Source organism: Mycobacterium sp. NGS67 (genome assembly GCF_059812185.1).
The window spans coordinates 1-115,343 of the sequence record NZ_JCALCF010000014.1; the positions used below are offsets into that span (position 1 = coordinate 1).

Annotated in this window: 88 protein-coding genes and 5 pseudogenes (1 of these 93 running past the window's edge); 40 read left to right on the forward strand and 53 right to left on the reverse strand. The window is 66.7% G+C overall.

All coding sequences use genetic code 11. From position 1 onward, the window contains the following. Positions 1 to 116: 116 nt before the first annotated feature. Complete coding sequence (locus AC5Y4D_RS15015; protein WP_499945259.1) at positions 117 to 446, reverse strand: hypothetical protein; 330 nt, start codon at positions 444 to 446, stop codon at positions 117 to 119. A 34-nt stretch (positions 447 to 480) separates the two neighbouring features. Between AC5Y4D_RS15015 and AC5Y4D_RS15020 the strand changes: the two genes are divergently transcribed. Together AC5Y4D_RS15020 and AC5Y4D_RS15025 are read left to right on the forward strand one after the other, a co-directional pair. After that, complete coding sequence (locus tag AC5Y4D_RS15020) at positions 481 to 954, forward strand: hypothetical protein (RefSeq protein ID WP_500037544.1); 474 nt, start codon at positions 481 to 483, stop codon at positions 952 to 954. 169 nt (positions 955 to 1,123) lie between these two features. After that, on the forward strand, positions 1,124 to 1,816 hold the full coding sequence (locus tag AC5Y4D_RS15025) for a GAP family protein (protein ID WP_500037545.1): 693 nt from the start codon (positions 1,124 to 1,126) through the stop codon (positions 1,814 to 1,816). A gap of 97 nt (positions 1,817 to 1,913) precedes the next feature. Here AC5Y4D_RS15025 and AC5Y4D_RS15030 read toward each other — a convergent pair whose 3' ends face one another. The 3 genes from AC5Y4D_RS15030 to AC5Y4D_RS15040 all read right to left on the reverse strand — a co-directional run bounded on the left by AC5Y4D_RS15030 (position 1,914) and on the right by AC5Y4D_RS15040 (position 6,661). After that, entirely contained in the window at positions 1,914 to 3,104 is a 1,191-nt protein-coding gene (locus AC5Y4D_RS15030; protein ID WP_500037546.1) for a PPE family protein, read from the reverse strand. 282 nt (positions 3,105 to 3,386) lie between these two features. Beyond that, positions 3,387 to 4,565 carry a PPE family protein gene (locus tag AC5Y4D_RS15035; RefSeq protein WP_500037547.1) on the reverse strand — a complete coding sequence of 393 codons (1,179 nt, stop codon included), beginning with the start codon at positions 4,563 to 4,565 and terminating at the stop codon, positions 3,387 to 3,389. 716 nt (positions 4,566 to 5,281) lie between these two features. Continuing rightward, positions 5,282 to 6,661, reverse strand: coding sequence for a glycine--tRNA ligase (locus AC5Y4D_RS15040; RefSeq protein ID WP_499945254.1), 1,380 nt, complete (start codon positions 6,659 to 6,661; stop codon positions 5,282 to 5,284). A gap of 220 nt (positions 6,662 to 6,881) precedes the next feature. On the opposite strand from AC5Y4D_RS15040, the gene AC5Y4D_RS15045 reads away from it, so the two are divergent. Together AC5Y4D_RS15045 and AC5Y4D_RS15050 are read left to right on the forward strand one after the other, a co-directional pair. Further along, the gene (locus tag AC5Y4D_RS15045; RefSeq protein ID WP_499945253.1) at positions 6,882 to 7,280 is read left to right on the forward strand and encodes an ArsR/SmtB family transcription factor; all 399 of its coding nucleotides are present in this window, start codon (positions 6,882 to 6,884) and stop codon (positions 7,278 to 7,280) included. Then, positions 7,277 to 7,672, forward strand: coding sequence for a Fur family transcriptional regulator (locus tag AC5Y4D_RS15050; protein ID WP_499945252.1), 396 nt, complete (start codon positions 7,277 to 7,279; stop codon positions 7,670 to 7,672). Before AC5Y4D_RS15045 ends, AC5Y4D_RS15050 begins: the two co-directional genes overlap by 4 nt. 43 nt (positions 7,673 to 7,715) lie before the next feature. On the opposite strand, the gene AC5Y4D_RS15055 is transcribed toward AC5Y4D_RS15050, so the two are convergent. From AC5Y4D_RS15055 to recO, 3 genes are read right to left on the reverse strand one after another with little or no spacing between them, the layout of a single operon-like run. Next, a complete protein-coding gene (locus tag AC5Y4D_RS15055) occupies positions 7,716 to 8,114 on the reverse strand; it encodes a hypothetical protein (RefSeq protein ID WP_499992075.1) in 399 nt (132 codons plus the stop codon). Further along, positions 8,114 to 9,007 carry a decaprenyl diphosphate synthase gene (locus AC5Y4D_RS15060; RefSeq protein WP_499992076.1) on the reverse strand — a complete coding sequence of 298 codons (894 nt, stop codon included), beginning with the start codon at positions 9,005 to 9,007 and terminating at the stop codon, positions 8,114 to 8,116. The genes AC5Y4D_RS15055 and AC5Y4D_RS15060 overlap by 1 nt, the downstream gene beginning before the upstream one ends. Then, positions 9,000 to 9,794 carry a DNA repair protein RecO gene (gene recO, locus AC5Y4D_RS15065; protein ID WP_499992077.1) on the reverse strand — a complete coding sequence of 265 codons (795 nt, stop codon included), beginning with the start codon at positions 9,792 to 9,794 and terminating at the stop codon, positions 9,000 to 9,002. Before recO ends, AC5Y4D_RS15060 begins: the two co-directional genes overlap by 8 nt. 194 nt (positions 9,795 to 9,988) lie before the next feature. Here recO and AC5Y4D_RS15070 point away from each other — a divergent pair, with 194 nt between their 5' ends. Beyond that, positions 9,989 to 11,488: an amidase gene (locus tag AC5Y4D_RS15070; protein ID WP_500037548.1), complete on the forward strand. Its 1,500-nt coding sequence runs from the start codon at positions 9,989 to 9,991 to the stop codon at positions 11,486 to 11,488. Positions 11,489 to 11,515: 27 nt separating this feature from the next. On the opposite strand, the gene AC5Y4D_RS15075 is transcribed toward AC5Y4D_RS15070, so the two are convergent. Next, on the reverse strand, positions 11,516 to 12,472 hold the full coding sequence (locus tag AC5Y4D_RS15075; protein ID WP_500037549.1) for a GlxA family transcriptional regulator: 957 nt from the start codon (positions 12,470 to 12,472) through the stop codon (positions 11,516 to 11,518). A gap of 76 nt (positions 12,473 to 12,548) precedes the next feature. Here AC5Y4D_RS15075 and AC5Y4D_RS15080 point away from each other — a divergent pair, with 76 nt between their 5' ends. Next, positions 12,549 to 13,205: a DJ-1/PfpI family protein gene (locus AC5Y4D_RS15080; RefSeq protein WP_500037550.1), complete on the forward strand. Its 657-nt coding sequence runs from the start codon at positions 12,549 to 12,551 to the stop codon at positions 13,203 to 13,205. A gap of 1 nt (position 13,206) precedes the next feature. Then, positions 13,207 to 13,527, forward strand: coding sequence for a hypothetical protein (locus tag AC5Y4D_RS15085; protein ID WP_500037551.1), 321 nt, complete (start codon positions 13,207 to 13,209; stop codon positions 13,525 to 13,527). On the opposite strand, the gene era is transcribed toward AC5Y4D_RS15085, so the two are convergent. The 9 genes and pseudogenes from era to hrcA all read right to left on the reverse strand — a co-directional run bounded on the left by era (position 13,524) and on the right by hrcA (position 21,497). Then, a complete protein-coding gene (era, locus tag AC5Y4D_RS15090; protein WP_500037552.1) occupies positions 13,524 to 14,423 on the reverse strand; it encodes a GTPase Era in 900 nt (299 codons plus the stop codon). The two genes, AC5Y4D_RS15085 and era, sit on opposite strands and share 4 nt — an antisense overlap. 30 nt (positions 14,424 to 14,453) lie before the next feature. Then, positions 14,454 to 15,743 (reverse strand): hemolysin family protein, encoded by a 1,290-nt coding sequence (locus AC5Y4D_RS15095; RefSeq protein ID WP_499945242.1) that lies wholly within the window; start codon positions 15,741 to 15,743, stop codon positions 14,454 to 14,456. Then, complete coding sequence (gene ybeY, locus AC5Y4D_RS15100; protein ID WP_499945241.1) at positions 15,740 to 16,273, reverse strand: rRNA maturation RNase YbeY; 534 nt, start codon at positions 16,271 to 16,273, stop codon at positions 15,740 to 15,742. The genes AC5Y4D_RS15095 and ybeY overlap by 4 nt, the downstream gene beginning before the upstream one ends. An 18-nt stretch (positions 16,274 to 16,291) precedes the next feature. Then, positions 16,292 to 16,633, reverse strand: a pseudogene (locus AC5Y4D_RS15105) (PhoH family protein); the annotation flags it as partial. 240 nt (positions 16,634 to 16,873) lie between these two features. Beyond that, positions 16,874 to 17,587, reverse strand: a pseudogene (locus AC5Y4D_RS15110) (LAGLIDADG family homing endonuclease); the annotation flags it as partial. Continuing rightward, positions 17,576 to 18,277 (reverse strand): annotated as a pseudogene (locus AC5Y4D_RS15115) (PhoH family protein); the annotation flags it as partial. The pseudogenes AC5Y4D_RS15115 and AC5Y4D_RS15110, both read right to left, overlap by 12 nt. Before the next feature lie 166 nt (positions 18,278 to 18,443). Beyond that, positions 18,444 to 19,229, reverse strand: coding sequence for a 16S rRNA (uracil(1498)-N(3))-methyltransferase (locus AC5Y4D_RS15120; protein WP_500037553.1), 786 nt, complete (start codon positions 19,227 to 19,229; stop codon positions 18,444 to 18,446). Positions 19,230 to 19,244: 15 nt separating this feature from the next. Beyond that, positions 19,245 to 20,393, reverse strand: a complete 1,149-nt coding sequence (gene dnaJ / locus AC5Y4D_RS15125) for a molecular chaperone DnaJ (RefSeq protein WP_499945239.1) — start codon at positions 20,391 to 20,393, stop codon at positions 19,245 to 19,247. Positions 20,394 to 20,465: 72 nt separating this feature from the next. Continuing rightward, positions 20,466 to 21,497: a heat-inducible transcriptional repressor HrcA gene (gene hrcA, locus AC5Y4D_RS15130; RefSeq protein ID WP_500037554.1), complete on the reverse strand. Its 1,032-nt coding sequence runs from the start codon at positions 21,495 to 21,497 to the stop codon at positions 20,466 to 20,468. A 137-nt stretch (positions 21,498 to 21,634) separates the two neighbouring features. On the opposite strand from hrcA, the gene AC5Y4D_RS15135 reads away from it, so the two are divergent. Continuing rightward, positions 21,635 to 21,934, forward strand: coding sequence for a type II toxin-antitoxin system VapB family antitoxin (locus tag AC5Y4D_RS15135; protein WP_499945237.1), 300 nt, complete (start codon positions 21,635 to 21,637; stop codon positions 21,932 to 21,934). Positions 21,935 to 21,951: 17 nt separating this feature from the next. Here AC5Y4D_RS15135 and AC5Y4D_RS15140 read toward each other — a convergent pair whose 3' ends face one another. The 5 genes from AC5Y4D_RS15140 to AC5Y4D_RS15160 form a co-directional block, all read right to left on the reverse strand. Then, a complete protein-coding gene (locus AC5Y4D_RS15140) occupies positions 21,952 to 22,449 on the reverse strand; it encodes an MTB12 family secreted protein (RefSeq protein ID WP_500037555.1) in 498 nt (165 codons plus the stop codon). Positions 22,450 to 22,637: 188 nt separating this feature from the next. Continuing rightward, the gene (locus tag AC5Y4D_RS15145) at positions 22,638 to 26,072 is read right to left on the reverse strand and encodes a non-ribosomal peptide synthetase (protein ID WP_500037556.1); all 3,435 of its coding nucleotides are present in this window, start codon (positions 26,070 to 26,072) and stop codon (positions 22,638 to 22,640) included. Further along, positions 26,065 to 30,600, reverse strand: a complete 4,536-nt coding sequence (locus AC5Y4D_RS15150) for an amino acid adenylation domain-containing protein (RefSeq protein ID WP_500037557.1) — start codon at positions 30,598 to 30,600, stop codon at positions 26,065 to 26,067. Before AC5Y4D_RS15150 ends, AC5Y4D_RS15145 begins: the two co-directional genes overlap by 8 nt. Positions 30,601 to 30,607: 7 nt before the next feature. Beyond that, positions 30,608 to 35,623: an amino acid adenylation domain-containing protein gene (locus AC5Y4D_RS15155; RefSeq protein ID WP_499945233.1), complete on the reverse strand. Its 5,016-nt coding sequence runs from the start codon at positions 35,621 to 35,623 to the stop codon at positions 30,608 to 30,610. A gap of 14 nt (positions 35,624 to 35,637) precedes the next feature. Further along, positions 35,638 to 36,588, reverse strand: a complete 951-nt coding sequence (locus AC5Y4D_RS15160; RefSeq protein WP_499945232.1) for a methionyl-tRNA formyltransferase — start codon at positions 36,586 to 36,588, stop codon at positions 35,638 to 35,640. A 219-nt stretch (positions 36,589 to 36,807) separates the two neighbouring features. Here AC5Y4D_RS15160 and AC5Y4D_RS15165 point away from each other — a divergent pair, with 219 nt between their 5' ends. From AC5Y4D_RS15165 to nbtC, 3 genes are read left to right on the forward strand one after another with little or no spacing between them, the layout of a single operon-like run. Next, positions 36,808 to 37,590, forward strand: a complete 783-nt coding sequence (locus tag AC5Y4D_RS15165) for a thioesterase II family protein (protein WP_499945229.1) — start codon at positions 36,808 to 36,810, stop codon at positions 37,588 to 37,590. After that, on the forward strand, positions 37,587 to 38,888 hold the full coding sequence (locus AC5Y4D_RS15170) for a beta-ketoacyl [acyl carrier protein] synthase domain-containing protein (protein ID WP_499945226.1): 1,302 nt from the start codon (positions 37,587 to 37,589) through the stop codon (positions 38,886 to 38,888). Before AC5Y4D_RS15165 ends, AC5Y4D_RS15170 begins: the two co-directional genes overlap by 4 nt. Then, positions 38,885 to 41,938: a nocobactin polyketide synthase NbtC gene (gene nbtC / locus AC5Y4D_RS15175; protein WP_499945223.1), complete on the forward strand. Its 3,054-nt coding sequence runs from the start codon at positions 38,885 to 38,887 to the stop codon at positions 41,936 to 41,938. Before AC5Y4D_RS15170 ends, nbtC begins: the two co-directional genes overlap by 4 nt. Positions 41,939 to 41,962: 24 nt before the next feature. Here nbtC and AC5Y4D_RS15180 read toward each other — a convergent pair whose 3' ends face one another. Then, positions 41,963 to 42,178: an MbtH family protein gene (locus AC5Y4D_RS15180; RefSeq protein WP_499945284.1), complete on the reverse strand. Its 216-nt coding sequence runs from the start codon at positions 42,176 to 42,178 to the stop codon at positions 41,963 to 41,965. Then, positions 42,159 to 43,457, reverse strand: coding sequence for an NADPH-dependent L-lysine N(6)-monooxygenase MbtG (mbtG, locus tag AC5Y4D_RS15185; protein ID WP_499945222.1), 1,299 nt, complete (start codon positions 43,455 to 43,457; stop codon positions 42,159 to 42,161). The genes AC5Y4D_RS15180 and mbtG overlap by 20 nt, the downstream gene beginning before the upstream one ends. A gap of 171 nt (positions 43,458 to 43,628) precedes the next feature. On the opposite strand from mbtG, the gene AC5Y4D_RS15190 reads away from it, so the two are divergent. Genes AC5Y4D_RS15190 through AC5Y4D_RS15215 form a run of 6 tightly spaced genes read left to right on the forward strand, consistent with a single transcriptional unit; the run spans position 43,629 to position 50,537 of the window. Further along, positions 43,629 to 45,272, forward strand: coding sequence for a (2,3-dihydroxybenzoyl)adenylate synthase (locus tag AC5Y4D_RS15190; protein WP_499945220.1), 1,644 nt, complete (start codon positions 43,629 to 43,631; stop codon positions 45,270 to 45,272). Between the two features lie 57 nt (positions 45,273 to 45,329). Continuing rightward, positions 45,330 to 46,307 carry an alpha/beta hydrolase gene (locus AC5Y4D_RS15195; protein ID WP_499945219.1) on the forward strand — a complete coding sequence of 326 codons (978 nt, stop codon included), beginning with the start codon at positions 45,330 to 45,332 and terminating at the stop codon, positions 46,305 to 46,307. Continuing rightward, a complete protein-coding gene (locus AC5Y4D_RS15200) occupies positions 46,307 to 47,164 on the forward strand; it encodes an SDR family NAD(P)-dependent oxidoreductase (protein ID WP_499945217.1) in 858 nt (285 codons plus the stop codon). Before AC5Y4D_RS15195 ends, AC5Y4D_RS15200 begins: the two co-directional genes overlap by 1 nt. Before the next feature lie 30 nt (positions 47,165 to 47,194). Then, positions 47,195 to 48,115: a ferritin-like domain-containing protein gene (locus AC5Y4D_RS15205; RefSeq protein WP_499945216.1), complete on the forward strand. Its 921-nt coding sequence runs from the start codon at positions 47,195 to 47,197 to the stop codon at positions 48,113 to 48,115. Beyond that, a complete protein-coding gene (locus tag AC5Y4D_RS15210; protein ID WP_499945283.1) occupies positions 48,112 to 49,611 on the forward strand; it encodes a flavin-containing monooxygenase in 1,500 nt (499 codons plus the stop codon). The genes AC5Y4D_RS15205 and AC5Y4D_RS15210 overlap by 4 nt, the downstream gene beginning before the upstream one ends. Before the next feature lie 11 nt (positions 49,612 to 49,622). Then, positions 49,623 to 50,537, forward strand: a complete 915-nt coding sequence (locus tag AC5Y4D_RS15215) for a MerR family transcriptional regulator (protein ID WP_499945214.1) — start codon at positions 49,623 to 49,625, stop codon at positions 50,535 to 50,537. Positions 50,538 to 50,543: 6 nt separating this feature from the next. On the opposite strand, the gene AC5Y4D_RS15220 is transcribed toward AC5Y4D_RS15215, so the two are convergent. From AC5Y4D_RS15220 to hemW, 4 genes are all read right to left on the reverse strand, one after another. Continuing rightward, the gene (locus AC5Y4D_RS15220; protein WP_499945213.1) at positions 50,544 to 51,560 is read right to left on the reverse strand and encodes an acyl-ACP desaturase; all 1,017 of its coding nucleotides are present in this window, start codon (positions 51,558 to 51,560) and stop codon (positions 50,544 to 50,546) included. A 52-nt stretch (positions 51,561 to 51,612) separates the two neighbouring features. Next, complete coding sequence (locus tag AC5Y4D_RS15225) at positions 51,613 to 51,816, reverse strand: hypothetical protein (protein ID WP_499945212.1); 204 nt, start codon at positions 51,814 to 51,816, stop codon at positions 51,613 to 51,615. Positions 51,817 to 51,990: 174 nt separating this feature from the next. Next, positions 51,991 to 53,343 carry a salicylate synthase gene (locus tag AC5Y4D_RS15230; RefSeq protein WP_499945210.1) on the reverse strand — a complete coding sequence of 451 codons (1,353 nt, stop codon included), beginning with the start codon at positions 53,341 to 53,343 and terminating at the stop codon, positions 51,991 to 51,993. A 141-nt stretch (positions 53,344 to 53,484) separates the two neighbouring features. Continuing rightward, positions 53,485 to 54,657, reverse strand: a complete 1,173-nt coding sequence (gene hemW / locus AC5Y4D_RS15235) for a radical SAM family heme chaperone HemW (RefSeq protein ID WP_499945208.1) — start codon at positions 54,655 to 54,657, stop codon at positions 53,485 to 53,487. A gap of 149 nt (positions 54,658 to 54,806) precedes the next feature. Here hemW and AC5Y4D_RS15240 point away from each other — a divergent pair, with 149 nt between their 5' ends. From AC5Y4D_RS15240 to AC5Y4D_RS15260, 5 genes are all read left to right on the forward strand, one after another. Beyond that, a complete protein-coding gene (locus AC5Y4D_RS15240) occupies positions 54,807 to 54,908 on the forward strand; it encodes an Ms4527A family Cys-rich leader peptide (RefSeq protein WP_499945282.1) in 102 nt (33 codons plus the stop codon). Between the two features lie 114 nt (positions 54,909 to 55,022). Beyond that, positions 55,023 to 56,693 (forward strand): nitrite/sulfite reductase, encoded by a 1,671-nt coding sequence (locus tag AC5Y4D_RS15245; protein ID WP_499945207.1) that lies wholly within the window; start codon positions 55,023 to 55,025, stop codon positions 56,691 to 56,693. Next, positions 56,690 to 57,430 (forward strand): phosphoadenylyl-sulfate reductase, encoded by a 741-nt coding sequence (locus tag AC5Y4D_RS15250; RefSeq protein WP_499945204.1) that lies wholly within the window; start codon positions 56,690 to 56,692, stop codon positions 57,428 to 57,430. The genes AC5Y4D_RS15245 and AC5Y4D_RS15250 overlap by 4 nt, the downstream gene beginning before the upstream one ends. Beyond that, on the forward strand, positions 57,409 to 58,140 hold the full coding sequence (locus tag AC5Y4D_RS15255) for a sirohydrochlorin chelatase (protein ID WP_499945201.1): 732 nt from the start codon (positions 57,409 to 57,411) through the stop codon (positions 58,138 to 58,140). Before AC5Y4D_RS15250 ends, AC5Y4D_RS15255 begins: the two co-directional genes overlap by 22 nt. A 35-nt stretch (positions 58,141 to 58,175) precedes the next feature. Continuing rightward, positions 58,176 to 58,412: a DUF6480 family protein gene (locus tag AC5Y4D_RS15260; protein WP_499945199.1), complete on the forward strand. Its 237-nt coding sequence runs from the start codon at positions 58,176 to 58,178 to the stop codon at positions 58,410 to 58,412. A gap of 63 nt (positions 58,413 to 58,475) precedes the next feature. Here the strand turns inward: AC5Y4D_RS15260 and AC5Y4D_RS15265 are convergent, their stop codons facing one another. The 5 genes from AC5Y4D_RS15265 to AC5Y4D_RS15285 form a co-directional block, all read right to left on the reverse strand. Beyond that, entirely contained in the window at positions 58,476 to 59,540 is a 1,065-nt protein-coding gene (locus AC5Y4D_RS15265; RefSeq protein WP_499945196.1) for a sulfate/molybdate ABC transporter ATP-binding protein, read from the reverse strand. A gap of 21 nt (positions 59,541 to 59,561) precedes the next feature. Continuing rightward, positions 59,562 to 60,374: a sulfate ABC transporter permease subunit CysW gene (gene cysW, locus AC5Y4D_RS15270; RefSeq protein WP_499945194.1), complete on the reverse strand. Its 813-nt coding sequence runs from the start codon at positions 60,372 to 60,374 to the stop codon at positions 59,562 to 59,564. Continuing rightward, positions 60,371 to 61,258, reverse strand: a complete 888-nt coding sequence (gene cysT, locus AC5Y4D_RS15275) for a sulfate ABC transporter permease subunit CysT (RefSeq protein ID WP_499945193.1) — start codon at positions 61,256 to 61,258, stop codon at positions 60,371 to 60,373. The genes cysW and cysT overlap by 4 nt, the downstream gene beginning before the upstream one ends. Further along, complete coding sequence (locus AC5Y4D_RS15280; RefSeq protein ID WP_499945192.1) at positions 61,255 to 62,292, reverse strand: sulfate ABC transporter substrate-binding protein; 1,038 nt, start codon at positions 62,290 to 62,292, stop codon at positions 61,255 to 61,257. The genes cysT and AC5Y4D_RS15280 overlap by 4 nt, the downstream gene beginning before the upstream one ends. A 353-nt stretch (positions 62,293 to 62,645) precedes the next feature. Further along, entirely contained in the window at positions 62,646 to 62,849 is a 204-nt protein-coding gene (locus tag AC5Y4D_RS15285; RefSeq protein ID WP_499945281.1) for a hypothetical protein, read from the reverse strand. A gap of 236 nt (positions 62,850 to 63,085) precedes the next feature. On the opposite strand from AC5Y4D_RS15285, the pseudogene AC5Y4D_RS15290 reads away from it, so the two are divergent. Then, a pseudogene (locus AC5Y4D_RS15290) lies at positions 63,086 to 64,990 on the forward strand (glycoside hydrolase family 15 protein); the annotation flags it as partial. A gap of 10 nt (positions 64,991 to 65,000) precedes the next feature. Here AC5Y4D_RS15290 and AC5Y4D_RS15295 read toward each other — a convergent pair. Further along, positions 65,001 to 65,750 carry a sensor domain-containing protein gene (locus tag AC5Y4D_RS15295; RefSeq protein WP_499945191.1) on the reverse strand — a complete coding sequence of 250 codons (750 nt, stop codon included), beginning with the start codon at positions 65,748 to 65,750 and terminating at the stop codon, positions 65,001 to 65,003. A 36-nt stretch (positions 65,751 to 65,786) separates the two neighbouring features. Then, positions 65,787 to 67,735: pseudogene (gene lepA / locus AC5Y4D_RS15300) on the reverse strand (translation elongation factor 4). Here lepA and AC5Y4D_RS15305 point away from each other — a divergent pair. Continuing rightward, the gene (locus tag AC5Y4D_RS15305) at positions 67,729 to 68,340 is read left to right on the forward strand and encodes a type II toxin-antitoxin system PemK/MazF family toxin (RefSeq protein ID WP_499992099.1); all 612 of its coding nucleotides are present in this window, start codon (positions 67,729 to 67,731) and stop codon (positions 68,338 to 68,340) included. The pseudogene lepA and the gene AC5Y4D_RS15305 overlap by 7 nt on opposite strands. 84 nt (positions 68,341 to 68,424) lie before the next feature. On the opposite strand, the gene AC5Y4D_RS15310 is transcribed toward AC5Y4D_RS15305, so the two are convergent. Beyond that, on the reverse strand, positions 68,425 to 68,853 hold the full coding sequence (locus AC5Y4D_RS15310) for a CBS domain-containing protein (RefSeq protein ID WP_499945189.1): 429 nt from the start codon (positions 68,851 to 68,853) through the stop codon (positions 68,425 to 68,427). 162 nt (positions 68,854 to 69,015) lie between these two features. Here AC5Y4D_RS15310 and AC5Y4D_RS15315 point away from each other — a divergent pair, with 162 nt between their 5' ends. Next, the gene (locus tag AC5Y4D_RS15315) at positions 69,016 to 69,855 is read left to right on the forward strand and encodes a ribonuclease Z (RefSeq protein WP_499992101.1); all 840 of its coding nucleotides are present in this window, start codon (positions 69,016 to 69,018) and stop codon (positions 69,853 to 69,855) included. Between the two features lie 115 nt (positions 69,856 to 69,970). Next, the gene (locus AC5Y4D_RS15320) at positions 69,971 to 70,318 is read left to right on the forward strand and encodes a PE family protein (protein ID WP_499992102.1); all 348 of its coding nucleotides are present in this window, start codon (positions 69,971 to 69,973) and stop codon (positions 70,316 to 70,318) included. A gap of 63 nt (positions 70,319 to 70,381) precedes the next feature. Here the strand turns inward: AC5Y4D_RS15320 and AC5Y4D_RS15325 are convergent, their stop codons facing one another. The 3 genes from AC5Y4D_RS15325 to AC5Y4D_RS15335 are packed head-to-tail and all read right to left on the reverse strand — an operon-like array spanning position 70,382 to position 73,850. Next, positions 70,382 to 71,221 (reverse strand): transglutaminase family protein, encoded by an 840-nt coding sequence (locus AC5Y4D_RS15325; RefSeq protein WP_499945186.1) that lies wholly within the window; start codon positions 71,219 to 71,221, stop codon positions 70,382 to 70,384. Then, positions 71,221 to 72,198 (reverse strand): alpha-E domain-containing protein, encoded by a 978-nt coding sequence (locus tag AC5Y4D_RS15330; protein ID WP_499945185.1) that lies wholly within the window; start codon positions 72,196 to 72,198, stop codon positions 71,221 to 71,223. The genes AC5Y4D_RS15325 and AC5Y4D_RS15330 overlap by 1 nt, the downstream gene beginning before the upstream one ends. After that, a complete protein-coding gene (locus tag AC5Y4D_RS15335) occupies positions 72,198 to 73,850 on the reverse strand; it encodes a circularly permuted type 2 ATP-grasp protein (protein ID WP_499945184.1) in 1,653 nt (550 codons plus the stop codon). Before AC5Y4D_RS15335 ends, AC5Y4D_RS15330 begins: the two co-directional genes overlap by 1 nt. A gap of 143 nt (positions 73,851 to 73,993) precedes the next feature. Here AC5Y4D_RS15335 and rpsT point away from each other — a divergent pair, with 143 nt between their 5' ends. Then, entirely contained in the window at positions 73,994 to 74,257 is a 264-nt protein-coding gene (gene rpsT / locus AC5Y4D_RS15340; protein ID WP_499945183.1) for a 30S ribosomal protein S20, read from the forward strand. A gap of 4 nt (positions 74,258 to 74,261) precedes the next feature. Here rpsT and holA read toward each other — a convergent pair whose 3' ends face one another. Continuing rightward, complete coding sequence (holA, locus tag AC5Y4D_RS15345; RefSeq protein ID WP_499945182.1) at positions 74,262 to 75,245, reverse strand: DNA polymerase III subunit delta; 984 nt, start codon at positions 75,243 to 75,245, stop codon at positions 74,262 to 74,264. Between the two features lie 112 nt (positions 75,246 to 75,357). On the opposite strand from holA, the gene AC5Y4D_RS15350 reads away from it, so the two are divergent. Continuing rightward, positions 75,358 to 77,073, forward strand: a complete 1,716-nt coding sequence (locus tag AC5Y4D_RS15350; RefSeq protein ID WP_499945181.1) for a serine/threonine protein kinase PknE — start codon at positions 75,358 to 75,360, stop codon at positions 77,071 to 77,073. Between the two features lie 3 nt (positions 77,074 to 77,076). Here the strand turns inward: AC5Y4D_RS15350 and AC5Y4D_RS15355 are convergent, their stop codons facing one another. Next, complete coding sequence (locus AC5Y4D_RS15355; RefSeq protein WP_499945180.1) at positions 77,077 to 78,639, reverse strand: ComEC/Rec2 family competence protein; 1,563 nt, start codon at positions 78,637 to 78,639, stop codon at positions 77,077 to 77,079. 17 nt (positions 78,640 to 78,656) lie between these two features. Beyond that, a complete protein-coding gene (locus AC5Y4D_RS15360; protein ID WP_499945179.1) occupies positions 78,657 to 79,496 on the reverse strand; it encodes a ComEA family DNA-binding protein in 840 nt (279 codons plus the stop codon). Positions 79,497 to 79,715: 219 nt separating this feature from the next. Here AC5Y4D_RS15360 and AC5Y4D_RS15365 point away from each other — a divergent pair, with 219 nt between their 5' ends. The 4 genes from AC5Y4D_RS15365 to AC5Y4D_RS15380 all read left to right on the forward strand — a co-directional run bounded on the left by AC5Y4D_RS15365 (position 79,716) and on the right by AC5Y4D_RS15380 (position 82,752). Continuing rightward, complete coding sequence (locus AC5Y4D_RS15365; protein ID WP_499945178.1) at positions 79,716 to 80,123, forward strand: phage holin family protein; 408 nt, start codon at positions 79,716 to 79,718, stop codon at positions 80,121 to 80,123. Next, complete coding sequence (locus tag AC5Y4D_RS15370) at positions 80,110 to 80,355, forward strand: DUF3618 domain-containing protein (RefSeq protein WP_499945177.1); 246 nt, start codon at positions 80,110 to 80,112, stop codon at positions 80,353 to 80,355. The genes AC5Y4D_RS15365 and AC5Y4D_RS15370 overlap by 14 nt, the downstream gene beginning before the upstream one ends. A gap of 122 nt (positions 80,356 to 80,477) precedes the next feature. Continuing rightward, positions 80,478 to 81,635, forward strand: coding sequence for an acyl-CoA dehydrogenase family protein (locus tag AC5Y4D_RS15375; RefSeq protein ID WP_500037558.1), 1,158 nt, complete (start codon positions 80,478 to 80,480; stop codon positions 81,633 to 81,635). A 7-nt stretch (positions 81,636 to 81,642) separates the two neighbouring features. Further along, positions 81,643 to 82,752 (forward strand): acyl-CoA dehydrogenase family protein, encoded by a 1,110-nt coding sequence (locus tag AC5Y4D_RS15380; RefSeq protein ID WP_499945175.1) that lies wholly within the window; start codon positions 81,643 to 81,645, stop codon positions 82,750 to 82,752. Between the two features lie 9 nt (positions 82,753 to 82,761). Here AC5Y4D_RS15380 and AC5Y4D_RS15385 read toward each other — a convergent pair whose 3' ends face one another. Continuing rightward, positions 82,762 to 93,789, reverse strand: coding sequence for a type I polyketide synthase (locus tag AC5Y4D_RS15385; RefSeq protein WP_500037559.1), 11,028 nt, complete (start codon positions 93,787 to 93,789; stop codon positions 82,762 to 82,764). A 377-nt stretch (positions 93,790 to 94,166) separates the two neighbouring features. On the opposite strand from AC5Y4D_RS15385, the gene AC5Y4D_RS15390 reads away from it, so the two are divergent. From AC5Y4D_RS15390 to AC5Y4D_RS15420, 7 genes are all read left to right on the forward strand, one after another. Continuing rightward, complete coding sequence (locus tag AC5Y4D_RS15390; RefSeq protein WP_499992106.1) at positions 94,167 to 95,588, forward strand: condensation domain-containing protein; 1,422 nt, start codon at positions 94,167 to 94,169, stop codon at positions 95,586 to 95,588. 9 nt (positions 95,589 to 95,597) lie between these two features. After that, positions 95,598 to 98,591 carry an MMPL/RND family transporter gene (locus AC5Y4D_RS15395; protein ID WP_499992107.1) on the forward strand — a complete coding sequence of 998 codons (2,994 nt, stop codon included), beginning with the start codon at positions 95,598 to 95,600 and terminating at the stop codon, positions 98,589 to 98,591. Between the two features lie 44 nt (positions 98,592 to 98,635). Then, positions 98,636 to 99,748 (forward strand): acyltransferase PE, encoded by a 1,113-nt coding sequence (gene pe, locus AC5Y4D_RS15400; protein WP_499945171.1) that lies wholly within the window; start codon positions 98,636 to 98,638, stop codon positions 99,746 to 99,748. A gap of 43 nt (positions 99,749 to 99,791) precedes the next feature. Then, positions 99,792 to 100,841 carry an NAD(P)H-dependent amine dehydrogenase family protein gene (locus tag AC5Y4D_RS15405; protein WP_499992108.1) on the forward strand — a complete coding sequence of 350 codons (1,050 nt, stop codon included), beginning with the start codon at positions 99,792 to 99,794 and terminating at the stop codon, positions 100,839 to 100,841. Positions 100,842 to 101,008: 167 nt separating this feature from the next. Further along, complete coding sequence (locus AC5Y4D_RS15410) at positions 101,009 to 101,464, forward strand: MmpS family transport accessory protein (protein ID WP_499992109.1); 456 nt, start codon at positions 101,009 to 101,011, stop codon at positions 101,462 to 101,464. Further along, positions 101,461 to 104,364, forward strand: coding sequence for an MMPL/RND family transporter (locus tag AC5Y4D_RS15415; RefSeq protein ID WP_499992110.1), 2,904 nt, complete (start codon positions 101,461 to 101,463; stop codon positions 104,362 to 104,364). Before AC5Y4D_RS15410 ends, AC5Y4D_RS15415 begins: the two co-directional genes overlap by 4 nt. 75 nt (positions 104,365 to 104,439) lie before the next feature. Beyond that, the gene (locus AC5Y4D_RS15420; RefSeq protein WP_500037560.1) at positions 104,440 to 105,966 is read left to right on the forward strand and encodes a PecA family PE domain-processing aspartic protease; all 1,527 of its coding nucleotides are present in this window, start codon (positions 104,440 to 104,442) and stop codon (positions 105,964 to 105,966) included. 173 nt (positions 105,967 to 106,139) lie between these two features. On the opposite strand, the gene AC5Y4D_RS15425 is transcribed toward AC5Y4D_RS15420, so the two are convergent. From AC5Y4D_RS15425 to nadD, 5 genes are read right to left on the reverse strand one after another with little or no spacing between them, the layout of a single operon-like run. After that, a complete protein-coding gene (locus AC5Y4D_RS15425; RefSeq protein WP_500037561.1) occupies positions 106,140 to 106,970 on the reverse strand; it encodes a DegV family protein in 831 nt (276 codons plus the stop codon). 1 nt (position 106,971) lies between these two features. After that, entirely contained in the window at positions 106,972 to 107,706 is a 735-nt protein-coding gene (gene octT, locus AC5Y4D_RS15430; RefSeq protein ID WP_499945165.1) for a diglucosylglycerate octanoyltransferase, read from the reverse strand. Continuing rightward, on the reverse strand, positions 107,696 to 108,379 hold the full coding sequence (gene gpgP, locus AC5Y4D_RS15435) for a glucosyl-3-phosphoglycerate phosphatase (RefSeq protein WP_500037562.1): 684 nt from the start codon (positions 108,377 to 108,379) through the stop codon (positions 107,696 to 107,698). Before gpgP ends, octT begins: the two co-directional genes overlap by 11 nt. Next, a complete protein-coding gene (rsfS, locus tag AC5Y4D_RS15440; RefSeq protein WP_500037563.1) occupies positions 108,376 to 108,762 on the reverse strand; it encodes a ribosome silencing factor in 387 nt (128 codons plus the stop codon). Before rsfS ends, gpgP begins: the two co-directional genes overlap by 4 nt. Beyond that, positions 108,759 to 109,403, reverse strand: a complete 645-nt coding sequence (gene nadD / locus AC5Y4D_RS15445; RefSeq protein ID WP_499945161.1) for a nicotinate-nucleotide adenylyltransferase — start codon at positions 109,401 to 109,403, stop codon at positions 108,759 to 108,761. The genes rsfS and nadD overlap by 4 nt, the downstream gene beginning before the upstream one ends. Positions 109,404 to 109,574: 171 nt before the next feature. Here nadD and AC5Y4D_RS15450 point away from each other — a divergent pair, with 171 nt between their 5' ends. Then, positions 109,575 to 110,567 (forward strand): class I SAM-dependent methyltransferase, encoded by a 993-nt coding sequence (locus AC5Y4D_RS15450; protein WP_499945280.1) that lies wholly within the window; start codon positions 109,575 to 109,577, stop codon positions 110,565 to 110,567. A 170-nt stretch (positions 110,568 to 110,737) separates the two neighbouring features. Here AC5Y4D_RS15450 and AC5Y4D_RS15455 read toward each other — a convergent pair whose 3' ends face one another. From AC5Y4D_RS15455 to AC5Y4D_RS15475, 5 genes are all read right to left on the reverse strand, one after another. Next, positions 110,738 to 112,180 carry a vWA domain-containing protein gene (locus tag AC5Y4D_RS15455; RefSeq protein ID WP_499945160.1) on the reverse strand — a complete coding sequence of 481 codons (1,443 nt, stop codon included), beginning with the start codon at positions 112,178 to 112,180 and terminating at the stop codon, positions 110,738 to 110,740. Then, positions 112,180 to 113,055: an AAA family ATPase gene (locus AC5Y4D_RS15460; protein WP_499945159.1), complete on the reverse strand. Its 876-nt coding sequence runs from the start codon at positions 113,053 to 113,055 to the stop codon at positions 112,180 to 112,182. The genes AC5Y4D_RS15455 and AC5Y4D_RS15460 overlap by 1 nt, the downstream gene beginning before the upstream one ends. A 27-nt stretch (positions 113,056 to 113,082) precedes the next feature. Next, positions 113,083 to 114,330, reverse strand: coding sequence for a glutamate-5-semialdehyde dehydrogenase (locus AC5Y4D_RS15465; RefSeq protein WP_499945158.1), 1,248 nt, complete (start codon positions 114,328 to 114,330; stop codon positions 113,083 to 113,085). Positions 114,331 to 114,377: 47 nt separating this feature from the next. Continuing rightward, positions 114,378 to 114,767 (reverse strand): hypothetical protein, encoded by a 390-nt coding sequence (locus AC5Y4D_RS15470; protein ID WP_500037564.1) that lies wholly within the window; start codon positions 114,765 to 114,767, stop codon positions 114,378 to 114,380. Positions 114,768 to 115,073: 306 nt separating this feature from the next. Further along, a protein-coding gene (locus AC5Y4D_RS15475) for a mechanosensitive ion channel domain-containing protein (protein ID WP_500037565.1) crosses the window boundary here: on the reverse strand, positions 115,074 to 115,343 show its final stretch. Its footprint extends 1,134 nt past the window's final position; only the last 270 of its 1,404 coding nucleotides appear in the window; its start codon lies beyond the right edge, outside the window; it ends in the stop codon at positions 115,074 to 115,076.

The window sequence follows — 115,343 nt, forward strand, 5'->3', positions numbered from 1 at the left end:
AGCTTGTGGATGTGTTACTTGGAATTTCAACCAGTTTTGATTGATGTGATCACTGCCTCCGGGAAGTCCCGAAGCCGTCAATCACCCGTAGACAACGACAGTCTTGACCCTTTCTCTCACCCGGCTGCCGGCGAATGCGGGACCACGCTGCTACCGCGCGGCATCTCGAAACGGGGTTCGGCGTTCTCCGCCTCCCACTGTTTCCACTCTGCCCACTCATCCCACTCGTCGTTGCCAGGTTCGATCGGTTCCGGATCGACCGCACCAGGCACTACGACGACTTCTTCGACACCTGCTTCGGACTCCTTCGACCAGTGGTCGTAGTCGTCCGGCGGAACAGCCGTACCCCAGCTGAGCGGAACTGACAATCCGCCGAGCATGCCCGACTCGCCCCGTTTCGCTGCCACCGAATCGGGCGGCAAGGGCGGACCAAGAGGCAGAAGCACGCTGTCCCCTTCCCAGTGTCGATGTCAACACACCTTGCTCAATGGCAAGCACAAACCACCGAGCATTCAAAGCTTAAGGCAATCCGCGCCGCGATATCTCCTCTTTCCCGGATTTATTTCCCCGCGCAACCCGCCGTCCAGCACCTGTGCGTATCCGATCAGGCCCGACGATCCCGATGGGCTGCCGCTGCGGCCGGCGACCGGTTCGCATCTGTGCGATCCGAACCCGCACAGTCCCGGCAAAACCGTTGGCCGCCAGTATGCTTCGCATTACGTCCCCGGCGCTGGGACGGCAACATCGCCGCTGCGAAGCGCGGCTTCTCGGAGTCAAAATCGCTTTGCGCGGATGATCGACGGCGGGATCGGATGGATTCATCTTCGGTACCGGGATGTGCAACCGTCCGCCGCCTGCACGGTTGCCGGCGATTTCGCAGAAAATTTATTCGATCCCACATTTTTGATCGATCCCTCAGAAAGCCCGTTCGATTTGTCCTCGACGTGTCGCTGACGACGGATCATGCGAGGTCAGGGCCAAATTACTCGGCACCGATCAGACCTGTGCCGTCTTATCGACGCGCCAGAATCGACCGGGGTCGCGGCTATCGCCGTGTGGGGGCAAAAACGGTGCCTCTCAATGGGTTCCGCAACCCGCAGCAACCGTTGTAGCGTGCGTTGCCATGTGGTGCACGGTGCTGGTGTTAGCTCTTGTGGCGACCGCCGACCCGGTACGGCTCGGCGTCAGCGCCGTCCTGTCGTCGCGTTCTCGGGCGCTTGGCCCGCTGCTCGCATTCTGGCTCGGCGGCATGGCGACAAGTGTCGCACTCGCCGCGGGAGTGCTCTACGGCATGCGCGACAACACCATCGCCGTGGTCGGCCGGATGCAACACGCCACTGCCACCGCCACCGCCGGCCGGATTCAGCTAGCGATGGGAATGCTGGCCCTGCTGATCGCAGCGGTCGCGGTCGGCATGTCGCGGCGAGGACGACAAGGTGGGACCGTGATCGGCTCGTCGCGACTGTCGGCGTTGTCGAGCCGCGCGCATTGCGCACTGCGGGCCCGCCCGCTCAGCGTGGCGTTCGCTCTCGGCGCGGGCATGTTGATCGACTTTCGGTTCATGGCGGCGCTCGCCGCGATCGTGGCCTCGGGAGCGGCGGCAAGCACCCAGACAATTGCCGCCGGGGCATACACCCTGATCGCCTTGGCGTTCGTGGAGGTCCCGCTTATCAGTCGACTGGCGGCCCCGGCCCGCACCGACCACGTGATAGCAGCGGTGCAGCAGTGGGCGCAAGCTCGACGGCAACAGATGTTCGCCGTCGTCGTCACCCTACTCGGCACATTCCTGGTGAGCCGCGGACTCGGGCAACTTTAGCGGCCGCTCAATCCTGTTGCACCGCAACAAGTCACGACATGACAAAGGCGCGGGCGACGGGGACCCCCCAAGCGCCGCCCGCGCCTTTGACGGCCAATTATCCGACGCCGGTGCGCGGGATCACGCTCGGCCGGTTCTGCACCACATGCGGACTCGCGCCACCGCGGCCCATCATGCCGCCAGGCATACCCTGGGCGCCGCCACCCATGCCCATCGGCATCGGCATCATCGGCATGCCGCCACCCGCACCAGCGGCTCCGGCGGCTTGGGCCATCTCCGCGGCGTTGACGCCCAGACCCGACATCGCCGAGCTGGCCATCGCCTTGGGCACCGAGCCCTGCCAGGTCGGCGGCACCGACATCGCACCCACCAGTCGTGCGTTGCCGAGGCCGGCCGCCATCCCGGCACCCAGTCCGGCTCCGCCGCCACCGATGCCCTTCATGGGATTGATGTCACCGGCCAACGCCGGCATGCCGGCCAAGTCCGCCGCGGTGGTGGCACCCGCCAGTCCGGCAGTTCCGGCTCCGGCGGTCTGCCCCAGCTGCATCATCGGACCGATCAACATGCTGGCCGGCATCGCACCCGCCGAGAACATCGACATCGCCATGTCCACTGGCACCGCGGCAGCCGCCGACTGCACCCCGGCAACCAGCGCGGGCGCCGCCGCGGTGACACCGGAAGCAACCGGGGCAAGGGCAGCCGTGGCCTGCGTCGCCAGTCCGGCAGCCCCCGCGTTGACGGTTGCGGCCAGTCCGGCCAGGTCGAGCGGCGGCGTAGTGAACGGAATCAAGCTCGCAGCCACCGCCGTCGCACCGGACTGATAACCCAACATCGCGGCCACATCCTGGGCCCACATCTCCACATAATCGAACTCGTTGGCAAAAATCGCCGGAGTGTTCAACCCCAAGAAATTCGTCGCGATCAACGTCATCAACGACACCCGATTGGCCTCCACCACCGCCGGATGCACCGTGGCCGTCAACGCCCCCTCAAACGACGACGCCGCCGCGCGCGCCTGACCCGCCGCCGACTCAGCCTGCGCCGCCGCAGCCCCCAGCCACCCCACATACGGAGTCGCCGCAGCCGCCATCGACGCCGACGCCGGACCCGCCCAGGGCCCGCTGGCCAAACCGACAATCACCGCGTTGAACGACTCCGCCGACGCCGCCAAATCAGCGGCCAAACTCTCCCAAGCCGCCGCCGCCACATGCAACGGACCCGACCCAGCCCCGGCGAAAATCCGCGCCGAATTGATCTCCGGCGGCAACCACGCAAAATCCCAAATCATCGCAACCCCAACTCAGCCAGCCGCGTCAACGGCGCCGACAACCACTCATCCGTACTATCCGATACGCACCGGCTCACTGCCGGATCGTAAATCAAACTGCACCGAAAGTTCGGAGCTTTCCGCCAAAAGGACGGATATTGGACTATTCGAGCGCCGAATCGGTTTAGTTACTTGCCCAGTATATTCGGCCGCCGCACATGCCCGACACGCGAATTCGGCAGTCGACCCCGCAGCGTCGGTCGCGGCCCTGACGGGCCGGTTAGGTCAGGCAGACCCGTCGTCCTATCCGACGCCGGTCCGCGGAATCACGCTCGGGCGGTTCTGCACCACTTGCGCGCCTGCGCCACCGCGGCCCATCATGCCGCCGGGCATGCCTCCGCCAGCGCCACCCATGCCCATCGGCATTGGCATCATGCCCATTCCGGAGCCGCCCGCGGCCGGCGCCATCGCCGCCGCGTTGGGCATCGTGCCCAGTCCCGACATCGCCGAGCTGGCCATCGCCTTGGGCACCGACCCCTGCCAGGTCGGCGGCACCGACATCGCACCCACCAGGTGCGCCTTGCCGAGGTCGCCGGCCATCCCCGCACCGAGGGCGGCGCCCCCACCGAGTCCGTTCAGCCCGGGAACGGCTCCGCCGACGAGCTTGGGTATGTCGGTCAATCCCTCGGTGGCGCCGGCCAATCCGGCGGTTCCGACTCCCGCGGTCTGCCCCAGCTGCATCATCGGACCGATCAACATGCTGGCCGGCATCGCCGCAGCCTGCACCCCCGACAACACGGTTCCCACGGGTATCCCCGCGGCGACCGACTGCACGCCCAGCACCATCGCCGCGGCTCCGTCGGTGGCGACTTCGGCGACCGGGCTCAACGCCGCGGTAACCGAGCCGGCGTAGCCGGCCAGACTCGCGTTCACCGTTGACGCCAGTCCGGCCAGGTCGAGCGGCGGGACACTGAACGGAGTCAAGCTCGCAGCCACCGCCGTCGCACCGGACTGATAACCCAACATCGCGGCCACATCCTGGGCCCACATCTCCACATAATCGAACTCGTTGGCAAAAATCGCCGGAGTATTCAACCCCAAGAAATTCGTCGCGATCAACGTCATCAACGACACCCGATTGGCCTCCACCACCGCCGGATGCACCGTGGCCGTCAACGCCCCCTCAAACGACGACGCCGCCGCACGCGCCTGACCCGCCGCCGACTGAGCCTGCGCCGCCGCAGCCCCCAACCACCCCACATACGGAGTCGCCGCAGCAGCCATCGACGCCGACGCCGGACCCGCCCACGGCCCGCTGGCCAAACCCACAATCACCGCGTTGAACGACTCCGCCGACGCCGCCAAATCAGCGGCCAAACTCTCCCAAGCCGCCGCCGCCACATGCAACGGACCCGACCCAGCCCCAGCGAAAATCCGCGCCGAATTGATCTCCGGCGGCAACCACGCAAAATCCAAGAACATCGCAACCCCAACCCAGCCAGCCGCGCCAACGGCTCCAACTCTTGGTGGCGTCCGTCACACAGGACAGTCCATGCCGCATCGTAAAACAAATCCGGCCGAAAGTCTGCGCCTTCACCGACATTCGAGGGAATTGGGCCATCGGTCCGCCCCATCCTGTGCGGGGCCGGACAGCTGTCCAGCGAGATGTCGACGAATTAGACTTTCGAATTACCGGGCGTCGAATCGGAGTAATTCGGCCGCTTTTCTGATTCGTTTGGCGGACGGTTTGCGACACCAGAATATGAGGGCGCGAGACGACACCGTCGCAACCATCGTTCCGCAGTTCACCCGTGCGGGACTTCTGCTGCCGCAATGCGCATCCCGAGGATTCTCCCACCACCGCGTCGCGACCGCGGCATCACCGAATCCATGGCGGCACCGACGTTTCCGCCCATAGACGACGCCGCGACGACCCGTCTCGTCGCCGGCCGCACCCGAGGTCGCCGCGGCAGATAAATTTTCGGCAAATCTGAACTCATCAGCCAACGCCGGTCACGCGCCGTCGGCTCCATGGGCACAGAAAAGGTCTGCCACGAAACGGCTCCGCACGACATTTGAAAAGTCAGTTCGAATGAACTTCGTCTGACGAGATATCCCCGGGCGTGCGGATAAACCGCCGAATTACGCTGAGAAAGGCGAAACAAGTTCGGCTTTATCCACTGCGCACGCCCGCGAGATCAGCTGCCCCTCAAGCGCACGGCTAAGTAGTCGGCTACCTTGTCGATCGCGACGCGCTCCTGCGTCATGGCGTCGCGCTCGCGCACCGTGACCGCGTCGTCTTCGAGTGAGTCGAAGTCGATCGTCACGCAATACGGCGTGCCGATCTCGTCCTGGCGACGGTAGCGCCGGCCGATCGCTCCGGCGTCGTCGAACTCGATGTTCCAGGACTTGCGCAGCTCGGCGGCAAGGTCGCGGGCCTTCGGGCTCAGATCGGCGTGCCGCGACAGCGGCAACACCGCCGCTTTGACCGGAGCCAATCGCTGATCCAGTCGCAGCACCGTGCGCTTGTCCACCCCGCCCTTGGCGTTGGGCGCCTCGTCCTCGTGGTACGCGTCGACCAGGAAGGCCATGAACGACCGCGTCAGCCCGGCGGCAGGTTCGATCACGTAGGGCACGTAGCGGGTGTCGGTGGCCTGGTCGTAGTAGGACAGTTCGGTTCCGGAATGCTTCGAGTGCGTCGACAAGTCGAAGTCGGTGCGGTTGGCAATGCCTTCCAGCTCACCCCATGGATTACCGGCGAACCCGAACTTGTACTCGATGTCGGTGGTGCCGTCGGAGTAGTGCGACAGCTTTTCCCTCGGGTGTTCGAACAGCCGCAGGTTCTCGGGGTCGATGCCGAGGTCGATGTACCACTGGCGCCGGGTGTCGATCCAATACTGGTGCCACTCCTTGGCCGTCGAAGGCTCGACGAAGAACTCCATCTCCATCTGTTCGAACTCGCGGGTCCGGAAGATGAAGTTGCCCGGGGTGATCTCGTTGCGGAAACTCTTGCCGATCTGCCCGATGCCGAACGGGGGCTTGCGGCGAGCGGTGGTCACCACGTTGGCGAAGTTGACGAAGATCCCTTGCGCGGTCTCCGGACGCAGATAGTGCAGGCCTTCTTCGGTCTCGATGGGCCCGAGGTAGGTCTTGAGCATCATGTTGAACTCGCGCGGCTCGGTCCACCGGCCCGGCTCGCCGGTTTCCGGGTCCCGAATGTCGGCCAGCCCGTTGGGCGGCGGGTGCCCGTGTTTGGCCTCGTAGGCCTCGATGAGATGGTCAGCGCGATAACGCTTGTGGGTGATCAGCGATTCGACCAGCGGGTCGTGGAACACCTCGACGTGACCGGAGGCGACCCATACTTCGCGCGGCAGGATGATCGACGAATCCAGGCCGACGACGTCGTCGCGACCGGTGACCACCGCACGCCACCACTGCCGTTTGATGTTCTCCTTGAGTTCGACCCCCAGCGGGCCGTAGTCCCACGCCGACTTCGTGCCGCCGTAGATTTCGCCGGACGGGAAGACGAAGCCCCGTCGTTTGGCCAGGTTGACCACGGTGTCGATGACAGACGCCACGGGGCGTGCGCTCCCTTCGGAGGATCTGGCAGACGCGGGCAACGGCAAGCGCCGCCCGCAAAACATCAGTCATGGTAGCGACCACCGTCCCGGTCTTTGACATGCATCATCATGCATGTGACAGTGGAGGGCAGTCGCGGGCTGCAGCCGACGGTGGTTCTCCGGCGAGTCTCAAGCTGTTTCGAATGCTCGGTACTTCAAGAGGTGGTGACTCCATACGGTGACGTCGCCCCGGACACATTCCGCTCCTGCCGCCGACGACGACGTGGTCGGTCCGCACGAGCACGGTGCTGACCGGTTCGAGGAACATCCCTCCTATCCGACGCCACCGTCGCGGGACATCCTCGATGCCGCCGGCGAATTGCTGCGCGCCCTGGCCGCCCCGGTGCGGATCGCCATCGTGTTGCAGTTGCGCGAATCTCAGCGCTGCGTCCACGAATTGGTCGACGCGCTGGGTGTTCCGCAACCATTGGTGAGTCAGCATCTGAAGATCCTCAAAGCCGCTGGGGTGGTGTCCGGGGAACGGTCCGGCCGCGAAGTGCTGTACCGGCTGGCCGACCATCACCTGGCGCACATCGTCATCGACGCGGTTGCCCATGCCAGCGAGGACGTGACATGAGCGAAACCGCAGGAAGCGTCCGCTCCACCCGGCAACGGGCGGCCATCTCGACGCTGTTGGAGACGCTGGACGAGTTCCGCTCGGCTCAAGAACTGCACGACGAGCTGCGCCGGCGCGGCGAGAACATCGGCCTGACCACCGTTTATCGGACGCTGCAGTCGATGGCGGCCGCAGGCCTGGTCGACTCGCTGCGCACCGACACCGGAGAAGCGGTCTACCGCAGATGCTCGGATCACCATCACCACCACCTGGTGTGCCGCAGCTGCGGCTCGGCCATCGAGGTCGGCGACCACGAGGTCGAGGCCTGGGCGGCCGAAGTGGCCACCAAACACGGCTACTCCGACGTCAGCCACACCATCGAGATCTTCGGCACCTGCTCGGATTGCCGCTGAGCCCTGGCCGCCGAATGTGCTGCCGGCCGCACACTGGTCGCGCTCAGGCGGTCAATTCGGCGCGGATGCGGGCACCGCTGTCCAGCACCAACAGGATCAACGTGCGCAGTGCGTCGTCGGTGAGCCCGCCGCCGGGAAAGTTGTACCGCAGTAAGACGTCCGCCGTCTTGGCGCTCTTGGACCCCTTTTCGAGCAGAGTCACCGACCCGAAGTTCGAGTCCCGGCCGTGCCTGGCCACCTGGTCGCTGATCTTCTTCGACAGCGGCAGGTCCCAGGCCAATACCTGGGTCAACGACACCAGGTCGAGGTCCTCGGCGATGGTCACCACCCGCAACGACGCGAACGTGCCGTTGTGCCGTATTGTCAGCGCCCCGTCGGATTCCGCGTCGACGGCCAGCACCTCTCCGAGTATCGCCATGAGTCGCTCTTGCAGTGCCGGCACTAGGCGCTCCCGAACCGGCGGTTACGCGAGGCGTATTCCTCGCAGGCCGCCCACAGATCGCGACGGTCGTAGTCGGGCCAGAGCTTGTCCTGGAAGATGAATTCGGCGTAAGCCGCCTGCCACAGCATGAAGTTGCTGGACCGTTGCTCCCCCGAGGTGCGCAGGAACAGGTCGACGTCGGGGATGTCAGGACGCTGCATGTACCGCGCGAGGGTGGATTCGGTGATGCGATCGGGGTTGAGTCTGCCGGCCGCGGCCTGCTCGGCGATCCGTCTGGTGGCTTCGGCGATCTCGGCGCGGCCACCGTAGTTGACGCAGTAGTTGATGGTGATGACGTCGTTGTTCTTCGTCACTTCCTCGGCGATCGCGAGTTCGTTGATCACGCTGCGCCACAGGCGCGGCCGGGAACCCACCCAGCGAATCCGCACGCCCATCTCGTTGAGAATCTCCCGGCGACGTCGCACCACGTCGCGGTTGAAGCCCATGAGAAAGCGGACCTCTTCGGGCGAACGCTTCCAGTTCTCCGTGGAGAACGCGTAGAGACTGAGCCATTTGATACCGAGTTCGACTGCGCCGCAAGCGATGTCGATCACCACCGCTTCGCCCATCTTGTGGCCCTCGGTACGACTCAAGCCACGCTGGGTAGCCCAGCGGCCGTTGCCGTCCATCACGATGGCGACGTGGTTGGGCAGCTGGTCGGCCGGGATCCGGGGTGCAACCGCCTTCGACGTGTGTTGCGGCGGACGACGCGGTCCCCCGTCGGGCGACGGCGGCAACTGCGGGAAGACGACCGGCCACGTCGAGGTGTCGGGAAAGGTCGGGTAATCCTCGGGCGCCGGGGGCAGTTGCGGAAAGTCGGCGAACTTCAGCTTTCGCTCGGCCCTGTTAGCCACACTCGACATCCTGCCCAATCGGTTCGGGGCGACGGTCGGCGATGGTGCGATTGGCGGAGACCCGCTCCACCAGCGGCAGCGTCTTGAGCTGGCGCTCCAAGTGCCATTGCAGGTGCGCGGCTACCAGTCCGCTGACGTAGCTGCGGTGTGCTTGCGGCGCGGCCTCGGCACTCTCCCAATCACCGTCGTGCAGGGCGGACATGAGGTCCACCACGCCCAGCGGCGGAGTGGTCGCGCCGGCCGGACGGCAGTGCGTGCAGACGCTGCCTCCGGCTGCGATGTGAAACGCCCGATGCGGACCCGGGGTGGCGCAGCGGGCGCATTCGGTCAACGCCGGCGCCCATCCGGCTGTGGCCATGGCGCGTAACAGGTAGGCGTCCAACAGCAGATCGCGGGACCGGCGCCCATCCGCCACCGCCCGGAGCGCGCTGACGGTGAGCCGGTGCAGCGCCGGGGCGGGCGCCCGTTCTTCCCCGGCGAGACGTTCGGCGGTTTCCAGCATCGCGCAAGCGCAGGTGTAGCGGCCGTAATCGCTGACGATGTCGGTGGCGAACGCGTCGATCGAAACGACCTGGGTGACAATGTCGAGGTTGCGGCCCGGGTGCAGTTGCGCGTCGATGTGCGCGAACGGTTCCAACCGGGCACCGAATTTGCTGCGGGTGCGGCGCACGCCCTTGGCCACCGCCCGAACCAACCCGTGATCGCGGGTCAGCAAGGTGACGATCCGGTCGGCTTCGCCGAGCTTGTGCTGACGCAGCACAACAGCCCGGTCTCGATACAGCCGCATCCCGCTGATCTTAGTGGCGACCCGCTGCGCCCGGCTCCGCCGCGCTGGCGATCGCCACGAACCTTTTAGTGGCGACCCGTCCCCCGCAAGCGGGAGGTGCCCCCAGCGCCCGGCTCCGCCGCGCTGGCGATCGCCACGTAGTTTTGCACCCCGCCGCGACATTGCGGGTATCCGCGCCGATAGTCTCGTACCCCGTGGTTGGCGCTTCCGAGTCCGGTTCCGGGGCCGTGTCCGGCTCCGGCTACCAGCGCTTGCCCACGTTAACCGACCTGTTGTACCAGCTGGCCACCCGCAAGGTCACCGCCGCCGAACTGGCCCGCCGATCGCTGCATGCCATCGATGTGAGCCAGTCCACATTGAACGCGTTCCGGGTCGTGCTGACCGAGTCGGCGCTGGCCGACGCCGCTGCCGCCGACCGGCGCCGCGCTGCCGGTGACACGGCGCCGCTGCTGGGCATCCCGATCGCGATCAAAGATGACGTCGACGTTGCTGGCGTGCCGACCCGCTACGGCACCGACGGGTATGTCCGGCCGGCGACCCAGGACAGCGAGGTGGTCCGCCGGCTCAAGGCGGCCGGTGCGGTGATCGTCGGCAAGACCAACACCTGCGAACTGGGCCAGTGGCCGTTCACCAGCGGGCCCGGGTTCGGGCACACCCGAAATCCATGGGCTCGCCGGCACACCCCGGGCGGGTCGTCGGGCGGCAGCGCCGCCGCGGTGGCCGCGGGCCTGGTGACCGCCGCGATCGGTTCCGACGGCGCGGGCAGTGTCCGCATCCCGGCGGCCTGGACGCATCTGGTGGGCATCAAGCCCCAACGTGGCCGCATCTCCACCTGGCCGGAGCCGGAATCATTCAACGGCATCACCGTCAACGGCGTGCTGGCGCGGACGGTGGCCGACGCCGCGCTGGTGCTGGACGCGGCGTCCGGCAACGTCGAGGGCGATCTGCACAAGCCCGAACCGTTGACCGCCTCCGACTACGTCGGCATCGCCCCCGGCGAACTCAAGGTCGCCTTGTCGACCGGATTTCCCTACACGTTCTTCCGGGCCAAGCTGCATCCGGAGATCCTGGCCGCCACTTTGAAGGTCGGCGAGCAGCTCGAACTACTCGGTCACAAGGTGGTCAAGGGAAACCCCGACTACGGGCTGCGGTTGTCGTGGGACTTTCTGGCCCGGTCCACCTCCGCGCTGTGGGAGTGGCAGGAGCGCCTCGGCGACGGTATCGAGTGGGATCCCCGCACGTTGTCCAACATGCGCACCGGCCACATGCTCTCGCAGGCGACCCTGCGCAGCGCGCGCCGTCACGAGATCGCCGACCAGCGCCGGGTCGGATCGATCTTCAACATCGTCGACGTGGTGCTGGCGCCGACCACTGCCCAGCCGCCACCGCAGGCGCGCGCCTTCGACCGGTTGAGCGGCCTGGCCACCGACCGCGCCATCATCGCCGCGTGCCCGTACACGTGGCCGTGGAACGTACTCGGGTGGCCGTCCATCAACGTGCCGGCCGGTTTCACCTCCGACGGGTTGCCGATCGGGGTGCAGCTGATGGGGCCGGCCAACAGTGAAGGCATGCTGGTCTCGTTGGCCGCCGAATTGGAGGCCGTCAGCGGCTGGGCGTCCAAACAGCCCGAAGTGTGGTGGAACACCGGCAACAACACGCCGCCCATGCACGGTGTGCCCCCGCCTCGACGTTGAAAACTGGTACGACGCACCGGGTTTGACTCACATCTGAGTGTTGTCTGCAGTTTGGCGAAAGGTGTTGCGATAGCTCTGCGGTGTCACTCCCGTGAGTCGGCGGAACTGCTCACGGAAGTTGGTCGTCGACGCGAAACCGACTCGGCGCGAGATGGTTTCGATTCCCTCGTCGGTGGCCTCGAGTAGTTCCTGGGCGTGCCGGATCCGCACCCCGTTGACCCATTGCAACGGGGTCTGTCCGGTCTCTCGCTTGAATCCGCGGTTCAACGTCCGCACGCTGGTCGATGCCTGGCGTGCGATGTCGGCAAGGGTCAGCGGCAGGTGCGCGCTGGTTTCGATCCAGGCCAGTACCGCGTCGAGTTCGGTGTTGACCGCACGACGGTTGCGGACGATGAATTGGGCCTGGCCCCCGCTGCGGTGCAGTGGGGCCACAGCCACGCGTGCTGCGTCGGCGGCCACCGCCGAACCGTAGTCACGGGCGACCATGTGCAGGCACAAGTCCAATCCGGCCGACGCTCCGGCGGAGGTCAGAATCTGGCCCTCGTCGACGTAGAGCGCATCGGGATCGAGCCGCACGGCCGGATACCTGGCGGCAAAGATTTCCGCCGCGACCCAATGGGTGGTCGCACGCTTGCCGTCGAGCACCCCGGTGGCGGCCAGGGTGAACGCGCCGGTGCATATCGACGCTATCCGAATTCCTTTGTCGTGGGCCGCCTTTAGTGCCACCACCACATCGTCCCGCACGGGTGTGGTCACGTCGTTGCGTCCCGGCACGATGATGGTGTCGGCATCGCAAAGCTCGTCCAGCCCGAAATCGGTGGTGATGCCGACGGGTCCGGCGCAGACCACGGGCGCACATCCGCACACCCGGACGCGGTAGCCGGGCGTGTCGTCGGCCAGTCGGACGCGGCCGAACGTCTCGATCGCGATGGCCATATCGAACGCGATGACATCTGGCTCAGCCAAGACCGCGACTTTGTGCATGGCTTGGCAATATACCGATGCAGGATGGCAATCAGGCCACTGGTGAGAAATGATGGTGCCGCCCACGATGAGTGGCATGCATGCGCAACTAGTGCTCTACGACGGGTTCGACCCGCTCGATGTGATCGCGCCGTTCGAAGTCCTCGCTGCCGGAAGCGAATTCGTGGGAGGCGAGTTGGAGGTGTCACTGGTGTCGGCGGAGGGCGCCCGCAGTGTGACCAGTGGGACCCGCGGCCTGACGCTGGCGGCGACGGCCGCGCTCGATCCGACCCGCAGCGGCTGCGTGCTGCTGCCCGGGGCGAGCGGACCTATCGGCGGGGACCCCGACGACGGCGTCGAAACCATACCGGTGTTGCTGGCCCGGGCGGCACAGACGAAGCTGACTCCGTTGCTGGAGCAGGCATTCGGCAATCCGGACATCACCGTGACGGCGGTGTGCGGTGGTTCGGTGATCCTGGCGATGGCGGGTCTGATCGAGGGGCGCCACGCAGTCACCCATCACCTGGGGCTGGGCCTGCTGGACGCCGCTGGGGTAAACGCGGTGCCCGCCCGGGTGGTCGACGATGGCGACCTGGTCACCGCAGGCGGGGTGACGTCCGGGTTGGACCTGGCGCTGCACCTGCTGGACCGGTGGTACGGCCCTCGCATCGCGCACGCGGTCGAGCAGCTCTTCGAATACGAACGCCGGGGCGTGGTGTGGCGCAACGCCGGCCGGGAAACGGTGGAGGTGTGAGTTGAGATCTGGATCGAGCTTTGCAGGCGACTGGGACGTGCGGATCAAGACCCCGATCGGCACTCTCGCGGTGAAATATCTCTTCACCCAAGGACCGCATGGCTGGTCCGGCACCGCCACCTACAAGGACGAAACGGTTGACCTACAAGACGTTTCGATTAGCCCGACATCGGACGTGACACGGGTGACCTGGCGGCAGTCGGTGCGCAAGCCGATGCGGCTCAACCTCGATTTCGACGTCGTGTTCGACGGTGACGTGATGAGTGGACATTCCCGCGCCGGCCGGTTGCCGCGCTCGGCCGTGAACGGCACACGCCGTTAGAAGCCAAGCCGGCCAAGTTGTTTGGGGTCACGCTGCCAGTTCTTGGCGACCTTCACCCGCAGGTCCAGGTATACCTTTGTGCCGAGCAGCTTTTCGATCTGGCTGCGGGCCGCAGTACCCACCTCCCGCAGCCTGGCACCACCCTTGCCGATGACGATGCCCTTCTGGCTGTCCCGCTCGACGTAGAGCACGGCGTGCACGTCGATCAGATCGTCGCGATCATCCCGCGGTTCGACCTCCTCGATCACCACGGCCAGCGAGTGCGGCAGCTCGTCGCGGACACCCTCCAGGGCCGCCTCCCGGATGAGCTCGGCCATCAGCACCTCTTCGGGCTCGTCGGTGAGCTCGCCGTCCGGGTAATAGGCCGGACCGGGGGGCAGCGCGGCGGCCAGCACCTCGATCAACACGTCGACCTGCGCCCCGGAAACGGCTGACACCGGGACGATTTCAGCGGCGTTCGGGACGAGTTCACTAACCGCGACCAGCTGTGCGGCCACCCGGTCCCTGGGCACTTTGTCGGTCTTGGTGACGATGGCCATCAACGTCGTCTTCGGCGCGACCGAGCGGATCTGTTCGACGATCCAGCGGTCGCCGGGACCGATCGTCTCGTCGGCCGGGATGCACAACCCGATGACGTCGACCTCGGAGTAGGTGTCGCGGACCAGGTCGTTGAGGCGCTTGCCCAGCAAGGTCCGCGGCCGGTGCAGGCCCGGGGTGTCGACCAGGATGATCTGGAAGTTCTCGCGGTGCACGATCCCGCGGATGGTGTGCCGGGTGGTCTGCGGGCGCATCGAGGTGATCGCCACCTTCGCGCCGACCAGCGCATTGGTCAGCGTCGATTTTCCCGTGTTGGGCCGGCCCACCAGACACACGAAGCCGGAACGGAACTCGCTCACGGCGTCGTGGCGACGTCGGCACCGAGCCGGTCACTCATCGTCGTCCCCCTCCTCCTCGACTGGGCTCAACAGCACGGTGCCGATCCGGACCCGTCCCCGATGATCGCGGCCGCCTTCGGCGTGCATCCGCAGGCCGTGCGAGACCACTTCGGCGCCCGGCAGCGGAACACGGCCCAGCTCCAGGGCCAGCAGACCGCCGACGGTGTCGACGTCGAGATCGTCGTCGAACTCGACCCCGTACAACTCCCCGACGTCCTCGATGGGCAGCCGGGCCGACACCCGGAAACGGTTGTCCCCCAACTCCTCCACCGGGGCCGTCTCAGCTTCGTCGTACTCGTCGGCGATCTCACCGACGATCTCCTCCAGCACGTCCTCGATGCTGACCAGCCCGGCAATGGCACCGTACTCGTCGACCAGCAACGCCATGTGGTTGCGGTCGCGCTGCATCTCGCGCAGCAGCGCATCCAGCGGCTTGGAGTCGGGCACGAAGACCGCCGGGCGCATCACCTGCGCCGCGGTGGTCTCGTGTCCGCGATCGGAGGCAAAGAACCGCTGTCGCACAAGGTCTTTCAGGTACACCACGCCGAGTACGTCGTCGACGTTCTCGCCGATCACCGGGATGCGGGAATGCCCGCTGCGCACCGCGAGAGCGATCGCCTGCCCTGCTGACTTCTCACCCTCGATCCACACCATCTCGGTGCGCGGCACCATCACCTCACGCGCGGGGGTGTCACCCAGCTCGAAAACCGACTCGATCATGCGGCGTTCGTCGGCCGCGACCACACCACGCTGCTGGGCCAGGTCGACGACTTCGCGCAGCTCGATCTCGGAGGCGAACGGGCCGTTGCGGAAGCCCCGGCCGGGGGTGAGCGCATTGCCCAGCAACACCAGCACCCGGCTCACCGGCATCAGCAGCCACGACATCACCTGCAGCGGAAGGGCAGTCGCCAACGCGATCGAATAGGCGTGTTGGCGGCCGAGCGTACGTGGACCGACACCGATGACGACGAAGCTGGTGACCACCATCACGGCCGCGGCGTAGAGCAATCCCCACTTCTGGCTCACGCTGTCCCGGAAATAGACCACCAGTAACGCGGTCGCGAAGATCTCGCAGACGATGCGCAGCAACACCACCAGGTTGATGTAACGCGGCCGGTCGGTGATGACCTTGAGCAACGATCTCGCGCCCGGCCGCTCGTCGCGCACCAGTTCCTGGCTGCGGGCCAGCGACACCGTGCTGACCGCGGCGTCGAGCATCGCGAACAGCCCGCCCAGACCGATCAACACGACCGCACCGAGCAGTTGCGAGATGCTGCTCAATTCTCGAAATACCTTGACTTGTCTAGCAACCGGCGGTCTCGCTCCTGTTGCCGGTCCTGCTGGTAGGCCTGCACCTGCTCGGCCACCCACTCCTCCAGCAGCCGGTCCTGCAGGGCGAACATCTCGCGCTCCTCGTCCGGCTCGCCGTGGTCGTAGCCGAGCAGATGCAGCACGCCGTGGATGGTCAGCAGCGCCAGTTCATGACCGAGGGTGTGACCCGCCGCGGCGGCCTGCACGGCGGCAAACTCCGGGCACAGCACGATGTCGCCGAGCATGGCCGGCCCTGGATCGGGGGCGTCGGGGCGGCCGCCGGGTTCGAGCTCGTCCATCGGAAAGCTCATCACGTCGGTCGGTCCGGGCAGGTCCATCCAGCGCATGTGCAGGTCGGCCATCGCCGCGGTGTCCAGCAACACCATCGACAGTTCGGCGGCCGGGTTCACGTCCATCTGGGTGATGACGAACCGCGCGACGCTGACCAATTCGACTTCGGAGACGTCGATCCCCGACTCGTTGGAGACTTCGATGCTCATGAGACTTTCACGCCCTCATCATCGACGATGACGGCTGCCGGATGCCCGCCGAGCCGCCCGGTTCATCCCGGATTCGGGGTCCTCGTAGCGCGCGTAGGCGTCGACGATCTCTCCGACCAGCCGGTGCCGGACCACGTCCTGGCTGGTCAGCTCGGCGATATGGATGTCATCGATGTCCTCCAGAATGTCGACCGCCGCCCGCAGACCCGAGCGTGCGCCGCCGGGCAGGTCGACCTGAGTGGCGTCGCCGGTGACGACGACCTTGGACCCGAAACCCAGCCGGGTGAGGAACATCTTCATCTGCTCGGCGGTGGTGTTCTGCGCCTCGTCGAGGACGATGAACGCGTCGTTGAGGGTGTTGTGGGTGAGCAGAAAGTCCTCGGTCACGTACAGCGAATCTGCGGCCGCGACCCGGATGCACACCGCTTCTTCGGTGCCGGCTGGGTCGATGCTGTCGACGAGCCGCATCGGGCGGGCGCCCCCGGTCGCGTTGTATTTCTCGGCGTTGCGTGAGAGCCGGGAAGGCACGACGCCCTCGGGCAGGCGGATGTCGAGGATGTGCGCGTCGGCGCGGTGCTGCAGCCCCTTCGGCCCGGCGCTTTCGGCCGGCTTGGTGCGTTGGTAGATGACGCCGCCCAGCGACTGGACAACGAAAGTTACGTCGTCGCGCAGTCGATCGGATGCGGTGGTGAACCGAATGCGGCAAGTACGCCCCCGCTGGGTGACCGACCCGCCGTCGGAATCAAGCAGACCCTGCAGGACGGCCAACCGCGCGCCGGCCGAATTGAACAGGTAGTCCTGCGGGATGAACTTGGTGTCCGAGCGCGTCCCTGCGAGACCGAGCCGACCCCACGCGTTGGCCAACTCCGGATCCGCTGCCGAAAACGAGGGCGTCGTCGCACCGGTGAGACATCCGTCGCCGAGCAACAATCCGAGCACGTACGGATCCAGCGGCACCGCACGAGCGTCGAAATCCACCGGCGCGCTCAATAGCGGCAACTCGTAGCGGTGGGAGTGCCCGGCGCGCAGATTGCCGATCATCTCCTTGGTCTGCAGCACCCGCGCGGGCTTGCCGCGCCGACGGTCGCTGCGGGTGTAGACCGACCAGAGGTGATCCCCGGAGGCCAGTGTGGAGGAGCCGTCCTGCGCCGATACCCGATAAATCTCTTTGAAGCCTTGCGGATAGACGCCGAGAACCTCCGTCGGCCGCCCGTCCGACCCGATGACGAAGTCCCCCACCTCCAACTCGCCGATGGGACGAAACCCGTTCGGCGTCAACACTTCTGTGAAGACCGGCTGGGCGCGCCCGCGCATATACGCCAGCGGCGCCACCTCGATCACCCCGGCCGACATCAGCTTCGGGATCAGCTCGGGATCCATCATGTCGTAGAGCGCGTCGTACAGCGGGCGCAGATACGGGTCGATCTTCTCGCTGAGTGTGCCCGGCAGAAACCCAAGGCGCTCACCGGCTTCCACGGCGGGCCGGGTCAGGATGATGCGGGTGACCTGTTTGGTCTGCAGCGCGTGCACGGCTTTGGCCATGGCCAGGTAGGTCTTTCCGGTGCCGGCCGGGCCGATGCCGAAGACGATGGTGTTGTTGTCGATCGCGTCGACGTAATGCTTCTGGTTGAGCGTCTTGGGCCGGATCGTCTTGCCGCGCCGGGACAGGATGTCCAAGGTCAGGACCTCGGCCGGCGATTCGTTGCCGGTGCCGACCAGCATGGCCACACTGTGCCGCACCACCTCCGGCGTCAGCGCCTGCCCGCGGCCCACGATGGCGACCAGTTCGGACACCGCACGTTCGGCCAGCGCGACGTCGGCCGGCTCACCGGAGAAGCTGACGGTGTTGCCGCGGACATGCAGCTTGGCGCTCAGCGCGCGCTCCAGGGCGCGCAAATTCTCGTCGGCCGAGCCGAGCAGGCCCATGACGAGGTCGGGCGGAACGTCAATGCTGCTGCGCACTTGCACGTCGCTGGCAGCAGCGCGGGTCTCGCGGGGCGTCACGTGGTTTCCGTTGCCTGCTTTCTGGCGTGTCGAATCAAACGGCATCAGTCTACCGCCGGTCGCTGACCACAACTCAGCGATTTGATGCGGGCCAGCAGGATTGCCCGCCCGCGCTCGAAATAGGCGTCCCGCTGCCGGCATCGGCGAGTGGGATTCTCACGACGCCTCACCGGCGTGTCGTGTCGTCCGGTTCACAGTCGGCGGAGGCGTCCCAGCGGGTGGTGAGCACCCCCAGCGCGCCCAGCGCCACCGCCGCGGCCGTCGACGTGCGTAGCACGGTCGGGCCGAGCCGGACCGCCACGGCGCCGGCGTCGACCAGCGCGGTGATCTCCTCCGGGGCGATACCGCCTTCGGGACCCACCACGAGCAGCACCGAATTCGACTGCCGCAGTGCGATATCCGGCAGCCGCCGGGTCGCCGACTCGTGCAACGCCAGCACCGTGGCACCGTCGGCCAGCTCGTCGCGGACCCGCGCGGTCAAGGCCTTGGTGGACAGCACGCCGTCCACCGGCGGGATGTAGGCACGCCGGGACTGCCGTGCGGCCGCGCGGGCCACCGCCCGCCACCGGCGCAGGCCCTTGTCGACGCGCGCGCCTTGCCAGTTGGCCACGCACCGCGCCGCCTGCCACGCAAGGAACGCGTCGGCGCCGGCCTCGGTGGCCAGCTCGACGGCGAGTTCGGAGCGCTCGGATTTCGGCAACGCCTGGACGACCGTCACTGCGGGTGACGGGGCTGCGACCGTCCAGCGTTCCTGAACGCGTGCCCCGAGGCCGTCACGTCCGGCGTGCTCGACCCGGCAGCGGGCCAGCCCGCCGGCGCCGTCGCCGAGTACCAGTTCCTCGCCGGGCCGGATGCGCCGGACGGTGGCGGCGTGGAATCCTTCGTCACCGGTGACGAAGGCCATCGCCTCCGGTTCGGGCAACGCGTCGACGTAGAACAGCGTGGCCACCATGGGGAGCGTGAAAGACTAACGCCCGGTGAAGGTTTCGCGCAGGCGACTGAACAGGCCGCCGCCGCCGGAGTGCGTCGAGCGGACTTCCGCCACGTCGCGGCCACGGCGGTTCTTCAGCTCTCGCAACAGATCGGTGTCGTGGTTGTCCAGTCGGGTGGGGACCACGACCTCGATGTGGACGTGCAGGTCGCCGCGCGCGCTGGAGCGCAGGTGTGGCATCCCTCTCCCGCGCAGCGTGATCGTCGCGCCCGGCTGGGTGCCCGGCGGGACGACGATTTCGCTGGCGCCGTCCAGAATGGCATCCAAGGTGACCGTGACGCCCAGCGCCGCGTCGACCATGGGAACCGACACCGTGCAGTGCAGATCCTCACCCTGCCGGACGAAGATGTCGTGGGCCTGTTCGTGGACCTCCACATACAGATCACCCGCGGGCCCGCCACCGGGACCGACCTCACCTTGCGCGGCGAGCCGGACCCGCATGCCTTCGGCGACCCCGGCCGGGATCTTGACGGTGATGTCCCGGCGGGCGCGTACCCGTCCGTCGCCCATGCACTGGTAGCAGGGGTCGGGGATGGTGACGCCCACGCCGCGGCAGGTCGGACAGGGACGCGAGGTCAGCATCTGCCCCAGCAGCGAACGCTGCACGCTCTGCACCTCGCCGCGGCCGGCGCACGTGTCACACGGCACGGGCGCCGAATCGCCGTTGGTGCCCTTGCCCTGGCAGCGGTCGCACAGCACGGCGGTGTCGACGGTGACCTGTTTGGTGACGCCGGTGGCGCACTCCTCGAGGTCCAGGCGCATCCGCAGCAGCGAGTCCGATCCCGGACGGACCCGGCCGATCGGACCGCGGGAACCTCCGCCTCCGCCGAAGCCACTGCCCCCGAAGAACGCTTCGAACACGTCGCCCAGGCCGCCGAAGCCGGCGAAGCCGTTGCCGGCGCCCGCGCTTTCCAGTGGGTCTCCGCCCAGGTCGACGATCCGGCGCTTCTCCGGGTCGCTCAGCACCTCGTAGGCGGCGCTGATCTCCTGGAACTTCGCCTGCGCCGCCTGGTCGGGGTTGACGTCGGGATGCAGCTCGCGCGCCAGCTTGCGGTAGGCGCGCTTGATGTCCGCATCGCTGGCGCCCTTGCTGACTCCGAGCAACCCGTAGTAATCGCGTGCCACGTTTGACCTCTCCTATGCGGGACTAGACCGCCGCGGCGGCGGCTGTCCTCGAAACCTGTTGGGGGTGCGCGATCATCGAGCACCCAGCACTTCGCCGATATACATGGCAACCGCAGCCACACTGGCCATAGTTCCCGGATAGTCCATCCGGGTGGGCCCCAGCACCCCCATGCCGCCGTAGACGGTGTCGTGACTGCCGTAGAGAGTGGACACCATCGAGGTGCCGGCCATCTCCTGGGCTTCCGTCTCGTGACCGATGCGCACCGTCACCTTGCCGGCTTCCTGCTGCGCCGCCAACAGCCGCAACACCACGACCTGTTCCTCGAGAGCTTCCAGGATGGACCGCAGCGATCCGCCGAAGTCGGCGGAGTTGCGGGTCAGGTTGGCGGTACCGCCCAACAGCAGCCGCTCCTCGGTGTGTTCGACCAGCGATTCAAGCAACACCGTCGCCGAGCGTCCGACCGCGTCGCCCAGGCCGTCGCCGCCGTGCAGCCGGCCGGCCAGGTCGGCCACCGCGATCGAGGCGGCGGCGAGCCGCTTACCGATCAGCGCCTGCCCGAGCATCTCCCGCAGTTGGGAGAGCTGATGGTCGTCGATGACGTCACCGAGTTCGACGATGCGCTGGTCCACCCGCCCGGAATCGGTGATGACCACCATCAGCAACCGGGCCGGGGTCAGCGCGATCACTTCCAGGTGCCGGACGGTCGACGTCGATAGTGTCGGGTACTGCACCACGGCCACCTGCCGGGTGAGCTGGGCCAACAGGCGCACCGCGCGGCGCAGCACGTCGTCGAGGTCGACACCGGATTCCAGAAAGCTCTGGATGGCGCGGCGCTCGGCCGAGGACAGCGGCTTGACGTCGTCGAGGCGGTCGACGAACTCGCGGTATCCCTTCTCCGTGGGCACCCGCCCGGAGCTGGTGTGCGGCTGGGTGATGTAACCCTCGGCCTCCAGCACCGCCATGTCGTTGCGGACGGTCGCGCTGGAGACACCGAGGTTGTGCCGTTCCACCAGCGTTTTCGAGCCGATCGGTTCGTGGGTGGCGACGAAGTCGGCGACGATGGCGTGCAACACCTGAAAGCGACGCTCGTCCGCGCTTCCCATCGACCGTTCACCTCCTAGAACGCGACCTGGGGACTCCCCGACCGCGTTTATTTTACGGTCTCAGCAGCGCTCATCCCGCCAACGGGCGTTCGGTGGCCGACACCTCGTCAGCGCCGCGCGGCGGTTAGCCTTTGCAGGTGATCTTCAAAGGCGTGCGCGAGGGCAAGCCGTACCCCGAACACGGGCTGTCGTACCGGGACTGGTCCCAGATACCGCCGCAGCAGATCCGCCTCGACGAGTTGGTCACCACGACCAGGGTGCTCGAACTCGACCGCCTACTGTCCGAGGATTCGACGTTCTACGGCGACCTGTTCCCGCACGCCGTCAAGTGGCGAGGCATCGTCTATCTGGAGGACGGCCTGCACCGGGCGGTGCGGGCCGCGCTGCGTAACCGCACCGTTTTGCATGCGCGGGTCTACGACATGGATATGGCGTAGCGCGTCGGTACTCCGGGTCAGTGGGAGGCGGCCCGCAACAACTCCATCGCCGAACCACGCGACAGCACCCAGCCGCCCTGACCGCCCTGGTTGACGAACGTCACGTTCTGGGTGACCGGTGGCGAGAGCTTGGGACCGGAAACCGAGACATCGGCGGTGGCCGAACCGGCGCCCGCCGGCTGGATATTGGCGATGCTGAACGACAACGGCAGCTGACCGTTCTTCTCCGCCTTCTTCAACTGGTGGTCGGCGAGGTGCGCCTCGGTGCCGCCGATGCCGCCCTCGACCAGGTTGCCTTTGTTCGTGAACGACACACTCGGGTCGGCGAGGTTGGTCAGGATGCCGGTGAGCTGCCCAGCCGTCGGGACCGCGGTGGCCGGCGCCGGGTCCTGCGGAAGCGGCGCGCCGAAGACGACGGGTTGCACCTGGTACGGCGCCGGGCCGGTGACGGTGACACCGGCTGCGCCGACGGCGGCGACGGCCGCTGCTGCCAAGACGATGGATTTGATCCGCATGAGTGTTCTCTCCCCCTGGGTTCACGTGCGCGGTGCACGGTGTGACTGATGTGTCGGTTGTTTCACGAGTTGCGTTACAGGCTAGTGCGCGACAACGCCGAGCGGCTGTGCGCCAGCTGTGTAGCGGACATGAATAGCTGTGCCCGGTGCCACGCGTGGTCTAACCACAACGTGTGCAAGCCCACCCGTCATCCCTGAGCCAGGATCTCCTCGTCGCTCAATGCCGCCACCTCCAGATAGTGCCCCGCGATCACGGCGAGCCGCTGCGGTGTCCCGCGCTGTGCCTCGCGGTGTTCCAGTCGGTCGGCGAGACCGGCGACGGTGCGGGTGGCGAACAGGTCGCTCACCACCGCATGATCGACGTCCAGCCACTCGCGTACCCGGGCGATCACTGTGGTGGCCAGCACTGAGTCGCCGCCCTGCGCGAAGAAGTCGTCGTGCACTCCGACCCGTTCCACACCGAGTACTTCGGCGACGATCTCGGCCAAAGCGGTGTCCAGGTCGTGGCGCGGAGCGCTGTCGAGGGCACCCGGCGCGGCCGCCGGCTCCAGCAGCGCCACCACCGCGCGCCGGTCCAGTTTTCCGTTGGAGGTCAACGGGATCCGCTCCAGGAACACGACTCGGGTCGGCACCATGTAACCGGGCAGCAGCTCGGCGACGGCCGACGTGACAACCTCGGTGTCGACGGGGTCGCCGGCGACGGCGGCCACCAGCTTCGGGGCACTGGCGCCGACGACGGCGGCAACCGCGTGGCGTACGCCGGGCACGGTGCGCAGCGCGCTTTCGACCTCCCCGAGTTCGACCCGGTACCCCCGGATCTGCACCTGGTGGTCGGCACGTCCCAGGAACTCGATGGTGCCGTCGGGCCAGTACCTGGCCAGATCCCCCGTCTTGTACCAGCGCAGCCCGTCGTGGTCGACGAAGCGTTGCGCGGTACGTTCCGGGTCGTTGCGGTAGCCGGCCGCTACGTTGGCCCCGCCGACCCAGAATTCGCCCGGCACCCAGTCCAGGCAGTCGCGGCCGGACGGGGAAACCACCCGGCAGCGCACGTTGCGCAATGGGACACCGAACGGCACGGTCGTCCAGTGCGCGGGGGGTTCGCCGACCACCTCGCAGATGGTGTTGTGAATGGCGGTTTCAGTCGCCCCACCCAGGCCGGAGAATCGGCAGCCCGGCACCTGACGGGCCAGCCGGCGAGCCAGGTCGGCCCCCACCCAGTCGCCGCCGAGGGTGACCGCGCGCAAGGAGTCGCCCAGCCGGTCGCCGCCGAGCTCAAGGATCATTTCGAGCATGCTCGGCACACAGTTGAGGATCGAAACACGGTGCCGGCAAAGCAATTCCACCCAGCTGGTCGCCGCTGCCTTCTGCTGTGCATCGACGGCGACCACCGATCCGCCCACCGAGAACATGCCGAAGATGTCGTAGACGGAGGCGTCGAATTCGAGCGCGGACAGCGCGAGCACCCGGTCGGCGCTGCCGACGTCGAACCAGTCGTTCACCGCGTCGATGGTGTTCATCGCCGCGCCGTGCGCGACGTCGACCCCCTTGGGCAGGCCTGTGGAGCCGGAGGTGAAGATCACGTACGCGATCCCGTCGGTGCCGCCGAACACCGGCGCCGGCAACGGTTCTGGATGACTGCGTGCGGCGTCGATGGACAACGCGCCGTCCGTTGTGATCATGGCGGCGACGTCGGCGGTCTGCAGGATCTTGGCGCGGCGCGCGGCCGGCTGGTCAAATCCGATCGGCACATACGTCGCGCCGGCCGCCAGGACCCCGAGCACCGCCAGGATTTGATCCCGGCCTTTGGGTAGCTGCACGCCCACCGCGTCGCCGGTTCGCACGCCGTGCGCTGCCAGCGCCCCGGCCACCGCGAGCGCGTACCGGGCAAGTTCGCCGTAGGTCCAACTGCCTTCGCCGCCGTCCAGACCCCAGACCACGGCCTGGACATCGGGTTTGGCCGCGGCATGCTCGAAGAAACCTTGGTGCAGGCACCGTCCGCTGACCGGACCGTCGGTCGCGTTGACCGCGGCACGTACCGTCGCCTGCGCACACGGCAGGCGGACCGCCGCCTCGGCCTCCCAGCCCGCGCCTCCCTCGGCGAGGCGCTCCACGGCCCCGGTGAACCTGCGGAACATCGCGTCCACCAAACCCGGTGGGAACGCCGACTCCCGCACATCCCAATTGATCAGCAAACCGCCCCGCAACTCGGTGATCTGGGCGTCAAGCAGCACCTGCGGGCCCTGGGAAATGATCCACACCGGCTCACCGAAAGTCTGAATCACGGTGTCGGCGAACAGTTCACCGAGATCGAGCGCGCTGGTGAAGACGACGGGCGCGAGTACCGGCTCACCGCGGTACCTTCCCAGATCCCGGAGCACCTCCAGACCGGAATAGCCGGAGTGCGACCCGCTTTCGTACATCCGGCGCTGAATGTCGCGGGCCCGTTCGGCCACCGACACATTGTCGCTGACGTCCACCTCCAGCATGATCGAGGAGGTGAAGTCGCCGACCACCCGGTCGATGTCCGGATGCACCGGTTCACGTTGGAACAACGGCACATTGAGCAGGAACCGGTCCTGGGCCGACCAGCCGCCGATGGTGTCGGCGAACACCGCCGCGAGCGCGTTGGCCGGGGTGACGCCGCGCGCGTGGGCGCCGGCCACCAGCCGGTCCTTGGCTTCCGGCGCCAGCCAGTGGTCGTAGCGCACGGTGCGATCGTCACCCTTTGCGGCGGTGGGCAGTTCGGGCGCGCCGGGCAACTCGGCGAGCCGCCGCTGCCACCACTGCCGATCCTGTTCGCGGGCCGCGGTGTCGGTGTGACGTTCGGTGCGGTAGCGCCGGTAGCTGTAGCCGGGCGGGGGCAACGTTGTGCCCCGGTACAACTCGGCCAGATCCGCCACCAGAATCCGGTAGCTCATCGCGTCGCCGGCCAGCATGTCGATATCGAGGTGCAGCCGGCTCCGGTCACCGTCGCGCAGCGTCAGGGTCACGTCGAGGACTTGGCCGTCTTCGATGGCCAGGCGCTGATGGGTTTTGGTGTCGCGCAGTCGGGTCAGCTCAGCTTCCGCGCTTCCGGTGTCTTGTCCGCGCAGATCCACCAGCGTGAAGACCGGTCGGCCCGGCGCGGGCATCACCTGCTGGGTCCCGTCCGGCAGAAATCGGGTTCGCAGCATCGGGTGGGTCCCCACCAGATCGGTCACGGCCCGCTCAAGACGGACGGGATCTATTGCACCTCCGTCGAATTCGACGTAGAGGTGGGCCGCGACGCCGCCCAACTCCTGTTCGTCGGAGCGGCCTATCCAGTACGCATGCTGCATGGTGGCCAGTGGGAACGGTTCCTCTTCCGCGGCAGCGACCGACGGGGGCCCGGCCGGCTGTGTCGGGAGATGGATCTCGTCGTCGGCGAGCAGGCCGTACCACGAGTCGACGGTCGGGCTGGCGGCCAGTTGCGCGAAGGTGATGTCGGCACCGCGTTTGCGCCAACCGCCCGCCAGCGCCATCATCCGGATGGAGTTCAGCCCGAGCTGGATCAAATCGTCGTGGTCTGCGACGTCGGCTGCGGAACAGCCCAGTTGGGAGGCGATCGTCGCCCTGATCTCGTCGCGGCTGAACAATTCAGGCATCGCTGCTATCCAATCCGGCTGTCAGAGCCGCGATTGCGCGCAACCAGAAGCCGGTCAGGCGCTCGATGTCGGACGGCGTGAACAGCACGTCGCTCCAGCGCCAGTTGCTGATGAGTTGGGTGCCGTCGGGTGTCTTCGCGACGAACGCACTGATGTTCAGCGCGAAACGCAGCGGCAGGTCGGGTTCGGGAGCGTCGGGGAGCGCCTGGATGTACGGTCCGGTGAGCAGTGACCACGGTTCGTCGCTGGTGCCGCCGAGATCGAGCCGACCCAGATAGCTGAACTGGATCTGCGGTTCGGCGGCTTGCTGTAATTCCGGAAGACGGTCGACGTAGTGCAGCAGGCCGTAATCCATACCGTCGTTGGGGACCTCACCGAGGTGGGCGACCACCGACTCGACCAGGGCAAGCGCCGCCGCCGGATCCCGCTCGGCCCGTTCGACATCGACCGCTGCCCCGCCCGCCCCGAACCGCGCCGGGAATGCGGTGGTGAACCACCCGACGGTGTTGGTGGTGTCGGTGTCGAGCACGGCATCGGCGCGTCCGTGCCCCTCCAGCGCGACGAGCGTGCCCGCTTCCGGGTCCTGGTCACGAGACCGACGCCAGCTGGCGATCGTCATCGTCGTTGCGGCCAGCAAGAATTCGCGTACGCCTTCGTCTCTGGTGAGGGTGGCCAGCACCCGCGCCGTGACGTCGACCGGGCTGACCACCTGGGCGACCCGCAGGGTGGACCAGGTATCCCGGCTCGGGTCGGGATGCCGCATCCCCAGCGGCTCATCGGGGCGGCAAACCTGCGCCATCCAATAATCCCGCTGACCCTGCACCTCCGGTTCGGCGGTACGCTGCCACATCAATTCGCACCACCGCCGGTAAGAAGTGAACTCCGGCAACATCTTCGGCGCCACACCCGCGCTGACGCACCGCCACGCCTCGGCGAGGTCACCGAGGATGATGTGCCAAGAGACGACGTCGACGGTGAGGTGGTGCGCGGCCAGCAGCAGTGCGTCTCCCTGCTGGGCGCCGCTGAACCACGCGGCACGCACCATCGCCCCAGTCGGCGGATTCATCTCGTCCATCACCCGCGGCGCGGAATCCGCTATGGCGGCGACCAACTCGTCGTCGGCGGCACCGGCGAGTTCGACCCGGGTGAGTATGTCGGTGGCCTGGACCGCGCCGGGTTCCCGCGTGACCAGACGCGGACCGTCCGGGGTGGCGGTCAGGATCGACCGCAATGTGTCGTGCCCGTCCAGCATCAACTGCAGCATCGACTCCAGCGAGGTGCGGTCGATCCCTTCGGGGAGTCGCAGCAGCACGGTGTGGGTGAAGCGCCGGAAATTCCCGTGCTCGTACACCCACGACACCATCGGCAGTGGCAGCACTTCGCCGTAATCCGCGGTCCCGGCGGACAGATCGGAATCGACCGCCGCGTCGATCGCGGCGGCGAGCTCCCGAATCGTCGGAGCCGCGAACACCATTCGCGGGCTCAGCGACAGGCCACGCCGTCGGGCCTTGTGCGCCAACGAGATCGCCACAATACTGTCCAGACCGAAGGTGAAGAAGTCGTCGTCGATGTGCGGCACCGAGCCGTTGAACTGCTCACCGAAGAGTTCACACAGGGTGCGTTCGGTGTCGGTCGAAGCCGAAGCGGGCCCACTCGGGCGCGCCAGCGCGGCTTCCGCCAGCCCGTCCAGCGCGTGGCCGTCCAACTTGCCGTTGGCGTTGACCGGAAGCTGCGGCAACGCGACGATCTTGGCTGGAACCATGTACGACGGCAACTGATCGGTCAGCGTCGCCCGCAGCCGGGCTGGGTCGCCGTCCTGATTCTGTTGCCAGACAACGAATCCCACCAGAGTGGTCCCGCTGTCGCGGCGCAGCACGGACACCGCGGCGTCGTGCACTTCGGCGTGGTTGCGGAGCGCGGCCTCGATCTCGCCGATCTCCACCCGGTAGCCGCGGATCTTGACCTGGGTGTCGCCGCGTCCCAGATATGCGTATCCGCCGTGTGGCAGTCGGCGCACCAGGTCACCGGTGCGGTACATGCGGGCGCCCGGACGGAACGGGTCCGCCACGAAGCGGGACGCGGTCATCGCGGCGCGGTCGATGTAGCCTCGGGCCAACTGCGCCCCGGACAAATAGAGTTCGCCCACCACACCATCGGGCACCATCCGCAACGCCGAATCCAGAACGTAGCCGAACGTGCCCGTGTTCGGCGTGCCGATGGTCGGCGACGGGTAGTCGTTGACGGCGGCTACTACGGCTTCGACGGTCATTTCCGTTGGCCCGTAACAGTTGTAGACCGGGATCGGCAGTTCGCGCAGGCGGCTCCACTGCGCGCTGTCGATGGCCTCACCGCCCAGCGCCAAGACCGCGAGGCCGTTGTCGAGCAGACCCGCCGCGCTGAGTTGGGTGAACATCGACGGGGTGGTGTCGATCATGTCCACCTGATACCCGGCCATGCCCTTGACAAGCCGGTCGGCGTCGCGCATTTCGTCGGCGTCGAACAGGTGCAGCGCGTGACCGTCGAGCAGGCCGACCATCGGCTGCCAGGACGCGTCGAAGCTGAACGACCAGGCGTGCGCGATCCGCAGCGGGCGTCCCAGTCGGCTGACCGCCGGTGCGTACACGCGTTCGCGGTGGTCGGCGAAATAGCCGAGGATCGCCGCGTTGGTGCCGATCACGCCTTTGGGTTCGCCGGTGGATCCGGAGGTGAAGATGACGTAGGCGCACTGTTGCGGATGACGCCGCACCGCCGGGGTGACTGGCGGGTGTGCCGAAATCCGTTCGCCGACAGCCGCATCGTCCATCACCAGCGTCGGCACGGTGGAGCTGACCGGTCCGGCGTGACCCGATTCGGTGATTGCGAGAACGGGATCGGCCTGGCGCAGGATCGACTCGATGCGCGCCTCGGGCAACGTGACATCGACGGGCAGATAGGCGGCGCCGGCGCCCAGCACACCGAGGATGGCGACAACAAACCGCGACGAGCGGGGCAGCACCAGCGCCACCACCGTTTCCGGGCCGACCCCGCGGAGAGCCAGTTCCGAAGCCAACCTCGTTGCCTGCGTGTGTAATTCGGCATACGTGTAGCGCTCACCGGCGCTGGTGGTCAGGGCGACGGCTTCGGGTGTGGTGCGTGCCTGTCGCTCGAAGACCTCCCAGACCGTGTCGCCGGAAACGGCGGGGCTGGCGCTGGCGATGTCGGCGAACGCCGCGCGCTCGTCCGCGGTGAGCACATCCAGCGCTTCCGGTGTCTCGTCGACGATCTCGGGCAGTTGCAGCAGGACGTGGACCAGTCGCTCACAGATCTCGGTGGCGGGCAGATGCGGCAGCGCCGCCCGGATCGCCTCGACGACCACCACCAGTTCGTCGCCGGCCATGTGCGAGACGACGCTAAGCGGGTAGTGCGTCAGGCTGTCCATCTCGACGGGACTGAAGCTGGCGCCGTCGGGTGTGGTGACCGTGCGGATCGAGTCCTCGATCGGCGCGTTCTCGAACACGAAGAGGCTGTCGAACATGGCCCCTTGGCCGTGCGCGCGTTGCAGTTCCGACAGGCTGAGGTAGCCGATCTCGCGCATCGCCGAGGATTCACGTTGCAGCCGTGCGCATTGCTCGACGATCGGAGTTGCGCCACTGATCTGGTGCACGACCGGCATGGTGTTGATGAACAACCCCACCATGCTTTCCACTCCGGTCAGGTTTTCCGGCCGCCCGGACACGACGGTGCCGAACACCAGGTCGCGCCGGTCGGTGAGCCGGCTGAGCACCACGGCCCAGGCGAACAGCACGGCGGTGTTCAGGGTCAGGCCGTTGCGCCCGGCCCAGGCCCGCAGTCGCGCGGTGTCGGCGGCCGACAGCAGCGATTTCGTCTGCTCCGGCACCGAACCCCGGATGTCGACGGCGCCGTCGGCCACCATCAGCGGCCCCGACACCGCCCCCAGGTACTCGGTCCACCTGGTCAGCGCCTCCGCGGTGTCCTGCTTTGTCAGCCAGGCGATGTAGTCGCGATACGGACGTGGTGTCGGCAGCCCGTCGGCCGATCCCCCGGCCCGGTAGATCGCGAGCATCTCGGTGAAGAACACCGCCAGCGCCCACCCGTCCATCAGGATGTGGTGCGCGGTGAAGATCATCCGGCGCCTGGTCTCGCCCGGTACCGAGATCAGAACGACCCGCAGCGCGGGGCCGCGGCTCAAGTCGAACGGCCGGTGCCGCTCGGAGCGGGCGATCGCGTCGAATTCGGTTGGCGTTGCGGTGCGTTCGGTCCACGGCAGCTCGGCGTGCGAGGGCACGATCTGCACCGGCTTGGGCACATCCTGGTCCCAGAACGCGGCCCGCAGATTCGGGTGCCGCTGCAACATCACCGCGCCGCTGCGGCGCAGCAGGTCGAGATCGACCGGCCCGTCGATGTCGACCCGCAACTGCATGGTGTAGAGGTCGACGCTGTCCTCGGCCATCCGGTACAGCGCGAAGAGCCCTTCCTGCAGTGGACTGAGCGCGAGGACGTCCTCGATGCGGGGCGGCGCCGTGGTCACTGTGGCCTCACGAGCGGCTCTCCCACGACGCGGTCAGCGCCGCCAATGCATCGGCGTCCAGTCCCGAGGCGCTCATCGGCGCGGCGGCCGGCTCCGAATCCGGCTGGGCCGCAGGCTGTTCGCCGGCGGCATCGACGGCCGCGGCCAGTTCGGTGATGGTCAGGTATTCGAACACCATGGCCGGGGTCAACGCCAGCCCTTGTGCATTGGCGCGGGCGGCCAGCTGAACGGAGATGATGCTGTCCCCGCCGATCGCGAAGAAATTGTCCTCCCGATCGACGTCGGTGATGTCCAGCAGTTCCTCGAGGAGGGCGATGATGGCGTGCTCGGTCTCCGGTGAGCCGTCTGCCACGGGGTGGGTCTTCTGCTCGCGCGGCGCGGTCGGCGGTTCGAGCAACTTCGCCAAATCCGCTGCGGGCAGCAATTCCACCGTCGAAACGGGCGCATCCGGCGTCGTCGCGAACGCCTCGAGTGCGGCGCTGAAAGCCTCGGCGATGAGCGCAACGGTCGCAGGCCGATAGAGGTCGGCGTTGGCGACCACGCGGACGTCGAGTTCCGCATCCGGTGTGACGTTCACCGCGACGTTCAGGTCCAGCAGCGAGATTTCGAAGTCCATGGGCACCGGAACTACCGTCGTATCGCCGGATCCGGTCAGGTCGCGCGGCATCAGCGCCCAGTCCTCGCCCCGGAAGTGGATCGAGTTCTGGAACAAGGGGTGGTTGCGCGATGGCGAGCGCGGCGGATTGAGCGCCTCGACGAGCCGCTCGATCGGGAGTTCCTGGTGCACCAACGCTTCCAGCACCGCGCTGCGGCTGCGCCCCACCACGGCGGACAGTGTGGGGTCGTCGGACAGGTCGATCCGCAACACCACCACGTTGGCGCACGGGCCGCTGAGCTCCGTGAGAGTGACGTCGCCACGGGCAGCGATTGGGCTGCCGATCACAATGTCCGTGCCACCACCGAGCTTGTGCAGTAACACCGCCAAAACGGCTTGATAGAGCATGAATTCGGTGGCCCCGCAACGTTCAGCGACCCGGGCCAGAGCAGCCCGGCGGTCCGCGGACACCCTGAAGTTCACCACTTCCCCGCGCCTCCCGAGCACCAGTGGACGGGTGTGGTCGGGCACGACCGAGATGTCCAGCGGCAGATCCGCGAGCGCGGTTTGCCAGTAGTCCAGCTGCGCCTGCGCCCAGCCGGCCGGCGCATCGAAGGTGTTTCGTTGCCACACCGCGTAATCCGCGAACTGCAGGGGCTCGGTGGCCCAGACCGGCGCCCTGCCTTCCACCCGCGCACGGTAGGCGTGAAGCAAATCCTCGAAGGCGATGCCGAGCGAGACATGGTCAGTGGCGAGGTGATGGACCAGCAACACCAGCAGTTGCGACTCGGCACCCAGCGTCAGCAATGTGGGCCTGATCAACGGTTCGGTTTCCAGATTGAACACGTAGCGGCGCAGTTCTGCGATCGTGTCGTCGACCCGGTCGGTGGTGGTGTCGATGACCGGCAGGTCCAGTCTCAGTTCCGGACGCACGCGCTGATACGGAACGCCTTCGTGGTCAACGACATTGGTGCGCAACGATTCATGGCGAGCCACCACGTCGTTGAGCGCGTCACGAAGGACGGCACGGTCCAGCGGACCGTTGAACCGAAGTGTCAGCGCCATGTTGAAGACGTCGTTCGCGCCGCGCATGCGGTACTGAAACCACATGGCCAGCTGGGAATACGACAGGGGAGGATACTCCGGTCGAGCCGTGCCGCCTATCGGCGTGCGACCAGAGTGGTGCTCGCCGCCCGGCGCGCCCAGAGTCGTCTCCTGGCCCAGCACGGCGCGCAACTGCCCTGCCACACGCGCCGCCAAACCGGCCGGCGTCGGGGAGTCGAACACCGCTCGTACGGTGAGCTCCACGCCGAACTCAGCACGGATCTGTGCCACCAGCCGTGCCGCGAGCAGCGAGTGGCCACCTAGTCCGAAGAACGAGTCGTCCGCGCCGACCCGCTCCCACCCGAACAGTCCGGCGAAGATCGAGCAGATCCGGCGCTCGGCCGCTGTTGCCGGCTCTCGGTAGCCGCGCACCGCCACCGGGGTGGGTGCGGGTAGCGCGCGCTTGTCCAGCTTGCCGCTGACGGTCAGCGGAATCTCCGGGATCACCGCGAATGCGGCGGGCACCATGTATTCCGGCAACTGTGCCGCGGCGTGGCCGCGGATCTCGTCCACATCGATTCCGGCACCGATGTTTCCGTCGTCACCGAACGCGGGCACCAGGTAAGCCGCGAGCATCGGCCCGGCATCGGTGTCCGTCGCGATCACCAAGCAGTGCCGGACCGACGGATGCGTCGAAATCACCGACTCGACCTCGCCGAGTTCGATGCGGAAGCCGCGCACCTTGACCTGTTCATCGGCGCGTCCGATGAACTCCAGTGCACCGGAAATGTTGCGGCGAACCAGATCTCCCGTCCGATACAAACGCATACCGGGGTTGAACGGATCGGCGACAAAACGCTGCGCGGTCAAGCCGGGGCGCCTCAGATACCCGCGCGCCAACTGCACACCGCCGAGATAGAGTTCGCCGATCACCTCCGCGGGCACCGGCTGCAATTGTTCGTCGAGAACGTAGGCGTAGACGTTGCGGTTCGGCACGCCGATCGGCACCACCCGCGCGCCATATGCCTCTTCGACCTCGAAATGCGTCGCAGAGACGACAGCCTCGGTCGGACCGTAGTGATTACGCAACGTGGCGCTGAAATAGTCGGCGAACTTGTCGACGATTTCACCGCGCAGCGCCTCGCCGCCTACCGGTACGTGCCGCAACTGGCGCCACTCTTTAACCTGCGGCAGCAGCAGCAGGGTGCTGAGCATGGACGGCACCATGTGCAGCACGGTGACGCGATGGCGGCTGATCAGATCCGCCACGTACGGAATGTCACCGAACGCATCCGGCTTCGGCACGATCAGCTGTGCACCGAGCGACAAGGTGACGAAGATATCCAGTAGCGACGCATCGAAACTCACCGACGACGACTGCAGCAGCCGGTCTTCGGCGGTCATGCCCCACTCGGCGCCGAAACTCTGCACGTGCTCGGCGATCGCGCGGTGCGAAACAGCCACACCCTTGGGCTTGCCGGTGGAGCCCGACGTGTAGATCACGTACGCGAGGTGCTCCGGATGCAACGCATCCAACCGGTCCGCGTCAGTTATCGCCCCGTCTGACAACTGTGCCGCTTCGTGTTCGGCGATTTGCACTTCATGGTGTGCGATGACCCGCTGCGGGAGCGCGTCGCTGACGAGGTATTCGATGCGTTCGTCGGGATAGGCCGGATCGATCGGCAGATACGCCGCGCCCGACTTGAGCACGGCAAGCATGGCGACAAGGAATTCGATCGACGTGTTCATCCGCAGGCCGACGAGATCGTCGACACCGATCCCCTGACCAATGAGCCAGCGCGCCAACCGATTCGCACGACTGTGCAGTTCGGCGTAGGTCAGTTGCGCTTCGTCGGAAACAAGCGCGACCGCGTCGGGGGTGTTCGCCGCCGCAGCTTCGAGCACCGCAACCATCGTGGTGGCTGGAGCCGCGACGAGTTCGCCGTGGGATTGTGCCAGTACGACTTCCCGCTCTCCGGGGCGAAGCATGTCCAGGGCTGCGAGCGGCGTGCCGGGCGCAGCCAGCGCGTTGTCCAGCAGCTGCAGGTAATGCGCCAGCATTTGTTCGACTAGCGCGCCGCTCAATACGTCGGTCTGAAACTCGAACTCGGCCATCGGGCGGCCGGGGTCGAGTACTACCGCCAGCGCAAGTGGCAGATGCGCCGTGACCGCGCCGAGCTCGAGTTGTCGCACCGTGACACCGTCCAGGCCAAACCCGCTCGCGGGCTTGCGAACGCTGAAGCCCAGGCGGACGAGCTGGTCCATCCCGTCGTGCCCCATCCGCTCCGGGTTGACTTCCCGGACAACGCGGTCGATCCCGACGGACTGATGAGCAAAGCCGTCAAGGCAGGTTTCACGCACCGCGTCGAGGAAGGAGGCGAAGGTGTCGTTTGGTCGGGCCGTGATTCTCAGCAACAAGGTGTTACCGAAGTACCCGAGAGCCGCTTGGGCTGCGGCGCTGCGGTTGGTGATCGGCACCGAGACCAGGAAGTCGTCGGCGCCGGTGTAGCGGCGCACCAGCGAACCGTAGGCCGCGAGCAGCACCATGAACGGCGACGCGGAGCGTGCGCGGGCGAATTCCTCGACGCGGCCGAACAATTCAGAAGACAGTGGCCGCGTCCGACGCTGCGCCAGCCGGGACGGATTGGCGGTGGCAAACCCGGGCAACTCCAGCGGCTCCGGCGACGGACGCAACACCTCCGCCCAGTAACTGACGTCGCCGATCGACGGTTCCGGCGCGGCTTCAAGCACTTCGACCGCGACGAACTGAGGCGGATCGGTCGGGATGTCACCGCCGTTGTAGGCCGCACTGATGTCGGTGAAGAAAACTTCCCACGAGTCGTCATCCCAGCAGATGTGGTGCACGACCAACAGCAGTACGAATTCCGCTGCGCGGGTGCGAATCAGGTGTATCCGCAGCGGTATATCCGTAGTGAGGTCGAAGGTCCTGCCGAACAGATCACCGGCAGCGGCGGCCACGCATTGCGACCTCCGCTGCTCATCGAGGTCGGTGAAATCACTGCTTTGCCAGGTGATTTCGACGTGGTCCTGAATGATCTGATAAGGGTCGCCTTCGGAGTCCACACCGTAGTTGGTACGCAAGATGGAATGCTTTGCGACGACGGCGTTGAACGCTGCGCGCAGACGTTCCTCATCCACCTTGCCCGTCAATTGATAGGAAACGCAGATGTTCAGCGTGGAGTCGTCGGCGTCCATGGTCTGCAGGAACCACATCCGGCGCTGGCCCGGTGACAGCGGATAGCGCCGTCCGGTGTGTACGCGCCGCCTTTCGGTGAATTGATCTGCCGCCAAGCCACTTTCGGCGATGCGCCTACGCAACAGTTCCCGACGGCGTTCCTGCAAAGTCTTGGCATCGTCTGCCATGGCTTATTTCACTCCTAGGATCGCTTTTCGCCGGTCACTGCCAGGTAGCCGCCGGGCAGGAAGAACTTGTCCCCAGCGTGTTCGGTCCCGTCTGTGGCACGGACCCGTGTGATCACCAGCGCACGGTTGCGGCCGCGGTAGGCATCCGGCCCGCATACCACGGCGCCGCCCCCTTCCTGCACGATGACCCGCCCCGGCGTGCCACCGTAACGAGCCTCCGACACCGTCGCCTCGATCACTTCGACGCGTTCGCCGCGGTAGAACGCGAAGGCCCGCGGATACGGATCCGACAGCGCGCGCACGAACCGCTCGAGGTCTTCGGCCGGCCAGTTCCAGTCGATCAGGCTGTCGCGCTCGGAGCGCTTGTGAAAGTACGTCCTCTCAGCCTTGTTCTGCGGCCGGAATTGCGCAGTCCCGGTTTCCAGGGCGTGCAGCGCATCCCGCAGTGCACCCGGGATCAGCTCCATGCCCCGCAGGACCAACTCGGTGCCGGTGTCAGTCGGTCCGATGGGCAGCGAACGCTGGATGAGGATGTCTCCGGTGTCGAGGTTCTCGTCCATGCGGTGCGCGGTCAAACCGAACTCGGATTCACCACTGATCAACGCCCACAGCACCGGCGAGAACCCGGTGAACTTCGGCAGCAGCGAGTCGTGCAGGTTCAGCGTGCCGTGCGGCGGCAGGGTGTACAGCTCGGGCGGCATCCAGCTGTACCAACTGTTGACGACGATCACGTCGGGTTCGGCGTGTTTGACCAGTTCGATGGTGTGGGCGTCCACCTTCTCGGCGATGTGCACAGCGATACCGTGATCCCGGGCGAGATCCTCGACCGACGCCGACCAGATGGCCTTGTAGGACTGCTCGCTGGTCGGATGCGTGACGGCCAGCACGACCTCGTGATCCAGGTCGATCAGCGCCTGCAAGGTGCGTTGGCCCCACGTCTGAAAGCCGAAAAACACCACGCGCATGTGGGCGAACCTTTCCTGGTTTCCGTCGGCGGGTCGGCGTTTCCCGGCTGTGCCCGAGACAAGGGCGACCCAAGACAATTATGTTAGCCTTCGCTAAGTTGCAAGACTCATGCGGCCGGTTGATGGCTCTCGCGGCTACCGCGGCTGGCGCTGCGGAACCGGGCCAACCTGCCGATCGCCTCGCGCAACCACACACCGAGTCACGAAAGGTAGTAGTGCATGCCGCGCAACTTGGGGTGGACCAGGCAATTTCATCGCGCGGATTCACCCGACAATCCACTACTGCTGGTCTTTCCCCACGCCGGAGCCGGCGCGTCGGCGTATCGCGCATTCTCCAAGGCGCTCAGCCCGAACTTCACGGTCGTCGTCTTCCAGTACCCCGGCCGTCAGGATCGGGCCGCCGAAGCCCTGCTGCGTTCCATCCCCGAGATCGCGGCCGGGGCATTCGACGGGTTCCTCGGCTCGGAACACAATTGCGGGGCGCCGGTCATCACCTTCGGCCACAGTCTCGGTGCGATGGTGTCGTTCGAATTCGTCCGCCTCGCCGAAGCGCACGGCATCGACGTACGCCAAGTCACCATCTCCGCCGCGGTGGCCCCCTGCTACGCCGAGTCCAAGCCGGAACACCCGAAGACCGACGAGGAAATCCTGCGACACGTCGCGATGCTCGAAGGCACCGATTCCGCGGTCTACGCCAACAGCGACCTGATGAGGCTGGCGCTGCCGGTCATCAAGGCCGACTACGAAGCATTCGACGCATACCGCTGCTCCGAGGATGTGAAGATATCGGCGCCCGTGCACGCGCTCGGCGGCGACCAAGACCCGATCGTCCAACTCGGCGACCTATACGGCTGGGGCAAGCACACGCAAACCGTTCAGGTGACACTGTTCGACGGCGGGCACTTCTACCTCAACGACCACATCGACGAAATCGCCGAGTTGCTGACGTCGGCCGCGCAACTCGATGTCGGAGCGCACCGGATGCGCCAGGGCACGTCGTGACCACCGACCCCGTCGTCATCTCGGGAATGGCGGTCGAACTGCCCGGGGGGATCGACACTCCGGCCCTGTTGTGGACGGCACTGGCCGAGTCGCGCGAACTACTCGGTCCATTCCCCCGCGACCGCGGCTGGAGCATCGACGAACTGTTGTCGTTATCCGATATGGACGGTTGGGGCAGGGTTTGCGATTCGGGCGGATTCCTGTCCGGTGCAACGCAATTCGATGCTCCCTTCTTCGGCATCACCCATCGCGAGGCGGCGGTGATGCATCCCCAGCAGCGGGTGGCGATGCGAGTGGCCTGGCGGGCGCTGGAGAACTCCGGCGTCAATCCCGGTTCGCTGGCAGGCGAATTCGGTGGCTGCTATGTCGGAATGTCGATGACGGAATACGGCCCGCGTACCACGACCATCGACGCCTACACCGGACTACGAACGGTCGCCATGGGGCAATTGGGCGGTGCCGCGCGTATCTCGCACTCACTCGGGCTGACCGGGCCGTCGATCAGTGTCGACACGGCGTGTGCGTCGTCGTTGACCGCGGTGCAGATGGCCAGCAATGCAATAGCGATGGACGAGTGCGAATGGGCGTTGGCGGGAGCCGCGTGTGTGCTGGGAGAACCGACCGGGTTTTATGAATTCGCGAAGCTCAATGCTCTCTCCGACGACGGACACTGCCGCTCCTATGCCGACGACGCCACCGGCACGGTCTGGGGTGAAGGCGCGGGAATGGTTCTCCTGGAACGGGAATCGCGGGCCCGCCAGCTGGGACACCGCATCTATGGGCGGGTCCTGGCCGTGCGTACCAACCACAACGGCAAGGGCAAGCCGATCCTGGTGCCCCGGGTGCGTGCGCAAGCACAGGTCGTCCAGAAGACGATCGACGCCGCCGGCATCGATCCGGCCGACGTCGAAATGATCGAGGGTCACGGCACCGGGACGCGTGCGGGCGATCCGGCGGAATTGCTTGCGTTGTTCCAGACTTACGGTGCGGCCGGAAGCGAAGCGTTACTGGGTTCCATCAAGTCCAACGCCGGGCACGCGCAGGCCGCGGCGGGAATACTGGGCTTGATCAAATTGCTACTCGCTGGGCAGCATCGGCACATTCCGCCAACCCTGTTCGCGGACAACCCGACTACGAAACTGCCGTGGGACATGTCCGGTATCCGGCTGGCTACCAAATTGCACCCGTGGGACCCGAAGGACGGTGTCCGCTACGGCGCCGTCTCGTCGTTCGGCGCCGGCGGCGCGAACGCGCACGCAATCATCGCCATGCCGGAGATTCTCGAGGGACAGCAGTGACCATCTCCCGTTACCGGCTCCCCGACGGCACCATCCCCGTCCTGCTGAGCGCCGAGGCAGCTGCACTACTGCGGGCCGAGGCCGCCGCCGTACTCCGTTACACGGCAACACATCCGGAGACCGATGCGCAGGCGATCGCCGGTATGCTCTTTCGCACGCGGAGCGCACGCAAACACCGCGCCCTGCTGATGGTGACCGATCGCGACGAGTTACTCGACGCGCTGCGGGCCGTCGGTGACGGCGTGACGCACCCCGCCGTGGTTCGGTCTGATTCGGCTGCCACATCACGCCGTGTCGGTCACGTCTTCCCGGGCCAGGGTAGCCAGCGGCCCGGGATGGGACGGCTCTTCTACGAAGCGTTCGCAGCCTACCGGGCCGAGGTGGACCGCTGTTCGGACGCATTCGGGATCCTGACCGGCGAATCTCCCCTGGACTACCTTCTCCACGAGGACTTTCCGGCCCAGGACAACGCCCGAACCGTCCAGCCTGCGTTGTTCACCCAGATGGTCGGGTTGGCCGCGGTGTGGAAGTCCTTGGGCCTCGGGCCCGTGGTCACCATCGGGCACAGTCAGGGCGAGCTGGCCGCGGCCTATGTGGCGGGCTCGATCACGCTGTCAGATGCGGTCCGCACGATTGCCCTACGTGCCGGCGCCGCAGACGAATTCGTCTCCGCCGACTACGCGATGGCCGTGATCGCCGCGGACCGTGACTCCTGCGAAGGCGCACTGGCTCGCTGTACGGGCTGGGCGGAGTTGTCGGTAGTGAATTCGCCCAACATGGTCGGAATCTCCGGCGACCGACAGACCGTCCAGAGCGTCGTAGACACGTTCACCAGCCGGGACGTCTTCGCAAAGGTGATCCGCGTCCAATTCCCCGCACACACCAGCATGATCAACCAGTTGCGCGACACGATGCTGGGGATTGCGCAAGACCTGGACAACACTCATTTCGCCGACTCGGAGATCGACTGCGTCGGAGGGACTCTGGGCGCCGCCATCACCTCAGACGTGCCGGTGGACCGGTACTGGTTCTGGAATCTGCGCAACACCGTCCGCTTCGACAAGGCCATCGCGACCGCGCTGCAGCTTGGCGTCGACACCTTCGTCGAGCTGGCCGAGCATCCGACGCTGCAACTGGCGATCCAAGAGAACTTGGACGATTCGACCGGCGATGCCGACGCTCATCCGGCGATGGTGATCGGCACCTCCGACCGCACCGCAACCGACCTCTACCAATTCACCCGCAACCTCGCCCAGCTTGCGGTGCATGATCTGGACTACTCCTGGGACAGCCTGCGCACCGAATGCGACGGCCCCACCCCGCTGCCGCTCCTCGATTTTCCGAACACCGTGTTGGACGAGACCAAGCTATGGGTGCCCTACGCGGGCGGCCCGGCCCAATCCGCCACGGCCACAACGGTGGTCCCGACGGCCCCGACATCTACTGCACCGCCACGTCTGCTCGCCGAGCAGTGGATCCGCTTGTCGCAGCGCTCGCTGCTGCCGCCCCGGTCCATCGGCATCATCGACCACACCGGGGACTGTGGCGAGCTGGCCGACGCGCTCAGCGCCGCAGCCTCCAACATCGGCGGCGCGGCTAGGATCATCGATGGCGAAAACAGCTACGAAGGGCCGGCATTCGACACTTATGTCGTTCTGATGCCGCGGTCCGCGCGGTCGGACGACTCGGCCGCGGCGGCGGCCGTCGCCGGCTTCTTCGCGGACCGGTCGTGGTGGCGTGGGGTCGACGGGATCTCCGACTACTGGCTGGTGACGGTCGGGGGTGAAGCGGTGGTCGCCGACGATACCCCTCCGGATCTGGTGCACGCGGCGCTGATCTCGGGTTTCCGCTGCGTCGGCTCGGAGCATCCGGGCGTGAACTTCCGCAATCTCGATCTACCCGTCGGATTCACGCCACTGGAAGCCGCGGCCACTGTGGTCTCGGCGCTGCACACCGCGGGAGAATCGGCGCTCGCGCTTCGCGGCGGCAGCCTGTATGCGAAGCGGGCCGTCGAAATCACTGCTGCCACTGCGGGTTCGGCCATCCCCGAGCATGTGCTCATCATCGGCGGCACGGGAAATCTCGGGCTGGAGTTCTGTGCACACTTCGCCCGCGGTGGCGTGCGGCGAATCACCCTGGTCAACCGGTCGGGAGAGACCGCCGCCGTCGCCAACCGGCTGCGCCACATCCGTGCTGCGACCAGCACACACATCGAGGTCAGTCGGTGCGACGTCGGCGATCACACTGCGGTCGCGCAGCTGGCCGAGCAGAACCGTGACACCCCAGCGGATTTGATCATTCATGCTGCGGTGCAGTACACGGGTATGGAACTGGCCCAGATCACCACAGCGCAGGCCGACGTTGCCCTGCGGGCCAAAGTCCTCGGCATCTCGCGAGTACTGGACGCAATTCCCCGCACCGGTAGCTGCCGGGTCTTGTTGTGCTCATCGGTCGCCGCGACAGTGGGCGGCCGCGGCCTGATCGTCTACGCAGCCTCCAACCGCATGCTCGACGCGATGGCGCACCGACTCCGCGCCGAAGGCGTGGACTGCGCGTCGGTGCAATGGGGTCAGTGGCAGGTCGAAGCGAACCCCGACGACCCCGGCCTATCGAAGCTGGCCTTCACCGGGCTGTTGCCGATGTCGAGCGACGCTGCCCTGGCGCTGGGAATGGCTCCACTTGGCCAGAACGCCATCGTGGCAGCATTCGACCTCGATCGAGCCCGCTCGGTGCTGGACACGTGTGGTCAGCGCGCACTCCTATCGCAATTGAGCGACGCCCAGATCACCGCCCCCGCCCCCGATCCCCAACCGCGCACGGAGACAACCGCGTTGTCACAACGCTTGGTCGACCTGCTTGCGGTTGCCATCGGGGCTGACGACGCCGACAAGATCGACACCACTATCCCGATGGTTGCGATCGGCCTGGATTCGTTGCAGGCACTCGAATTACGGCGTCGCGTCAAGCTCGAGTTCGACCACGACGTGGCGGTATCGGATCTGCTCGGCGGAGCGTCCATCGCCGACCTGCTGGCCAAGCTGGACGCCTGACCTTTTCCGGCATCCGGTCTGCAGTTACTTCGCGGCCATCGCCTCGCGCAGGCTCCTGGGCCGCATATCCGTCCAATTCTGTTCCACGTAGGCAAGACAATTCGTCCGACTATCCTCGCCGAACACCACCCGCCACCCGGCCGGCAGCGCGGTGAACGCAGGCCAGAGGCTGTGCTGATCCTCGTCGTTGACCAGCACGTAGAAGGTGCCGTTGTCGTCGTCAAACGGATTGGTATTCATCACTTCTTCCATGCTGCAGATCGGGTTGCGCCCCGGTGGCGCGCAGGTCAGCGCCCAGGATCCGGTCCGAAAGGAGCCCGAGGCAGCTCAAGTTGGGGAATCCCGGCCCGACGTTCAGGCCGGACAGATTGGGCAGGAACAGTTTCGGAGTGATCCCGGCGACGGAGAGATCATCTTCGATCGACTCCTCGATGCGGTCGCCGGTCAGCGGACCAGGCAAGCTCAGCTCGAGCAGCTCGACGGCGCTCTGGTCCAACAGCGGCAGAAACCATAGTGCGTCGGCGCCAGATCCGTCGATCACCAATTCGAAACTGTGCAAGGTTTCCTGCTGTTCGCCGCCGCGATCGGTAGACAGCGTGATCCAGATCCGATCGTCGCGGTCGACTGCCCGGGCGACGCGGCCACGCAAATGCCTGATCCGTTCATCGGCGAGCAGCGACTCCTGGACCCGCGCGGAGAATACGCCGCGGTCGGTTCGGGCAATGCAGTTGCGACGCTCGGCCAGACTCAGGCTGCACCAGCCCGCGGGATCGGAGAACAGCGAATTCTCGAAGAAACCCTCGCCGCGGGTAAACAGGGTGGCCTGCGGGGAGATCGCCGTGATCGCCGAAACACGGTGGTGGAAAAGCTCATTGAGGATCGAGGCGGCGGTCTCGCCGCCACCGATGACCGCGACGCTGTCGGCGACGATGCGGTCGTGCTGCCCGGCCCGGGCCCAGAACTGCGCGATCGACAAGACCCGCGGGTCGCCGGACAGGATGGACCGCTCCGGCTGACCGGGCCCGGTCATCATCAACGAATCGGCCGACACCGTGGCATCGGGCGTGTCGACCACCCATCGGGAATCCTTGATCGCGATCCTGCGCACCTCACCCTGAACGACTTTTAGACCCGCCACCTCGGCAACCCAGCGCAGGTAACGGGCCCAGGTGTCGTGCGCCGGCGCCGGGCGGCCGCGGTCGATCCAGCCCACGAATTGGTCGGTGGCGACCAGATACGACTGCCAACTGAATCGCATCATCTGCTCGTCGATTTCCGAATCGCGGCCCTGCACCAGAGCAGACCGGTACGGGAACCCGACGTCCTTCTCCGGACTGGTGCCCAACCGTTGCCGCCCGTCCGTCCAACCCCCGCCGGGCAGCCAGTTAGCGGCGACCTCAGTGCGTTCGACGGCGACGACTTCCGGTGTGTCTACGCCCATTTCGCGCAGCACCGCGGCTTTGGCCGCCACCGCTACCGCCTTGGCGCCAGCTCCGACGATCGCCAGCGTTGCGCTCATCGGGCACCGTCGCCGCACCACGGAGTCGGGGGCTGATGCCGGTCCGCCGGTTTACCGGCGAAAGACGCGCCGCCCACGACCCACCCCCGTCTTAGCTCAGGCTGTCCTAACTTTTGTGTACGCTACCCTATATTCGAAGGACTGACACGCTCACCCCGAGGGAGCTGCCGAGTGCCTGTCCGTTCGTCACACCCGTCCGAAACAACCACCGTGGACGGATTCACCCCTTTTCCCGGAGACCGGGCCAGTGCGTATCGGGGCGCCGGCTACTGGACGGACCGTACGGTGGACGGGCTGCTTCGGCAGTCCGCGACGACGTGGCCCGACCACGTCGCCGTCGTCGACGCGAACGGTCGCCATACCTACGCTGAGCTGGATCGATTTGCCGACCGCGCCGCCGCGGGACTGGCCGCGCTCGGGATCGGGCCCGGCGACCGGATGCTGCTCGCGTTGCCCAACTCGTGCCGGTTCGCGGTGGCGTTCTTCGGCCTGTTGCGCGCCGGCGCCGTCCCGGTGATGTGCCTGCCGGGGCACCGGTTGGCCGAACTGGGCCACTTCGCCGAAGTCAGCGGAGCGGTCGGACTGATCGTCGCCGCGACGGCGGGGGGCTTCGACTACCGCCCGATGGCCGAACAACTCGTCGCGGCGCACGCCGGGCTCCGTCACGTCGTCGTGGACGGCGATCCCGGCCCGTTCCTGTCCTGGACGGAGCTGCCCGACGGCCCCGTACCGGAGATCACGGTCGATACCGCGGCGCCGGCGTTGCTGCTGGTCTCCGGCGGCACCACCGGCACGCCGAAACTGATCCCCCGCACTCACAACGATTACGTCTACAACGCGACCGCGAGCGCCGAACTCTGCCACCTGTCCGACGACGACGTCTATCTCGCGATACTCCCGGCGGCACACAACTTCCCGTTGGCCTGTCCCGGCCTTCTGGGTGCCGTGAGTGTCGGCGCCACAACGGTTTTCGGCGCCGACGCCAGTCCCGAAGCGGCGTTCGACACGATCGAGCGGCACCATGTCACCGTCACCGCCCTGGTGCCGGCATTGGCCAAATTGTGGGCGCAGGCCTGTGATTGGGAGCCGGTGACCCCGAAATCGTTGCGGCTGTTGCAAGTCGGTGGCTCCAAGCTCGAAGCCGAGGACGCCGCGCAGGTGCGTGCGGCGCTGACACCGGGTCTGCAGCAGGTGTTCGGGATGGCCGAGGGGTTGCTGAACTTCACCCGGTTGGACGATCCGCCGGAGGTGCTCGAGCACACCCAGGGGCGGCCACTGAGTCCGGGCGACGAACTGCGCATCGTCGATGCAGACGGGGCGCCCGTGGCGCCGGGCCGGGAGGGCGAGCTGCTGGCGCGCGGGCCCTACACGCTGAACGGTTACTTCCGTGCCGCGCGGGACAACGAGCGCTGCTTTGATCCCGACGGCTTCTACCGCAGCGGCGATTTGGTCCGATTGCGCGACGACGGCAACCTGGTGGTCACCGGGCGCGTGAAGGACGTCATCTGCCGGGCCGGCGAGACCATTTCCGCTCAGGATCTCGAGGAGCACCTGTTGCACCACCCGTCGATCTGGTCGGTCGCGGCGGTGCCGCTACCAGACCCCAGCGTCGGTGAAAAGATCTGCGCCGCAGTGGTTTTCGCTGGCGCACCGGCAACCATCGCGGAGTTGAACGGCTATCTGGACCAGCGCGGCGTGGCGGCCCATGTCCGACTCGACCAGTTGGTCGCGTTGCCGTCACTGCCCACCACCCCGATCGGCAAGATCGACAAGAAGGCGATCATCGCTTCCCTCGGCGGGGCACAGCCGGGCTGAACGGCTCGACAAAACCTGCCATTGACGAATGTCACCATTTGTTGTTGACTCCGTTGCATGGACGACGACGTTCCGGCGCGCGGCTCACTGCGCTCGCGCAGTGCCATCGCTTTCAGCACCCTGATGCTGCGGCCTGTCACTGCGCTGCTGCCACCCGAACGCGCCTGGGGCATCTGGGCGTCGCGGCAGATCATCGCCGGGCTGATGAACGCCCTCGGTCCATCGCTGGCCGGCACCCACGTCGAATACGTGGATACCGTGCTGCCCGATGGGCGCAGGCTCAAGGGTGAATGGGTATACGGCGCCAACACTGCGCGCGTCTGCACCGATGCGATCTACTACGTACACGGCAGCGGCTACGCGATGTGTTCACCCCGGACCCACCGCAGGCTGACGTCTTGGCTTTCGTCACTGACCGGGCTGCCGGTGTTCTGCGTCGACTACCGGCTGGCACCGCGCCACCGCTTCCCCACCGCCGCCGACGACGTCCGGACCGGCTGGGACTATCTGCAAGAGCGTTTCGACCCGGAACGCATTGTGGTCGCCGGGGATTCGGCGGGCGGGCACCTTTCGGTGGACCTACTGCTGCAGACTGGAGTTGCTGCTGACCCGCCCGCCGCCATGGTGTTGTTCTCCCCGCTGATCGACCTCACCTTCGAGCTGTGTCTCGCGCGTGAACTGCAGCGCCCGGATCCGGCCATCCGGGCGGCCGCCGCGGCAAAGCTGGTGGCGCTGTATCACACCGGGGTAGATCCCGGCCACGAGCGCTTGCGGCTCGACGTCGTCAACGGACCGTCGCTGCCCCCGACTCTGATCCAGGCGGGCGGCGCCGAGATGTTAGAAGGCGATGCGCGGCAGCTGGCCGCCGACATCCGGGCCGCCGGTGGCAGCTGCGAACTGCAGATCTGGCCCGACCAGATGCACGTCTTCCAGGCGCTGCCCCGCATGTCCCCCGAAGCTCCCAAAGCGATGGCCCACGTCAGCCGGTTCATCGCGGACTCACTGCGCACGATCACTGCGACGGAGGCGGTTTGATGTTCGGTCCGTTGGACAAATTGCTGAACAAGAAGTCCGCCAGCCACGACGCTCTGGCGGTGGTGACCGGCGCCGGCAGCGGCATCGGCGCCGCCTTCGCGGTCGAACTCGCCCGCCGTGGCGGCGCGGTGGTATGCAGCGACATCGACGAAGCGGCCGCCCAACGCACGGTGGACGCGCTCACCGAGCTGGGCGCCAAGGCGGTGGCGGTGCGCTGCGACGTGTCGAACTACGACGAGGTAGCCGCCCTGGCGCAGGAGGCTCAAGCCTGGTTCGGGGCACCACCCACCCTGGTGATCAACAACGCCGGCGTCGGTGCGGGTGGCACGCTCATCGGCGAAGTGCCGCTGGAAGATTGGACATGGGTACTCGGTATCAACCTGTGGGGGCCGATACACGGCTGCCAGGTGTTCACCCCGATCCTGCGCGAGGCAGATCCGTCCCGAGCGCCTCGCGGCATCATCAACGTCGCGTCGGCGGCGGCGTTCGGCGCCGCTCCCGGCATGGCCGCCTACAACGTCAGCAAGGCCGGCGTACTATCCCTGTCGGAAACACTGGCGGCCGAATTGTCCGGCACCGCAGTCAAAGTCACCGTGCTGTGCCCGACATTCGTCAAGACCAACATCGTCGGTTCCGGACGCATCAACGACGAGACCAGCGAGTTCGCCGCCAAGCTGATGAGCTGGACCGGATACACCGCGGAGAAGGTGGCGCGGATCTGTCTGGACGCCCACGACCGCGGCGACCTCTACTGCATGCCGCAGCTGGAGGCCAAGATCGGTTGGAACATCAAACGTTTGGCGCCGGGCGCATATACGCGCGCGGTTGGTCTGATCTCACGGGTTGCCAGTATCTGAATCACCCGTCCATATGAAAGGGAGGCTCTGATGGCCGTCAATATGGAAAACATGCTCGCCAAGATCAAGGATCGGCAGTGGGCGCTTGCCGACATCGACTGGGACGCACCGGGCGCCGAGACCATCCGGCCGGAGTTCCGCCCGAAGCTCAAGTCGTTCATGGCCGACCTGTGCTGGATCGAGAACATCGGCGCCCGTGGCTTCGCGGCGCTGGCCAAGAAGGCACCCGACCCGACGATCGCCGAGATCTACCGCTATTTCCACGCCGAGGAGCAGCGTCATGCCAACGCCGAACTGGCGCTGATGAAGCGCTGGGGCATGCTCGAAGACGGCGAAGTTCCCACCCCCAACGTCAACATCCGGCTGGCGATCGAGTGGTTGGACACCTACTCCGACGACATGCCGCTGTCGGTGCTGGGCACCGTGATCCCGATGCTCGAGGTCGCACTGGACGGCGCGCTGCTCAAGTTCCTGCTGGACACGGTGGAGGACCCCGTCTGCCACCAGGTGTTCGAGAAGATCAACAATGACGAATCACGCCACATCGCAGTCGATTTCGCGGTGCTGGACATGATCGGACATGCCGCCACGCGCCGCCTGGTCATCGAAGCCGTCGGTCGCTTCGCGTCGCCCGGCCTGATCCTCGGCGTCCTGATGTACGTGCCGCTGCTCAACCGGGTGCGCAACGAGATGGCCGGGATGGGGATGGAGCCGGAGCGGCTTTTCAACGCGGTCAAGCGTTTCAAACAACTCGGCGAGCGCGGCGAACACACCCATCGGGTGCCTACCTACAAGTTGCTCAAGCGCCACGCCGGTTGGGTGGTCAACCCGCGCCATCCCTACCAACTGTTGGCCAATTCCATGGTGTGGCTGTCGGACTTCTACCCCAAACCGCTGCTGCGGCCGATGCCCAGCTGGTCCAGGGAACTCACCCACGAGCCGGCGGCCTGACCATGGCAGACCACGTCTATCAGACCCTCATTATCGGGGCCGGGTTCAGCGGTCTCGGCGCGGCAATCCGACTGGCCGAAGCCGGTGTCGACGATGTCGTCATCCTGGAACGCTCAGACCGGGTGGGCGGCACCTGGCGCGACACCAAGTATCCGGGGGCCAGCTGCGACGTGCCGTCGCTGCTGTACTCGTATTCGTTCGTCAAGAACCCGAAATGGTCGCGGACATACTCCCCCGCCCCGGAGATCTACCGGCACATCGAGGAGATGGCCACCCGGTTCGACATCCGCAGGCACGTCCGGTTCGGCCACGAGGTCAGCGGCCTGACGTTCGACGAGGACGCCGGCGTATGGACCGCGAAAACCAAGAACCGCAAGCGCTTTCGCGCCCGCACCGTGGTGCTGGCGTCCGGTCCGTTGTCCGACGCCAGCCTTCCGGACATCCGCGGCCTGGACAGCTTCGAAGGGCACAAGATCCACAGCGCCCGCTGGGATTCGGACTACGACTTCGCCGGCAAGCGGGTGGCCGTCATCGGCACCGGGGCCAGCGCGATTCAGATCATTCCCGAACTGGTCAAGCAGGCCGGGTTCGTCAAGGTGTTCCAGCGCACCCCGGGCTGGGTGCTGCCCCGGCTCGACGTCGCGACCCCACCGGCGGTGCAGGCACTGTTCGCGAAAGTCCCTGCCACTCAACAACTCGCGCGTCAGGTGTTGTTCTGGGGGCACGAGGCCACCGCCACCGCGATGGTGTGGAACACGCCGCTGACCTCGCTGGTGGCCCGGCTCGGCCAGGCCCATATCCGTGCCACGGTCAAGGATCCGTGGCTGCGCCGGCAGCTGACCCCGGACTTCGCGCCGGGTTGCAAGCGGATGCTGGTCTCCAGCGACTACTATCCCGCGCTGCAACGCGACAACTGCAAACTCATCGACTGGCCGATCGCGACGTTGAGCCCGGTCGGTATCCGCACCAGCGACGGCATCGAACACCATCTGGATTGCATCGTCTTCGCCACCGGGTACGACGTTCACCTGACCGGGCCGCCGTTCCAGGTGACCGGCCTCGGCGGCCGATCGCTGGCCGACGATTGGGCCGGCGGCGGCCAGGCCTACAAGAGCATCAACGCGCACGGCTATCCGAATCTGTTCTTCATGACCGGCCCCAACTCCGGCCCCGGACACAATTCGCTGCTGGTCTACATCGAAGGCCAGCTCGACTACGTGGTGCGCGGCATCACCACCATCCTCAACGACGACCTGCGCTATCTGGACGTGCGCGAGGACGTGCAACGGCAACACAACGAGCAGCTGCAACGCCGGCTGACCAGGACCACCTGGATGTCGGGTTGCCGCAGTTGGTATCTGACCAGGGACGGCTTCAACGCCTCCATGTACCCGGGAACCGCAACGCAGTATCTTCGTCAGATGCGTGACTTCAGATACGAGCACTATGACGCGGTTGCCTGCGACGTTCGGAACCGCGTCAGCGCACCGGCCTAGGGCGTAGCGCTTTGGGCGCCGAACGTCCGGGACGGCCCGAACCCGGCACGATCGCCAGCGTGTTGCACAACGTGCGACGCGCGCCCAACCGTGTTCGGCGTCAGTCCCGCGAGTTCGTCGAGGCGGCGGTGACCCAACTCTTCGACGCCGCGGTGCACCACCCTCACGACGACTCCTCGGGTGAGTACCGGATCGAGGAACTCGCGCGGTTGGCCGGCACCACGACGCGCAACATCCGGGTGTACCGCGACCGTGGCCTGCTGCCGCCGCCGATGCGGGTGGGCCGGATCGCGCTGTTCAACGACACGCACCTGACCCGGCTGCGGCTCATAACCTCGATGCTCGACCGCGGGTACACCCTGGCCCACGTGCGGGAAATGCTGTCCGCGTGGGAGGAGGGCAAGAACCTCGGCGACGTGCTCGGGCTGGAAACGGCGATGATGGGTACCTGGACCACCGAGAAACCGCAGACGATGCCGCTGGACGAGGCCCGTCAACTTGTCGGTGACGCAAGCGCTTTCGACCGCATGGTGGGCTTGCACGTCATTCGCGTGGAGGGGGACCAAGCCACGCTGCTGCGACCCAAACTCATCGAGGCGTTCAACGAGGTACGCGGCTACGGAGTGAGCGCGGACAAACTCATCGACCTGCACGAGCAGATCCTGCCCAAGATCGATGAGATCAGTGACCTGCTGGTGCAGGCCGGGTTCGAACACGTCGGCAACCGGATCAAGCCGGGCGAGGCGCTGCCCGCGGACGCCGAGATCGCCGAGTTGATCACCATGCTGGTGCGGTTTCGCACCCAGGCTGTCGCGACCGTCACCGCCACCCTGGCCTCGTCGATCGAGTCGACCATCGAAACACTGGCTGGCCGGTTGCTGTCGGAATACCTGGAGAATGCGGCCGGATCCGCGCTGCCCCAGTGACGATCGTCAGCGCCCGCTAAGTGTCAGTGTCCCTTGGGTTCTAAGCACTCGGCTGGCGGTGATCCGCTCGGCTTTGCGTGCTTCCCGCTCCAGATAGCGCTGCTTGGACTCCTCGAATCTCTCCGACGCTTCCTGCAGTTCTTTGATCAGCAGAGCGAGGTCGTCGCGCATCCACGCCGCCTCGCCGGTGAAGTCCTCGCGTTCGAAGATCCGCCACTTGCGCAGCACCGGCATGACGACCTCGTCGAGATGGATGCGGGGGTCGTAGACGCCGCCGACGGCGATAATCACCGCCTTGCGCCGAAACTCCGGCACCGTGAAGCCCGGCATCTTGAAGTTGCGCAGGATCCGATGCACCGATTTCATCGCCTGATTCGGCGCGATGTCCAGCCCCGCCGCGCTCACGTCGCGGTAGAAGATCATGTGCAGGTTCTCGTCGGCCGAAACCCTGGCAAGCAGTTGGTCGGCGATGCTCTCGTTGCAGGCCTTGCCGGTGTTGCGATGCGAAACGCGAGTGGCCAACTCCTGGAACGACACATACATGACCGAGTCGAACACGCTCTCGGCAAACATGTCGCCCTGCTGGTTCTGGCCTGGGCTGAAGCCTCGGGTCATTTGCTCCATGCGTAGCTTCTCGAGCTCGACCGGATCGACGGCGCGAGTCACCACCAGGTAATCACGCAGTGCGGTGCTGTGCCGGTTCTCCTCGGCGGTCCACCTGTTGACCCACTGTCCCCACGGGCCGTCCATGCTGAAGTTCATCGCAATCTCGCGGTGGTAGGACGGTAAGTTGTCCTCTGTCAGCAGGTTCTGCACCATCGCCACTTGGGCGACGTCGGACAGCCGGCTCTGCTCCGGCTCCCAGTCCTGGCCGTCCAAGGTGTAGAAGTTCTTGCCGTCCGACCACGGAATGTAGTCGTGCGGGCTCCACTCCTTGAACCTCGACAGGTGGCGATTGAGCAGTTGCTCCACCGTCGGCTGCAGTTCTTCGAGTAGCTGTAGGTTGGTCATTTCCTTGGACACAGTTGTCTCCCAGTTATCGGTCGAAGTGGCGAGGTGCTATCGGCCAACCGGCCTATCCAGTGGCGGCGTCGGTGCAGAACAGGTGCCGCAAGCCGTGCCCGCACGCGCGGCGTACCGCGGCGTCCCCGGAAAGAACCGGCGCCGCACGGGGATTCACGATCAGCGCACCCGGCGGACCGGAGATCTCCGGCGACCACACCCACCCCGGGGGACAAACGTGACGCTGTCGCGTCAGCAGCGGCTCGGGTGCACCCATGCGCAGCGACCCCGCTTTCTTTGTTATTCAAGAGCAGCGACATCAACTGCCACTGCTGAATAAGCCTTGCGGGTCGACACCTGGGTCGACTAGGGACCAAAGTCCCGCGCTGGACAAACGGTGGTCACCGGGTCTGGGCAACCAGGACTACGCGTCAGCCAGGACAGGGAGGCGTCAGCGCCGCTCCACCAGATACGGGGTCAGGGTGGACAGCTTCTCGCAGGTCTCCTCGAACTCCCGTTCGGGGTCGGACGCCTCGATGATGCCCGCGCCGGCCCGCAGCCAGGTGCGGCCGTCGCGCTCGTAGGCCGCCCGCAGCGTCAGCGCCGCGTCGAGCCCGCCATCGGCCGAGAACATCACCACGGCACCGGAATACAGTCCACGCGGACCTTCGTCGAGACGCAGGATGGCTTCCACACCGCCCGCTTTGGGGATTCCCGATGCGGTGACCGCCGGGAAGAGCGCTTCCAGCGCATCCATCCGGTCACTGGCCGGGTCCAGTCGCCCGGTCACGGTCGATCCGAGGTGCTGCACACTGCCCCGCTCGCGCACCGCCATGAAGTCGACGACGGCCGCTGTTCCCGGTGCGGCGATCTCGCTCACCTCCTGCAGTGAGGTCCGGACCGAAATTGCATGCTCGACAATCTCTTTGGAGTTCGACTCCAGGTCGTCACGAGCCTGGCGGTCGTTCACGGGACCACGGCCCAGCGCGCGGGTGCCGGCCAACGGTTCGGTGACCACCACCCCGTCTGGTTGCACGGCCGTCACGAGTTCGGGGCTGTAGCCCAGCGCACGAGCACCGCCGAGCCGCAACAGGAACGACCGCACTGGCGTGTTGTGGCGACGTCCGAGTCGATAAGTCTCGGGAAAGTCGAGCGCGAATGGCACCTCGAGGCAACGGGACAGGATCACTTTGTCGTAGCTGCCCGCGGTGATCTCGCCGACGGCCTTGGCCACCCGCTCGCGGTAGTCGGAGGGGTCCACGGACAGATCCACCGCCCGCGCCGGCGGCACGTCGCGTAAACCCTCGCGAAGCAAACGGTGCACCACCGCATGCTCCTGAGCCCCGGCGCCGTACAGTCGAATCTCGCTCCGCGTCAGGACGATACGAGTGCGGGGCCAGAAGACCCGGGCCAGCGGCGTGTGCGGGGCCAGCCGCTGCTGGAGCCCGAAGCGGTAGACACCGAATTCGAACGTCACCCAACCGAACAGCTGGTCGGTCTCCAGCAGCAGCCGGTCGACGGTTTCGCCTAATACCGGACCCGGTCGGCCGGTCCATTGCTGCCGCTGCGTCACACCGTCGCGGATGACCCTTATCTCGTCGCTGTCCAGCTCCACCATCGCTTGGACACCCGCTGCCAGCACCCACTGCCCGTCATGCTCGTAGACGAGGTACTCCTCGCCGACCGGCTCGGTGAGTTCGGTGGCCAACTCGGCCGCGAGGTCGGCGGGGTCGATGTCGGCAGGCATGGGGATGGCCAGTGACGTGGTGCTGGCAGAACTCGTGTCGACGCTGGCCTCCATCACAGAAGTAAATGTAGCCTAACCTATGCACTGAGGGCGCGTCGCCCTTATTTCTCGCGCCCGATTTGCGGGGATCCCAGCGGGCCACGCCGGTCCCGGCATGCGCAGGGGTCAGCGAGCGGCCCAACCGGCCACCGTTCGGTTTCAGCCCAACAAGGTTCGAACGACGCCGTCGGCCAGCAGCCGCCCGCGGTCGGACAGAACGAGCCGATCGCCGTCGGGAATCAACAACCCGTCGGCCACCGCCGTCTCGGCGCGCTCGCGTTCGGCGGCATCCAGGATGGCCAGCGGCAGGCCCTGCCGCAACCGGATCTGCAGCATCACCTCTTCGGTGTGCAGCGCGTCAGCGCTCAGCTCCTCGAAACCCGCGACCGGCAACGCCCGATCGGCAAGTCGCTCCGCATAAGCGTTGGGGTGCTTGACGTTCCACCACCGGGTCGCGCCCACGAACCCGTGCGCGCCGGGTCCCGCACCCCACCACTGGCCGCCGTTCCAGTAGCCCAGATTGTGCCGGCATTCGCCGTCGGGCCGCGACCAGTTGGACACCTCGTACCAGCGCAGCCCGGCCGCCGAAAGGCGTTCGTCGACGAGTTCGTAGCGGTGCGCCAGCACGTCGTTGTCCGGCGCGGCCAGCTCGCCGTTGCGGACCCGGCGTGCCATCGCGGTGCCCTCCTCGACCACCAGCGCGTACGCGGACACATGGTCGACGCCGGTCTCGATCGCGGTGTCCACCGAACGCAGCAGGTCGTCGTCGGTCTCCCCCGGGGTGCCGTAGATCAGGTCCAGACTGACGTGCTCAAAGCCCAGCTCCAGCGCCTCACGGGCAGCCGCCGCCGACCGATTGGGCGTGTGCACCCGGTCAAGCACGCCCAGCACCTGCGGGACCACCGACTGCATGCCCAGCGACACCCGGGTGTAGCCGGCCGCCCGTACCTCTTCGAAGAATTCCGGCCAGGTCGACTCCGGGTTGGCCTCGGTGGTGATCTCGGCGTCGGGTGCCAGCGTGAAGTGCTCACGCACCCGGTCCAGCAGGGTCGTCAGCCGCGCACCGCCCAACAGCGAGGGCGTCCCGCCGCCGACGAACACGGTGCTGACCGTGGGGTCGGCCAACCGCGCGGCCGCCAGCTCGAGTTCGGTTCCCAGCGCGGTCAGCCAGGCGTCGGGGTTGACACCGCCCAACTCGGCCGGGGTGTAGGTGTTGAAGTCGCAATAGCCGCAACGCGTTATGCAGAACGGCACGTGCACGTAGAGGCCGAACGGCCGACCTGGAATCGGCTGCATGACCGGCAGATCCACCGGCGCCGTGCGAGAAGGCATGCCAAATCTTGACACGACGGCCGTGCTCGAGGAGTTTTCCCAGCGCATTCCCGGTTTTGTTCACCCGATCACCCAGATTTGGACGCACTTTTAATCACCGTGAAATCAAATTTGACCTGGTGACATGGTGGCCGACGATTCATGGCAGAATGGCACCCGTGTCCGCCGCCAATTCGCTTCAGCGTGTAGTGCTGGTGGCGCGGCGGCATATCGACCTCAAGCGCGTTTGCAGCTGTTGCTGTCTGCCTTGATGTCGTAGACCCAGCCCACCCGTACCACCTGCTGGCTGCCGGATCTGCGCCGCCGGAATCAACGGTGAGCTGCGCGTGTTCGAAGTCGGCATGTTCGCGAAGGAGATTCCCCGCATGACCGCAGCACGTCCCGCCAAGGCACCTCGCAACGAGGGCCAGTGGGCGCTGGGTAATCGCGAGCCGCTCAATCCCAACGAAGAGATGAAGCACGCCGGCGCCCCGCTGGATGTGCGGGAGCGCATCGAGACGATCTACGCCCGGGGCGGCTTCGACAGCATCGACAAGAGCGACCTGCGCGGCCGGTTCCGCTGGTGGGGCCTCTACACCCAGCGTGAGCAGGGCTACGACGGATCGTTCACCGGCGACGACAACGCCGATCTGCTGGAGGCCCGCTACTTCATGATGCGGGTGCGGTGCGACGGCGGCGCGCTGTCGACGACCGCGCTGCGCACGCTGGGCCAGATTTCGACCGAATTCGCCCGTGACACCGCCGACATCTCCGACCGGCAGAACATCCAGTACCACTGGATCGAGGTGGAGAACGTCCCGGAAATCTGGCGGCGACTGGACGAGGTCGGGTTGCGGACGACGGAGGCGTGCGGCGACTGCCCGCGTGTGGTGCTGGGCTCGCCGCTGGCCGGTGAGTCGCTCGACGAGGTACTGGACCCCACCTGGGCCGTCGAGGAGATCGTCAAGCGCTACATCGGCAAGCCCGAATACGCCGACCTGCCCCGCAAGTACAAGACCGCAATCTCTGGCCTGCAGGATGTGGTGCACGAGGTCAACGACATCTCGTTCATCGGCGTCAACCATCCCGAGCACGGACCCGGGCTGGACCTGTGGGTCGGTGGCGGACTGTCCACCAACCCGATGTTGGCCCAACGTCTCGGCGTGTGGGTCCCGCTGGCAGAGGTGCCCGAGGTCTGGGAGGCGGTGACGTCGTTGTTCCGCGACTACGGCTACCGGCGACTGCGCGCCAAGGCGCGGCTGAAGTTCCTGGTCAAGGACTGGGGCGTAGAAAAATTCCGCGAAGTCCTCGAGACCGAGTACCTCAAGCGTCCGTTGCTCGACGGACCTGCGCCGCAACCGGTCGCGCATCCGATCGACCACGTCGGCGTGCAGCGACTCAAGAACGGGCTGAACGCCATCGGCGCCTCTCCGATCGCCGGGCGGGTGTCGGGCACCATCCTTTCGGCGGTGGCAGATTTGGCCGAGCGGGCCGGTTCGAACCGGATTCGGTTCACCCCCTACCAGAAGCTGGTGATTCTGGATATCCCCGACGACAAGGTCGACGAGACGATCGCCGGATTGGAAGAGCTCGATCTGCACACGCGTCCGTCGCATTGGCGCCGAAACCTGATGGCGTGCACCGGGATCGAGTACTGCAAGCTGTCGTTCGCCGAAACCCGGGTCAGGGCACAGACTTTGGCGCCGGAGCTGGAAGCTCGCCTGGAAGGCATCAACGCTGAGCTGGACGTGCCGATCACCGTCAACATCAACGGTTGCCCCAACTCGTGCGCGCGGATTCAGGTCGCAGACATCGGCTTCAAGGGCCAGATGGTCGACGACGGCGACGGTAACCCGGTCGAGGGCTTCCAGGTGCATCTGGGTGGCAGCCTCGGTCTGGACAGCGGATTCGGCCGGAAACTGCGTCAGCACAAGGTCACCAGCGACGAGCTGGGCGACTACATCGACCGGGTGACGCGCAACTTCCTCAAGCACCGCAACGACGGTGAACGCTTTGCCCAGTGGGCCATTCGGGCCGAGGAGGACGACCTGCGATGAGCGAAGCCACCAAGCTGACCGAAGGCGAGCTGCGGGAGGTGGCGGCACGCGGCGCGGTCGAACTCGAAGGCGCCAGCGCCAGCGAGCTGCTGCGGTGGACCGATGAGAACTTCGGCGGCGTCAACGGCCCACGTGGCTGGGCGACGTGCAACTACGTGGTGGCTTCGAACATGCAGGACGCGGTGCTGGTTGACCTGGCGGCCAAGATCCGGCCGGGCGTGCCGGTGCTGTTCCTGGACACCGGTTACCACTTCGTGGAGACGATCGGCACCCGCGACGCGGTCGAGTCCGTCTACGACATCCGCGTTCTCAACGTCACCGCTGAGCACTCGGTGGCCGAGCAGGACCGGCTGTACGGCAAGGACTTGTTCGCCCGCGATCCTGGCGAGTGCTGCCGGCAGCGCAAGGTGGCGCCGCTGGGCAAGTCGTTGCGCGGTTACTCCGCATGGGTCACCGGCATCCGGCGGGTCGAGGCGCCCACCCGCGCCAACGCCCCGCTGATCAGCTTCGACGAGGCTTTCAAGCTGGTGAAGATCAACCCGCTGGCGGCATGGTCGGATCAGGATATGCAGGAGTACATCGACGAGCACGACGTGTTGGTCAATCCCCTTGTCTACGAGGGTTATCCGTCGATCGGTTGCGCTCCGTGCACGGCCAAGCCGCTGGAGGGCGCGGATCCCCGCAGCGGACGTTGGCAGGGGCAGGCCAAGACCGAATGCGGGTTGCACGCGTCGTGACGTCTCTGGTTCTCGCGGCGCACGGCAGTGCGGACCCGCGGTCGGCGGCGAATGCGCGCGCGGTCGCCCGCCGGGTGACGCTGCTTCGTCCCGGCCTCGATGTGCGGGTTGCGTTCTGCGAGCACAATTCGCCGGGGCTGGCCGACGTCCTGCGCGAGTGTCCGGGCCAGGCGGTGGTCACTCCGTTCTTGTTGGCCGACGCCTACCACGCCCGGGTGGATATCCCGGCCCAGATCGCCGCATCCGGTGTCGGGGACAGGGTGCGCCAGGCAGCAGTGCTCGGTGAAGACGAGCGGCTGGTCTCGGTGCTGCGTCATCGGATTGGTCAGCGACGGGTGTCCCGGTTCGACGACACCACCGGTGTGCTGGTGGTGGCGATCGGCTCGTCGAACCCGGTGGCCAACGCTCGCACCGGCGAGGTCGCGCCTCGACTGGCGATCGGAACTCGTTGGGCTGCAGTGACAACCGCGTTCGCCACCCGCCCGGAGGCGCCGATGGATGCAGCGCTCGAGCGGTTGCGCGACCGGGGTGCCCGACGAGTAATCATCGCGCCCTGGTTCCTTGCGCCGGGACGCATCCCGGATCGGGTCGAGCGGTTCGCAATCAATGCCGGCGTCGAGATGGCGGCGCCGCTGGGTGCGCATCGACTGGTTGCTGCCACGGTGCTGGATCGCTTCGATCAGGTCGTGGCGCAGCGTATTGCCGCGTAACCGTGTGACCTGAGCACGACGGGGTACTCGCGACCATGACCGCGACACCACCGGACCCGGACCCCGCTCAAGTACCCGGTCTCGAACCCGGAGGGGGCGTCCCGCCCGGATCCACTCCGCCGGACTCCGCGCAGACATCCGGTCTGTCCGAGCAGCAGGAGCGCCCAGGGCGCAGGCTGACCCCGGTTGCCGTGGCCAGCCTGATCGGACTGGCCGTCTTCGTCGTCGTGTTCGTCGTGGTGGCAGTTGGGCTGCTTATGCGAATCATGTGACGACGCAGCGCCTGTCGCAGTTGTCCACAGTCCGTTCGATCCGCAGGTGGCGTACCGGGACCGCTAGGCCGAGGTAAGTTCCTTGTCGTCCTCGTCGTCGGACACGGCGTCGGCGATCGGCGGTACCCGGGTGGCGCGGACGTAGACGGTGTCACCTTCCTTGAGCGCCAGCGCCTCAGCGTCGCCACGGGTGATCTGCGCGGTGAACGGACCCCCGCTGACCGCGCTGGTCAGCTCGACCCGGACCTCGAATCCCAACGTCACCACCCGATCGACCGACGCCTTCACCACACCGATCGATTCCGCTGTACCGTCGCCGCCGGCAATCGCCATCTCGGGATTGCGGCCCACCCGGATGTCATGCGGGCGGACCAGAGCACCGTTGAGCGCGGACACCGCGCCCAGGAAGGACATCACGAACGAGTTCGCTGGGGTGTCGTAGACCTCGGTCGGCGAACCGACCTGTTCGATGCGGCCCTTGTTCAACACGGCGATCCGGTCGGCCACATCCAGCGCTTCGGCCTGGTCGTGGGTGACCAGCACCGTGGTGACGTGGACCTCGTCGTGCAGACGCCGCAACCAGGACCGCAGATCCTCGCGCACCTTGGCGTCCAGCGCGCCGAACGGCTCGTCGAGCAGCAGCACCTGCGGGTCGACCGCCAGTGCGCGGGCCAGGGCCATGCGCTGGCGCTGACCGCCGGAAAGCTGGTTCGGATAGCGGTTTTGGAAACCGCTCAGGCCCACCACCTCCAGCAGGTGGTCGACCTTCTCCTTGATTTCGGCCTTCGGCCGCTTACGGATCTTCAAACCGTAGGCGACGTTGTTGCGCACGGTCAGGTGCTTGAACGCGGCATAGTGCTGGAACACGAATCCGATGTCGCGGCGCTGCGGCGGCACCCGCGTGACGTCGCGACCCTCGATGATGACGGTCCCGGAGTCGGGTTGGTCCAGACCCGCGATCGTACGCAGCAGCGTCGACTTGCCCGAGCCACTCGGCCCCAGCAACGCCGTCAACGAACCGTTGGGCACCACGAAGTCCACGTGATCCAGCGCCACGAAATCGCCGTAGTGCTTGTAGGCATCCCGCACCACAATCGCGTTGCCCTGGTTGGTCCCAGTGTCGGTCATCCTCGAATCTCCTTGTCCGGCCTACTTGCTCGCACGTGCCCGACGTGCGTCCAGCACCACTTGAACGATCAGAACGAGCACGGCAACCGCCATCAGCAGGGTCGACAGCGCGTACGCGCCGTATTCCGCGCCCCGGTTGTAGCGGTCCGACACCAATAACGTCAGCGTCTGCGACTGCCCCGGCAGGTTGGACGACACCATGATGACCGCGCCGTACTCGCCGAGCGTGCGCGCGACGGTCAACACGATGCCGTACGTCAGACCCCACCGGATGGAGGGCAGGGTGATCCGCCAAAATGTCTGCCACCAGCCAGAACCGAGGGTCGCCGCGGCCTGTTCCTGATCGGTGCCCAACTCGTGCAGCACCGGCTCGACCTCGCGCACCACGAACGGCAGCGTGACGAAGATGCTGGCCAGCACGATGCCCGGCAGGCCGAAGATGATCTTGAAGCCGAGATCACGCTCGACGAATCCCAGTGCGCCGCTCGCGCCCCAGAGCACGATCAGGGACACGCCAACGATGACGGGCGAGACCGCGAACGGCAGATCGATGATTGCCTGCAGGATGCCTTTACCGCGGAACCGGTTGCGCGCCAACACTAATGCCGTCGGAATCCCGAACACCACATTCAGCGGCACCACGATGGCCACCACCAGCAGCGACAGGTTCAGCGCCGACACCGCGGCCGGGGTGCTGATCCAGTCGTAGAACTGACCCAGCCCTGGCTCGAACGTGCGCCAAAGGATCAGGATCACCGGGATGATCAGCAGCACAGCGACATATGCCAACGCGCTGTATCGAAGAAGGTAGCGGATTGCGCGTGACGGCTTCACCGGGACATCTCCTCGCGCTTGGCTGCCCGGCCACCGATGATCCGCAGGATCAACAGCACGACGAACGAAATCGACAGCAACACAATCGATATCGCCGCCGCCCCGGTGCGGTCGTCGTTCTCGATCAGCGTTCGTATCCATTGCGAGGACACTTCGGTCTTGCCGGGCACCGCACCGCCGATCAACACCACCGATCCGAACTCGCCGATGGCGCGGGAAAAGGCCAGGCCCGCACCGGACAACAACGCGGGCAGCAGTGACGGCAGCACGACGGAGGTGAAGATCTTGGGGCCATTGGCGCCCAGCGACGCTGCCGCCTCCTCGGTCTCCCTGTCGATCTCCAACAACACCGGCTGAACCGCGCGCACCACGAAGGGCAGCGTGACGAACGCCAGCGCCACCCCGACGCCCCATTCGGTGTGCTGCAGTTGCAGGCCCACCGGGCTGTGGTTGCCGTAGAGCGCAAGCATCACCAAGCTGGCCACGATCGTCGGTAACGCGAACGGCAAGTCGATGACAGCGTCGACGAGCCGCTTACCGAAGAAGTTGTCCCGCACCAACACCCAGGCGATGAGCAGGCCGAACACCGTGTTGAGCAAGGTCACCCCGATTGAGATCGTCAGGGTCACCCGCAACGATTCCAGCGCGGCGTGCGAGGTGACCGCGATCCGGAATGCCTGCCAGCCACCGCCAACCGCCTGCCACACAATCGCCCCGAGCGGCAGCAGCACGATCACCGACAGCCACAGCGTGGCTACACCGACGCGCAGTGAGGTGGTGCGAATCCGGCCGCCACCAGGCTGCACCGGTTGCGGCGCTTCGGTGCCGGGCTGCTCGAGCTCGGGACGGATCGCCTCTGGGTCAGGAGTAACGGTCACGGTCATCCGGTGGCCTGCGTGTAGATCTTGGTGATGCTGCCGGCGCTCTTGTCGAACAGTTTCGGGTCCACGGTGGCCCAGCCGCCGAGGTCGGCGATGGTCCACAACTTCGCCGGCTGCGGGAACTGATTGCGGAACGCCGCGGCGACGGATGGATCGACCGGCCGGAAACCGGCCTGCGCCCACAGCTGCTGTGCCTGCGCGGTGTACTGGAAATTCTTGAAGGCGACCGCTGCCGGCAGATGCGTGCTGGTTGTGATCACGGCGATCGGGTTCTCGATCTTGAACGTCTGCGGCGGGGTGACGTGTTCGACCGGCTTGCCGGCCCGCTCGGCGGCGATGGCCTCGTTCTCATAACTGACCAGGACGTCACCACTGCCCTGGACGAAAACGTCCGTGGCTTCTCGTCCCGAACCTGGACGCAATTTCACGTGTTCCCTCACCAGTCGGTTGATGAAGTCGATGCCCGCTTGGTTGTTCCTGCCGCCTTCGCTTTTCACTGCGTACGGCGCCAACAGATTCCACTTCGCCGAACCCGAACTCAGCGGACTCGGGGTGATGACCTCGACACCGGGACGCAACAGGTCGTCCCAATCCTTGATGTTCTTCGGATTGCCCTTGCGCACCACGAAGGTGACCAACGAGCCGAACGGAATGCCCTTGGTGGCATCGGTATTCCAGTCTTTGGCGACCTTGCCGCTCTTGATCAACCGGGTGATGTCGGGCTCGACCGAGAAATTCACCAGGTCCGCCGGCTTGCCCTCCCCGACGCCGCGTGACTGGTCACCGGAGGCCCCGAAGGAACTGATCACCTGCACGCCGTTACCTTCCTCGGACGCGTTGAACGCCGGAATCACCTTGCTCCAACCGGGTTCGGCGACCGAATAGGCGACCAGGGTGATGCTGGACTTCGCGTTGCCGAGTCCTGCGCCGCCCACGACGTCGCTGGGACCACCGCGGCACGCCGCCACAACTCCGACGAGGAGCACGGTCGCCACCAGCTGTTGCCAGCGCGGCACGCTCTTAAACCCTATGGACATATACGGTTGGTGGCCTTCCGGTGCGGGACTTGTGATTGCGGTCCCGTGACTGCGGATAGGCGATCAATGAGAATCAGGGCGATTCACAAACTCCACACCAGGCCGCGCACGGGGCAGGAGTCAGCGACAACAGTGCACGCGTGCCGCGGAGCAAGCCACGACGGAGTCAACGCAGCCGAGCGCGAAGATATCGCGCTTCAGAACATCGGCTGCTGCGTGCATGTGGCGAAGCCTAACAGAGTTCGCGCAAGCGGCAATTCGAGAGCCGATTCAGTGCGTGAGCAGCCACGCGACAAGCACCAGCACCACCAGAGCGACCAGAATCAGGGTGACGTGCGAACGCGGCATCGAAGTTATCCGGACGCCTCATCGGAGTGGCGAACCCGGCGCATCAGTTGGATTCCCCTGCCGAGCAGTGCATCCAACGATGCCGCCAGAAAATACGCCAGGGCCAACACCACTGGCATCACCGCCAGCGCCTGCAGCACGAACGGCAGCCCGGAGAGCCAGAGCTCCACGCCGTCCCACCAACTCAGGAACCCGTTCACCGGGCCCACCCTATGCGGCACGGCCCCTGAAACCAACGCGCCTCCCACCGGGTAACACCTCGGTCGCGAAGTGGACGAGCGGCCGGTGAACAGTCGATGATGTCGGGATGGTCCTGCATGCCGATGCCGCTGATTCAGCTAACGACCAGCTTGTCCCGCTCGACGAACCCGCCACTGAGCTGGCCACTCTCGACGCGGTGGCAGTCGAACTCGAGTCGACCGGCCCCTATGTGTCCAGTTCGCCGTCGCGCAACCCGTTCCCGCCCATCGCCGATTACGCCTTCCTGTCGGACTGGGAAACCACGTGCCTGATCTCACCGGCCGGATCCGTGGAGTGGCTGTGTGTGCCACGGCCGGATTCCCCGAGCGTGTTCGGTGCGATCTTGGACCGCAGCGCCGGGCATTTCCGGCTCGGTCCGTACGGCGTCTCGGTGCCGTCGGCGCGGCGCTATTTACCCGGCAGCCTGATCATGGAGACCACCTGGCAGACCCACACCGGTTGGCTGATCGTGCGCGACGCGCTGGTGATGGGCCCCTGGCACGACATCGAACGCCGCTCCCGGACACACCGTCGCACCCCGATGGACTGGGACGCCGAGCACATCCTGTTGCGCACCGTGCGCTGCGTCAGCGGCACCGTCGAGCTGATGATGAGCTGCGAACCGGCTTTCGACTACCACCGTCTCGGGGCGACGTGGGAGTACTCGGCCAACGCCTACGGCGAGGCCATCGCCCGCGCCACCAAGCAACCGGACGCGCACCCGACGCTGCGGCTGACCACCAACCTCAACATCGGCCTGGAGGGCCGCGAGGCGCGCGCCCGCACCCGGATGAAAGAGGGCGACGACGTGTTCGTCGCGCTGAGCTGGACCAAGCACCCGGCGCCGCAGACCTACAAAGAGGCCGCCGAGAAGATGTGGCAGACCACGGAGTGCTGGCGGCAGTGGATCAACATCGGCAACTTCCCCGATCACCCGTGGCGGGCGTACCTGCAGCGCAGCGCACTCACGTTGAAGGGGTTGACCTACTCCCCGACCGGCGCGCTGCTGGCGGCGAGCACCACTTCGCTGCCGGAGACGCCGCAGGGCGAACGCAACTGGGACTACCGCTACTCGTGGATCCGGGACTCGACGTTCGCGTTATGGGGTCTCTACACGATCGGGTTGGACCGTGAGGCCGACGACTTTTTCGCGTTCATCGCCGACGTGTCCGGGGCCAACAGCGACGAGCGCCATCCGCTTCAGGTGATGTACGGCGTCGGTGGCGAGCGAAGCCTCGTCGAAGAAGAACTCAACCACTTGTCCGGCTACGACCATGCCCGTCCGGTGCGCATCGGCAACGGGGCCTACGACCAGGTCCAGCACGACATCTGGGGCTCGGTACTGGACTCGTTCTACCTGCACGCCAAATCCCGCGAGCAGGTCCCGGAAAACCTGTGGCCGGTACTGAAGAAGCAGGTGGAAGAGGCGATCAAGCACTGGCGGGGACCCGACCGGGGAATCTGGGAGGTGCGCGGGGAGCCGCAGCACTTCACGTCGTCGAAGGTGATGTGCTGGGTGGCGCTGGACCGCGGGGCCAAGTTGGCCGAGCGGCAGGGCGAGAAGAGCTACGCCCAGCAGTGGCGTGCGATCGCCGAGGAGATCAAGGCCGACATCCTGGAGCACGGTGTGGACTCCCGCGGCGTGTTCACCCAGCGCTACGGGGATGACGCCCTGGACGCCTCGCTGTTGCTGGTGGTGCTGACCCGGTTCCTGCCGCCCGACGACCCGCGGGTGCGTGCCACCGTGCTGGCCATCGCCGACGAGCTCACCGAGGAAGGACTGGTGCTGCGCTACCGCGTGCACGAGACCGACGACGGGCTGTCCGGCGAGGAGGGCACGTTCACCATCTGTTCGTTCTGGCTGGTGTCGGCGTTGGTGGAGATCGGCGAGGTGGCGCGAGCCAAGCGGCTGTGCGAACGACTGTTGGCCTATGCCAGCCCGCTGCATCTGTATGCCGAGGAAATCGAGCCTCGCACCGGTCGGCAGCTGGGTAACTTCCCGCAGGCGTTCACCCACCTGGCCCTGATCAATGCGGTGGTGCACGTGATCCGGGCCGAGGAGGAGGCCGACGGTTCGGGCGCGTTCCAGCCCGCCAACGCGCCCGTCTAGCCGCCGGCTGTCACGTCGCCGCGGTGATCTTGTCCATCACCGTGTGCGCGATTTCGATCGCGCTGGTGCCCAGATTGGCAGATCCCCGATCCGACGGATTGTCGGTGCTGAAGAAAGCGACCTCCACCTCGACCAGGCAGTTCCCCCGCACGCCGACAGCGCGTGCCACCGGCATGGGAGTGGAGCTGGACAAGCTGGCCTGGTCGTAAATCGTCGCTGCCAGAACGGAATCGGCGACACGCACACTGCCGATGGTGTCGGTGAAACTGAGCGTGGCGCCGGGCAGTTCCACGGCGGTGCCGTCGCAGTTCTTCCATTGGGTGGTGAACTGGTCGAAGAGCGCAGCGGCATCAGAGATCTTGGGGAACGTCACCACGCCTTCGGTCACGCTGATCACCTTGACGGAATCGGTTGCATGCCACCAGGTTTGGCGTGCGACGTCCTGCACGGGCGCGGAGTCGTAGACGCCCTTCTCCATGGTCGTCACGACGCCGACACACTCGACCGGCGACGCGGGTCCGTACGCGTGCGCCAACTTGTCGCGGTCACCGTAACGGGGCGGGAATTGCGAGTCGACCTTGAACGGCTGGGCGAGTATCCGCTCCAGCGCGGCGTCGTCGAGCAGCACCTGTTTGACGCTGTCGCCACCGAGCGGGCGCGGTTTCAATCCAGGTGCGGGGTGTGCGGTACCGGTGACGGATTGCGTACAGCCGGTCAGCACGGCCAAGAGCCCGAAACCGACGATCCAGCGGGACTTCATCTGCTCGAGACCTTCCTCGCGTAGCCCTGGTTGCGGCTATTTCTTGCCTTTGTCCCCCGCGGCATCGGTGGACAGTGCGGCGACGAAGGCTTCCTGCGGCACGTCGACCCGCCCGATGGTCTTCATCCGCTTCTTGCCCTCCTTCTGCTTCTCCAGCAGTTTGCGCTTGCGGGTGATGTCACCGCCATAGCATTTGGACAGCACGTCCTTGCGGATCGCCCGGATGTTCTCGCGCGCAATGATTTTCGAGCCGATCGCGGCCTGTACCGGCACCTCGAACTGCTGGCGCGGGATGAGTTCCTTGAGTTTGGTGGTCATCTTGGTGCCGTAGGCCGAGGCGCCGTCCTTGTGGACGATCGCGCTGAACGCGTCGACGGCTTCGCCCTGCAGCAAGATGTCGACCTTGACCAATTGGGCTTCCTGTTCGCCGGCCTCTTCGTAGTCGAGGCTGGCGTAACCACGGGTGCGCGACTTCAGCGAGTCGAAGAAGTCAAAGATGATCTCGCCCAACGGCAGTGTGTAGCGCAGCTCCACCCGCTCGGGCGACAGATAGTCCATGCCGCCCAGTTCGCCGCGCCGCGACTGGCACAGCTCCATGATGGTGCCGATGAATTCGCTGGGCGCGATGATGGTGGTCTTGACGATCGGTTCGTAGACGGTGCGGACCTTGCCCTCCGGCCAGTCCGAGGGGTTGGTCACCACGATCTCGGTGTTGTCTTCCTTCTCCACCCGGTAGACGACGTTGGGCGAGGTCGAGATCAGGTCCAGGTCGAATTCGCGCTCGAGTCGCTCGCGGGTGATCTCCATGTGCAGCAGCCCCAGGAAGCCGCACCGGAAGCCGAAACCCAGAGCCACCGAGGTTTCCGGCTCGTAGGTCAGCGCGGCGTCGTTGAGCTGCAACTTGTCCAGCGCGTCGCGCAGGTTCGGGTAGTCGCTGCCGTCCACGGGATACAGGCCCGAATAGACCATCGGCTTGGGCTCCCGGTAGCCCGTCAACGCTTCCTTGGCGCCGTGCCGGGCGGTGGTCACCGTGTCCCCGACCTTGGACTGCCGCACGTCCTTCACGCCGGTGATCAGGTAACCCACCTCGCCCACGCCCAGGCCCGCGCTGGCTTTCGGCTCCGGCGAGACGATGCCGACCTCGAGCAGTTCGTGGGTGGCGCCGGTGGACATCATCGCGATGCGCTCACGGGGACTGATCTTGCCGTCGACCACGCGGACGTAGGTCACCACTCCGCGATAGATGTCATAGACGCTGTCGAAGATCATCGCCCGGCTGGGCGCGTCGGCGTCGCCCTGCGGCGGCGGCACCTCGCGCACCACGTGGTCGAGCAGGTCGCCGACGCCTTCGCCGGTCTTGCCGGAGACCCGCAGCACATCGGTCGGCTCGCAGCCGATGATGTGAGCGATCTCACCGGCGTAGCGGTCCGGATCGGCAGCGGGCAGGTCGATCTTGTTCAGCACCGGGATGATGTGCAGGTCACGGTCCAGCGCCAGGTAGAGATTGGCCAGCGTTTGCGCCTCGATGCCCTGGGCGGCGTCGACCAGCAGCACCGCGCCCTCGCAGGCTTCCAGCGCACGGGACACTTCGTAGGTGAAGTCGACGTGACCGGGGGTGTCGATCAGGTGAAGAACATAGTCGCCTGCGCCGGCCCCGTCCTTCAAGGTCCAGGGCAGCCGGACGTTCTGGGCCTTGATGGTGATGCCGCGTTCCCGCTCGATGTCCATCCGGTCCAGGTACTGGGCCCGCATCGAGCGTTCGTCGACTACGCCGGTCAGCTGCAGCATTCGGTCGGCCAGCGTCGACTTGCCGTGGTCGATGTGAGCGATGATGCAGAAGTTCCGAATCTGCGCCGGCGGCGTGAACGTCTTGTCGGCGAAACTGCTGATGGGAATCTCCTGGTTGGGCGGTTGGCGGGTATGCCCAGCGTATCCGTGCACAACAACCGGGACACAATCACGCGGTTATGCTGCGAGCATGGCACCGGGTAAGAAGTCGTCCGGCAAGTCACAGTGGAAGACGTTCCAGCGCTTTGCGGAGAACCTCGTCAGCGAGGCTCCGAAAGTGGTGCAGCGCCTGCAGAACACGCAGGAGACACTGCGGACCATCCAGCAAGCCGTGAAGATCACCGCGAACATCGTCGCGATGGGTTTGCCGGCGCCGCCGGCCGAGATCACCACCGGCCGTCCGGTGACGAAGACGAGCTTCCCGACTGCGCAGCGGGCTCGCCGGGTGGTCTATTCCCCAGATCTGGACGGTCGGGCCGACCCCGGCGAGATCGTCTGGACCTGGGTGGTTTACGAGGACGACCCGACCCGCGGCAAGGACCGGCCGGTGCTCGTGGTGGGCCGCGAACGCAGCGTCTTGCTGGGACTGATGCTGTCGAGCCAGGAGCAGCACGCCGAGGATCGGCATTGGGTCGGGATCGGTTCGGGCGATTGGGATTACGAGGGCAGACCGAGCTGGGTGCGGCTGGACCGCGTGCTCGACGTGCCCGAAGAGAGCATCCGCCGCGAGGGCGCGATCCTGAACCGCGAGACCTTCGATCTGGTGGCCGCCCGGCTGCGCACCGAGTACGCCTGGCGCTGAGCGCCCTGCCCAATTTGACTCTGCGCCTACGGCGACAAAGTGTGAGAAGACCCCGCCCTCAGCGCAGACTCAACGCCCAAACACTCAGCCCTGCGTGATGTAGGACTGCAGCTGCTGCTGCTCGGCCTCCAGTTCGCCCATCCGGGTCTTGACCACGTCGCCGATACTGACGATCCCGATCAGCCTCCTGCCGTCCAGCACGGGTATGTGTCGCACCCGGTGCTGGGTCATCAGCACGCTGATCTCGTCGACCGTGTCGGTCTTCGCGCAGGTGGCCACGGCGCTGGTCATGATCTTGGACACCGGACGCGACAGCACGCTGGCGCCGTGCGTGTGCAGTTGGCGCACCACGTCGCGCTCGGAGACGATGCCGACCACTCCCTCGTCGCCGACCACCACCATCGCGCCGATATTCTGCTCCGCCAGGCCGGCCAGCAATTCCCGGACCGTCGCGTCGGGGTTGATCGTCGTCACCGCCGCCCCCTTGTTGCGCAAGACATCCGAGATCCGCATCTAGCCTCCCGTGGGTTGTGATCCGATTCACACCAGGCTACGACGTACGCGGTCGGCGCAAAAGCCAGCATCCGAAGCCGTGATCCGCTGCAGCGAAACCGTCATGCCATCTTGACTGCCGAGCACTACGTCTCGATGCGTTCGGCTTGCGAGGATAGAGCCATGATCGAGGTCACCCTGCTCGGCACCGGCAGCCCTGTTCCAGACCCGAACCGGGCCGGGCCCGCCACCCTGGTACGCGCGGGCGGACAGGCTTTCCTGGTGGACTGCGGGCGCGGAGTACTGCAACGCGCGGCCGCGGTGGGCGTGGGTGCCGCGGGGTTGAGCGCAGTGCTGCTCACCCACCTGCACAGCGACCACATCGCCGAGCTCGGCGACGTCCTCATCACCAGCTGGATCACCAACTTCGCGCCGGATCCGGCGCCGCTGCAGATCATCGGGCCGCCCGGCACCGCACAGGTGGTGGACGCGATGCTCAAGGCATTCGGTCACGACATCGGCTACCGGATCGCGCACCACGCCGACCTGAACTCGCCGCCACCGGTCGAGGTTCATGAGCACACCGACGGGCCAGTATGGGATCGCGACGGTGTGACGATCCGGGTTGCCCCCACCGATCACCGTCCGGTGGCGCCGACGATCGGGTTCCGCGTCGAGTTCGAAGGCGCGTCGGTGGTACTTGCCGGCGACACCGTGCCCTGCGCCAGTCTCGACGAATTAGCCGCCGGTGCAGGCGCTTTGGTGCACACCGTGATACGCAAGGACATCGTCTCCCACGTCCCCCAGCAACGGCTGAAGGACATCTGCGACTATCACTCGTCGGTACCGGAGGCGGCTGCCACCGCGGCCCGCGCCGGGGTCGCCACCCTGGTGATGACGCACTATGTGCCGGGCATCGTGCCGGGCCAGGAAGAGCAGTGGCGGGCTCTGGCGGCAACCGAATTCGGCGGGCAGATCGAACTCGGCGACGACCTGCACCGGGTCGAGGTGCACGCGCGCTGACGGCAGCTCAGCCGGCACGGTCCGCCACCCGAGGCGACCCGGCGAAAACGCACGTATTCAACCTGCCGGCGAGGTACGATCCGGGCCTGCCGTTCTTGAGTTCAAGAGGTGCGTGATGACGTGGTTTGCAGCGGGGCCGGAGGGGATGGCCGCTGCATCCAGGGACCTGGCCGACATCGGCTCGACGATCAGCGAAGCCAACGTCAGTGCGCGACTGCAGACGGCCGGCGTGCCGGCTGCCGCCGCCGATCAGGTCTCGGCCGTGGTCGCAGCGTTCTGGGGTGCTCACGCAGAGGGCTATCAGCGGATCGGCGCGCAGATGGCGGCCTTCCACGAGCAAATCGTCCGAGGCTTGACCGCGTCCGGCGCGTCCTACGCCGGCGCCGAGGCGGCTGCGGCCGAATCGCTGGGTAGCCGGCTCGACGCGATCAACGCGCCGGCCAGGCACCTGCTGGGTCACTGACCGGATCGGGGTTTCGTCCGCCGGGATGCCGGCAGCCGCGTGACCAGGCCGCGGCGGCCCCGGCTAGGCGAGCCTGGTGATTTCGACGTCCACGTCGAGATCGGTGGCTCCCAGCCCGGAGTAGATACCTTTCAGCGGTGACACGTCGGCGTAGTCCCGGCCGACGCCCACGCTGATGTACTGCTCGGTGATCTCGGTGTCGTTGGTGGGGTCGTAGTTGAACCAACCACCGGTCCAGGCCTGAATCCAGGCGTGGCTGCGTCCGGCTACGGCTTTGCCGATCGCGGCGTCGCGTTTGGGGTGCAGATACCCCGACACATACCGTCCCGGAATCCCCATGCTGCGCAACAGAATCAGGGTCAGGTGCGCAAAATCCTGGCATACCCCTTTGCCCTGTTCCAACGCATCCAGCCCGGACGACTGCACACCGGTGGTGCCGGGCAGGTAGTCCAACTCGCTGCGCGCCCATCGGGACGCTGCGACGGCGGCTTCCGCGGGATCATAATTTTTGATGATCCGCTTACCCACGGCCGCAACACGTTTGCTGGTCGGGGTGTAGTCGGTGGGGCGCAACACTTCGTCGAACCGATCGATCACGGCCATCGATTCCAGTTCTTTCCAACTGGCCTTCTCCGCCGGCGGTTCAGGGGGTTCGGTTTCGACCACCGACGAGGACGTCACGGTGAGCTCGGTGTGCGGCGCATGCAGGTCGAAGGCCGTGACCGCGGTCCCCCAGTAGTCGATGTAGCGGTAGGACCGGGTGGCCGGGATGGTCTCGACTCGGTTGAGGATGACGTTCTGCCGGGTGTTGGACCGCGGCGTCAGCCGGGCTTCGTTGTAGGACGCCGTCACCGGCGACTGGTATGCGTACCCGGTGTTGTGCACCACCCGCATCCGCCACATCAGGAGTCTCCCTGGCTTTGCACGAGTTCGCCACGCTGTCGGGCATCCGTCCACGCCACCCACGGAGCGGCGTGAAAGTACTGTAGCGCCAACGCATCTCCTACCTCGCGGCATGTTCTCTGCAAACCGCCCAGGCGGTTCTCCAGCGTCTCGAGCAGCACTCCCGGCTGCAGGAATTCCAACTCGCTGCGCGCCTGACCGAGTAGTCGCTGGGCTTCGGTGGTCGCGCCGACCCGGCTCTGCGGATTGTGCAGGAGTTCTTCCAGGTTGTGTTCGGCCAGTTTCAGCGAGTAGAAGACCGAGCGCGGGAAAAGCCGGTCCAACAACATGAACTCCACCACCCGCGCCGCATCCAGTGCGCCGCGGTAGGTGCGCAAATAGGTGTCGTGCGCACCCGCCGAACGCAACAGTGTCACCCAGGCGGGCGACGACGCGCTGTCACCGACCCGGGACAGCAGCAACCGCACCGTCATGTCTACCCGCTCGATCGCGCGACCCAGCACCATGAACCGGTAGCCGTCGTCGCGGGACAGCGTGGAGTCGGCCAGACCGGCGAACATCGCCGCGCGGCCCTCGATGAACGACAGAAACTCGTGCGGCCCAAGGCGTTTGGCCGCGCGTTCGCGTTCGGGCAGCGCGTGGTAAGTGGTGTTGATGCACTCCCAGGTTTCGCTGGAGGTGACTTCCCTTGCCGACCTTGCGTTTTCGCGTGCCGCCGAGATCGCGTCGACGATCGAACAGCCGCCCTCGGTGTTGGGCCGGAACGCGACCAAGTCGGTCAGTGACCAGACGTCCAGTCGGTGCTCGGGGGGCTCGATGCCCAGCACCTTGAGCAACAATCGGGAGGACCGGTCCGGGTCGACGCTGGAATCCTCGAGCAGGTGGTGTACGGCCACGTCCAGGATGCGCGCGGTGTCATCGGCACGTTCCACGTAGCGCCCGATCCAATACAAGGCTTCGGCGTTGCGGGCGAGCATCAGTCCACCGCCTTCTGCTGTTGCTGCTGCTCGTCCTGCGGCTGATGAACCGATGACAGTGCATGGTCCGGGCGGGGCTCGGGAACGGCCCGCGGCAGCGAGCGCACCACCTGAGCCCGCCCCAGCTCGCGAGCGGCCACCGACGTACGGGGCGCCAGCACCCAGGTGTCCTTGGACCCGCCGCCCTGGCTGGAGTTGACCACCCGGGATCCCTCGACCAAAGCCGTGCGCGTCAGGCCGCCGGGCAGCACCCACACGTCGTCACCGTCGTTGACCGCGAACGGGCGCAGGTCGACATAGCGCGGCGCCAACGAGTCGCCGATCCGGGTCGGCACGGTGGACAGCTCCATCACCGGTTGCGCGATCCAGGCCCGCGGATCGTCGCGGATCTTCTTGGCCAGGGCGTTGAGTTCCTTGTCGGAGGCTTCGGGGCCGAACACGATGCCGTAGCCGCCCGAGCCCTCCACCGGCTTGACCACCAACTCGTGGATCCGGTCGAGGACTTCCTCGCGCTCGTCGTCGAGCCAGCAGCGATACGTGTCGACGTTGGCCAGCAGGGGCTTCTCCCCCAGGTAGTACTCGATGATGGTCGGCACGTAGGTGTAGACCAGCTTGTCGTCGCCGACGCCGTTGCCGATCGAACTGGAGATGACGACGTTGCCGGCGCGGGCGGCGTTGACCAGCCCGGCTACCCCCAGCACCGAGTCGGCCCGGAACTGCAGCGGGTCCAGGAACGTGTCGTCGATGCGCCGGTAGATGACGTCGACCTGGCGCTCTCCCCCGGTGGTGCGCATGTACACCTGGTTGTCGCGGCAGAACAGGTCGCGCCCCTCGACCAGCTCGACGCCCATCTGGCGGGCCAGCAGGGAGTGCTCGAAGTAGGCCGAGTTGTAGACGCCGGGCGTGAGCACCACCACAGTCGGGTCGGCCTCGTTGGTGGCCGCCGAGTTGCGCAGCGCCCGCAACAGGTGTGACGCGTAGTCATCGACGGTGCGCACCCGGTGGGTGGCGAACAGGTTGGGGAAAACGCGCGCCATGGTGCGCCGGTTTTCCACAACGTACGACACCCCCGACGGGGAGCGCAGATTGTCCTCGAGTACCCGGAAGTCGCCCTTTTCGTCGCGGATCAGGTCGATGCCGGCGACGTGGATCCGCACCCCGTTGGGTGGGACGATGCCGACCGCCTCGCGGTGGAAATGCTCGCAGGAGGTGATCAACCGCCGTGGGATGACGCCGTCGCGCAGAATCTCCTGGTCGCCGTAGATGTCGTCGAGGTACATCTCGAGTGCCTTGACGCGCTGGGTGATGCCGCGTTCCAAACGGGTCCATTCAGCGGCCGAGATCACCCGTGGGACCAGGTCCAACGGGAACGGGCGCTCCTGACCCGAGAGCGAGAACGTGATGCCCTGGTCGATGAACGCCCGGCCCAATGCGTCGGCGCGCGCCTTCAACTCCGACGCATCGGTGGGCGCCAACTCGGTGTAGATGCCCTTGTAGGGGCCGCGAACGTTGCCCTGTGCGTCGAACATCTCGTCGAAGGCCAGCGCGTACACCGGATCTGAGGTGTTGTAACCCTGGAAGATGCGTTCGGAACGGACGCTGGGCCGCCCCCTCGGTGGTTCGACCTGGTTGGCAAGACTCACCTGTGTCACTCTGCCTCAATCCCCCTAGCTCGGCAGACCCAGAATTACTGTTTTGGGCGAAAACGTAACCGACTGATAACCTGGGCAGTCGCTGTCGGGTTGCAGGGGTACCCCGAGCAAAGCCAAATCGAAACGGACTAAGGAATTCACGCGTGGCCAACATCAAGTCGCAGCAGAAGCGCAACCGCACTAACGAGCGCGCCCGGCTGCGCAACAAGTCGGTGAAGTCTTCGCTGCGCACGGCTGTTCGCGCGTTCCGTGAGGCGGCCCATGCCGGTGAGAAGGAGAAGGCCGCCGAACTGCTGGTCTCGACGAGCCGCAAATTGGACAAGGCGGCCAGCAAGGGCGTGATCCACAAGAACCAGGCCGCCAACAAGAAGTCGGCGCTGGCCCGCGCGCTGCACAAGCTCGGCTGAGCTCTCAGTTCCGGTCTGCCGCCAATTCGGCGACCTCACGCACCGCTGATTCCAACGCGTAGTCGGCGTCGGCGACGGCCCCTTTGACATTTGCGTTGAGGGTTGCCGCCACCTTCATGGCGACGGCCAACCGATCGCGCGACCAGCGCCGGGCCTGCTTCTGCGCTTTCTGCACCCGCCAGGGGGGCATTTTCAGCTGCCCGGCCAGCCGGTAGGGGTCACCGGACTGCGCCATCACCAGCCCGATCGTGTGAATGGCCTCGGCCAGCGCGTCGGCCAGCACCACCAGCGGTTCGCCGCGCATCATCGCCCAGCGCAGCGCCTCGGCGGCACCCGCGACGTCGCCGGTCACCGCCTTGTCGGCGATGTCGAATCCCTTCACCTCGGCTTTGCCGCTGTGATACCGCCGGACCGCGGCGGCATCGACTGAGCCGTTGGTGTCGGCGACCAGCTGCGAGCACGCCGATGCCAGCTCACGGAGATCGGAGCCGACGGCGTCCAGCAAGGCCGTCACCGTCTCCTCGTCGACCTTGACCTTCAACGAGCGGAATTCGCGCCGGACGAAGTCGGTGCGCTCGCTCGCCTTGGTGATGCGGGCGCACGGATGCTCCTGGGCGCCATGGGACCGCAGCTCCCCCGCCAGCGCCTTGGCCCGGCCGCCACCGGAGTGCACCACCACCAGCACGGTGCCCGGCGGCAGGTCCGCGGCGGCCGACGCGATCAAGGTGGCCGCATCCTTGCCGGCTTCTCCCGCTGCCTCGAGCACCACGATTCGCTCCTCGGCGAACAGGGACGGGCTCAGCAGTTCGGCGAGCTCGTTGGTGCTGACATCGCCGGCCCGCATCCGGTTCACCGGGACATCGGCTATCCCCGTCTCGGCTCCGGTGCCCGCGCGTTGTCGGGCCGACCGCAGTATCTGCGCGACGGCCCGCTCGATCAGCAGTTCCTCTTCCCCCAGGACAAGGTGCAACGGCGAAACCTCGCTCACGCCACGATGGTGTCACGAGCCTGCGACAGCCGCGGTTGCGAGTCGGACATGCGACAGTTGTCCTCGGTTGGTCGTCGGGAGTTCCGCGGGCCGCGGATCCTAGGAGGCTGGTGTGGCGGAAACGAAGTTCGGGCGCTACCGCTTGGTCGAATTGATGGGCCGCGGCGGCATGGGCGAGGTCTGGCGCGCCTACGACACCGAGACCGACCGAGTCGTGGCGATCAAAGTGTTGTCAGCGCACCTGTCCGACGACGCGGAGTTCCAGCGCCGATTTCGTCGGGAAGCTCACGCGGCCACCCGGCTGAACAGCCCGCACGTCGTCCCGATCCACAACTATGGTCAGATCGACGGCCGTCTCTACCTGGAAATGCGGCTGATTGAGGGCCGCGACCTGGCCAGCCTGCTCGCCGACGGACCGCTGGATCCGGCGCGGGCAGTTGAGATCGTCAGCCAGGTGGCCAAAGCGTTGCACGCCGGCCATCGGGTCGGGTTGCTGCACCGCGACATCAAACCCGCCAATGTGCTGCTCGACGAAGACGATTTCGCCTATCTGATCGACTTCGGGATTGCCCGCACGGTAGACGAGACGCGCATGACCAAAACGGGCAGCACGATCGGCACCTTCCACTACATCGCACCGGAGCGCTTGGCCATCGGGGCCGACGAGGACGCCCGCGCCGACATTTACTCACTCGCCTGTGTCCTCTTCGAGTGCCTGACCGGGAGGCCGCCGTTCCCGGGCGACACCATCCCGCAACTGGTGGCAGCACACTTGAGTACCCCGCCACCGCGAGCCTCGACCAACGATGCGCATATCCCAGCCTCCATCGACGACGTCATCGCGCGGGGCATGGCCAAAGATCCCGATCAGCGGTATGCGACGACGGGCGAGTTGGCCAACGCCGCCCGCCAGGCGCTTCGCGACACCACCGCCCCGCCGCCGCCGGGTCCGACACCGCCACCCATCAGACAGGCGCAAGCCCCCGCCGCCAGTCCTATGCCGGCGACCTGGGCACCGAGCGCGCCGGCAAATCAGCACGTTTTCACCAGTGCGCCACCGCGACAAGCCGCGAACAAGAACGGACTGAGCCCCGGACGGGCGGCACTCGTCGCGGGCGCTGTCGCCCTGGTGGCAGTGCTTGTCACGGCCATCGGCGTTTATCTTTGGGGCAAGCAGCAGCCGTCGGAGTCGCCCCAGACCGCATCGGGACAAAACGCCGGGTCCCCTCCCAGTTCTGCGGTGCGGGTGGCGTCGAACACGCTGGTCACCCGCCCCGACACCACTGAACCCAAGGCCGTGGTGGCTTTCTACGAAGACTTCCTGTGTCCTGCTTGTGGCCGTTTCGAGCAGACGTTCGGGCCGTCGGTGTCCAAACTGATCGATATCGGCGCTATCGCCGCCGACTATTCGATGGTGTCGATCCTCGACAGTGCGCGGACGCAGAACTATTCGTCGCGGGCAGGCGCGGCTGCCCTGTGTGTCGCCGATGAATCTGTCGATGCGTTCCGCCGATTTCACGGCGCGTTGTTCAGCAAGGGCATTCAGCCGTCGGAAACCGGCACCTCGTTTCCCGACAATGCGTGGTTGATCGAATTCGCCCGGCAAGCCGGCGCGGCCGGCACGGTCCCGGATTGCATCGACAGCGGAAAGTACCTGTCGAAGGTCACCTCGGCCGCCGACGCCGCGGGCATCCGCGCCACGCCGACGGTCAGGATAAACGGCCAGCAATACGACTTCACTACACCAGCCGCGCTCGTCGCGAAGATCAAAGAAATCGTCGGGGATGTGCCGGGTATCGACGAGGCCGCGGTTGCACCCAGCCCCTGATTCCTAACCATGGGGTTGGACCGCTCGAGACAGCCACCACGCCACCAGGCAAAAGGTGCCCGTTCCCACCGCCGAACCCGCGGCCAGGCGGAACCAGCGCCACCGCCACATCGCAGCCACCAGCACGCTGCTGCAACCGACCACGACCAGGCCGGCGACACCCGACGGCACCGGCACGCCGGCGCCCGGCACCCCGGCAGCCCAGTGCGCGACGCGCAGCACCCACCACACTTCCGGCCCGGTGAACCGGATCAGCAGCTGCGCTACGGCCGGCCAGCAGACGGCTGACACCGCTGCGGCTGTGCCGAGCACCGTGATCGGCGCGATCACCGGCGCCACCACCAGGTTGGCGACCACTGCGACCAGGCTGAACCGGCCGGAAATCGCCGCGACCAGCGGGGCGGTCACGACCTGAGCCGCCGCGGCGACGGCGAGGGCGTCGGCCAGCGGTTTCGGACAGCCTCGGCCCACCAGCCGCCGTGACCAGGCGGGCGCGACGACAACCAACGCGCCGGTCGCCACCACGGACAGGGAAAAGCCCAGGTCGACCGCCAGGTGCGGAGCCGCGGCCAGCAACACCAGCACCGAGGTCGCCAGCGCCGGCATGGCTTGTCGCCGCCGCGAGGACAGTATCGCTGCCAGCGCGATCGCGCCCATCACGGCGGCGCGCAACACACTGGCCGTCGGCTGCACCACGATCACGAATGCCACCAACGCCAGCCCGGACAGCGCCACGGCGGCCCGCGGCCCGATCAACCGTGCCGACAGCAGCACGGCCGCGCACACGATCGTGACGTTGGCTCCCGATACCGCGGTCAGGTGCGTCATGCCCGCCGCACGGAACTCGCCGCTGGTAGCCGCGCCGACCAGCGCGGTGTCACCGAGAACCAGGGCGGGCAACATGGCGGCCTCGTCAGCGGGCAACACCTGGTGCACGGCCGTGCCGAACCGATCGCGAACGAGTTGGGCGGCCCGCTGCACCGAGCCCGCACTCCCCATGGTCGGTTGCCCTGTCACGGTCAGCACCGCGACCGTCAGGTCATGGCGGGTGGGACGGGTGATGCGTGCGGTGAACCGCACCGGCCGACCGACCATCAGCTCGTCGAACTCGCCGCCGCCTTCCGGCACCCGCGCGAAAACCACCACGCGACCGGAGGATTCGTCGTCATGCAACCGTTGCAGGGTTGCCCGGAACATCAACCGGCTACGTCCCAGCGCCAGTGCGCTTTCGCTGGGCGTCACCGTCACCGGCGCGACGGTGCCGAACGCCGCGGTGATCGGGTGGTGCCCGACCGCGTCCGTGCGCAGCGCGATCGCCAGGCCGTATCCGGCTCCCACCACACCGACCGCCACCAGGCCGGCGCTGACCGCGGCCGTCCGTGCCCGCGGATCGCGCCGCATCCGCCACCACAGCAGGCCCCCACCGACCGCGAGCACAACACAGCATCCCGACAGCGACCGGCCGATCGGCCAGACGATCCCGGCGGCCGTCACCACCCACCCAGTCAGCGCCGCCGGGACCAGCCGCACGTCCAGCGGTGCCGGCGGGTCCGGAACCGTCCCCACCGCCGGTCGCCCCGCGGTCAGACACGTACCAGGGCGCGCAGTTTGTCCAACCGCGCCGGGCCGATGCCGTCGACCTCGGCGAGTTGGTCGACGGTGGTGAACCTGCCGTGGGTCTGGCGCCACGACAGGATCGCTGCGGCGGTGACCGGACCCACCCCGGGCAGCGCGTCCAGTTGCTCGACGGTTGCGCTGTTCAGGTCGAGCGCCTCCCGCGGCGCCTTCGGTTTGCCTGAGCTCGGCGGCACGCTTGAGGCGGGCGGCCCGGCGGGACTGCCGGTGCCGACGGAGCTGCCGAGCACCGCGGGTTTGCCCGACGGCGGCGCCAGCCCGACGACGATCTGTTCGCCGTCACCGAGCGGGCGGGCCATGTTCAGGCCGACGGTGTCCGCACCGTCGACCGCGCCCCCGGCGGCCTGCAGCGCGTCGGCGATGCGCGCGCCCGGTGCCAATGTGACCAAGCCCGGCTTGTGTACCAGTCCCACTACGCTGACCACCACCGGTCCGGCCGGCGGAGCGGTGCCAGCCGACGACCGTGCGGACGAAACCCGTTCTACCGGTGGCAGTTTCGCCGAAGTAACCGGCGACGGCCGATCGCTTACCAGGGTGAAGATCGTGATCAGCACCGCCAGCGCGGCGATCACCGCGAGCGCGATGGCACCGGACCGTCCCGGATCCGCCCGCACCCTGTCCAACCAGCCTCGACCCTTCGACGGGTCGGGAATCCACCGCGGCAACAGCGAGTTCGGGTCGTCCTGGTCGTCGTCTTCCACATCGGCTTCGGCATCGTCGTCTGGTTCGGGATCCGGATTGCCGGCCAGCCGTCGCTGCAGCCGCTCGGCGGGGAGTTCTGTTCGCATGTCGCGACCGTATGCGCGGCCACCGTCGTCCAGGCCGTGCCGCACCCGCCGGACGGCCCGCTTGTGGATCGATACGAAACTGTGGAAAAGCCCGTTGTCGAGCAGGTTTGGCGGCCCATCTCGCGGGTAGCCGGGTCGCCATGGGCCTGGTTTTGATTACCGCCGCCAGCGGGCTGATGTCCGCGCCGGTGGGCGACCAGTAGAACGGAGGATGCACCGATGAGCGTGAATGCGACGCCCGAGGATGCCTCGATCGGCGAGTTGCTGGCGCAGCTCTCCTCGCAGACATCACGCCTTGTCCGCGACGAAATGCGTTTGGCGCAGCGGGAACTCGTAGAGTCGGCCAAGCACGCCGGCGCCGGCGCCGGCCTGTTCGGCGCGGCGGGACTGCTGGGGTTTTTCGGTTTGGCCAGTGTGATCGCGTCCGCTATCGCGGGGCTGGCGTTGGTTGTGCCGACCTGGGCGGCGGCGCTGATCGTGGCCGCCGTGCTGTTCGCGATGGCCGGGGTGGCGGCGCTGGTCAGCAGACGCCAGGTCAAAGAAGCGACACCGGCGGCCCCGCAGACCGTCGCCAGCGTCAAGAAGGACATCCAGCAAGTGAAAGACGCCCGCCATGACCGGAGTTGAGCCCACCCCACCCGAACCGGGACCAGACGCCGACATCGTCGAATTGCGGGCCGACATCAACCAGACCCGCGCCCAGCTGGGCGACACCGTCGAGGCCTTGGCCGCCAAGGTCGACGTGCCGGAGCGGGCGAAGGAGAAGGTGGAAGCCGCCACGCCGACGATCGTGCTGGCGGCTTCGATAGCCGGCATCGCGCTGGTCGGCCTGCTCTGGTGGCGGCGCCGCCGCCGCTGACGCCGTGTTGGCTTCGACTGCGCACTACCCGGTTGAGGATTGCCGCCACGCAGCGCCTAACGTGCAGTGCAGGACTGCCGCGGCCCCCGTCCCGGCGGTCACCCGGACAAAGGAGGCTGCCAATGAAGCTGGCACTCACATCTGAGGAAGCCGCGTTCCGCGACGAACTTCGGACCTTCTTCACCACCCAGGTCCCCGCCGAGATCCGGGACCGGGTCCGGGAAGGCAAGTCGCTGACCCGCGAGCAGATCGTCGCCAATCACAAGCTGCTGCACGAAAACGAACTCGCGGTACCCAATTGGCCCGTCGAATGGGGCGGCAAAGACTGGACGCCGACCCAGTCGCAGATCTGGACCGACGAGATGCAACTCGCCAGCGTTCCGGAGCCGTTGAACTTCAACACCAAGATGGTCGGACCGATGATCGCCGAGTTCGGATCGGACGAGATCAAACAGCGTTTCCTGCCTCCGACCGCCAGCTTGGACATCTGGTGGTGCCAGGGCTTCTCCGAGCCCGAAGCCGGCTCGGACCTGGCTTCGCTGCGCACCACCGCGGTCCGCGACGGCGACAGCTACGTGGTCAACGGTCAGAAGACATGGACGACGTTGGGCCAGTACGCGGACTGGATCTTCTGCCTGGTCCGTACCGACCCGCAGGCGCCCAAGCGTCAGGCCGGTATCTCGTTCCTGCTCTTCGAGATGGACACACCGGGGGTGACTCTGCGTCCGATCAAGCTGATCGACGGCGGCGTCGAAGTCAACGAGGTGTTTTTCGACGAAGTTCGCGTACCCGCGAATCAGCTTGTCGGAGAAGAGAACCAGGGCTGGACGTATGCGAAGTTCCTGTTGGGCAACGAGCGCACCGGCATCGCCCAAGTGGGCCGGACCAAAGTGCGTCTGGCCGAAGTGAAGCGGCACGCCGCCAAGAACGGACTGCTCGACGACCCGCTGTTCGCCGCTCGGCTGGCCGAAGCCGAAAACGAGGTGCTGGCGCTGGAACTCACCCAGGCCCGGGTGGTTTCGGGTTCCTCGGGCGGTAAACCCAATCCGGCTTCCTCGGTGCTCAAGCTGCGCGGCAGCCAATTGCAGCAGATCTCCACCGAGCTGATGGTGGAAGTCGCCGGTGCCGACGCGCTACCGGTCGACGGGGACGGGATCGCGTCGCCGGACTGGGCGCAATCCAGTGCGCCGCACTACCTCAACTACCGCAAGACCTCGATCTACGGCGGCAGCAACGAAGTTCAGCGCAACATCATCGCGTCCACCATTCTCGGATTGTGAGGCAGTCATGGACTTTCAGTTGAGCGAAGAGCAGGTGCTGCTGCGCGACACCACCCGGGAGCTGCTGTCGCGCAGTTACGACACCGAGAGCCGCAACAAAGTGATCGACACCGAACTGGGCTGGAGCCGGGAAGTCTGGAGCCAATTGGCCGACACCGGGATCCTGGGTCTCGGCTTCGACCCGGACGAAGCCGGTCAGCTCGAGATCGCGGTGGTGCTCACCGAAATCGGACGCCGCCTGGCACCCGAACCCGTGCTGCATGCCGCGCTGGCACCCGGGGCGTTGATCGCCGAGTTGGGCAGCGACGCGCAGCAGGAACTGCTGGACGAGGTCGCCGGCGGCGAGCGCTTGCTGGCCTTCGCCCACCTCGAGCCCGGCCACCGCAGCCCGTCCGCCGAGATCACCACTCGCGCGGCGCGACAAGGTGATTCGTGGACGGTCAGTGGACGCAAGAACCCCGTCCTGGCCGGTGACTGCGCCCAGACTCTGGTGGTCAGCGCGGCATTGCCCGACGGCGGCACCGGCCTGTTCCTGGTCGACGCGGACACGGTCAAGCGCAAGTCCTATCCCACGTTCGACGGCCAGCGCGGCGCCCAGATCGACTTCGAGGAGGCCGCGGCCGAACCGTTGGGTGAGGATGCCGCTGATGTCTCCGGAGCCATCGGCAACGCCGTCATCCGGATCCAGTCGGCGTTGTGCGCCGAAGCGCTGGGCGCGATGGAGGAAGCGCTGCGATTGACCACCGACTACCTGAAGACCCGCAAGCAGTTCGGGGTCACCCTCAACAAATTCCAGGCACTGACCCAGCGTGCGGCCGACATGTACGTGTCACTGGAGTTAGCGCGCAGCATGAACCTGTACGCCGCGATGTCGATCGCGGACGGCAACTACGACCCGGTGATCGCCGCCCGCGCCAAGCTGCAGGTCGGTCGCTCCGGCCGGCACATCGGGCAGGAAGCGATCCAATTGCACGGCGGCATCGGGATGACCGCCGAATACCCGGTGGGGCACTACACGGCGCGACTCACCGCGATCGACAACACCTTGGGTTCCACCCAGGATCAGTTGCGCGTCCTGATCGACCGCATCGGCGAGTACGACCTGGCCAAGCTCTGACGCTGCGGCTCACTGCGGCTCCGCCGCGGGCGCGGCTTCCACCTCCGGTGCGGCAGCAGACTCGGCGGCACCGGATGCAGCGAGGAACTCCGGCAGCTGCTCGGCCAGGTATTCGGCCAGCGCCCTGATCGTCGGATAGTCGAATACCGCTGTGGCGCTGATGGTGAACGCGCCGCCGAACTGGCTGTACAACCGGTTGCGCAGTTCGACGGCCATCAGCGAGTCCGTGCCCAGGTCCAAAAACCGGCTGTTCGCGGACGGGGGTTGGGCGAGCCGAAGGAAGCCCTGCACTTCCCGTTGCAGATATTCGGTGAGGAAGTCGGCCCGCTGCGCCTCGGGTATGTCCTGCAACTGCCGCAGCAGCTCGCTGTCGCCGGGGGTGGCCGCGACAGCACTGGGCAGGACATGGTCGAGCAGCGGCGGGCGCGCACCACCGAGCATCTTGGCCGCCCGCTGCCAGTTCGCCTTGATCACCGTGGCCTGCCCGATCCCGTGACCGATGACCTCACTCAGCGCGTTCAGCGCGGCGGTGGGGTCCAGCGCGATCATGCCCTGGGCACCGAGATTGGCCCGCGCGGCCTGCGATGCGGCCATGCCGCCCTTGGCCCACGGGCCGAAGTTGACACCGGTCGCGGGCAGCCCCTGCGATTTGCGTTGCGCGACAAGGCCGTCGAGCAATGCGTTAGCTGTGGCGTAGTTGGCCTGACCCGGTGAACCCAGCACGCTGGACGCCGACGAGTACACGATGAAGAAGTCGAGATCGTCGTTCTCGGTCATCCGGTGCAGGTAGTGCGCGCCGAAAGCCTTGGGCGCCAACGTGGTGCGGAAACGCTCCATGGTCTGCTGCGGCAGCAGCGCGTCGTCGAGCACGCCCGCCAGGTGCGCCACCCCCGCCAGCGGCGGCAACTCGGCGCGGATCTGCTCCAGCAGCGCGGCCACCTGAGACTCGTCACCCACATCGGTGGCGAAGGTGTGGATCCGGCAGTGGAACCGCTCGGCGATGTCGGCGATCGTCCGGGCTGCGTCCGCATCGGGTGCGCGTCGGCTGGTCAACACGATGTCACCGGCCCCGAGTTGCGCCAGGTACGCGGCCGTGTGCAGGCCGAGCGCACCCAAGCCCCCGGTGATCAGGTAACTCCGATCACCGCGCGGAGCAAGCGAATTGGGCATCTGCACCACGATCTTGCCGATATGGCGCGCCTGCTGCATGCGGCGGAAGGCGGCCTTGGCCTCGGTCAGCGGATAGATCTCGGCCGGCACCGGTGCCCACTCGCCATTGCCCAATCCGTCCGAGACCTCGCAAAGCAGACGCTGGATGTGCGCCGGGTCGGCAACGATGGTCCCGTCCAGCGCCACGATCTCGTACTCGATGTCGGGACGCTCCGCCGCCATCTGCTCCGGCGTCCAGATGTCGCGCTTGGCGATCTCGGCGAACCGGCCGCCCTGGGCGGTCGCCCGCACGGTAGCCGCGACGAAACCCTCGTTGGTGAGGCTGTTGAGCACCACGTCGACGCCCGCGCCCTGGGTGTCGGCGAGGATCTGATCCGCGAAATCGGTGCTGCGCGAATCGTAGACGTGTTCCACACCCATTCGGCGCAGCGTCGCGCGCTTGTAGTTGCTGGCAGTGGCGAAGACGACGGCACCGCACTGCCGGGCCATTTGCACCGCGGCCAGCCCGACACCGCCGCTGGCGGCGTGGATCAGCACCCGGTCGCCGGCCCGCAGCTTGGCCCAGTCGAACGCGAGCCGCGCGGTGAGCGCCGCGGCGGGAATGGTCGCCGCGTCCACCGCGCTCATCCCTTTGGGCACCGGCGCCAGCAACTGGGCCGGCACGTTGACCCGGCTGGCGAACGCTCCCGGCATGAAGCCCATTACGCGTTGCCCGACTTCCAAACCGGTGACGTCGGAACCCAATTCGGCGACGATCCCGGACACGTCGCCACCGATCGGTCCCGGATCACCCGGGTAGAGCCCCAGCACGTTGAGCACGTCGCGGAAGTTCAGACCGGCTGCCTCCACCCGGATCTGGACTTCGTGCGCCTTGGGCGGGGACATCTGCGCCTCGGTGAGCCGGAGGTTGTCGATGGCACCCCGTTCGGTCGGCGCAAGGACGTAATCATCCGAACGCGGCAGCGCCAAGTGGCCGCTGCGTGCCCACGGCATCAACCGTGCCACCAGGTACTTCCCTTGTCGCAGTGCGAGTTCGGGTTCTTCACCGGGGTGGGCGAGCAGGCTGGTGAGCAGACGCACGGCATCCTCGGACCCGTCGTGGTCGACGAGTCGGCAACGCAGGATGGGCTGCTCGGCGATGATGGTGCGGCCCAGCCCCCACAGCGCCGCCTGGACCGGGTCGACCGGCTCGCCGGGCTCGGTTGCCACGCCTCGTTCGGTGACGATCCACAGTCCGCGTGGGAGTTTGACCGACTCGTTCGTCAACGGCGTGTGCACCGCGGCGAGCAGCGCGGCGATCTCGTCCTCCAACCGCGCGGCGAACTCGGCGCTGGACTCCGCCACGTCCGGTTGCGTGTCGCTGCGCCAGACGATTCCCGAGATCGGCGCGCCACTTTCTTCGGCCGCTGCGAACAGCCGCTGCCAATGCTCGGGATCGGTACTCCGGTCGGACACCAGGCAGCCCGGCAGGGCGGCGGCGAGCTTGTCGAAACCGGCCACCAGCAAGGTGGCGTTGTCGGCATCGGTCGCGTCGTCGGCCGGAGGTGGTACTTCGTGCCAGCCGACGGTGTACAGCAGCCGTGCGGCGTCACCGCCGAGGCCACGCAGCAACGCTTCCCGCGGGGCGCGTTTGACGGTGAATTCGCGGATCCCGCCCAGGTGACGGCCATCTCGGTCCAGGAAGTCGAGATCGAATACCTGTGTCTCGCTGTCCGTCCCCCCGGCCTGCCAGGTGGCGCGGCAATAGAACCGTCGTGGCATGCGTTCCCGCAAGACCACCCGCCCGTAGCGCAGCGGGAGGAACAGATCCGGCAGAGCCTGCGCATCCAGGGTCGCTGCCATCAGTGCGGGGAAGGCGGGAAAGGCGACACCGGTGCACAGGTCCAGCAGCACCGGGTGGATCGGTTCACTGCCGAGCTGTTCGGCCAGTTCTTCACCGACGACGACGTCGCCGATCGCCTCGCCGTCGCCGACCCACAGCGATTTCAGGGAGGTGGACCAGGTGGGTCCCCAGGCCAGTTCCATGTCGGCGAAGGTGTCGAACAGTTGTTGCGGACGGGTACGGCTCAACCGCTCGATGGCCACGTCCACCGTGTCCGCGGGATCGGTTGCGGGCTCCTCCTCGACACCGGTGACAACCGTTCCGTCGGCGTTCAACGACCATTCGGCTTCGCGCACTCCATACGGGCGGCTGTGCACCTTGAAGGTGTAGCCACCGCCGTCCTCCAGCGGATGCAACGTCAGCTGCACTTCGCGAGAGTGCTTGTCGGGCAGGATTATCGGCTCGTAGAAGAAGACATCCTGTACCCGCGCCGGGGGCCCGACCGCGGCCAGTGCCATCGCCGCGTAGGTGGCGCCGGGAACGACGACGGTGCCGTAGATGACGTGATCGGACAGCCACGGCTGCGACTTGACCGACAGCCGACTGGTGTAGATGACGTCACCGGACGCGAGATCTTTGGCGCTGCCGGCGATTCCGGAGGCAGCGGTACCCCCGACGTCGGTGCCCGCGATGGCCGAGGTTCTGGGCCAGAACCTACGACGCTGGAAGGCGTAGGTGGGCAGTTCGAGTCGGCGCCGCGGTACATGTTGCAGCGCAGCGAAATTCGGCCGATGGCCGGAGACGTAGGCCGCGGCCAGCGCCTCGGCCATCTGTCGACGGGCGTCGGCGCCTTTGCGCAGCGACACGATGGCCCGGGGGGTCGCCGACGACTCCGGCCAGACCTGCAGCGCGGCCGCGGTCAACACCGGCTGCGGGCCGATCTCCATCAACACCGAGCAACCCAGCCCGGCCGCGGTGCGCACACTCTCGGCAAACTGCACGGGCTGACGGGAATGGCGTCGCCAATACTGGGCATTGAGCGGGGTTTCCGCGGTCAGGACCGCACCGGTCCGGTTGCAGACCAGCGGCCGGGTCGGCACGGCGAACGTCAGACCGGCAGCGTAGGACTCGAATTCGCCCAGAACCGGCTCGAGCAACTCCGAATGGAAAGCGTGGCTGGTCTCCAACCAGGTGCAGCGAATTCCTTCGGCGCTGAATGCGGCGACGACCTGTTCCAGATCCTCGCCCGGGCCCGACAGCACGGTGTTGGGGCCGTTGTAGGCACCCACCGAAACCCGTGGGTACCTGTCGGCGACCTCCTCGACGTGTTCGGCCTCGGTGAATACCGCCACCATGCGGCCGCCCTCGGGCAGACTGCCGAACAGCCGGCCACGCTCGGCCATCAACCGGATGCCGTCTTCGATGCTGAAGACGTCGGCTACGCAGGCCGCGGCGTACTGGCCGACACTGTGCCCGAGCACCACGTCGGGCTCGACACCCCACGACTGCCACAGCCGCGCCAGACCCATCTCGACGGCGAAAAGCGCGGGCTGCGCAAAAGAGGTGTGCCGCAACGTTTTCCCGGCTTCTCCGCCGGTTTCCCGATCGGTGGCGAACAGCACCTGCAGCAGCGGACGCGGCAGCATCCCGTCGACCGCTTCCGCGCACCGGGTCAGGGTCTCGGCGAAAACGGGTTCGGCGTCGAACAACTCGCGCGCCATCCCCGGATACTGGCTGCCCTGGCCGGTGAACAGCCACGCCGTCGTCGGAGGGTCGGTGCACTCGCCGCGCACCACCCCCGGACGCAACCGGTTGTCCGCCAGGTCCAGCAAGGACTCCCGGGCACCCTGAACCGAGGCGTCTTTATCCAAGACCAGTGCGGCCCGGTGTTCGAAGTGCGAACGGCCGACCCCGGCGGTGAAGCACACGTCGTTGATGTCGACGTCTGGGTGGGCCGCCAGCCAGGACTCGTACCGCTGCGCCAATTCGATCAGCGCCTGCGGTGACCGCGCGGACAACGGCAACACGTTGCCCGGTTCCGGCTCGACCGCCGGATCCGGTTCGGCGACAACGTCGTCGGGGCGCTGTTCCGGTGACGGCGCCTCCTCGATCAGCACGTGGGCGTTGGTGCCGGTGAAGCCGAACGAACTGACTCCGGCCCGGCGCGGGCGGCCGTTGGCCTGCCACGGCAACGCCTCGTCGACCACGCGCACCGGCAGGCTGTCCCACGGAATGTGGGGCGACGGATTCTGGAAGTGCAGGTTCTGCGGCAGGGTTTCGTGCTGCAGCGACAACACGACCTTGACCAGCCCCGCGACCCCGGCGGCCGATTCGAGGTGCCCGATGTTGGTCTTCGCCGACCCCATCAGCAGCGGGCGGTTCGGATCCCGGCCCGCCCCGTAGACGGCCGCGGCGGCCTGCACCTCGATCGGGTCGCCCAGCGCGGTCCCCGTTCCGTGCGCCTCCAGGTAGTCGACGTCGCCGCCACCGAGACCGGCACGCGCCAGGGCGGCGGTGATAAGCCGTTGCTGCGCACCGCCGTTGGGCACCGTCAAGCCGCTGGACGCGCCGTCCTGGTTGACCGCGGTACCGCGGATGACCGCGGCGATCCGATCGCCGTCCCGCACCGCGTCACTGAGCCGCTTGAGCACCAGGATGCCGCAGCCTTCGCTGCGCACATAGCCGTCGGCCGCGGCATCGAAGGTCTTGCACCGGCCGTCCGGGGAAAGCATCCTGGCCCGCGATGCGGCCACGATGGACGCCGGACTCAGCAAGACATTGACCCCGCCGGCCAGCGCCAGATCGCAGTCACCGGAATGCAGAGCCTGGCAAGCCTGATGCACGGCCACCAGCGACGAACTGCACGCGGTGTCCACGGCGACCGCGGGTCCTTCCAGGCCGAGCGCGAACGCGACCCGACCCGCGATCGCGTTGAGCGCGTTGCCGGTGATGAAGTGGGCCTCGATCGTCTCGACGGTGTCGCTGGAAAGCAGATGCGAGTATTCGTTGGCCGCGACCCCGACGAAGATGCCGCTCCGGCTGCCGCGCAACGCCGCCGGCGAATACCCGGCCCGTTCCAGGCCTTCCCAGGCGATTTCCAGCATCAGCCGCTGCTGCGGATCCATCCACACCGCCTCACGCGGGGAGATGCCGAAGAATTCCGGGTCGAATCCGTCGATCGCGTCGAGATATCCGCCCGAACGGGTGTAGATCTTGCCCGGGGTCTCCTGATCCGGGTCGTAGTACTCGTCGATGTCGAAGCGGTCGTCGGGGATCTCGCGGATCGCGTCGACGCCGCCGGACAGCAGGTCCCAGTAGGCATCGGGGTCGGGCGCACCGGGGAAACGGCACGCCACCGCGACAACGGCGATCGGCTCGTCCGACGCATTCGCAGCCCGAGCCGACGAAGCCGGCGGGGCCGCGGATCCGGACGGCGCGGAGGCCGGTGCACTGAGACCCAGGACCTGGTCGAGCAGATAATCGGCCACGTCGGTGATCCGGGGATAGTCCATCGCCAAGGTCGCCGGCAGCTCTTTACCGACGGCCTGCTCGAGCTTGCGCCGCAGCTCGACGGCCATCAACGAATCCATCCCGAGATCGAAAAGACCGGCGTCCTCACGGATTTCGGCGCCGTCGGTGTGGGTCACCTCCGCGACGGTGTCGCGCAGATGCTGCAGGACGATCCTCTTCCGCTGCTGCACCGGGGCCACGGTGAGTTGTTCGACCAGGCGGGTGGTTCCCGAGGAGGTCGGTGCCGATACCTGATCGGGCACCTCACGTTCCACCTCGGCCAGGAACGCCCGTTTGCCGGCCTGCTGGTAGAGCGGCAGGAAGCGCGCCCAGTCGATGCGCGCGACAACGCCCTGCGGCGCCGCGGCGGCCATGAATTCGGCCATCCCGGCCAGCGCGTCAGCGGGCTGCAACGTCTTGACTCCGCGCTGATCCAGCCGCGCGCGGGCGTCCTCGTCGGCCATCCCCGCCATCCACGGACCGAAGTTGACACTGACCCCGGGCACACCCTGCTCACGCAGCCGCCAGGACAGGCCGTCCAGGAATGCGTTGGCCGCGCTGTAGGCGGTTTGGCCGAAGCTGCCCCACACCGAGGCGATCGAGGAGGTGCTGAGGAAGAAGTCCAACCGAAGGTCAGTGGTGACCTCGCTCAAATTCCAAGCGCCCCAGACCTTTCCGGCGAACACCCGGTCGACTTCGGAGTCGTCCAGGGCGCGCAGCGGGGTGGTGCCCATCTCGCCGGCGGCATGGACGATACCGGCCAGCGGCGGCAGCTCGGCCTGTAGCGTGGCCACCAGACGGGCCACGTCGTGCGGATTGCCGACGTCTGCCGTGACGATCCGGGATTCGCAGCCGAACTGTTCGCGCATCGCTTCGATGCGTGACTGCGCCGCCTCGCCGGGTGCGCGTCGACTGGTCAGCACCAGTTGGCGGGCACCGTGCGCCGCGAGATACCCGGCGATCTCCAGACCGACCGATCCCAGCCCTCCGGTCACCAGATACGTTGCGTCAGCCCGCAGTTCGAGCGGTGTCGCGACCGGCAACCCGGCGCGGCGGGTCAACCGCGGCACATAGATCGCCTGATTCCGCAGCGCCAGTTGGTCTTCCGCGCCGGGTACGGCCATGTAGTCGACCAACCGAGTCCAGTCGTCGACCCCGTCGTCGGGCAGATCGGCGAGTCCGCCCCAGATCTGCGGATGTTCCAGGGAGGCGGCCCGACCGAACCCCCACAGACAGCTCTGCACCGGCGACACGGTGTCGGCGTCGGTGACCCGCTGCGCACCCTGCGTCAACAACCAGATCGGGGTGCGCAGTTCGGCGGCGGCCGCGGCGCGGAACAGGCGCCGGGTTCCGCTGAGCACTCGATGTTGCATCCGCAACAGCGGCCGGGTCGACGGGACCCGGTCCGAGTCGAGCGCGGCCAGATGCAGGATCCGCAGCGACGGCTCTTCTGCTGCCGCAGCGCGCAACGCCGCTTCGGCCACCTGCTCGTCACCGTCCGAGAGCGGCAGAGCGAGAATCCGGTGGCGGTGCCCGCGCCCGGTCAGGGCTGCCACGAGGGGCTCGATGACGTCGGACTCACCACCGACCAGCAGCCAGCACGAGTCCTCACCGGCTTGCGCGGCCGCGGCCTTCTCCCACCGGATCTCATAGCGGGCGTCGGCGATGGACTGCGCACTCCGTTGCCGGTTATGTTGCGCCGCAAGCTTGTTCAACACTTCGGCGGTCTGCTGGTTGCCGCCGGCGCCATCCAGCAGGGCGGCGAGTTCCTCGATCTTGCCGTCCTCGAGAAGCCGGACGGCCTCGGTGCGCGCGGCGTCCACCTGGCGGGGCGACGCGGCGGCGGCCACCCTTTTGTCCCGGAACCAGTACTCGCGGTGCTGGAACGGGTAGGTGGGCAGGTCCAGTTTGCGCGCCGGACGTTGCGCCAGAGCGGCGAAGTCGGGTAGGTGGCCTGCGGTGTAGGCGGTGGCGAGGGCTTCGGCGAGCTGGCGGTGGTCGTTGCCGTTGCGCCGCATCGACGCGATGGCCCGTGGCGCGGTGGCCGGGTCCGGCCAGGCCCGCAGGGCCGCGGCGGTGAGCACCGGCTGCGGGCCCACCTCCAACAGCAGGGCGCAGCCCAGGTCCGCCAGCGTGCTCACGCTCTTGGCGAATTCGACGGGCTGACGGGCGTGCCTGCGCCAGTAGGCCCCGTCGAGTCGCACGCTCCTGCCCAATGCGGCGCCGGTCCGGTTGCACACCAGAATGCGTTGCGGCGCACTGTATTCGAAGCGACCCGCGAACGCCTCGAACTCGTCGAGGACCGGATCCAACAGCGCCGAGTGGAAGGCGTGGCTGGTATCGAGCCAATCGCACCGGACACCGTCGGCTGTCAACCTGGCCACCGCCTGGTCGAGATCCTCCGCGGGTCCCGACAGCACGGTATTCGCTCCGTTGTAGGCGGCCACGGACAGACGCGGGAACTCGTCGGTGAGGCTTTCCACCCGCTCAGCCGCGGCGAAGACCGCCGCCATCCGACCGCCCGCCGGCAGGCTGCCGAAGAGTCGGCCACGTTCGGCGAGCAGCAACGCGCCGTCCTCGAGACTGAAGACGCCGGCGACGCAGGCCGCCGAGTACTGGCCGACGCTGTGGCCCAGCACCACGTCGGGTTCGAAACCCCACGACTGCCACAACCGGGCCAGGCCCATCTCCACCGCGAACAGGGCGGGCTGGGCGTAATTGGTCTGGCGCAGGGTGGATTCGTCGTCGACGTCGAATATCACGTCCAGCAAAGGCTTTTCGAGTACGTCGTCGACCACGGCCGCGCACCGGGTCATCGTCTCGGCGAACACCGGTTCGGTCTCGAACAACTCGCGGGCCATCCCGGCGAATTGGCTGCCCTGACCCGGGAACACCCAGGCCGTCTTGGGTGCGTCGGCGCACACACCGCGCACCAGCCCCGGGGCCGGGCGGTCGTCGGCGAGGGCGCCGAGCAGCTCTCCGGCGGACTCCTTCGAATTCACCACCAACGCGGCCCGGTGTTCGAAATGAGTTCGCCCCGCCCCGGCGGTGAAGCACACGTCCGACAGGGCGGCTCCGGGATGCTTGGCCAACCAGGTGCGGTACTGATCGGCGATCTGGATCAGCGCGGCCGGGCTGCGTGCCGACAACGGAAGCACGTCGAACCGGCGGTGTTCGGGCTGCTCGACCGACTCGGGCGCCGCAACCGGGGCCGGGGCCGGGGCCTCCTCGAGGATGACGTGCGCGTTGGTTCCGGAGAACCCGAACGAACTGACTCCGGCGATCCGGGACGTACCGTTGCGTTCCCACGGGATGGTCTCTCGTACCACCCGCACCGCCAGCCGGTCCCACGGGATGTGCGGCGACGGGTTCCGGAAGTTGCAGTGCTTGGGCAGTTCCCCGTGCTCGAGGGCCAGGATGACCTTGACCAGGCCGGCTACTCCCGCCGCGGCTTCGAGGTGACCGATGTTCGTCTTCGCCGATCCGATCAGCAGCGGCCGGTCGGCCTCGCGTCCGTCGCCGAACACCGCGCCCGCGGCTTGGACCTCGATCGGGTCACCCAGCGATGTCCCGGTTCCGTGCGCCTCCAGGTATCCGACGTCGCGCGGTGCCACCCCGGCGCGCTGCAGCGCCTCGCTGATGCAGCGCTGCTGGGCGACACCGTTGGGCACCGTCAACCCGCCCGAGGCGCCATCCTGGTTCACCGCGCTGCCCCGGATCACCGCGCGGATCCGGTCACCGTCGCGGATCGCGTCGGCCAACCGTTTCACGACGACGACACCGCAGCCTTCGCCGCGTACGTACCCGTCGGCGGCCGCGTCGAAGGTCTTGCACCGGCCGTCCGGAGCCAGCATGTGCGCCTGCGAGAACGTGATCATGGTCGCCGGACTGATCAGCACGTTGGCGCCGCCGGCGAGCGCGAGATCGCACTCCCCCAGCCGCAACGCCTGGCAAGCCTGGTGGACCGCGACCAACGACGAACTGCACGCGGTGTCCACGGTGACGGCCGGGCCCTGCAGCCCCAGCCGATAACTGATCCGTCCCGCGCCGGCGGCACCCGCTGTCCCGATGGCCATGTAGGCCTCGATCTCCGGGTAGTCCAACTCGGCGGAGGCCATCCCCAGGTAGTCGTGGGTGGACAGACCCACGAACACACCGGTCTTGGTGTTGGCCAACGACATTGGGGCGGTGCCCGAATGCTCCACGGCGCGCCAGGCCGTCTCCAGCAGCAGTCGGTGCTGGGGGTCCATCAGCCGGACTTCGCGGGCGGACAGCCCGAAGAACGGCGCGTCGAACCCGGCTACGTCGTCGATGAACCCGGCCCGGCGGGTCGCCATCTTGCCCGGCGCGTCAGGATCGGAATCGAAGAATTCCTCGACACTCCAGCGGTCCGGCGGCACCTCGGAGATCGCGTCCCGCCCCTGTCGCAACACGTCCCAGAACTCGTCCGCATCGGCAGCGCCGGGAACGCGAATCGCGTAACCGACTATCGCGAAACCCGAGGCAGGCTCGACCGGGTTCTCGACGGTTGCCATGCATGTGTCCTCTCTGCCTGGAGTGCGATCGCTCCGAGCGCCCTGGGCTGGCCTCTCGGCGCCGGGCTTCGTAGCCACGAACGGTTCGTAGCCGAGTGCATCACCGCCGCTTGGTTGCGCGGCAGGATTACTCCCAACGGCAAGTATTACAACGAAGGACGCTGTACCGGGTCGGCATCACGCGATTGGCACCCGCAGCAGTGCCGATTCATATCCACGTCATACCGGTTGACACTTTAGCCGTCCCCGCGAGCCGGCTCCGGGCCACTCGCGATCGGTCGCGTGACCGCGCATTTCGCCGGCGGCGCACGGCCAAGGGTTATCTTGATGTCGCTACCGGCGGGCCTGTCTAAGCGGTCCCAACCAAGGAGAATTCATTGCGTATCGGGAAGATCACGATCGGCTCAATCAACGATTGGGCGGTGCGCCCCGGCGTAGTCACCACCTGGCACCCGACCGCGGAGGCGCGCGAGAAGGCGCGTCAGGCGCCGGTCAGCCCGGTGCCGGTCAGTTACATGCAGGCGCAGCATCTTCGTGGGTGTTATGAACGTCCCGCCGCCGGGCTCGACTACTCGCGCCAGATCATCGCCACGTGCGAGGTCCCGGGCGAATGCGACATCAGCGTCATGGACCGTGCGCTCAACGCCTATCTGCGCCGGCACGACACCTACCGGAGCTGGTTCGAATACCACTCGGACGGCGACATCGTCAGGCGCACCATCAGCGATCCCGCCGACATCGAATTCATGCCGGTGGACCACGGCGAGATGACCGTCTCGCAGATTCACGACCACGTGGTGGCCACGCCGAATGCGTTCGAATGGGGTTGCTTCACGTTTGGCATCGTGCAGAGCGAAAACCACTTCACCTTCTACGCCTGCATCGACCACGTCCACGGCGACGCGACGCTGATCGGGATCACCATGCTCGAGTCGCACGGCATGTACACCACGTTGACGACAAGCGGGCAGACCCTCGCCTTGCCCGAGGCCGGCAGCTACGACGACTTCTGCGTGCGGGAGCGCGAGTACACCTCGACGTTGACCGTCGATGCACCGCAGGTCCAGGCCTGGATCGACTTCGCCGAGAACAACAACGGCAGCCTCCCCGACTTCCCGCTGCCGCTGGGTGACCCGTCGACGCCGTGCACCAGCGATATGGTCACCGAGATCCTGATGAACCCCGAGCAGACGGTCCGGTTCGAGTCGGCCTGCACCGCCGCCGGCGCCCGCTTCGTCGGTGGCCTGTTCGCCTGCATCGCGCTGGTGGAACACGAGTTCACCGGTGCGGCCACCTATTACGGACTCACCCCGCGCGACTCCCGCACCGGTGCGGACAATTTCATGACTCAGGGATGGTTCACCGGGTTGGTGCCCATCACCGTGCCGATCGCGGCGACATCGTTCGGCGACGCGGCGTGGGCAGCACAAGCATCCTTCGATTCCGGCCTGGACATGGCACGGGTGCCCTATTACCGCGCCCTGGAATTGGCCCCTTGGCTGAGTTGGCCCCGCCCTAACTTCCCCGTGACGAATTTCCTGCACGCCGACGCCGCGCCGCTCAACGCCGTCCTCGCCGCGGCCGACATGGGATATGCGGACAGCATCGGCATCTACGGCGACGGCAGGTATTCCTACCAGCTCACCATCTACGTCTTCAAATACGGGGAGGGCACCGCGATGGCGGTGATGTACCCGGACAATCCGGTCGCCCAGAAATCCGTAGCCCGCTACATGGAGGCGATGCGAGCCGTGTGCGCGCAGGTCGCCGACAGCGGACACTGGGGACGCGTTGCATAGGAGGACGAAATGCGACGGCTAGCAGATCTGGTGGTGCGGTGGCCCTGGGTAGTGATCGGACTGTGGGTCGCGATCGCGGTCGCGCTTCCGCTGACGTTGCCTTCCCTCAACGAGATGGCCGAGCGTCACCCGATCGCGATCCTGCCCGAGGATGCGCCGTCGAGCGTCGCCGCCCGGCAGATGACCGAGGCGTTCCACGAATCGGGTTCGGAAGACCTGCTGCTGGTGGTGCTGACCAACGAGCGCGGCCTCGGTCCTGCCGATGAAGCCGTTTACCGCAAGGTGGTCGACGCGCTGCGCCAGGACACCCGCAACGTCGTGATGGTGCAGGATTTCGTGAGCACTCCCGCCTTGCGTCCCGCCCTGACCAGCAAGGACCGCAAATCCTGGGTGCTGCCGGTGGGCCTGGCAGGCGAACTGGGCACTCCGAAGTCCTACGCCGCCTTCAACAAGGTCTCCGACACCGTCGGGCACATCGTTGCCCAAACGCCGGCCGGAACCTCGCTGAAAGTGCATCTCACCGGACCCGCGGCCACCGTCGCCGACCTCACCGCAGCCGGTCAGCACGACCGGCTGCCGATCGAGATCGCCATCGGCGTCCTGGTGCTCCTCGTCCTGCTGGTCGTCTACCGCAATCCGGTGACCATGTTGCTGCCGTTGATCGCCATCGGGGGTTCGCTGGTGATCGCCCAAGCCGTGGTGGCCGGTGTCTCGCAGTTGACCGGTCTGGGGGTGTCGAATCAGTCAATCGTCTTCCTCAGCGCGATGATCGCGGGCGCGGGGACGGACTACGCGGTGTTCTTGATCAGCCGTTATCACGACTATGTGCGCTCCGGCGCGGACTGCGACGATGCGGTCCGCAAGGCGCTGGTCTCGATCGGGAAGGTGATCACGGCATCCGCCGCCACGGTGGGAATCACCTTTCTCGGGATCAGCTTCTCGCGGATGGGGATCTTCTCGACCGTCGGGGTGGCGTCGGCGATCGGGATCGGTGTGGCATTCCTGGCTGCGTTGACCTTGCTGCCCGCGATCCTGGTGATCGCCGGTCCGCGCGGCTGGGTCAAGCCGCGCCGTGAGCTCACCGCCCGGTGGTGGCGGCGTTCGGGCATTCGCATCGTGCGGCGCCCGACGTCGCACCTGGTTGCCAGCGTGCTGGTCCTGGCGATCCTGGCCGGCTGCGCGGGTTTGGTGCGCTACAACTACGACGACCGCAAGGCCGTGCCGGCCTCTGCTCCCAGTTCGATCGGTTATGCCGCCCTGGAGAATCATTTCCCGGTCAACCAGTCCATCCCGGAATTCATCCTGATCTCCTCACCGCATGACCTGCGCACGCCGCGCGCGCTGGCCGACCTGGAACAGCTGGCCGAGCGTGTCAGCCAACTGCCGAATGTCGCTGCGGTCAGCGGCGTCACCCGGCCCACCGGGGTCGTGCCGGAACAGTTGCGGGCCACGTATCAGGCCGGAGCCATCGGGGCTCGGCTGGGCGGTGCCTCAGATTTGATCAGCGACCACACCGACGACCTGAATCGCCTGGTGAACGGCGCCGATCTGCTGGCGACCAACCTCCGCGACGCCCGCGGCCAGGTGACCCAGATCGTGTCCAGCTTCCAAGGATTGATCGACGAGTTCGCCTCGATGCGAAGCCAATACGGGGGCGACAGGCTGGTTGCGGAAGTCGAGACCGCCGCCAAGCTCGTCAACAGCGTCAACGCGCTGGGCAATGCGATGGGGCTGAACTTCATGGCCGTACGAGACATGTTCGGCTGGATCGGACCGGTACTAGCCGCCCTGCAGAACAACATGGTGTGCAACGCGGACCCGTCCTGCAGCAATACCCGTGCCCAGTTCGAGCGCATGATGCAGGTGAGCGGCGACGGAAGCATCGACCGGATCAACGATCTGGCCCGACAGATGCAGACGTTCCAGGATCGGCAGACCCTCGATGCGACGGTAACGCGGTTGCGCGCAACGCTCACCCAGTTGAACAAGGCCGTGCATGCGGCGGGACTGGATCAGCCCGGTGGAGTCCAGGGCGGCCTGACCAAACTCCAACAGGGCGCCGACCGCTCCGCGGGTGGCAGCCGACAGTTGGCTGACGGGGTGGAGCAGCTCGTCGAGCAAGTCAAACAACTGGGCGCGGGGCTGGGTGAGGCGTCGGCGTTTCTGCTGGCGATGAAAGACGAGGCGGCACAACCGTCCATGGCCGGCTTCAACATCCCGGCTCAGTTGCTGCAACTGGACGAGTTCAAGAAGGCCGCCAAGATGTTCGTGTCCCCGGACGGGCACACGGTGCGGTATCTGGTGCAGACCAAGCTCAATCCGTTCAGCGCCGAGGCGATGGATCAGGTGGATACCATCACCGCCACCGCCCGGGGCGCCCAGCCGAATACCGCACTGGCGGACGCCAAGGTCTCGATGGCGGGATACCCTGTGACGCTGCGCGATACGCGCAACTACTACGACCATGACATCCGGTTCATCATCGCCGTGACCATCATCGTCGTACTGCTGACGTTGATGGCATTGCTGCGAGCCGTGATCGCTCCGCTCTACCTGGTCGGCACCGTGGTGATCTCGTACCTGTCTGCGCTGGGTATCGCTGTGTTGGTCTTTCAATACCTGCTGCACCAGCAATTGCATTGGAGCGTGGCACCATTGGCCTTCGTGGTGTTGGTCGCGGTGGGTGCCGACTACAACATGCTCTTCGTCTCGCGCATGCGTGACGAGTCGCCACGCAGCATGCGGTACGGCGTGATCCGCGCGCTGGGCTCGACCGGGGGCGTGATCACCGCGGCAGGCTTGATCTTCGCCGCTTCGATGTGCGGTCTGTTGTTCTCCACCATCAGCACCGTGGTGCAGGGCGGCTTCATCATCGGTGTCGGCATATTGCTCGACACCTTCGTGGTGCGCACCGTGCTGGTCCCGGCGGTCGCTGCGCTGATCGGGCAGGCCAGCTGGTGGCCATCCCGGCCGAGACCACGCCGGGTCGGCACGGACGCGTGACGTGTGACAGACTACGAACCGAATCGAGCAGGCGAGGAGTAGGGATGAAGAAACTACTCGCGGGGGCTGTCGCGCTGGCAATGACTTTGGTAATCGACTCTGCCGCAGCATCTTTCGGCACACCGGTTGCCAGAGCCGACGAAACGCCGCTGGTTCCGACGCCGACGGACGAGTTGGCGTACGCCCTGGGCGGCGCGCACGTCCTGGGCATCCCGTACGACGAATACATCCGTCGCGAGGGGGCTGATTGGCTCCCCACCCGGCGCCGCCAGATCGTCGACTACCCCGCAGGCCAGGTCCAGGGCCACGTCCTGGGACGCCTCTTCCCCGGCATCGCCAAGCTGGACGAGATGATGCCCGGGTTGGGCGCGGACGGTCCGAGCGTCGGCGAATCGGTCCTGGTCGGCGCGGACAATCTCACTGCGGCGATCGGTCGAGGCGGTCCCGGCACCGTGATCGGGTTGTCCGAGGGTGCGCTGGTGCTCGACGAAGTGCAGGCACGGCTCGCCACCGATCCCAACGCTCCGCCGCCAGATCACTTGACATTCAACACGTTTGGTGATCCGGTTGCTCGGCACGCGTTCGGCGAGAGTTTCCTGACCGCCATGTTCCCGGTCGGCAGCATCGTCCCCGCGCTCGACTATCCGGTGCCGCCACCGGTCGAGAGCCAGTACGACACCAGGATGTTCATCTCCGCATACGACTCGATCGCCGACTTCCCCGACCGGCCGGACAACTGGATGTCGCTGGCCAATACCCTGGTGGGGCTGATGACCGGGCACACGGCGGTCGCGTTCACCAACCCCAGCGTGGTGCCGCCGCAGAACATCCGGAGCACGGTCAACTCCCGCGGTGCGACGACCACCACTTTTCTGATTCCCGAACGGCACCTTCCGCTGGTGCTGCCCTTCCAATATCTCGGGGTCGACGAGGGGACGCTGAACAAGCTCGACACGGTGCTGCTGCCCTCGGTCAACGCCGGCTACTCCCGCAACGACGACCCGCTGACCGCTCCGGTGCAGGTGGACCCGGTCAACGGTTACGACCCCGCGGCTGTCACCGCCCCGGCCACTCAGGCCACCTTCGGCGGCGGCGCGGATCCGATCTCACAGATCCTGTCCGGTGCGATGTACGCCTTCAACCAGTGGCAACACTGACGCCGGGGCGGCCACCCACTGCCGCAGTGCGGGTCAGCGCCCGATGAGCGCCGACCGTCGGCTGCGGGTCATCCAGTGGACCACCGGCAACATCGGGCGACGGTCGCTGCACGCGATCATCGGACGGCCGGACATGGAACTGGTCGGGGTGTATGCGCACGGTGCTGACAAGGTCGGTCTCGACGCCGCCGATCTGGCCGGCTGGCCGGAGCCGACGGGTGTGCACGCCACCAGTGACGTCGACGCGCTGATCGCGTTGGGTGCCGACGCGTGTTGCTATAACCCGTTGTGGCCCAACATCGATGAGCTGGTGCGGCTGTTGGAGTCCGGGGTCAACGTATGTTCCAGCGCGGCCTGGATCACCGGCGGCAAGCAGACACCGCAGGACCGCGAACGCATTCTGGCGGCCTGCGCGAAAGGCAACTCCACGATCTTCGGCAGCGGCGCGCACCCCGGTATGACGAACATGGTCGGCATGGTGCTCAGCGGTGCCTGCGAGCGCGTCGACGAGATCCGGATCACCGAATCGGTGGATTGCTCGACCTACGAATCGGCGGAAACCCAAACAGCCATGGGCTTCTCGCAGTCGCCCGACACCCCCGGACTGGCCGAGAGCGTGCGGCGGGAAAGCGAGGTGTTCGCCGAGTCCGCGGCCATGATGGCCGACGCGATCGGCGCGCGACTGGACCGGATGACTTTCGACGTCACCTTCACCGCCGCCACCGGCGACTCCGACCTGGGCTTCATGACGATCCCGGCGGGAACCGTCGCCGGCGTGCACGGCTACCACCGCGGCTGGGAGGGTGACCGCAACGTCGTCAGCGTCGGATTCAACTGGACCATGGGCGATCACGTCGTCCCGCCCAAACCGCTCGAGCACGGACATGTCATCCAGGTGTTCGGCCTGCCCAACATGCGCACCGTCCTGCACTGCCTGCCGCCCCGGGACTGGAAGGAACCAGGGTTCATGGGCCTGGGCATGATCTACACCGCCATGCCGGTGACCAACGCGGTCCCGGCGGTGGTCGCCGCTCGTCCGGGCATCGTGACGCTGGCCGACCTTCCGCCGGTCACCGGTCGCCTGGCGCGCTGAGACTGTGTCGTCCGGCACATTGCGGTCACCCCGAGGAACGCTTCCGTGCACTAAGGGTTAGGGTACTTAGCCGAGCAAAGATTTCCGCGCCGCCGACGGGTGGGTGGGAAGCAAGCTCTCCGATTGGGTGTTGCAACCCCAGTATCGGCGTGCGAAAGGCAGTGACGATGAGGAATGGTTCGGTCACGGGCACCGCAACCCGCCTGCTCAAACGAATCTGGATACCGCTGGTTCTGGTGGTTGTCCTCGCCGTCGCGGGTCTGGTCGTGTCGCGCTTGCACAAGGTCTTCGGCTCCGAGGACCTCAACGCGAATGCCGGTGCCGGGATAGAGATCGTGCAGTTCAACCCTAAAGTCGTGGTCTACGAAATCTTCGGGTCGTCCGGGGCCACCGCGAACATCAACTACTGGGACGCCGACGCCAACACCCACCAGGTGAACTCGGCAGCACTGCCGTGGTCGGTCACGATCTCCACGACGTTGCCTTCGGTAAGCGCCAACATCATGGCCCAGTCCGACGGCAGCAACGTCGGCTGCCGCATCACGGTCGACGGAATCGTCAAGGAAGAGAAGAAGTCTGGCGGCGTCAACCCGCAGACCTTCTGCCTGGTCAAGTCCGCATGAGCGGCGCAGAAGACACGCGGGACGCGACCACCGGCCCGATCGCTGTGCAGCCCGCCGAGGCCCCGCCGCCCGCCGAACGACCACACCGGCCCGCTATCCCCCACTTCATCCGCATCTTCGCGATTCCGATCATCCTGGCCTGGGTGTTCGTCACGGTGCTGGTGAACGTCGCCGTCCCCTCCCTGGAGGTCGTCGGCGAGCAGCATTCCGCACCGATGACCCCGTTGGACGCGCCGTCCATGCAGGCGATGATGCGGCTGGGACACAACTTCAAGGAGTTCGACTCCAACAGCACGGTCATGATCGTCCTGGAAGGCGATGCGCCGCTGGGTCAGCCGGCGCACGACTACTACGACAACCTGATCCGCCAACTGCGCGAGCAGCCCAAGCACGTCCAGCACATCCAGGACTTCTGGGGCGACCGGCTGACGGCCGCCGGAGCCCAAAGCGCCGACGCCAAGGGCGCTTACGTGATGCTGAACCTGGCCGGCAACCAGGGCACCACCGAGGCCAACGATTCGGTCGAAGCGGTGCGCAAGGTCATCGACAAGAATCCGGCACCACCCGGGCTGAAGGTTTACGTCACCGGCCCGGCCGCGCTCAGCGACGACATGCACGTGATCGGCAACGCCAGCCTGGCCAAGATCACCCTGTTCACCCTGGGCGCGATCGCCATCATGCTGCTGCTGGTCTATCGCTCGATCGTCACCACACTGATCCAGCTGTTCATGACGTTCATCGCGCTGGCTTCGGCGCGCGGAGTCGTCGCGGTGCTGGCGTACAACAACGCCTTCGGGCTCACCACGTTCGCGGCCAACATCCTCACCATGCTGGCGATCGCCGCCGGCACCGACTACGGGATCTTTCTGGTGGGCCGGTATCAGGAAGCGCTACGCGCCGGCGAGGACCGGGAAACCGCCTACTACACGACCTTTCGCGGGGTTGCGCCGGTGGTGCTGGGGTCGGGCCTGACGATCGCGGGGGCCACCTATTGCCTGAGCTTTACCCGGCTGCCGTGGTTCAACACCATGGGTTGGCCGGTGGCGATCGGGATGCTGGTGGTGGTGCTGGCCGGTGTGACGCTGGGCCCCGCAGTGGTGCTCGTGGGCAGCAAGCTGCACCTGTTCGAGTCCAAGCGCGCCACCGGGCAAGGACGGCTGTGGCGGCGGGTCGGCACCGCGGTGGTGCGTTGGCCCGCACCGATTTTGGCGGTCAGTACCGCGATCGTGCTGATCGGCATGGTCGCGCTGCCGAGCTTTGTCACGAGCTACAACGACCGCTTCTACCTGCCGACCTCGGCCCCGTCCAATCAGGGACAAGAAGCTGCCAACCGGCACTTCTCCGAGGCCCGGATGAATCCCGACATGCTGATGGTCGAAGCCAACCACGACATGCGCAATCCGGCCGACATGCTGGTGCTGGACCGAGTGGCCAAGAACGTCATGCGCACGGTCGGAATCGCCATGGTCCAGGACATCACCCGGCCGTTGGGCATTCCAATCCAGCACAGCTCCATACCTTTTCAGAACAGCATGCAAAGCCAGACCACCATGCAGAACATGGCTTTCCTGCAGGACCGGATGGCCGACATCACCAAGATGGCCGACCAGATGCAGTTCATGATCGAGACCATGGAGCGCATGTACAAAGTGACGCAGGAGCTTTCCAGCGCCGCCGACGACAGCGCGAGGACCACGGCCGAGACCGCCGAGATCACCAACCGGTTGCGTGACCACATCGCCGATTTCGACGATTTCTGGCGCCCGATCCGCAGCTACTTCTATTGGGAGAAGCACTGTTTCGACATTCCGATCTGCTGGTCGTTGCGCTCGCTGTTCGAGTCGTTGGACGGATTCGACCAGCTGGCCGGGCAGTTCGACGAACTCACCAAGGACATTCAGCGCACCGCCGCGGCCACGCACCAGATGTTGGTGCTGATTCCGCCGATGATCACGACGATGAAGACGACGAAGGCGCTCACGCTGACCATGCAGGCCACCTTCTCCGCGATGCTGGACCAGATGAAGTCGTTGAGCGATACCGCGGTGGTGATGGGGCAGAGTTTCGACCAGTCCAAGAACGACGACATGTTCTACCTGCCGCCGGAGGCGTTCGACAACCCGGACTTCCAGACCGGCCTGCGGATGTTCCTGTCGCCGGACGGGAAGTCGGCGCGGTTCTTCATCACCCACCAGGGCGATCCGATGACCCCGGAAGGGATTTCGCGCGTCGAAGCCGAGCGGACCGCTGCACAGGAAGGACTCAAGCAGTCGTCGCTGTCCGACGCCAAGGTATACCTCGGCGGCACCGCCGCGACATTCAAGGACATGCACGACGGCGCCAAATACGACCTGATGATCGCGGTGGTGTCGGCGCTGACGCTGATCTTCATGATCATGCTGCTGCTCACTCGCAGCGTGGTGGCGGCGATGGTGATCGTGGGCACCGCGGCCAGTTCGATCGCCGCGTCCTTCGGGTTGTCGGTGCTGATCTGGCAGGACCTGTTCGGCATCAAGATCCACTGGATCGTGATGGCGTTGTCGGTCATCATCCTGTTGGCCGTCGGGTCCGATTACAACCTGTTGCTGGTGTCCCGGTTCAAAGAAGAGATCCACGCCGGGCTCAAAACCGGGATCATCCGGTCGATGGCCGGAACCGGTGGTGTGGTGACCGCGGCGGGTCTGGTCTTCGCGTTCACCATGGCCTCGATGCTGGGCAGCGACCTGCGGGTGCTGGGTCAGTTCGGGTCGACGGTGTGCATCGGTCTGCTGCTCGACACCCTGATCGTGCGCACGTTGTTGATGCCGTCGATCGCCACGCTGCTCGGGCGGTGGTTCTGGTGGCCCATGGTGGTGCACCCGCGCGGGGACAACGCTCTGGTACATGCCCGGCGGGCCTAGCTGCGCTATTCGGCACACCAAGTAAGCCGTTGCCGGTTACTCTCTTGAGTGATTGACGCGACGAGGAGGCCGGGCATGTCATTTCTGCTGGTTTCTCCTGACCAATTCGGTTCGGCGACAACTGTTTTGGAACGCATCGGTTCGTCGCTGCATTCAGTCAACGCCGCGGCGGTCGTTCCCACCACCGGCCTGGTGGCCGCCGGCGCCGACGAGATCTCGGCCGCGGCGGCGACGTTCTTCACCGAGCACGGGCGGCAGTACCAGGCGGCGGCCGGGCAGTTCGCCACGTCCTACGAGCAGGTCGTGCTCAGGCTGCTGGAAACCGCACGTGCTTACGCGGACGCCGAGATCGCCGTTGCCAATCACCTGGTCGCCAGCGCGTCGCACTTCGTCAACGACCCCATCCTGCAGATCACCGGACGCCAGCTGTTCGGCGACGGCGCGAACGGATACACCGACGCACAAGGCGTGGGAACCCCAGGCGGGCCCGGCGGGTGGTTGTTCGGCAACGGCGGCACCGGCGGCGTCAGCGTCCGATACGGGGCGGCCGGCGGCGACGGCGGCGCCGGCGGTCTGTTGTTGGGCAACGGCGGCACCGGCGGACGCAACCTCTACGGCGGCATGCCGGGTGGCGACGGCGGGTCCGCCGGTCTGATCGGTATCGGCGGCACCGGCGGAGCCAGTGGGCCGGGCGGCGTGGGCGGGGCGGGCGGTCGCGGCGGGTTGCTGGGACTGCCCGGCACCGCCGGAATCAGCACCGCGCTGGGGCCGAACCAGACGCTGATCCATCCCGGCCAGTGGGGCAGCCCGATCGTGAACATCTCGGTCGGCGGCGGACCGAGTGTGCCCGTCACCGTCGACTCCGGCGCCAGCGGTCTGGTGGTACCGCCGCAATTCGTCGATCTGACCAAGCTTGGTACGCCCATCTCCTCCGGCAATGTCACGTACGGCGGGACCGTCTTCGTCAGCTACCAGACGTATCAGACGACAGTGAACTTCGGGAACGGAATCGTCACCGCGCCAACGACTGTCGGCGTCGCCACCTCGGCGTATGTCGGCAATCCTGCCAACCCGATCCCGGTTTCGTCGCTGCCGGCCTATCTCGGCGTGGGCCCCAACAACGACTTCCCGTTCAGCAGCCCCGTGAACGCCGCCTTGCCGGCCAACATAAATCAGGGCGTGCTGATCAATCTGCCCCGCGGTCTGCTGGAGTTCGGGCCCAATCCGCTGCCCCCGCTGGTCGAGATGGACGGTGCCCCGAGAACCGTTGTGCAGGTGCAGATCAACAACGAATTGCCGCAAACCGTGGGCGCATTCATCGATTCCGGGGGCGAGCTGGGCGCGATCCCACAGTCATTGGTGCCGGGCCTGGCGGTCGGCAACCACCTGCCGGCTGGGACAGTCATCACCGTCTCCACGATCAACGGTGTGCCCCTCTACACGCAGACGGTCACCGCGGCCCACAGCCCGTTCGTCGTCGCGTCGGCGACGCCCAATAATTTCTACGTCTTCAACACCGGGTCCTACCCGTTCTCGCAACTACCCATCTACATCTGGAACAACGACGCGGTGGGTACGACGGTGTTCGTCCGGCAGATCTGACGCGTCTCCCGCCGCGGATCCACGCCGATCCAGTGATTTGGCGTCTCGACGAGTTGCCGTGCGTCGGCAGATTCGACGTCTGGTGGTCGAGATCCCAGATGTGTTGAGCAACAGCCCAACTAGCCTCCGGTGGGAGCGGCGACCCTGACGCTGGTTCCGGACTGATCCCGGCGCTACTCGACAATCTGCAGACACACCGCCAGCGCTCCCGCACCGACATGCACCGCCAGCACCGGACCCAGTGCTGTGACGATCGCCGGCTCAGCCGCCGGTAGCCGGTCGGCCAGCATCGCCGCCACTTCGCGTGCGCCGTCGGGATTGGCGACGTGCAGCACCGCCAGCGACGCCGCGCGCTCCCCCACCACCTCGCAGATCTGGTCGACCAGCGCGGTGACAGCCCCCTTGGCGGTGCGGATTCGTTGTGCCAGAACGAGTTTTCCGGCGTCGACGTGCAGCAGCGGCTTGAGGGCCAGCGCCGTGCCCAGCCACGCCTTGGCGCCACCGATGCGTCCACTGCGGCGCAGGTTATCCAGTCGCTGCACGATCATGAACGCGTGCGTGCGGTCCACCGCCCCAGCCGCGGCGGCGGTGACGGCATCCAGATCGACACCGGTGGCCGCCGCCCGGGCAGCGGCCAACGCGATGAAACCGGTCCCCATCGCCGTCGACCTGGAATCGACGACCCTGACCGCCGAGCCGAACTCCTCAGCGCTCAACTCGGCGGCGCGGCAGGTCCCGGACAGATCCGACGAGATATGGACTGCCACAACGCCATCGCCGTCGCTGGCCGCCAACGCCTCCCGATAAGCCGCGCACAGCTCGGCGGGGGTGGCGGCAGCGGTGGTGGCGTGGCGCTTGTGGATGTCGTCGGGGACCTCGTCGACGCCGTCGCGCAGATCGGCGCCGTCGAGCAGGATATGCAGCGGCACTTCGCGTATCGCCCACTTGTCGCGCACCTCGGCCGGTAGCCGCGCCGCGCTGTCGGTGACTACCACGACCGGCATGTCAGCGGGTTTTCTCGCTCGGCACGCCCGCTTCGGCCAGCGCTTTGAGCATCAACTCCGCGACCGCCCGGTGCGCCTCGAAGTTCCAGTGGATGCCGTCGGGATTGCCGCGCCCGTTGAGCACCTCGTCGGCGACAGCGGCCTTGAGATCCACCAGCGGAACGTCATGCTGTTGCGCCCATTCGGTGATCGCCGCAACCGTGCCCGCGCGGCCGTGGTGCGCCTTGCCGTACGTCTCGGCGATGTGCACCGACGGCAGCGACGCGACCACCGGAATACCGGGTCGGTTGAAATCGATTGCGCCACGGGTCATTTCCAAGTATTCCGCGGACAGGTGCGGCGGCAGTGCTGACCGGGCGACCGGCGACAGCCTCGGCTGCAACCACCCGTAGCCGTCGCGCACCCAGCGCCGCAGCCACGGCGGCCGCACGTAGCGGATGAGCTCGCGCAGTGCGGTCGGCCACACCGACGGCAACGAATCCATGCCACTGGTCGCGAAGATCACCGCACCGGCCCTGGGCAGCGCCGCCCACGACCGCGGGTCCTGGGTCGCCGCCCACCACACGTCCCGGCAGGTCCAGCCGATCCGGCCGATCAGTTCGACATCCCAATCTAGCTGCGCTGCAACGATATTGGGCCAGATACGCGGGTCGTCGGCGGGCAGCCCGCCGGTGGGGCCGTAGTAGGACAGCGAGTCGGCGAAGATCAGCAACGTGGGCCGGTGGTCAGAGGACATCGTCGGAAACCTGCGCCGAAGCGTTCCACACGTCCAGCCGCCAGCGGATCTCGTCCAACCCTGCCCCGAATCCGACATCGTCGTCGGAGTGACCACTGAGCTGCACCCAGCTGCAATTGCCCAAACCACCCAGGACCGGCCAGTTGGCGACCGGCAGACCCAACAGCGCGGCCGACAGTGCGGCGATCAATCCGCCGTGCGCCACCAGCACGATCGGCCGCTCCGGCTGGCTCGGGGCACCCCATTCGGGCTCATCGACCAACAGTTCGGCGACCAGCGGCAGGCTCCGGGCCGCCACGTCGACCCTGCTCTCGCCGCCGTGCGGCGCCCAGCTGGCGTCCTCGCGCCAGGCCAATCGGGCGCCCGGCAGCTCGGCGTCGATCTGCGCGTGGGTCATGCCCTGCCAGTCACCCAGGTGTGTCTCCCGCAGCCGCGGGTCCACCCGCACCGGCAGACCCGTGCGCTCCCCCAGCCTGACCGCGGTGTCGTAGGCGCGGCGCAGATCCGACGACACGATCAGCGCTGGCTGCAATTTGCCCAGCACCTCGGCCGCGGCTACCGCCTGGGCGCGGCCCAGCTCGCTCAGATCGGTCTCGAGCTGACCTTGCATCCGGCTGCCCAGGTTGTAATCCGTCTGCCCGTGACGCAACATCACCAGCCGGCGCGTCCTCACGGCGTCCCCGCCTCATCGGGCTCGGCGTCCAGATCCACCGGGATCACCGGGCAGTCGCTCCACAGCCGGTCCAGCGCATAGAAGTTGCGGTCGTCCTGGTGCTGGATGTGCACGACGATGTCGCGGTAGTCCAGCAGCGTCCAGCGGCCTTCGCGGGCACCTTCGCGGCGCGCCGGTTTGTAACCGGCCCGGCGCATCTTCTCCTCGACCTCGTCGACGATCGCGTTGACCTGCCGTTCGTTGGATGCCGAGGCGATCACGAAGCAGTCGGTGATCACCAGCTGCCCGGAGACGTCGATCACGATCACGTCGTCGGCGAGTTTGGATGCCGCGGCGGCCGCGGCGACCGTGGCCATGTCGATGGCTTCCTGGTTCGCGGTCATGCGCTGTTCCCGGCGGCCACGCTCGCCGCAGGCTGGCGATACAGCCGGCGCTTGGACACGTACTGCACGACCCCGTCGGGCATCAGGTACCACAGCGGTCGACGCTGCGCGGCACGTTGCCGGCAGTCGGTCGACGAGATCGCCAGCGCGGGAATCGTGAACAGTCTCAACGCTTCTGCGGGCAGGTCGCTCAGGACGCCGGTGATGTGGTCGTGGCGCAGTTCGTAACCGGGTCGGTTGACCCCGACGAACCGGGCGAGCTCGAAGAGTTCCTCCCAGCTCTGCCAGGACAGGATCGTGGCCAGCGCATCGGCGCCGGTGATGAAGTACAGCTCCGCATCCGGGTTGAGCTCGCGCAGTTCCCGCAGTGTGTCCTTGGTGTAGGTGGGGCCGCCGCGGTCGATGTCGACCCGGCTCACCGAAAAGCGCGGATTGGAGGCGGTGGCGATCACCGTCATCAGATAGCGGTCCTCAGCGGGGGACACTTCGCGTTCCTTCTGCCAGGGCTGGCCGCTGGGCACGAACACCACCTCGTCGAGCTCGAACTGGTGCGCGACCTCGCTGGCCGCGACCAGGTGTCCGTAATGGATGGGATCGAACGTCCCGCCCATCACCCCCAGCCTGCGCACCTGCTTTTGCATGGTTTGCCAGCTTACTTGAGCAGCCGCTCCCGCTCGCGCCGCGCGCTGGCGACCGCCATCAACGTCCTTTTGGCCCGATACCGTCCACCCGCGCCGTCGATCGTGTAGAAGGAGTCTGTGGAAACTCCGACGACGGGCTCGGTAGATCAGACGCAACAGTGGAAGGACGCCATGGCCCGGCGTTTCTTCAGCCGCTCGGTGGTCACCGGGGAGATCTCGCTTCCGGCCGTACCCAGCATGCTCGACCATTACGTGGAGATGTGCAGCAACATCTTCGCCAGCGTCGGCCGGCAGTTCAACGACGAGGAACTCGCGCACCTGCGCAAGGTCCTGGAAGGCCAACTCGCAGAGGCGTACTCCATATCCCAACGCTCCAATATCGTCATCTCCTACAACGCCCCCGTCGGCCCGACCCTGCACTACCAGGTCAATGCCCGCTGGTTCACCGTGGCCGAGTCGTACGAGAACTGGGTCGCCACTCGCGAACCACCGCTGTTCGGCACCCAGCCCGACGCCCGCGTGTGGGCATTGGCGAACGAAGCCGCCGACCCCACCACATACCGGGTACTCGACATCGGCGCCGGCACCGGTCGAAACGCGCTGCCGCTCGCGCGCCGCGGTCATCCCGTCGACGTGGTGGAGCTCACCCCGAAATTCGCCGAGATCATCCGGTCTGAGGCGCAGCGCGACGGGCTCGATGTGCGGATCATCGTGCGCAACGTCTTCGAGACCAAAGACGACCTGCGCCAGGACTACCAGCTGATCCTGCTGTCCGAAGTGGTGCCAGACTTCCGCACCACCGACCAATTGCGTGGCCTGTTCGAATTGGCCGCGCACTGCCTGGCGCCCGGCGCACGACTGGTGTTCAACACCTTCCTGCCGCGGCACGGCTACGAAATCGACGACGCCGCACGCGAGTTCGGCCAGCAGGCGTACACCGGCATGTTCTCGCGGCAAGAGGTGTCCGACGCGTCGGCCGGACTACCGCTGGAACTGGTCTCCGACGATTCGGTGTACGAGTACGAGCAGGCCCACCTGCCGCCCGGCGCGTGGCCGCAGACCAGTTGGTACGCCGCGTGGGTCAGCGGTCTCGACGTGTTCCCGGTCGAACGCGAGGACAGCCCGATCGAGATGCGCTGGCTGGTCTTCCGCAAGACCCGCTGACTGTCACGCTAGCGTGACGCTCGGCGTCGAGTGTCACGCTAGCGTGACGCTCGACGCACCTGGCGCTCAATTGCCGGGTCAATTGCCGCCTCAATTGCCGAGTGTGAATCTCACGACGCGACTCGCCGACTACGCGTCGGGAAATTCACACTGAGGGCCGACGGCGGCCGCTAAACCGGCAGCAGCTGATCGATCACCGCGGCCAGCTGTTTGGCCGACCGGCATTCGTGCATGGTGATCACGTCCTGATAGCGCGGCACCGCCGAATCACCGCTGCCCCACAGGTGTTTAGGTTCAGGATTGAGCCAGTGCGCATGCCGCGCGGCGGTCACCATGTCGTCGAGCACGTCGACGGCCGGGTTGCGGTAGTTGGTGCGCCCGTCGCCCAGAATCAGCAGCGAGCTGCGCGGTGACAGCACATTCGGGTTCGCCTGCTGGAACGTGATGAACGCGTTGCCGTAATCGGAGTGGCCGTCGCGGGCGTACACGCCCGCTTCGCGGGTGATCCGCTGAATCGCCACCGCCAGGTCGGCTTCGGGGCCGAACATGTGGGTCACCTCGTCGGTGGTGTCGATGAAGGCGAACACCCTTACCCGCGAAAACTGTTGCCGTAGAGCGTGAACCAGCAGCAAGGTGAAGTGACTGAACCCGGCGACCGAACCGGACACATCGCAGAGCACCACCAACTCCGGGCGGGCCGGGCGGGGCTTCTTCAGTACGACGTCGATCGGCACGCCGCCGGTGGACATGGACTTGCGCAACGTCTTGCGCAGGTCGATCGATCCGGCGCGGGACCGGCGCCGGCGGGCGGCCAACCGAGTGGCCAGCGTGCGCGCCAGCGGAGCGACCACGCGGCGCATCTGGCGTAGTTGATCGCCGGAGGCGCGCAGGAACTCGACGTTCTCCGAAAGCTGTGGAATGCCGTACATCTGGACATGCTCACGGCCGAGTTGCTCGGCAGTGCGTCGCTTGGTCTCGGCATCCACCATCTTGCGCAACTGTGTGATACGTTGCGCGGCAAGTGCTTTGGCGATCTGCTCTTGAGTCGGTGTGGGCTCGTCGCCGTACGGGGCGAGCAGCCCGGCCAGCAGCTTGCCTTCGAGTTCGTCCAGCGCCATCGCCTTGAGTGCCTGATACGACGAGAACGACGGGCCGCGGCTGGAACTGTATTTCCCGTACGCCTCGACGATCCGGGCGATCATCTGCACGAGGCGCTCGTCCATGTCGGCGAGCTCGGGATTATCGGTGAGCAAATCGAGCAGCATCTGGCGCATCGCCTCGACGTCGTCGGGCGGCAGCGAGTCGGGGTCCTCGGCGCCGTCACCGTCGATGACGACGGCGCGGGCACCCAGCGCGGCGGGAAACCACAGGTCGAACATCGCGTCGTAGGTGTCCCGGTGCTCCGGCCGCCGCAACACCGCGCACGCCAGGCCCTCGCGCAGCACCATGCGATCGCCCAAACCCAGCGTGGCCATCACCCGCCCGGCGTCCACCGTCTCCGACGGACCGACCGAAATCCCGCTGCCGCGAAGCGCTTCCACGAACCCGACCAGATGTCCGGGCAGCCCGTGCGGGGCGAGCGGCCGGCTGGGTCGGATGCGTCGGGTGGCCATCAGTTGAGCCTTAGTTCTCCGGCCGCACGCTGCTGGTCGGACTGATGTTTGAGAACGACGCCGAGCGTTTGGGCGACGACCGCGTCGTCTATGGTGTCCAGCCCCAGGGCGAGCAACGTCCGTCCCCAGTCGATGGTCTCGGCGATCGACGGCACCTTCTTGAGTTGCATGCCGCGCAGCACCCCGATGATGCGCACCAGTTCCTCGGCCAGATGCTCCGGCAACTCCGGCACCCGGGACAACAGGATCCGCCGTTCGAGATCTGGCGACGGAAAGTCGATGTGCAGGAACAGACAACGACGTTTGAGCGCCTCGGACAGCTCGCGGGTGGCATTGGAAGTCAGCACCACCAACGGTGTCCGGGTCGCGGTGATCGTGCCGAGTTCTGGGACGGTGACTGCGAAGTCGGAGAGCACCTCCAGCAGCAGGCCCTCGATTTCGATGTCGGCCTTGTCGGTTTCGTCGATCAACAGCACGGTCGGCTCGGTGCGCCGGATCGCGGTCAGCAGCGGGCGCTGCAGCAGGAATTCCTCACTGAACACGTCGTCCTTGGTCGCTTCCCAGTCGCCCGATCCGGCCTGGATCCGCAGGATCTGCTTGGCGTGGTTCCACTCGTAGAGCGCTCGGGCCTCGTCGACGCCCTCGTAGCACTGCAACCGGACCAGACCGGAATCGGTGGCCTGAGCGATCGCGCGGGCCAATTCGGTCTTGCCGACGCCTGCCGGCCCTTCGACCAGCAACGGCTTGCCCAGTCGGTCGGCCAGGAACACCGCCGTGGCGGTGGCGGTGTCGGGCAGGTAGCCGGTCTCGGCGAGCCGCCGCGAGACGTCGGCGATGTCGGCGAACAACGGCACGGGGCGCGCGGGCACGCTCATCGGAGGTCTCCTTCGAAAAAATACAGTTCAGGCCGGACGGGTGTGGCCGTCACCCCACACGATCCACTTGGTCGAGGTCAGTTCCGGCAGCCCCATCGGGCCGCGGGCGTGCAACTTCTGGGTGGAGATGCCGATTTCGGCGCCGAAACCGAACTGCTCGCCGTCGGTGAACGCGGTCGACGCGTTCACCATCACCGCGGCCGCATCAACCTGCGCGGTAAAGCGCTGTGCAGCAGCAAGATTCGTGGTCACAATGGCTTCGGTGTGCCCGGTGCCGAACTCGTCGATGTGCGCGATGGCGCCGTCGACGCCGTCGACCACCGCCACCGCGATGTCCATCGCCAGGTATTCGCGGCGCAGGTCGTCGTCGTCGGCGTCGAGATGGACGGCGACGCCCGCATTCTGCAACGCATTCAGCAGTCGCGGCAGCGCATGCTCGGCGATCGCGGCGTCCACCAGCAGGGTCTCCGCGGCGTTGCAGACGGACGGCCGGCGGGTCTTGGAGTTCAGCAGGATCCGCTCGGCCACGTCGAGGTCGGCGGCTTCGTGCACATAGACGTGACAGTTGCCGACCCCGGTCTCGATGGTCGGGATCTGTGCGTCGCGTACCACCGCCTCGATCAGTCCCGCTCCCCCGCGCGGGATCGCCACGTCCACCAGGCCACGCGCCTGGATCAGGTGGGTGACGGTGGCGCGGTCGGCCGATGACAACAGCTGGACGGCGTCCGCGGGCAGGTCCTGAGCGACCAGGGCGCCGCGCAGGACCGAGACCAGTGCCTCGTTGGACTTGGCGGCTGACGAGCTGCCACGCAGCAGCGCGGCGTTGCCGGACTTGAGCGTCAACCCGAAGGCGTCGACGGTGACGTTGGGACGGCCCTCGTAGATCATTCCGACCACGCCGAGCGGAACCCGCTGCTGGCGCAGTTGCAGACCGTTGGGCAGCGTCGACCCGCGCAGCACCTCACCAACCGGATCGGGCAGACCCGCCACCTGCCGCAGCCCGGCAGCGATGCCGTCGACCCGCTGCGGGTTCAGCGCCAGCCGGTCGAGCATGGCGGCAGGAGTGCCGGCTTCCCGCGCGGCGTTCAGGTCTTCGGAGTTGGCGGCCAGAATCTGGTCGACGTGGGCCAGTACCTCGTCGGCGGCGGCGTGCAGTGCGCGGTTCTTAACCGCGGTGGGCGTCACGGCCAGGACGCGAGCGGCGACCCGGGCACGCCGAGCGGCGTCGTGCACCTCTTGACGCAGATCGGGCATCGCCGGAGCTGGCAGACTCATCAGCCCAGGATATCGGGCTTAGCGCTGCTCAGTCGGGTCGGGTCAGCTCAGCCGGACTTGGTCTTCCACCATTGGTAGAGGCTGCTGATGTCGTTGCCCTGGACCGCGGCGGCCCGCAGCTTGGCGTTGTCCGACCAGGCCACGACAGAGACCTTGCCGTTGCCGGCGACGACGGTCCCGCACTCGACCTGCCCGCCGACTTGACCTTGGCTGGTCCACGGCCCCGGCGACTGCTGATCACCCGGACAACTCGATGCCAGATCGATCTTGGCGCTGCTGAACCCCGTCGCCAGGTCGTCGACGCTTCGGTATAGCGCGAACGAAGCCGCGGTCGGACCGCCTGCGACGGTGCTTTGGTCGCAGTTCACCTTCTCGACCGCGAGTCCTGTCGATGTCTGCGCCTCGCAGTTACTCGACGAGAAACCCTCGGGCAGCATCCCCATCAATTTGCTTGGCGCGGCCGACGCAACCCCCGGTACGGCGGCTCCACAACCGAGAACCGCGACCGTCACGAACACTCTCGCCCCGCGGGTGAATTGGACCATGGCAAACAAACTCCGCTCGGATAGAAGCCCGTACAGCAGGTCATGCGACTTGGTCGCCGACCCATGTGGCAAACGGTAACTCCAACGGCTTGTCTACCGCGACGGTTTTCGTGGAAAAAGTCCAAACGTGGGCCGGTGGACTGGCTCGCGGGGAGTCATCTGCGCTTTGCCGATCTGCCGGCACCCCACCGGGCGGGGTCAACTCACCGCCTCGTGGCGGGTCACCCGCCGAGCCTTCCGTTGCCGCTCATCGATGAGCCGACCCAGATCCTGTAGCAGCGTCGGCTTGTTCATCACGATTTTTTCCACATGTTCGCGGTCGATCTCCAGGGCGGTCACTTCCTCGAGGGCGTAGGCACCGGCGACGTTGGGTTGCCGAGTCAGCGCGGTGATGCCGATGAACGATCCCTCGTCCAGGGTCGAGAACGGCACCATGACCCCGTCCTCGTCGGTCACGACCAGTCGGAC

Bases quoted from the DNA above. Each gene is read 5' to 3' on its own strand.
- AC5Y4D_RS15025 (WP_500037545.1), top strand. From the start codon at position 1,124: ATGTGGTGCACGGTGCTGGTGTTAGCTCTTGTGGCGACCGCCGACCCG.
- AC5Y4D_RS15030 (WP_500037546.1), bottom strand. From the start codon at position 3,104: ATGATTTGGGATTTTGCGTGGTTGCCGCCGGAGATCAATTCGGCGCGG.
- AC5Y4D_RS15035 (WP_500037547.1), bottom strand. From the start codon at position 4,565: ATGTTCTTGGATTTTGCGTGGTTGCCGCCGGAGATCAATTCGGCGCGG.
- AC5Y4D_RS15050 (WP_499945252.1), top strand. From the start codon at position 7,277: ATGAGCGAAACCGCAGGAAGCGTCCGCTCCACCCGGCAACGGGCGGCC.
- recO (WP_499992077.1), bottom strand. From the start codon at position 9,794: ATGCGGCTGTATCGAGACCGGGCTGTTGTGCTGCGTCAGCACAAGCTC.
- AC5Y4D_RS15075 (WP_500037549.1), bottom strand. From the start codon at position 12,472: ATGCACAAAGTCGCGGTCTTGGCTGAGCCAGATGTCATCGCGTTCGAT.
- AC5Y4D_RS15080 (WP_500037550.1), top strand. From the start codon at position 12,549: ATGCATGCGCAACTAGTGCTCTACGACGGGTTCGACCCGCTCGATGTG.
- ybeY (WP_499945241.1), bottom strand. From the start codon at position 16,273: ATGAGCATCGAAGTCTCCAACGAGTCGGGGATCGACGTCTCCGAAGTC.
- AC5Y4D_RS15120 (WP_500037553.1), bottom strand. From the start codon at position 19,229: ATGGTGGCCACGCTGTTCTACGTCGACGCGTTGCCCGAACCGGAGGCG.
- hrcA (WP_500037554.1), bottom strand. From the start codon at position 21,497: ATGGGAAGCGCGGACGAGCGTCGCTTTCAGGTGTTGCACGCCATCGTC.
- AC5Y4D_RS15140 (WP_500037555.1), bottom strand. From the start codon at position 22,449: ATGCGGATCAAATCCATCGTCTTGGCAGCAGCGGCCGTCGCCGCCGTC.
- AC5Y4D_RS15145 (WP_500037556.1), bottom strand. From the start codon at position 26,072: ATGCCTGAATTGTTCAGCCGCGACGAGATCAGGGCGACGATCGCCTCC.
- AC5Y4D_RS15155 (WP_499945233.1), bottom strand. From the start codon at position 35,623: ATGGCAGACGATGCCAAGACTTTGCAGGAACGCCGTCGGGAACTGTTG.
- AC5Y4D_RS15160 (WP_499945232.1), bottom strand. From the start codon at position 36,588: ATGCGCGTGGTGTTTTTCGGCTTTCAGACGTGGGGCCAACGCACCTTG.
- AC5Y4D_RS15165 (WP_499945229.1), top strand. From the start codon at position 36,808: ATGCCGCGCAACTTGGGGTGGACCAGGCAATTTCATCGCGCGGATTCA.
- AC5Y4D_RS15180 (WP_499945284.1), bottom strand. From the start codon at position 42,178: ATGAATACCAATCCGTTTGACGACGACAACGGCACCTTCTACGTGCTG.
- mbtG (WP_499945222.1), bottom strand. From the start codon at position 43,457: ATGAGCGCAACGCTGGCGATCGTCGGAGCTGGCGCCAAGGCGGTAGCG.
- AC5Y4D_RS15195 (WP_499945219.1), top strand. From the start codon at position 45,330: ATGGACGACGACGTTCCGGCGCGCGGCTCACTGCGCTCGCGCAGTGCC.
- AC5Y4D_RS15200 (WP_499945217.1), top strand. From the start codon at position 46,307: ATGTTCGGTCCGTTGGACAAATTGCTGAACAAGAAGTCCGCCAGCCAC.
- AC5Y4D_RS15205 (WP_499945216.1), top strand. From the start codon at position 47,195: ATGGCCGTCAATATGGAAAACATGCTCGCCAAGATCAAGGATCGGCAG.
- AC5Y4D_RS15225 (WP_499945212.1), bottom strand. From the start codon at position 51,816: ATGGGTGCACCCGAGCCGCTGCTGACGCGACAGCGTCACGTTTGTCCC.
- hemW (WP_499945208.1), bottom strand. From the start codon at position 54,657: ATGCCTTCTCGCACGGCGCCGGTGGATCTGCCGGTCATGCAGCCGATT.
- AC5Y4D_RS15240 (WP_499945282.1), top strand. From the start codon at position 54,807: ATGGCACCCGTGTCCGCCGCCAATTCGCTTCAGCGTGTAGTGCTGGTG.
- AC5Y4D_RS15245 (WP_499945207.1), top strand. From the start codon at position 55,023: ATGACCGCAGCACGTCCCGCCAAGGCACCTCGCAACGAGGGCCAGTGG.
- AC5Y4D_RS15250 (WP_499945204.1), top strand. From the start codon at position 56,690: ATGAGCGAAGCCACCAAGCTGACCGAAGGCGAGCTGCGGGAGGTGGCG.
- AC5Y4D_RS15255 (WP_499945201.1), top strand. From the start codon at position 57,409: ATGCGGGTTGCACGCGTCGTGACGTCTCTGGTTCTCGCGGCGCACGGC.
- AC5Y4D_RS15260 (WP_499945199.1), top strand. From the start codon at position 58,176: ATGACCGCGACACCACCGGACCCGGACCCCGCTCAAGTACCCGGTCTC.
- AC5Y4D_RS15265 (WP_499945196.1), bottom strand. From the start codon at position 59,540: ATGACCGACACTGGGACCAACCAGGGCAACGCGATTGTGGTGCGGGAT.
- cysT (WP_499945193.1), bottom strand. From the start codon at position 61,258: ATGACCGTGACCGTTACTCCTGACCCAGAGGCGATCCGTCCCGAGCTC.
- AC5Y4D_RS15280 (WP_499945192.1), bottom strand. From the start codon at position 62,292: ATGTCCATAGGGTTTAAGAGCGTGCCGCGCTGGCAACAGCTGGTGGCG.
- AC5Y4D_RS15295 (WP_499945191.1), bottom strand. From the start codon at position 65,750: ATGAAGTCCCGCTGGATCGTCGGTTTCGGGCTCTTGGCCGTGCTGACC.
- AC5Y4D_RS15305 (WP_499992099.1), top strand. From the start codon at position 67,729: ATGGCACCGGGTAAGAAGTCGTCCGGCAAGTCACAGTGGAAGACGTTC.
- AC5Y4D_RS15310 (WP_499945189.1), bottom strand. From the start codon at position 68,853: ATGCGGATCTCGGATGTCTTGCGCAACAAGGGGGCGGCGGTGACGACG.
- AC5Y4D_RS15315 (WP_499992101.1), top strand. From the start codon at position 69,016: ATGATCGAGGTCACCCTGCTCGGCACCGGCAGCCCTGTTCCAGACCCG.
- AC5Y4D_RS15320 (WP_499992102.1), top strand. From the start codon at position 69,971: ATGACGTGGTTTGCAGCGGGGCCGGAGGGGATGGCCGCTGCATCCAGG.
- AC5Y4D_RS15325 (WP_499945186.1), bottom strand. From the start codon at position 71,221: ATGTGGCGGATGCGGGTGGTGCACAACACCGGGTACGCATACCAGTCG.
- AC5Y4D_RS15330 (WP_499945185.1), bottom strand. From the start codon at position 72,198: ATGCTCGCCCGCAACGCCGAAGCCTTGTATTGGATCGGGCGCTACGTG.
- AC5Y4D_RS15360 (WP_499945179.1), bottom strand. From the start codon at position 79,496: ATGCGAACAGAACTCCCCGCCGAGCGGCTGCAGCGACGGCTGGCCGGC.
- AC5Y4D_RS15365 (WP_499945178.1), top strand. From the start codon at position 79,716: ATGAGCGTGAATGCGACGCCCGAGGATGCCTCGATCGGCGAGTTGCTG.
- AC5Y4D_RS15370 (WP_499945177.1), top strand. From the start codon at position 80,110: ATGACCGGAGTTGAGCCCACCCCACCCGAACCGGGACCAGACGCCGAC.
- AC5Y4D_RS15375 (WP_500037558.1), top strand. From the start codon at position 80,478: ATGAAGCTGGCACTCACATCTGAGGAAGCCGCGTTCCGCGACGAACTT.
- AC5Y4D_RS15380 (WP_499945175.1), top strand. From the start codon at position 81,643: ATGGACTTTCAGTTGAGCGAAGAGCAGGTGCTGCTGCGCGACACCACC.
- AC5Y4D_RS15385 (WP_500037559.1), bottom strand. From the start codon at position 93,789: ATGGCAACCGTCGAGAACCCGGTCGAGCCTGCCTCGGGTTTCGCGATA.
- AC5Y4D_RS15395 (WP_499992107.1), top strand. From the start codon at position 95,598: ATGCGACGGCTAGCAGATCTGGTGGTGCGGTGGCCCTGGGTAGTGATC.
- pe (WP_499945171.1), top strand. From the start codon at position 98,636: ATGAAGAAACTACTCGCGGGGGCTGTCGCGCTGGCAATGACTTTGGTA.
- AC5Y4D_RS15405 (WP_499992108.1), top strand. From the start codon at position 99,792: ATGAGCGCCGACCGTCGGCTGCGGGTCATCCAGTGGACCACCGGCAAC.
- AC5Y4D_RS15410 (WP_499992109.1), top strand. From the start codon at position 101,009: ATGAGGAATGGTTCGGTCACGGGCACCGCAACCCGCCTGCTCAAACGA.
- AC5Y4D_RS15415 (WP_499992110.1), top strand. From the start codon at position 101,461: ATGAGCGGCGCAGAAGACACGCGGGACGCGACCACCGGCCCGATCGCT.
- AC5Y4D_RS15420 (WP_500037560.1), top strand. From the start codon at position 104,440: ATGTCATTTCTGCTGGTTTCTCCTGACCAATTCGGTTCGGCGACAACT.
- AC5Y4D_RS15425 (WP_500037561.1), bottom strand. From the start codon at position 106,970: ATGCCGGTCGTGGTAGTCACCGACAGCGCGGCGCGGCTACCGGCCGAG.
- octT (WP_499945165.1), bottom strand. From the start codon at position 107,706: ATGTCCTCTGACCACCGGCCCACGTTGCTGATCTTCGCCGACTCGCTG.
- rsfS (WP_500037563.1), bottom strand. From the start codon at position 108,762: ATGACCGCGAACCAGGAAGCCATCGACATGGCCACGGTCGCCGCGGCC.
- nadD (WP_499945161.1), bottom strand. From the start codon at position 109,403: ATGCAAAAGCAGGTGCGCAGGCTGGGGGTGATGGGCGGGACGTTCGAT.
- AC5Y4D_RS15450 (WP_499945280.1), top strand. From the start codon at position 109,575: ATGGCCCGGCGTTTCTTCAGCCGCTCGGTGGTCACCGGGGAGATCTCG.
- AC5Y4D_RS15455 (WP_499945160.1), bottom strand. From the start codon at position 112,180: ATGGCCACCCGACGCATCCGACCCAGCCGGCCGCTCGCCCCGCACGGG.
- AC5Y4D_RS15460 (WP_499945159.1), bottom strand. From the start codon at position 113,055: ATGAGCGTGCCCGCGCGCCCCGTGCCGTTGTTCGCCGACATCGCCGAC.
- AC5Y4D_RS15465 (WP_499945158.1), bottom strand. From the start codon at position 114,330: ATGAGTCTGCCAGCTCCGGCGATGCCCGATCTGCGTCAAGAGGTGCAC.
- AC5Y4D_RS15470 (WP_500037564.1), bottom strand. From the start codon at position 114,767: ATGCTGCCCGAGGGTTTCTCGTCGAGTAACTGCGAGGCGCAGACATCG.